This is a genomic window from Enterobacter chinensis, assembly GCF_034008295.1.
Taxonomy (GTDB): domain Bacteria; phylum Pseudomonadota; class Gammaproteobacteria; order Enterobacterales; family Enterobacteriaceae; genus Enterobacter; species Enterobacter chinensis.
In genome coordinates this window covers 401,802-517,144 of record NZ_JARDVI010000004.1, presented here as the reverse complement: position 1 = coordinate 517,144, position 115,343 = coordinate 401,802, and the positions used below count along the sequence as shown (strand labels likewise).

The window sequence follows — 115,343 nt, the reverse complement described above, 5'->3', positions numbered from 1 at the left end:
AACGCCACCAGCGCACCGAAGTTAATCAGCGCAGTTGCCGTCACCAGGTCGAATTTAATCGCCAGCAGAGCAATAGCGCCAACCAGCAGCACGTTCCACGCCGGCGTACGCCATTTTGGATGCACATAACCGAAGAAACGAGTCGGGAACACGCCATCGCGGCCCATAACGTACATCAGACGAGAAACACCTGCGTGTGCCGCCATACCGGACGCCAGTACGGTTACGCTGGAGAAAATCAGCACGCCCCACTGGAAGGTTTTACCCGCAACGTACAGCATGATTTCAGGCTGCGACGCATCCGGATCTTTAAAGCGAGAGATGTCCGGGAAGTACAGCTGCAGGAAGTAGGAAGCCCCGATGAAGATCATGCCGCCAATCAGCGCGGTCAGGAAAATCGCTTTCGGGATCACGCGCTCAGCGTCTTTGGTCTCTTCTGACAGAGAAGAGATACCGTCAAAACCAAGGAACGAGAAGCACAAAATCGTCGCACCGGTGATCATCGGCACCACGTGTGCACCCTCAGACCAGAATGGACGCGTGCTGGTCAGCGTGCCGGCACCTTCACCGTGAGAAACACCGTAGATGATCAGGCCAACGATAACCGCCACAATGCCCATCTGCAGAATCACAATCAGGGTGTTAAAGTTAGCCACGGTCTTGATGCTGCGCAGGTTAGAAATGGTCATAAAGGCCACCAGCGCCACAACGAAGATCCACGACGGCACGGAAGGCACCAGCGCTTCAAAGTAAATTTTTGCCAGCAGAATGTTGATCATCGGCATGAACAGATAGTCCAGCAGAGATGACCAGCCCACCATAAACCCGACTGCAGGGCTAATGGATTTCTGAGCATAGGTGTACGCGGAGCCTGCAGACGGGAAACGGCGGACCAGTTTTCCGTAGCTCAGCGCGGTAAAGAGGATCGCGATCAGCGCGAAGGCGTATGCCGTCGCAACGTGACCGTCGGTGAGGCCCGATACGATACCGAATGTATCGAACAGCGTCATTGGTTGCATATAGGCCAGGCCCATCATAACAACCGGAATCAACGTAAGCGTTTTACGTAATTCCACGCGAGAGGTGTTTGGAGTTGCGTTATGCGACATAGTTATTCTCCTTTACGGTGATAACCGCCACGTAAGCGAAAAATTGCCCCATTTCTTTCTTCCTCAGCGACAACAACTGTCGGATTTTAGTAAATATCTATCCGGTACGAAGCCCGGCCTCTTGGTTTTTAGTTTCGTTTCGTACATGCAAAAAAAAATAACCGACGCCTTTTATATCGTCGATTATTCATTTGGTTGCAGCGGCGGCATTTTGCCCCACATCGGATACAAAAGGCAATACTTTGCAAAGCACGGGACAATTTTCTTTTTGCTAACTGGCTGATTTCTGGACGTCGGACTGAGAGTAAACGGCGGCGATAGCACTATTTGCTAAAATTTCGTCCCGCCACCAGGCGCTGGCCAGCCCGGCAGTTTGTTCATTCCAGCCGACCCACACCGATTCATTACTGCTTTGAGCAAGTACCTGTTTTTCAACAAGCGCACCGCTATCAATAAACCGCTGCGCCAGATAACGGGGTAAATAGCCGCAGCCCAGACCGCTTATTTGCAGTTCCAGCTTGGTTTTAAAGTCAAAAACGGTAATGGCTTCTTGCTCATCAAGCAGCTGCGAGGAAATCGCACATTCAGGACGAGAACTGTCTCCGACCACTATCGCGCGATAGCCCTTAATCACGCGTCGGTTTAGGGGCTCTGGCTCCTGAGCCAGCGGGTGATGGGGTGCCACCGCGAACACCTGCTCCAGTACGCCCAGACGGGCAAACCCAAAATCACTCAACTGAGGTGGTTCATGGAGTGCGCCGACAAAAATATCCGCCCTGCCCTGGGTTAAGGCATCCCAGGAGCCCCCCAGCACGCCGTTGATAAAGATAAGCCGGGTCACGCTGTGGTGTTGATAGAAGGCTTCAATCAGCGGCGTCAGGAGAGAAAAAGGAAAGGTATCATCCACGCCAATAACCAGCTCGTTTTCCCATCCCTGATGGAGTTTGACGGCCTGTTTTTCCAGTTCGCGAACGGTATGTAGGACTTCGCGTCCCTTTTCCAGCAGCATTTGTCCGGTTCGGGTAAACCGTGCGCGGTGCCCGGAGCGATCGAGGATCTGGATATTGAGATCGCTTTCCAGTTTTTGGACGGTATAGCTCAGCGCCGACGGAGTTTTAAAGAGCTTTGCCGACGCAGCCGCAAAGCTCCCCTCTTTTTCCAGTGCATCCAGAATAATAAGAACATCCAGCAGCGGTTTCATATTCGCCCCCTTCCGGTGTGCGATCGTCTCCGCTGCGGGACTTATTCCATGGGCATCACCAGCGGATCGGGATACTGATACTCAAACCCCAGCTCATGACAAATACGATTGCCATCAACAATTTTGCCTTTACTTTCATCCTTTGCCTCACCAAAAACCGGTGGCGCCAGGCCCAGCTGGCGCGCCATCAGCGGGTAAAACGTGCTGCGCGCCGGATGAGACGGTGCACATATATTATAGATGTGTCCACCTTTCGGAGCCTGTAAGAGTAGCTCAATCGCGCCAATGACATCGCCAAGATGCACCAGGTTGACGACGTGCTGGCCGTCTGGCGCAGACTTCCCGGCAAAAAAACGTCCCGGATGTCGCCCGGGGCCAACCAGTCCCGCCAGTCGGACGATATCGACCTGCGTGCCGGGGAGATTATGCAGCCAGTCTTCCAGCTCTTTCAGGACCTGACCGCTCGCGGTAACGGGGCGGCGCTCGGAAGTCTCTTTCACTACGCCTTCAACCTCACCGTAGACCGAGGTCGAACTGGTAAAAATGATGCGCGGAACATGGTGCGCCAGCGCGCTGTCGACAATCTCCTGCATCGCCTGCAGATAAAATGACTCGCCCGGCCCGCTGCGCCGGGCGGGTAAGGTTATCACCAGCGCATCGACGTTCATCAGCGTGTCCAGATCGTCAGCATCGCACACCAGCTGCGGCTCAAGGCGCAGCTCAACGCCGTCAATACCGCACATGCGCGCTGCCTCTACCCCATCCGCCGTGGTTTTGCTCCCGGTCACCTGCCAGCCTTTCGCGGCTAATGACATCGCCAGCGGCATTCCCAGCCATCCTAAACCGACAATCGCGACCTTTTTCATGCGAATTCTCCTGACTCTCACTCGTCTTTTATAAGGCTACGCCAGCCCTGCAGAACACACAATTCATAGCATCAATATGAAATGAATTAATGATCAAAAAAAGCCCTTGCAATATGTCGTACAACTGGTTTAGGTTAAAAGACATCAAATGAATAAGCATTCATCGAGAATTTATATGACACGCGTTCAATTTAAACACCACCATCATCACCATCATCCTGACTAGTCTTTCAGGCGATGTGTGCTGGAAGACGTTTGGATCTTCCAGTGGTGCATGAACGCATGAAAAGCCCCCGGAAGATCTTCTTCCGGGGGCTTTTTTTTGGATCGAATTCAGACAGATTAAAACAGGTTAACGAGGAATAAAGAATGTTAGATAACTCACGTTTACGCATAGCTATTCAAAAATCAGGCCGTTTGAGTGACGATTCACGCGAACTGCTGGCCCGCTGCGGGATTAAAATTAACCTGCACACCCAGCGCCTGATTGCTCTGGCTGAAAACATGCCCATCGACATTCTGCGCGTGCGTGATGACGATATTCCCGGCCTGGTCATGGATGGCGTCGTTGACCTCGGCATCATCGGTGAAAACGTGCTGGAAGAAGAGCTGCTGACCCGCCGCGCTCAGGGTGAAGACCCGCGTTACTTCACCCTGCGTCGCCTGGACTTCGGCGGCTGCCGCCTGTCGCTGGCGACGCCGGTTGATGAAGCGTGGGACGGCCCGGCCGCGCTGAACGGCAAACGTATCGCTACCTCTTACCCTCACCTGTTAAAGCGTTATCTCGACCAGAAAGGCGTGCAGTTTAAATCCTGCCTGCTGAACGGCTCTGTTGAAGTGGCGCCGCGTGCGGGTCTTGCGGACGCCATCTGTGACCTCGTCTCTACCGGCGCAACGCTCGAAGCAAACGGTCTGCGCGAAGTGGAAGTCATCTACCGTTCCAAAGCGTGCCTGATTCAGCGTGACGGCGACATGGCCGACGCCAAGCAACAGCTGATCGACAAACTCCTGACCCGTATTCAGGGTGTAATTCAGGCGCGTGAATCCAAATACATCATGATGCACGCTCCAACCGAACGTCTGGATGAAGTGATTGCCCTGCTGCCGGGCGCTGAGCGTCCAACCATCCTGCCGCTGGCGGGCGATCAACAGCGCGTTGCGATGCACATGGTCAGCAGCGAAACCCTGTTCTGGGAAACCATGGAAAAACTGAAGGCGCTGGGGGCAAGCTCTATCCTGGTGCTGCCAATTGAGAAGATGATGGAGTGACGGCCATGGGTTTTAACACAATCATCGACTGGAATACGTGTAGCGAAGCGCAACAGCGCGAGCTGCTGATGCGCCCGGCGATTTCCGCCTCCGAAAGTATTTCACGCACCGTGGCGGAGATCCTTGATAACGTCAAAGCCCGTGGCGATGACGCGCTGCGTGAGTACAGTGCAAAATTTGATAAGACGGACGTCGGCGCATTGAGGGTGACCGAGCAGGAAATCATTGATGCCAGCAATCGTCTGGGTGATGACATCAAGCAGGCGATGGCCGTCGCGGTGAAAAACATTGATACCTTCCACACCGCGCAAAAGCTTCAGACCGTGGATGTCGAAACCCTGCCCGGCGTGCGTTGCCAGCAGGTGACCCGTCCGGTCGCGTCTGTGGGGCTTTATATTCCAGGGGGGTCAGCCCCGCTGTTCTCCACCGTCCTGATGCTGGCCACCCCGGCGCGTATCGCCGGTTGCCAGAAAGTGGTGCTCTGCTCCCCGCCACCTGTTGCCGATGAGATTCTCTACGCGGCAAAACTCTGTGGCGTGCAGGCGGTATATAAAGTGGGCGGCGCGCAGGCGATTTCTGCCCTGGCGTTTGGCACCGAATCCATTCCTAAGGTCGACAAAATTTTTGGCCCGGGCAACGCCTTCGTGACGGAAGCCAAGCGCCAGGTCAGCCAGCGTCTGGACGGCGCGGCAATTGACATGCCTGCCGGCCCGTCTGAAGTGCTGGTCATTGCCGATAGCGGCGCAACGCCGGATTTCGTGGCGTCCGACCTGCTTTCTCAGGCGGAACACGGCCCGGACTCGCAGGTGATCCTGCTGACCCCGGATGCCGATGTGGCAACGCGCGTCGGCGAAGCCGTCGAGCGCCAGCTTGCCGACCTGCCTCGCGCCGAAACGGCACGTCAGGCGTTATCTGCCAGCCGCCTGATTGTGGCGCGCGATCTGGCGCAGTGCATTACCATCTCCAACCAGTACGGCCCGGAGCACCTGATTATTCAGACCCGCAACGCGCGCGATCTGGTCGACAGTATCACCAGTGCAGGCTCGGTGTTCCTCGGCGACTGGTCACCGGAATCCGCGGGCGATTACGCCTCCGGCACCAACCACGTTCTGCCGACGTATGGCTATACCTCAACCTGTTCCAGCCTGGGACTGGCGGATTTCCAGAAACGCATGACCGTGCAGGAACTCTCCCGAGAAGGGTTTGCCTCACTGGCCTCCACCATTGAGACGCTGGCTGCCGCCGAGCGCCTGACCGCCCACAAAAATGCCGTTACGCTGCGCGTTGCAGCCCTGAAGGAGCAAGCATGAGCATTGAAGAGTTAGCCCGCGAAAATGTCCGTCGCCTTACGCCTTACCAGTCTGCTCGTCGTCTGGGGGGCAAAGGGGATGTCTGGCTGAACGCCAATGAATTCCCGACGGCAGTGCAGTTTGAGCTGTCGCAGCAAACGCTGAACCGCTATCCGGAATGTCAGCCGAAAGCGGTTATCGAAAACTACGCGCAGTACGCGGAGGTAAAACCTGAGCAGGTGCTGGTCAGCCGTGGGGCAGACGAAGGCATCGAACTGCTGATCCGTGCCTTCTGCGAGCCGGGCAAAGACGCTGTGATGTACTGCCAGCCTACCTACGGCATGTACAGCGTCAGCGCGGAAACCTTCGGCGTGGCATGCCGCAACGTGCAGGCGCTGGACAACTGGCAGCTGGATCTTCAGGGTATTGCCGACAATCTCGAAGGCGTAAAAGTTGTGTTTGTCTGCAGCCCGAACAACCCGACCGGGCAGATTATCAACCCGCAGGATATCCGCACCCTGCTGGAGATGACCCGCGGTAAAGCCCTGGTGGTGGCCGATGAAGCCTATATCGAGTTCTGCCCGCAGGCTACGCTGGCAGGCTGGCTGGAAGAGTATCCGCATCTCGTTGTGCTGCGTACGCTGTCGAAGGCTTTCGCCCTCGCGGGTCTGCGCTGCGGATTCACCCTGGCGAATAAAGAGGTCATCGACCTGCTGCTGAAAGTTATCGCCCCTTACCCTCTCTCCACGCCGGTTGCCGATATTGCGGCACAGGCGCTGACCCCGCAGGGGATCAACGCGATGCGCGAACGTGTAGCGCAAATCCTCGTGGAACGTCAGTATCTGGTGACCGCTCTGAAGGATATTCCTTGTGTGGAGCAGGTGTTCGACTCAGAAACCAACTACATCCTGGTGCGCTTCACTGCCTCCAGTGCCGTATTTAAATCTTTGTGGGATCAGGGCATTATCTTGCGAGACCAGAATAAACAACCCTCCCTGAGCGGCTGCCTGCGTATTACCGTAGGCACCCGTGCAGAGAGCCAGCGCGTGATTGACGCCCTGAAAGCGGAGAATGTATGACCCAGAAGATCCTTTTTATCGATCGTGACGGCACCCTTATTTCGGAGCCACCAGCTGATTTTCAGGTCGATCGTTTCGACAAGCTGGCGTTTGAGCCAGACGTGATCCCGGTTCTGCTTAAGCTGCAAAAAGCAGGCTTTAAGCTGGTGATGATCACCAATCAGGACGGTCTGGGCACCGACAGCTTCCCGCAGGCGGACTTTGACGGCCCGCATAATCTGATGATGCAGGTGCTGACCTCTCAGGGCGTGGTATTTGATGAGGTGCTGATTTGCCCGCACATGCCAGCCGATGAGTGTGACTGCCGTAAGCCAAAGGTGAAGCTGGTAGAGCGCTATCTGGCAGAGGATATGCTGGATAAAAACAACAGTTATGTCATCGGCGACCGTATCACCGATATTACGCTGGCGGAAAACATGGGCATCGCGGGGCTGCGCTACGACCGCAACAGCCTTAACTGGGCGAAGATTGGCGAGCAGCTGACAAAACGTGACCGCTACTCCCACGTTGAGCGCAACACTAAAGAGACGCAGATAGATGTGAAGGTCTGGCTGGACCGTGAAGGCGGCAGCAAGATCCACACCGGCGTCGGTTTCTTCGACCACATGCTGGACCAGATTGCCACCCACGGCGGTTTTCGCATGGAGATCGCGGTGAAAGGCGACCTTTACATTGACGATCACCACACCGTGGAAGATACCGGCCTGGCGCTGGGTGAAGCGCTGAAGCTGGCGCTCGGCGATAAGCGCGGTATTAACCGTTTTGGCTTCGTTCTGCCAATGGACGAGTGCCTTGCGCGCTGCGCCATGGACATCTCCGGGCGTCCGCACCTGGAATATAAAGCCGATTTCACCTACCAGCGCGTGGGCGACCTTAGCACCGAAATGGTGGAGCACTTCTTCCGTTCACTGTCCTACACCATGGGCCTGACGCTACACCTGAAGACCAAGGGCAAGAACGACCACCACCGCGTGGAGAGTCTCTTCAAGGCCTTCGGCCGTACCCTTCGCCAGGCGATTCGCGTGGAAGGTGACGCCCTGCCTTCATCGAAAGGAGTGCTGTAATGAATGTGGTGATTCTGGATACCGGATGCGCCAACCTGAACTCCGTAAAGTCGGCCATTGCGCGCCACGGCTATGAGCCGGTGGTCAGTCGTGACCCGGACGTGGTTCTGCGCGCCGACAAGTTATTCCTGCCGGGCGTAGGTACCGCGCAGGCGGCGATGGATCAGATTCATGAGCGCGAGCTGGTCGATCTTATCAAAGCCTGTACCCAGCCGGTGCTGGGGATTTGCTTAGGAATGCAGCTTCTTGGCCGCCGCAGCGAAGAGAGTAACGGCGTTAACCTGCTGGGCATTATTGACGAAGACGTGCCGAAAATGACCGACCACGGCCTGCCTCTGCCACATATGGGCTGGAACCGCGTGTACGCCAAAGCGGGCGACCGCCTGTTTCGCGGCATTGAAGACGGCGCGTATTTTTACTTCGTTCACAGCTACGCCATGCCGGTGAACGCAAATACGATCGCCCAGTGCAACTACGGCGAGGCGTTTACGGCGGCCGTACAGAAAGACAACTTCTTCGGCGTACAGTTTCACCCCGAGCGCTCTGGCGCCGCAGGCGCGCAGCTGCTGAAAAATTTCCTGGAGATGTGATGATTATTCCCGCTTTAGATTTAATTGACGGCACGGTTGTCCGTCTCCATCAGGGCGATTACGGGCAGCAGCGAGACTACGGGAACGACCCGCTGCCGCGCCTGCAGGAGTATGCCGCGCAGGGTGCTCAGGTCCTGCATCTCGTGGATTTGACCGGTGCGAAAGACCCGGCGAAACGCCAGATCCCTCTGCTGAAAAATCTGGTTGCCGGCGTTGATGTGCCGGTACAGGTTGGCGGTGGCGTGCGCACTGAAGATGACGTCGCGGCGCTGCTGGAAGCGGGTGTGGCACGCGTGGTGGTCGGTTCAACCGCGGTGAAAGATCCTGAGACCGTCAAAGGCTGGTTCCGCCGCTTTGGCGCCGACGCGCTGGTGCTGGCGCTGGACGTGCGTATTGATGAACAGGGTAATAAACAGGTGGCAGTCAGCGGCTGGCAGGAGAACTCCGGCGTGACGCTGGAAGCGCTGGTCGAGATGTATCTGCCCGTTGGCCTGAAGCACGTGCTGTGCACGGATATCTCCCGCGACGGCACGCTGGCGGGCTCTAACGTCTCGCTGTATGAAGAGGTCTGCGCGCGTTATCCGCAGGTGGCCTTCCAGTCTTCGGGTGGAATTGGCGATCTGGAAGATATTGCCGCGCTGCGCGGAACGGGCGTGCAGGGTGTGATTGTAGGTCGGGCTCTGCTTGAAGGAAAATTTACTGTGACGGAGGCGATTCAATGCTGGCAAAACGGATAATCCCTTGTCTTGACGTACGCGATGGTCAGGTGGTGAAAGGCGTGCAATTCCGCAACCACGAGATCATTGGCGACATCGTTCCGCTGGCAAAACGCTATGCTGAGGAAGGCGCAGACGAGCTGGTGTTTTACGATATCACCGCCTCCAGCGATGGCCGTGTGGTCGATAAAAGCTGGGTAGCGCGCGTGGCGGAAGTGATTGATATCCCCTTCTGCGTGGCGGGCGGGATCAAGTCAGCTGACGATGCAGCCAAAATTCTCTCGTTTGGTGCAGACAAGATCTCCATCAACTCCCCTGCCCTGGCTGACCCGGAGCTCATTACCCGTCTCGCCGATCGTTTTGGCGTGCAGTGTATTGTCGTTGGGATCGACACCTGGTATGACGCAGCAACGGGCAAATACCACGTCAACCAGTATACCGGTGATGAGAGCCGTACGCGTGTGACGCAGTGGGAAACGCTCGACTGGGTGCAGGAAGTGCAGAAGCGCGGCGCGGGTGAAATCGTGTTGAACATGATGAACCAGGACGGTGTGCGTAACGGGTATGACCTCGAGCAGCTCAAAAAAGTCCGTGCGGTTTGCCACGTACCGCTGATTGCCTCCGGCGGCGCGGGCACCATGGAACATTTCCTGGAAGCTTTCCGCGACGCGAACGTTGACGGCGCGCTGGCCGCGTCCGTGTTCCACAAACAGATTATCAATATTGGTGAGTTAAAAACGTACCTGGCAGGCCAGGGCGTGGAGATCAGGGTATGTTAACAGAGCAACAACAGGCGCAGCTGGACTGGGAAAAAACTGACGGATTACTGCCGGTGGTTGTACAGCATGCCGTTTCAGGCGAAGTGCTGATGCTGGGGTATATGAACCAGGACGCGCTGGCGAAAACGATCGACAGCGGCAAAGTGACGTTTTTCTCGCGCACGAAACAGCGTCTGTGGACCAAAGGGGAAACCTCGGGCCATTTCCTGAACGTGGTGAGCATTACGCCAGACTGCGATAACGATACCCTGCTGGTGCTGGCCAATCCGATTGGCCCAACCTGCCATAAAGGCACCAGCAGCTGCTTTGGTGAGGCGAGTCACCAATGGCTGTTCCTGTATCAACTGGAACAGCTGCTGGCAGAGCGTAAAACGGCGGACCCTGAGAGCTCTTATACCGCCAAGCTGTATGCAAGCGGAACCAAGCGTATCGCCCAGAAGGTGGGGGAAGAAGGCGTTGAGACTGCGCTGGCCGCGACGGTGCATGACCGCGAAGAGCTGACGAATGAAGCGTCTGATTTGATGTATCACCTGCTGGTGCTGCTGCAGGATCAAGAGCTGGATTTGACGGCGGTGATAGAGAATCTTCGTAAGCGTCACAAATAAAAAAACCGGGGATTTCCCCGGTTTTTTTAACTGCAAATCAGGCTTTTGGTTTGTAATTACGTAAAGCGTTGCGACCCAGCAGGACACCAGAACCGACCATTGCACCAAGCAACACGGCAAGGACCAAAATAACAGCTTTTTTCGGGCTGTCACGACGGACTGGCAGATCCGGTTTCATCACGTAACGATAGACGTGGATAGTGTCCGGGTTTACGTTTAAGTTTTGGATGTCAAACAGATTTCGCTTGGTCTGATAATACGCGCTTGAGAAGATCAGCGGACGGGAAGCTTCATTGTCAATCATCGACTTCAGCCCTTCGCTTCCCAGCAGGAATAACGTTTCCTGCGTGACATCCTGAGTTTGCTGGAGCTGTGGAGAGGTAATTTTCGCGGCTTCAGCGTTTTTCAGCGCCTCAGCGATCTGTTTGATACGTAGATCTTTCTGCTCCTGAGCGACCTTCTCCTGATTTACCAGAGAGTCGTTCAGTGTCTTGATCTGCTCCTTGATATTGTCCTTAAGATCAAGGGCTAGTTCTTTGGCGGTCTGCTCATCGACTTGCTGAATGTACTGCGCCAGCTGCTTCTGAGCCGCTTCTGCAGATGTACTAGTATAGGAAACAGTCAACGGGAGCGGCTGTCCAGTCGTGGTCGGCGCTATAGTCAGTTTTTCAGGATCCTCCTGATTCTCTAGCGCCTGAGATAATGCCGAGAATGAAGAATTAAAACGGCCAATCGCGCGCGTTTGAATGTCAAGCATAGAGGGTGCAGCACTACCGTAGAGAATATTCAATGCATTTGAATAGGTCGCTATCTGGGCGGCATCAGGTTGCGCAATGATCGCACTTGAGGTCCATTTTTCTTTCGCTACAGACAGATATCCAATAGCCAGGGCAATAAAAACAATAACAAAGGTTGCTATCATCCACTTCCCACGCCACAGTTGCAGCACTAAATCAAGTAAATCAATTTGCTCTGGGTCATTGCTTCTGTTGACCTGGCTATAGTTGTTTTGCGACATACAATCCCTAACAGATGAAAAAGGGCAAACGTAATTATGTTTGTATAGTTTATCTATTGCTGGCGATTTTTCTATAAGAATCCGATGAGTAATATCGGAAAGATGGGTTATGTAACTTGCGCCCTTCGCGCTATCATAGACACCATGTGATGCGCTATGGCATCAGTAAGAAGATAGGTTTATGAGGGAAGAGATGAAATTTCTGGTAACGGGTGCAGCAGGTTTTATCGGTGCAAATGTCAGTAAACGCCTCCTTGAGGCTGGTCATCAGGTTGTCGGTATTGATAATCTGAATGACTACTACGATGTCAATCTGAAGCTGGCGCGACTGGAACTGCTAAATTCCGAGAGCTTCACCTTCCACAAGCTGGAGTTAGCCGACCGTGAAGGTATGGCAGCGCTTTTCGCGCGCGAGAAGTTTGATCGAGTGATTCATCTGGCCGCACAGGCGGGCGTACGCTACTCTCTGGAAAACCCTCACGTGTACGCGGAAGCCAACCTTATTGGCCACCTCAACGTGCTTGAAGGCTGCCGGCATAACCACGTTCAGCATCTACTTTATGCGTCTTCCAGCTCCATATATGGCCTCAACCGCAAGATGCCATTCTCCACTGAAGATTCCGTGGACCACCCTGTCTCACTGTACGCTGCAACCAAAAAAGCCAATGAGCTGATGTCGCATACCTATTCGCATCTCTACAATCTGCCGACTACCGGCCTGCGCTTCTTTACCGTGTACGGTCCGTGGGGACGCCCGGACATGGCGCTATTCAAATTTACGAAGGCAATGATTGAAGGCAAAAGCATCGATGTCTATAACTACGGTAAGATGAAGCGCGACTTCACTTACATCGATGATATTGCAGAAGCGATTATTCGCCTGCAGGATGTTATTCCCCAGCCTGACTCAAACTGGACCGTTGAGACCGGGTCACCTGCAAGCAGCTCAGCGCCTTACCGTGTTTACAACATCGGTAACAGTTCACCGGTAGAACTGATGGATTATATCACCGCGCTGGAAGATGCTCTGGGTAAAAAAGCCGAGAAAAATATGCTGCCTCTTCAGCCAGGTGATGTTCTGGAAACCAGCGCCGATACCCAGCCACTTTATGACGCGATCGGATTTAAACCGCAAACCTCGGTTAAAGATGGTGTGAAGAACTTCGTCGACTGGTACCGCGATTTCTATAAGGTCTGAAAATAAAAAACCCGGCAAATCAGCCGGGTTTTTTTACAGGATAAAGCAGAGAATCAGTCGCTACCGAACAGATCGCGGGTATACACTTTATCTGCTACGTCAGCCAGTTCTTCAGCCATGCGGTTTGAGATGATGACATCCGCTTCCTTCTTAAAAGCATCCAGATCGCGGATCACGCGGGAATTGAAGAACTGATCTTCCTGCATGGCCGGTTCATAAATGACAACCTCAACCCCTTTCGCTTTGATGCGCTTCATGATGCCCTGAATTGAAGAGGCGCGGAAGTTATCGGAACCACTCTTCATAATCAGACGGTATACGCCGACCACTTTCGGTTGACGCGCGAGGATAGAATCAGAGATGAAGTCTTTACGCGTACGGTTAGCATCAACAATCGCCGAAATCAGGTTATTTGGCACAGCCTGATAGTTTGCCAGCAGCTGCTTCGTGTCTTTTGGCAGGCAATAGCCGCCGTAGCCAAATGAAGGGTTGTTGTAATGGTTCCCAATGCGCGGGTCGAGACACACCCCTTCAATAATCTGACGGGTGTTCAGCCCAAGACTCTCTGCGTAGCTGTCGAGCTCATTGAAATAAGCCACTCGCATTGCCAGATAGGTATTCGCAAAGAGTTTGATTGCCTCAGCTTCAGTTGAATCGGTAAACAACACCTGAATATCTTTCTTCAGTGCCCCTTCCTGAAGCAGCGCGGCAAAGCGCTCGGCACGCTCAGAGCGTTCACCAATGACGATACGCGAAGGATGCAGGTTATCGTAAAGCGCTCTCCCCTCACGCAGGAACTCCGGCGAGAAGAAGATATTATCAATACCAAACTTTTCTTTAATGGATTTGGTAAAACCGACAGGAATGGTCGATTTAATGACCATCACCGCATCAGGGTTGATCGCGATAACGTCTTTGATCACCGCTTCTACAGTTGAGGTGTTGAAGTAGTTGGTTTTAGGATCGTAGTCAGTAGGCGTCGCAATGATGACGTAATCCGCATTGCGGTATGCATCTTCTTTATCTGTCGTGGCGCGGAAATTCAGCGGTTTATTGCTGAGATAGTCCTGGATTTCTTTATCCACAATCGGCGATTTTTTCTGATTGAGCATATCCACTTTGGCCTGCACGATATCCAGCGCAACCACTTCATGATTCTGAGCAATCAAAATGCCGTTAGAAAGACCGACATACCCTGTTCCGGAGATTGTTATTTTCATTCGCTAATGACTTCTGTGAGTTAACTGTACTGATGGCCGCCAGACCATCGCGATAAACATAACTGTTGGGCTTTGTACCTCCTGGCAAACAGAACTGTCAAGGCAAACCAGGAGTAATCACTTCGAGTGGGATGAGATTCAGACTACTTCGAATATAAGGCGGCAGTTTTTGCATAAAAAAAACCCGGAGACGGACTCCGGGTTGGGATATCAGCGAGTGCGTTAACTTATTCCATCCATTCGGTATGGAATACGCCTTCTTTATCGGTGCGCTTGTAGGTATGCGCGCCGAAGTAGTCACGCTGTGCCTGAATGAGGTTAGCAGGCAGAACAGCCGCACGGTAGCTGTCGTAGTAGGCTACTGCAGCAGAGAAGGTCGGAACCGGAATACCGTTCTGTACTGCGTAGGCAACCACATCACGCAGCGCCTGCTGGTATTCGTCCGCAATCTTCTTGAAGTACGGTGCCAGCAGCAGGTTAGCGATACCGGCGTTTTCAGCGTAGGCATCGGTAATTTTCTGCAGGAACTGTGCACGAATGATGCACCCAGCACGGAAGATCTTCGCGATTTCCCCGTAGTTTAGATCCCAGTTGTTCTCGTCTGACGCCGCGCGCAGCTGAGAGAAGCCCTGCGCGTAAGAAACGATTTTACCCAGGTACAGTGCACGACGCACTTTCTCAACGAATTCGGCTTTATCACCTGCTGGTTTGGCCTGTGGGCCAGACAGCACTTTGGATGCCGCAACGCGCTGCTCTTTCAGGGAAGAGATATAACGCGCAAAGACGGATTCAGTGATCAGAGACAGCGGCTCACCCAGATCCAGCGAGCTCTGGCTGGTCCATTTGCCGGTACCTTTGTTCGCGGCTTCATCCAGAATCACATCAACCAGATATTTACCCTCTTCATCTTTCTTAGTGAAGATATCTTTGGTGATGTCGATCAGGTAGCTGTTCAGCTCGCCTTTGTTCCACTCGGTAAAGGTTTCAGCAAGCTCTTCGTTAGAGAGGCTCAGGCCACCTTTCAGCAGGGAGTAAGCTTCAGCGATCAGCTGCATGTCACCGTATTCGATGCCGTTGTGCACCATTTTCACATAGTGACCCGCACCGTCTGCACCGATATAGGTTACGCAAGGCTCGCCATCCTCCGCAACCGCAGCGATTTTGGTCAGGATTGGCGCAACCAGTTCATACGCTTCTTTCTGACCGCCAGGCATGATAGATGGGCCCTTCAGCGCGCCCTCTTCACCACCGGAAACGCCAGTACCGATGAAGTTGAAACCTTCAGCTGACAGTTCACGGTTACGACGGATGGTGTCCTGGAAGAAGGTGTTACCACCATCAATGATGATGTCGCCTTTGTCCAGGTAAGGTTTCAGGGAGTCGATGGCAGCATCAGTACCTGCACCTGCTTTCACCATTAACAGGATACGACGAGGTGTTTCCAGAGACTCAACGAACTCTTTAACCGTATAGAAAGGAACCAGTTTCTTGCCTGGATTCTCGGCAATCACTTCTTCGGTCTTATCACGGGAGCGGTTGAAAACGGAGACGGTATAACCACGGCTTTCGATGTTGAGCGCCAGGTTGCGCCCCATCACTGCCATACCGACAACGCCGATCTGTTGCTTGGACATTACATACTCCTGTCAGGTGTGGTCACCGCGGCTTATGCGCGGCTTGGAATGTGTTATTGATGTTAACTCAGGAATACATGAGATGAATAGCAGATATTGCTTTATAAGATTTTTGAACAAATTATAACAATTATCGGTTACAGAGTATCCAACTCATTAAAATTTAATCATTATACCGAAGTATTTTGGCAGGATTTCCTACAACTATTGCGTTTTGAGGTACGTCTTTAGTGACTACACTCCCTGCACCTACCAGGCAATTTTCACCTAAAGTTATCCCGGGAAGGATAGTAGCATTCGCACCAATAGAAGCACCCTTCTTTATTATTGTGGTTAAAAAAGAATCAGGGTACACTTTAGATTTGGGATAAAGATCGTTTGCGAATGAAACGCAAGGACCGATAAACACATCATCCTCAATCCTGAGCCCATCCCATAAATAAACCCCCGACTTTATAGTAACTCTATCTCCAAGAACGACATCACTTTCAATTAAAGTGTGCGCGCAGATATTACAATCATCGCCAATTCTGGCACCTTGTAAGATAACGGAATATTGCCAAACACGGGTATTCTTTCCTATGTTTTTGCTTTTAACATCGCTAAGTTCGTGGATAAACATCTCACCCTCTCATAATTCAACAATAATAGTCAAAGCATGTATAAAAAAAGATTTTAAAATCACTACTTGTGGTAATCGATAGAGCCATATCTTTTTTTAATAAAATCTAAAAAACCTTTTAGCGCATATTTTAGCCTGAGAGTTTTTTTATCAAAAAATATAACTATAACTACTGGCTTGACAATTAACTTTATTAATTGAGATAGCTTCCATGTTGATGGCACATAGTTTCGCCCCATCATATATAAAATATTACGGTACTGATAATAATGTCGTACCGGAGAACCATATCCAGCGTTAATTGCCTTAACCCTGCCGTTGCCAAGCCTATGATTTAAAACAGCTTGTTTACAAAGAATAATGTCAACACCCAGATTTGCAGCACGCCAACCCCATTCATAGTCAACGCAGTCAATAAAAAGTCGTTCTTCATGCAACCCAACAAGTTCAAAAATTTCTTTGCTTACCAGTGTTCCAGAACTAATGATATCTCGATATACGTAAACATCTTCAAGCAGTTTTTTTCCAACTTGAGATAAGCACCTACCATCTTCTGCGATCGCATCAGCGCAAATAACGGGTAGCTTGCCATATATGTCAAAATATAAAGATCGCGTTTTTATTAATTCGACTAACATATTACTTGATGGGAGGCTATCATCATCCAGAAGAAGTAAATTGTCGCATCCAAAATCGATAGCAGACTGAATACCTACATTTTGTGCTTTTGCTATCCCAACATTTCCCTTCATATCGATAAACTGAGCATCACAGTCAGAACAAAGCTGATGAATTGCTTCTTTTTTATCTATACTGGTTGAGTTATCTGTCACGAAATATTTTATACCGTCCTCAACCAATGAATTTAAAATTAATTTTAAACGATCTGTATTCGAATTATAGGTTACGATTACTATGCCGGTAAGCATTTTTTTTGGCACCTTTGAAAAGAGTGATTAAAACAAGTGACACAAATAAAATAGCGTAAATATCTATCATGTATGCAATCCCAACTGAAGGATTGTAAATTATAGGAAGGGAACGACAATATAAAGCTGATACAAAGGCAACAATTAAGGCAGATGAGTTATCACACTTCAACTTCCAGCTATTAATAATACCAATAACATAACCAATTACTGCTGAGAAAATTATCCCACCGATATAACCAAAATAAGTGTACCCAGCTAAATCGAAATGATTAGTTGGGCCACGCATCACAGGATCGTTAGGGTACCAATATAACCAAATCTGCCGTCCTACGTCTAAATTTGAAAAGTCGATATTAAAAATTTTAGCCATTACAGAGTTACCAAATGTATTAGATAACAACTGAAGCCAAGGATGTTCAATAATAATTTTATCTATAACATGCTCAGTCAAGGAAAGGTAGTAAGCATCTCCATTAGCCAGTATGCGCAATAAAAGAAGTTCAATGGCAACTGGCGCACCTGGTATATACTGTGAAGATGTATACCCTATCATAACTGATAATTTTGATATGAAATATAAGGAAAAGATTAGAAAAAGTATGGCAATTATAAGTATCAGGAACAGAGATTTTAAGTTGAATCTAAAAGTTTTTCTTGTCGTAATAAACCCAACAACACAAAGCACATATATTTGTTCTAAGAAGGCAAACTTAGCACCTGAAATAAGCGCTCCGACAATTGAAATAAATATAGCATAAATAAAATATCTTTTTTTATGAGAGCGGAGATAATAATAGAAATACCAACCAGCCAAAATAACACGGAGTGCATCCATTAAGCGAACGATAATACCAAGACCTCTATTCGCTTCAAAGCGAGAGGTGAAAAACATAGCAACCGAAATTTGTGACAAATAAAAAACAAATAACACCAGGTAAACAATTGAAAGGAATTTAATTAGAAACGATTCCTGTTCCATGACGGAAATACTGAGTCTGTTAAAAAGAGAATTTTTATATTTCACTGTCGAACTTGAAGAACAGTAAAACATAATAAAAAAAACAGAGCCACTTAAAAGCAGATAACTAAAATAATAAATATCCACGTAACCATGAACATACAATATTAAAATAATGGCATACCCAGTCCCATAAGTAAATGCATAAAAGAAATGGAATGGATCCATGATATTTTTTATTTTTCTGTTAGATAATAAGAAAAGCAACATACATATCAACAAAGCATATGTTATATACTCAATATAATTACCAAACAAGAATTCAAAGAAAACATAATCTCTCATTTTCGTTTCCTATGAATCCATTGTATAATTTCAGCATTAACATAAAACATAGTAGAAAGTAATATTTTTTGGCGAAAAATTTTTCGCACTATATATTTTGCAGTTTTATAATCACCAGATTTTACTGCTAAAAGTAAATAAAATGCATATTGCCTTGATATTGCTGTATTATACAAATCTGAAGGAGCTAATTTTTTGATAGCCTCCTCAACCATATTTAGCTGTTTTGAAAAATTTTTGTAGGCATTTGAGTCATGCTGTCGATATTTAGAGACTATGAAATCATTCCGGAAAAGGAATTCTTTTTTTGAAAATGAGAACGACTGAAATAATTTTACAAACATAGGATAATCGTCCCATACTAAGGTTTTATCCCATCCACCAACGTCCTTTAACGCTTGAGTTCTAAAAATCGTCCCTTGCAATAATAAAGGTTTAGGGAAATTAGTAAATATTGTTTTCCGCAATGAATCATCGTCGCTAGAGAAAAAAATATCATGTTGTTTTTTATAAACAACATCTGTTGGTTTATGCCCCGTGTAATATACCCAGGCATTCCCCATGGCAAATTGCGCGCTATCATGATCGCAGAGTTCATCATATAGTAGATTAAAGCCTTCCGAGTCAACGAGGTCATCTGATGCTATGAAATAAACAAACTCAGAATTAGCCATTTCTAATCCTGAGTTGAGTGAGTCAACTAAACCACGATTTGTCTCTTTTGCAATTATTTTTGTATACATACTTGCATCATGTTTAGTCACATTATTTCTAATGACATCTAAAGAAGAATCTTTGGAACAATCATCAATTACAATTACTTCCTTTGGAATATTTAACTGATAAACTGACTCCAAAGTCTCAGCAATATATTTTTCATGATTGTATGACAAAATAACGATTGATATCACGATAACTCCAGAATAACTTATCTAATAATATTTACTTAAGCGAAACCACTCGCTTTAAGTTGAAGAAAACAAAAAGAAAGTAAAAGAAATAATTTACAGCATAGGCTATATTCGCTCCGGAAACTCCGTGCTTATTTATAAAGAAAATACTTAATAGCACCCATGTAAAACCGAAGAAGATCTCAGTGCCTATGAAATATTTAGTAGCCTTCTTAGCTAACATTGGATATGCGTATAACCAACTGATAACCTTGATAACATCACCTACCAACTGTATAGCAAATAAATCTCTTGCAGCCCTAAACTCCGAAGTAAAAAGAAGATTAATTACATAATCCCGAAGTAAATATATGCTTAGTGCAGCCAATATTATTACAGGAAGAACAAATAAGACAACCGAGTTTATTTCTTTTTTTATTTCCGCCGCACTGCTCAATGACGCTAGCTTTGGTAGGTAATAAACGGACAAAGCCATAGTGAGAACCCCCAAATATACTTCAGAGATTTTCCATACGGCTTGCCATTGCCCTGCTGAATCCCACCCTGCGTGCTGTACAAGAGAGTTTCTTATAAAGATCAATGCTATAGGAATAACTACAGAACTGACGGCAGTCATCAAAACAAATTCAAGAATATTTCTATTGGCTCGAGAATCTGTACGCCCTACCCAATATGAAACTTTCATCCATGCCTGTCTTGAGTTAATAGCAAATGCAATCAACCCTATAAATACATACTGCATTGAAGCAGCAACAAGAGCCCCCTTAATTCCCCAGAGCACAATCATAATCGAGATAAGCACCCCAGATATTAGTGCTGAAAGAACCCCGGTTAGGATATAAAATCTAAAGTTTTGCAATCCATTAAGAACTGAAGTAATCGCGGTACCAAAAGAAGTTATTGGTAATGTTAAGATAGTAATAATGACAAGCCATTGATATTGCGCATCATGGAAGACCCAACTTGCAATATCACTAGAAAACAATATAAGAAATGGAGTAAAACACAATGTTATTAAAAAGATATAATAAGTTGAAGCTCGCCACCATGGCGAGCACTTCTCATAACTTTCTCGATTTTCAGCAGTATATTTTACTATACCCGTAGCTGTAGGAGCGTTTGCTATTCCATTCACCCCTGTCACCAAACTCTGCAATTGCCCCAGTAATGCCATTCCTGAAGGACCAGTATATACAGCAATTAATTTCGCTATAATAAATCCGATCCCAATTTTAACTAATGTCATTACACCGGACATAACCGTTATGCCCAACAACTTCTTCATTCAGTATAACCATTTAATGTTTCAACGATATACTTTACATTATCATCACTAAGTGTTGAATCTAAAGGTATCGATAAAACTTCTCTATGCATAGCTTCTGTTATTGGTAAACTTAGATTATTCCATGAAGAATATGCTTGTTGTTTATGAGGAGGAATTGGATAATGTATAAGCGTCTGAATATTATGGTGACTCAAGTACTCCTGGAGCTTGGTCCTATTATTAGCACGTATAACAAACAAATGCCAAACGTGACTACTTTCGTTACCTGCCGAAATTTCAGGGAGAGTAATATAAGGATTCACAATAGACGTACGGTATATTTTAGAGATTTTTTGCCGAGCAAATGTTTCATCATTCAAATGTCGCAATTTAACTCTTAGCATTGCTGCCTGAATCTCATCCAGACGACTGTTCACGCCCTCATAAATATTCTGATATTTCTTATGAGAACCATAATTACGCAATGCTTTAACAACATCAAAAAACTCGCTATCGTTTGTAGTTATTGCGCCAGCATCACCCAAAGCGCCTAAATTCTTGCCTGGGTAAAAACTAAAACCTGCAGCATGCCCCCAATTACCAGCATTTCGGCCAGAAACCGAAGCTCCATGTGACTGAGCGCAGTCCTCAAGTACCAATAGCCCATGCTCTTGAGCGATATTCATGATCTCATCCATAGGACTTAATTGCCCATATAGATGCACTGGAAGGATAGCTTTAGTCTTTGGTGAAATAGCCTTTTTAATATTATCTACTGAAAGGTTGAAACTTGTGTCTGACGGTTCAACAAGAACGGGAACAAGATTATTTGCGGTAATAGCAAGTATAGATGCGATATATGTATTCGCCTGAACGATTACTTCATCTCCTTCACTAAGCTTTCCCATCAATATCCAGGCTTTTAGAGAAAGGGTGAGTGCGTCCAGGCCATTGGCAACGCCTAAACAATATTTTGAGCCAACATAAGTTGCGAATTCTGACTCAAAATTACTCAGTTCCTCTCCCATTATATACCAACCGGATTGAATTACACGTGAGCAAGCCTCTTGCAATTCAGATTCATATTTACTGTTAAGTTCTTTTAAATTCAAAAAATTGATCATTATAGCCTCTTAAACTTCGGTCTTTTTGTTAGCGTAAATGGTGAATGCATCATAGTCACGAATATAATCATTTTCGTCGTAATGACTGTCAGCTAATACCATTAATACGCAATCGCTCGAGAAATCATACATCTCACGCCAAATACATGACTCAATCAGAAGCCCCTGCGCTGGATTGTCCAAAACAACCTCAATCCTCTCTGTCCCATCATCCAACAGAAAACGACAAGAACCTTTTATGGCGATCGCAACCTGTTTTAATTTTTTATGCGCATGAAAACCTCTACGAACACCTTCTTTAGTATCAAAGATGTAGTAAACTCTTTTAATACTAAAAGGGATATTATTCTCTTCTTCTAAGGCGACTAATGAACCACGATCATCACCATGCTTTTGAAGTGGGATAAAATTGATTTTCATTATTTACCTTGAACGTTTAATGAAGCAAAGGTTGAACCATTCTGATCTTTCTCAGAAATGATGTATTCCATTTTTGGCCATTCTATATTCAAGTCCTTATCATCCCATTTTATACAACGTTCATGTGCCGGAGAATAATAATCGGTAGTTTTATAAAGAAATTCTGCATGCTCACTTAAAGTTAAAAAACCGTGTGCAAATCCAGCAGGGATCCAAAGCTGTTTTTTATTCTCTTCTGATAAAATAACACCTACCCATTGCCCATAAGTAGGCGATTCTTTGCGGATATCAACAGCCACATCAAAAACCTGACCTGTAACGCATCTAACAAGTTTCCCTTGCGCAAAAGGGGTTTCTTGATAGTGCAATCCACGCAAAACTCCTTTAACAGATCTTGACTGATTATCTTGTTTGAAACTGACATTAGGATCTATATTATCTTTGAAGTTTTTTTCGTTAAAACTCTCAAAGAAATAGCCCCTTTCATCATGAAATACTCGAGGTTCGATAATCAGAACACCACTGAGCGAAGTATTAGAAATTTTCATCAAAGCCTCTATCTAAATCAGTAACTCGCGGAGGGAGTACTATTTTCGTGTAATATTATATATTCGCTTAAGAGCCCATAATGGCAATAGCCGTGGAATGCTTCTCAAAATAAAATAGTAGTGAGAAGTTAACATATTTTGAAAACCAGTAATTCTTTTAATTTGAGCAAGTCTATACTCACTTGAAACATACTTCAGTCCGCGTCGCCTAACCAGCATATCTGCTCCGACTCTGACCAACACCAGAGATTCGTCCAGGTTGCCAGCTTTGAATCCACTCCCTAGTAACCTCAACCATAAATTATAATCTTCCATAAGATAATGGTGCTGGTATCCTCCAACAGACTGGACACTGGATTTTTTGAAAATGACAGTCATATGGTTAAACGGATTTTTATGCCTGGCGAATTTTTTGATTTCTTCGTTAGAAAGCGGAACTTTTCTTTCTGATACGATATTCTTTTTATCACCTATAAACTCACGGATACAACTTCCTGAAATATCAATATCAGGGTTCAACTCCATAAATGCAGATTGTAACTCGAAACGAGTTGGTTGACATATATCATCCGTATCCATCCGCATGACATAATCATAGGTGCAATGTTTCATTCCTTCATTTAACGCCTGCCCTAACCCAACATTCTTTTTTAATGCTACAATCTTGATAGGTAATGACATTGACCATCTATCAACTACTGTGCTTAAAGCTGTGTTGATAGGACCATCATAAACAAGAACGATTTCATCCGCTTTTACCGTTTGATTTGCCAAACTTTCAAGACACTCTTCCAAATAGGAAGGCTTCTCCTTGTCATAGAGCGACATTAACACACTAAAATGCATATAATCCCCACACTTCCTCATTGCTGCTCTAATTATAGTAATTCTGTCTAATTTAAAAATTCATTCACATGCTCATGTAAAAATGTGACAGCACCACTACTTTCTTTATTGTTTGAGAAAATGAGTTATTAGAATTTTTTATCAATCATTTTTAGAAGATATTTCCCATAATTATTTTTTGCTAAGGGCTTCGCCAATTGAGCTATTTGCTCAGCATTAATGAAGCCTTTACGATAGGCAATTTCTTCAGGACAGGCAACCTTCAGTCCTTGACGCTCTTCGATTGTAGCGATGAAGTTACTCGCTTCAATCAAACTCTGGTGAGTCCCTGTATCCAGCCATGCGTAGCCACGTCCCATCATGGCAACCGAAAGTTTACCTTGTTCCATGTAGATACGGTTAATATCTGTGATTTCCAACTCACCACGTGCTGACGGTTTCAAGTTCTTCGCCATCTCAACGACACTGTTATCATAAAAATAGAGCCCCGTTACCGCATAATTACTTTTCGGTTCCAGAGGTTTCTCTTCGAGGCTGATAGCCGTACCACTCTTATCGAATTCGACAACGCCGTAGCGTTCAGGATCATTCACATGGTATGCAAAAACCGTCGCGCCTCCCTCTTTATTTACAGCGCTATCCATCAATTTTGGCAGATCATGTCCATAGAATATATTGTCTCCCAAAACCAGAGCGCAATCATCATTGCCGATAAATTCTTCACCAATAATGAAGGCCTGAGCAAGACCATCAGGGCTTGGCTGAATTTTATAATGTAGGTTAAGCCCCCACTGACTGCCGTCCCCCAGGAGTTGTTCAAAACGCGGAGTATCCTGAGGAGTACTAATAATTAAAATATCCCGAATTCCAGCTAGCATCAGTGTTGATAGTGGATAGTAAATCATCGGCTTATCATAAATAGGTAATAATTGTTTGCTGACAGCCATAGTTACCGGATACAGACGAGTACCAGAGCCACCCGCCAGAATAATACCTTTACGCGTTTTCATTTCATCATCTCTATATTCATGAGATGCCCTTTCCCAGGCATCATGAGCATTATTAAATCGCTGTTGCTGTGAACCACTCCGTCAACATACGCTTAACCCCCACTTCCCATTGCGGCAGTACCAGGTTGAAATTCTGCTGGAACTTTATGGTATTGAGACGGGAGTTTCCCGGACGTCGTGCTGGGGTTGGATAAGCACTGGTTGGCACCCCATGAAGTTGGGTTAATGCCAGCTCCATTCCTGCTTTACGCGCTTCTTCAAATACCAGCGAGGCATAGTCATACCAGGTTGTCGTACCACTGGCAACCAGATGATATGTACCTGCTACCTCGGGTTTAATCAGAGCAACCCTAATTGCATGAGCCGTGCAGTCTGCTAATAATTCAGCCCCTGTAGGTGCTCCAAATTGGTCATTAATAACAGACAGCTCAGAGCGCTCTTTTGCCAGTCGCAGCATAGTACGCGCAAAATTATTCCCTTTACCGGCATAAACCCAGCTAGTTCGAAAGATCAAATGCCGTGAGCAATTTTCACTTAACGCTTTTTCACCAGCAAGTTTGGTTTCACCATAAACATTGAGCGGTGCTGTGGCGTCCGTTTCCAGCCACGGCGTATTCCCATCACCCGGGAATACGTAATCAGTGGAATAATGAACAACCCAAGCCCCCAATTTCTGAGCCTCTTTGGCAATCGCCTCGACACTCGTTGCATTCAGCAACTGAGCGAATTCTGGTTCTGACTCGGCCTTATCGACTGCGGTGTGCGCAGCCGCGTTAACGATCATATCAGGCTTAATACGGCGCACAGTTTCTGCAATGCCTTCAGGGTTACTGAAATCACCGCAGTACTCCTGCGAATGGACGTCAACAGCAATCAAATTACCCAGTGGCGCAAGAGCACGCTGTAGCTCCCATCCCACCTGCCCTGTTTTGCCAAACAACAGGATGTTCATTAAGCACGATCCCCATAGTTTTCTTCAATCCACGATTTGTAGTTACCGCTTTTCACGTTCTCTACCCATTGTGTGTTCGCCAGGTACCATTCTACGGTTTTGCGAATGCCACTTTCGAAGGTCTCCTGAGGCTTCCAGCCCAGCTCCTGACCAATTTTCTCTGCGTCAATCGCGTAGCGGCGGTCGTGACCCGGACGGTCAGCCACATAGGTTATCTGGTCGCGATAAGAGCCTTCCTTCGGCACAATCTCATCCAGCAAGGAGCAGATAGTATTTACCACATCAAGGTTTTGTTTTTCATTGTGGCCGCCGATGTTGTAGGTTTCGCCAATCTTGCCCTGCGTCACCACGGTATATAACGCGCGAGCGTGATCTTCAACGTACAGCCAGTCGCGGATCTGGTCACCTTTACCGTAAACCGGCAGGGGGTTTCCATCCAGCGCATTGAGGATTACCAGAGGGATAAGTTTTTCCGGAAAGTGGTAGGGACCGTAGTTATTGGAACAGTTAGTGACAATTGTAGGGAAACCATAGGTGCGCAGCCAGGCACGGACTAAATGGTCGCTGGACGCTTTAGAAGCAGAGTACGGGCTGCTTGGGGCATAGGCAGTGGTTTCAGTAAATAAAGGCAGCTTGGCTCCCTTTGCGACTTCATCAGGATGCGGAAGATCGCCATACACTTCATCTGTTGAGATGTGGTGGAACCGGAATACCGTTTTTTTCTCAGCACTTAACTCAGACCAGTACTTGCGGCTTGCTTCCAGCAGCACATAGGTGCCAAGAATGTTAGTCTCGATAAATGCTGCCGGGCCGGTAATCGAGCGATCAACGTGGCTCTCGGCGGCCAGATGCATCACAGCATCCGGCTTGTGCTCTGCAAAAATACGTGCCATGGCATCGCTGTCGCAGATATCGGCATGTTCAAAATGATAACGATCGCTCTGCGCAACGTCAGCCAGAGATTCAAGATTCCCTGCGTAAGTCAGTTTATCGACGTTAATAACAGAATCTTGCGTATCATTAATAATGTGTCGTACCACTGCAGACCCAATGAAGCCTGCTCCACCAGTGACCAGAATTTTCACGTTTATTTCGCTCTTAAGGTTTTCAGAAACAATCTATTACATGCCGACGCCCTGGTGACTTTTGTCAAGCGTCCAGGGCTGAGAAAATGACAATCTGCTATTTTAACTTACCTTTTCTTTCCAGAGTAAATCGCAGATACCATCGGTTGGATTGAACGCTGCAGGTGCCTGCAATAATATTTCGCGCACGCGTTCGTAGTCGAACTCACAGCAGGCGTTGTCGAGGTTCTGAAGAATAATGCTCATCTCACTCCACGGCAACATCACTTCATTAGCGGTCCTGATACGCGGGTGCTGTGTTGTAGATACATTGTCGCCGATAAGTAACTCTTCATACAGTTTCTCACCCGGACGCAGACCCGTTGTTTTTATCGCAATATCACCATAAGGGTTTTTATCATCACGAACGGTGAGCCCTTGCAAGGTAATCATGCGATGTGCAAGATCAATAATCTTGACGGGTTCCCCCATATCCAGAACAAAAACATCGCCGCCCGTACCCATGGCTCCCGCCTGTATTACCAACTGCGCCGCTTCAGGGATCGTCATAAAGTAACGCGTAATATTCTCATGAGTCAGCGTCACAGGACCACCCGCAGCTATTTGTTTTTCAAACAACGGCACAACAGAACCCGACGAGCCTAATACGTTGCCGAAGCGAACCATACTGAAGCAAGTTTTGCTGGATTCCTTCGCCAGCGCCTGCAGCACTAGCTCAGCCATTCGTTTGGTCGCCCCCATTGTATTGGTAGGCCGCACGGCTTTATCGGTCGAAATTAAGACAAAGTTTTCTACACCGCAACTCGCTGCAGCCTGTGCGCAGCTCAGTGTACCAAAGATATTATTGCGCACTCCATCAAGAACGTTGAACTCGACAAGCGGTACATGTTTGTACGCCGCAGCGTGATAAATCGTATTGACGTTGAATGTGTTAATTAATCTTTCGAGATGCTCTTTATCTTGTACGTTACCGAGAATTGGGTAAATTTTAACCTGAAGATTCTGGCTGAGATTCAGATTACGCAGCTCCGAATCGATGGAGTACAGTGAGAACTCTGACAATTCGAAAAGAATAAGCTGGTTCGGCTTATTTTTAATTATCTGTCGGCAAAGCTCAGAACCAATCGATCCCCCAGCCCCGGTAACCATAACCGTTTTCCCGTTGATATTACGGGAAACCAATTCCGGAATCGGTGAGACGGGATCGCGGCCCAGCAGATCGGTAATAACCACTTTGCGCAACGAATCAATACGTGCTTTACCCTCTACAAGATCGACCATACCGGGAATGGAGAGTACCTCGCACGGCAAACCTTCCAGTGTTTTAATGACTTCGTTCTTCCTGGCTCGACTGGCGCTTGGCATGGCAAGCAGAATTTTCTTCGCTTCGTATTTCTCTACCAACCATGGCAGTTTTTCCGGCGCGAAAACGCTGACGCCGTGAATCACCTGACCTTGCAGAGCGCGGTTGTCATCGACAAAAGCAACGGGATAATATTCATCCATCTGGCTCAGCGCCGGCAGTAACTGACGGCCCGATGCACCGGCACCATAAATCACCACCCTAGTGCCCAGATTCAATCCACGATTTACCAACATCCTCATACCCAGCCGCGATCCGGCAATAAGCAGTAAACCGAACGAGAAATAAATGAATGGAATCGTTCTTGGTAAATAGAGATTAGTATAAAACGCTGCGATAATAAGCAAAATGGATGATATAACCATCCCTACTGTAACTACTAGTAATATTTTTGCAGTAATATAGCGAATGACGGCGCGATAAAGCCCTAGCTTAACAAATATCGCCAGGGTGACGATAATTATTGAAAATATAAATAACCAATGCTCCGTACTAAATATTGGAGTCATAGAATCAATGCGTACCCAAAATGCAAACCAAAATGCACATAAGAGAAGCACAACATCTATCGAAAGTGTAATAATACGTTTTATCGGTCTGGATAAAGATATTAAATAATTTAGCATACTAAAAACTGGTCGCCTCGTTAAAGCTTGCATTCAGTTTATAAAATAGTACCAGCAGGACACACTGAGTAATCATGCACTATTGCATTATAACCACCCACTGTACCCGCCTGCAGAAACGCTGATTTCCCAATTACAGCGCCGCCAGCGAGATGTACACCAACTCCTAAGTGAACAAAATCGCCTAGAGTAGAATCATGATCTACTGTCGAATGGCTATTTACAATCGTACCTGCACCTAATCTCGCGTTGGCACCAACCACTGCTCCCGCTAATACAACAGAGCCCTCAGCAATGGTCGCCGATGGGCTGATAAATGCAAAGGGATGTATAAGCGTAACGGGATGAATACCTAAGCTAATAATCTGCTGATAGAGCTGTTCTCTGAGTTTATTATTTCCAATACCAATCGCTACATGACTGGCCTTTTTGATATGTAACTGTAGTTCTGAAATTTTACCAATAATGAGTTTGTTTGTGTCATGGATGGGGGATGCATTATCGTCAAGAAAAACGATATCCGTATATCCCAGGAGTCTCGCCATCTCGCAGAGTGTACGCCCATGGCCACCCGCCCCCAAAATCATTAAGTTATGCATTGACGTTGCTCTCTTTGTCTTTAACGCCCGCACCACATTTGAGCGCAACAGCGAAAAGCGGGAGCCAGGCGACAATCAGTCCAACAACACCATCAATCTTGGCTGAGGCGATAAAAAAGGCGATCGGGAAGAGCCACAGCAGATTGACGGCAATCGCCATCATTGTCACCGGAACGTGGCTGCCATATTTTCTGGCAAGGATTTGATAGCCATGGCTGGCATGCGCTTCATAGACTTTCTTGCCCGCTACAACTCTCCTCAGCAATGTTGTAGTGGCATCGACGATAAATACGCCCAGCAAGCATAATTCTGCAATAAAGAAATGCGTATCTACTTTCGCAATATGGAGGATCATCAACCCAATAGTTATCCCAAGGAAACCACTCCCGGCATCGCCCATGAAGATTTTCGCTATCGGGAAGTTCCAGACAATAAAGCCAGCAGCGGCACCGATAAGAGCAAGCGTCAGCGGATAAATACTTCCAGGCGCGTCAGTGTACTGGTTTACAACAATCAACACCGCACTACATGCGGCAAATGTGATTGCCTCTGCGCTGGCTAAGCCATTAATCCCATCCATGAAATTATATAAATTTAGCATCCAGACCAGATACACACAGCCGAGAATCATACCAATCCAGGATAAGGAAAGATCGTAACCAAACAGCGTAATTACCGGGAAAGAGCCTAAGAAATAGATGCCAATTGCCGCGGCCATAAAATGCATCAATAGACGCCAGCGAGCCGCTATATGACCATGATCGTCAAGGAAACCGATGATGGCAACAATTAAACCTGGAATGAACAAACCTAAGAAGCTCTCTAATGTTAGCTCGCGGCTAAAATAAAACCATACTAACGCCACCAGGAGCGTCAGAACAATAGCCACCCCGCCACCTCGCGGCGTCGGCACAGAATGCGAGCTTCGCTGATTTGGACGGTCGATAACATTATGCTTAATGGCATAACCGCGTAACCCACAGGTCAGCACGCATGATACTAAAAAAGAGAATATTACAATCCCCAAATTCACCATTATTTATTACCTTCAATATAATATTTCGCCGTTTTTTTCATAGCTTCATGAAGCGTTACCGGGGGTGTCCAGTGTAAGTGTTCCCGCGATTTGGTGGCATCGACTTCAAGATCACCAAATAACTGATCGTAAATTCCACTTTTACCAACAGCGGATAGTAATATTTTAAGGATAACTTTAGGGAAATAGATAACTTTCGCTTTAATCCCCATCCCTGAAGCAAAGGCATTAATCATATCTTCTGTAGAAGGTCGTTCCGCATCTGCGAGTAAATAGAGTTGATTTTTTGATTTTTCATTAACGACGCATTCATTGATAAAGCTGACGACATTATCCAGTGACACAAGTGCCCGCTTGTTCCTGACATTTTTAAATGGCAACGGCAGGTTCTTAGAGACCAGTTTTAAAAGACGCTGTATATTACCCGGAGCATTTTCACCACAAATTAATGCCGGACGGACAATGGTGATCGCCATATGACTCTCTGCAAAGTTTTTAAGCAAACTTTGCTCAGCTTCTAGCTTGGAAATGGCGTAATCAGAGGTTGGTCGGGGCTCCGACGCTTCAGAAAAAGGGATTCCTGAAGTGGCATTACCGTTGACACCGATCGAGCTGACGAAAATAAAATGCTTAACACCACTGGTCGCGGCATCTGTAGCTAATTTCATAGTCGCGTCGTGATTAACCCGACGAAATTCCGCTAAAGCATCCTGTGCATCATCATTAAGGATATGTGCCCTTCCCGCAGTATGAATGACAGTATCGCATCCCTGAAGAAGATTTACCCAGTTGGTATCGGCTGAGATATCACCCAGGTTGTAAATTCCCTGTTCAGGGTTCTCCTGCTTGCGCGTTGTTAATATCACCTCATGTCCTGATGATTTCAACGTCCGGACTAAAGCAGTACCAAGAAACCCGGTTCCGCCCGTCACCAATACTTTCATTGATATCCCCTGTCTGCTCAATCTGATTTTTTTTTGCCCGCGAGGAGTGCAGAATCGCGAGAAACTGTTTAGGCCATGACTGTTCGTTCTATATTCAATTGCGAAGGCAAGGCACGCTACCGCCCCAGGCTTAACAGCTACCAGTGCACTGATTGAAATTGCAGAAATGAATTTTCTGGTCTGAATACAGACAAAAAACTGGCGTTAATTGTCGTCCTAAATGACCACAGAAACAAGCACAAATCGTTACAAATCTGGCGAGATTTGAATCAGATAACTCTATGTTATCATTATGAATAATAACAAAAAACGGCAGACATCATTTTGGTTATGTTTCCACATACCCTGATGATGACTACCGCTTATACAAATCGTGTAAGAAAATATCAGTCGTTAGCGAGTAACTTCTCAATACGGTTTCTGAACTTTGCCCCTTCCTTCAGGTTGCGCAGCCCATAGTTCACGAACGCCTGCATATACCCCATTTTCTTACCGCAGTCATAGCTGTCACCGGTCATCAGCATCGCATCCACAGACTGCTTTTTCGCCAGCTCTGCAATCGCGTCAGTCAGTTGAATACGGTCCCAGGCGCCTGGCTCGGTTTTTTCGAGCTCGGCCCAGATATCTGCGTTCAGAACATAACGGCCAACCGCCATCAGGTCGGAATCCAGCGTCTGTGGCTGATCCGGTTTTTCGATGAACTCAACGATGCGGCTCACCTGCCCTTCCGTCTCCAGCGGTTCTTTCGTCTGGATAACGGAGTACTCGGACAGATCGCCTTTCATGCGTTTTGCCAGCACCTGGCTACGGCCCGTTTCGTTGAAACGTGCGACCATTGCCGCCAGGTTATAACGCAGCGGATCGGCAGACGCGGTATCAATGATGATGTCCGGAAGCACAACGATGAACGGGTTATCACCTACAACCGGGCGAGCGCACAGGATAGAGTGACCCAGCCCCAGCGGCTGCGCCTGACGAACGTTCATGATGGTCACGCCCGGCGGACAAATAGACTGCACTTCCGCCAGCAGCTGGCGTTTGACGCGCTGCTCAAGCAACGCTTCGAGTTCGTAAGAGGTGTCGAAGTGGTTCTCTACCGCATTCTTGGACGAGTGCGTAACCAGGACGATTTCTTTGATCCCTGCAGCAACAATCTCGTCGACAATGTATTGAATCATTGGCTTGTCGACGATCGGCAGCATCTCTTTAGGAATGGCTTTCGTGGCTGGCAGCATATGCATGCCCAAGCCTGCTACCGGAATGACTGCTTTCAAATTAATCATTATTTCTTCCACCTTAAAATGGTTGACGAATTATAGCTCTTAAACCTGTTTTCGCCAGCATGATTTGCCGTAATCCTTGGGCAATGTTACGCCTTAGTACTACAAATTTCTGTAGTTGTAATCTGATTCGATCGCGCTTTTATGCCAGGAATAGTCTCAAAACTGGCCGTTGATGATTATCTGTGCGGAAGCGCAAAATTCAGCCGTTCCGTATTCACCACCTGCTGATCAACCCGGTCAATATCCACCGAGCTCTGCCCCTTCTCATTGACAGCTTTTATGTTCGCCAGCGACAGCAACGTCTCGTCTTTAGCCATAAATTTGCCCCGCACGTCCTTACGCAGATCGAAATTGATCTTCAGGGCAGGTCCCACGGCGGCTTCCTGCATTACATTGATATTTCGTAAGAAAAGATGCTGCGGCTTATTGTGCAGCTCCAGCGTGGCGCGCTGCATCTCAACGTTGGTAATCGCGACAAATGACGTGGCGTTGCCGGATGAAATTTGTATTCCGCGCAGCTTATACGCAAGCTGGCGATTATCGAGGTGAATATTGTTGAGCTTGAAGTTCTGCGGGATGGACAAATAATCGCCTTTAATCACGCCATAACCGATTAACATGCCGGCACTATTGACCATATCGACATTATCAATAATGAAATTATCACAGCCATAAATGGCTACCGTGGCGTTGTCTATTCCCGCCTTTTTACTGAAGTCGGGGGTAATATTTTTGGCCTTTATATTACGGATAACAAAATGTTTGCCGTTTTCAACATGCACTAGCTGACGACAGTTGCTGCCGGTAATGTTGGCCACCACGAAGTTCTTGACGGTTTGCTTTTCCGGATAGTCATTATCGTAGGTGCTTCCGGCGAGGCCAATGCCAATGCCCCAGTTGATCTTGCCGTTCGTGCAGTTGATGTTGTCGATCACATGGTCGGAAATCAGGATATTGCGGTCATTGATGGCGACGTTCCACTCGATCGCATCGCCCTGCAAATGGCTAAATTTGCTGTTGGTGATGCGGGCACCGTCCACCTGGTTATGGAAACCCTGGCGCAGGATGGCATAGTTGGCCTGGCTCACGCTGATGTTATCAATCAGCAAATTGCGCATCACGCTGGGCTTCTTACCACCGATGTAGATCTGCGTTACGGGACCAAACCCGCTCATCGCGAGTCCTTTGATCGCACAGTCAGAGCCGCGAACGTCCAGGGTAATATTTTCCGTGCGTCCTGCGCCCTCGCCAATGACTTTACTGCCCTCCTGCAGGACAAAGCGACCCCGTCCGTTGCCGGTCAACGCCCCGCGGATCAGCAGCGTTTTCCCGTCAGGAATGAAAATGCCCGTATTGATGTTTTTGCAGGTCAGTCCAGCAGGAACAACAACTGTATCCCCTTCGTTAAACGCCTGCTTAAAGGCGGCGATCCAGTCGTTGTTATTGTACTGATTCACAGAAACCGTTCTTCCGGTTGCCGCCCGCGCGATGCGGGACGACAGCAGCGGCGCGGCGGCCAGAACGGACAGAGAAGAGACGAAGGTGCGTCGGGTAATCTTTTTCAGCATACAACCTCGGCGTTACAACGTTTGCAGCAGGCTCGCTAACTGGCGATTAATCACCTGCTGGTTAAAATCGGTTTCTACTTTTTGTCGGGCATTGTGGAGCACGGGCTCCAGCGCCTGCTGGTCGATGTCGCTGAATGCCGCTAATCGATCGGCCAGAGCCATGGCGTTATTTTCCGGCACCAGCCAGCCAGAATAGTCAGACTGAATAAGCTCCGGGATCCCGCTGTGCAGGGTCGATACCACCGGAATACCGACGGCCATCGCCTCCATCAGCGCCACCGGAATGCCTTCCATATCGCCATCGGTGCCCGTTACGGAAGGAAGCAGGAACACATCCGCCTCATCGAGCATGGCCTTCACCTCATGGCTCGGCTTGAAGCCCGGCATCTCGACAACATCTTCCAGCTGATACTGTTCGATAAGCGTGCGCAGACGACGCTCCCATGGCCCAATGCCAAGAATGCGATAGTGGAAATCCACCCCACGCGCTTTCAGCTGGCGGCAGGCTTCAATGGCCACATGCAGCCCTTTCTTCTCGGTCAGGCGAGCGACGGAGATGATCTGCAGCGGTTTCCCCGGCACCTTAACCGGACGCCGGGTAAAGCGCGTGAGATCCACGCCCATACGCGAAACGGCAATTTTCTCTCCCGGGCAGCCCATGTTTTTAAGCCGTCCGGCCCACAGGTCGCTGATGGGAAGCATCACGTCACCGCGTCGGAAAAGCTGCTGATACTCCGGCGTGTAGTGGTTCAGCACTTCGCGACTGGAGATGTCAATGCCGTGGAAGATGGTGGCAATTTTTCCGTCAATTACCCCCAGTTCGCGCAGTTTTGCGGCGGTAACTCCCGCCGGGCCAAAGTGGGCGATAAACACATCCGCACGATACGGCTGCGCCGTTTGCCCGCAGATGGCCGACAGGATCAGATTGCGGGATTCCGCCCCATAGCGGGACACATTCAGCGCGCGCCACGTCGACGCGCGGTGGAGCCCACGTAAGGTCTGGCTGGCCCGGTGGCGCAACTTGCTCACCTTCCCGGACGGCTCATCCTGTAGCCAACGGGTTTTCGCCTCCAGCCCATACTGGGTATACGCCGCATGGGTGTTTTGGGTATCGCCCTTTTGCAGGGCGATAATCTCCACGTCATATCCCATATCGATAAACGCGGTGATTTGGTTCAGGACAAACGTTTCAGACGACAGCGGAAATTTCAGTAAGAAGAAACCAACCTTCATTTCCCCTCCCGTACACGGTCAAGTACCGATTTCACCATCCCGATGCCTTTCTCGCGTTCGGCTTTCACCGCCACGGCCAGGCGTTCATTGATGGCAGGCAGTTGACCCAGGGTGTCCCCCACCATCGCACCGAGCGAACCATCCAGCAGATGACGGATATCCACGGCCATTTCCGGCATACCGAGCTGCTGCATAATCCCGGCGGACTTGTGCTCATAGTTAATGGCAATGGCCGGCGTGCCGAAGTTCATGGAGATAATCGCCGAGTGCAGACGGGTGCCCACGGTCAGGTCACAGGCAGAGAGCAGCTTGCCCATCTCGAGGTCGTTCAGTTCGTCCATCACCACGTGATAGCGGGACGGATCGTTGACAAGATTGCGCAGGTTCAGCGCCACCATGCGGTCATCTTTGTTGTAGCTGTCGATACCGGTGCAGGTTGAGAGCGCCAGCACCTGGTAACCGCTGTCCAGCACGCGGTTCACCACGTCGGCGAAGGCTTTCTCATACGCCGCCTGGGTGGTGCCTAAACGTTTATCGAAGGGCGCCAGCTCGCGCAGGGTAATCGCGACGGTTTTCTGTTTCGCCGCTACGTCCAGCCAGTGCTGCACCGCATAGCTTGCCTGAAAGCTGTCGTTCTGGTGATCCACCAGCCAGGCCGTGTCCACACCGTGCTCAACTTTGGAGGTGTCAATCTCGCTGCGCTTCATCATCTCGAGGCTGACCGACTCGCGCAGGATCAGGGCATCGCAGTGGCCGAAAACATAGTTTGCCAGCTGGTTAAACTGCGGATCCTGGAAAGGTCCCACGCTATGACCAATCATAAACAGCGGCTTTTTCGCCATGAACGTACAAAGCGCATGCTCAAACTGCGGCACGCCGTAGAGATCGACGAAGAACGAACCGCCGACCTGAACAATGGCGTCATAACCCGACAGCAGACGAACGAAATCGGTAAAGCCCTGCGCGATAGCAATGTTGCGCAGCTTGCCGGTGTCCGTCACTCGGGAAAGCAGCACCTGGTGCTGATAGCGACGGCGCAGCACTTTCTTCACGCGCCCCATCACGCCCGCGGCGTTATTATGCTGTTTCATCTGGCTGTAAAGCGGGTCGCCCATCACCGGGCGGTTCAGTAACCAGGATGAGCTGACCGGATAACGGCTCATCACGTCCACTTCGGTCTCAGGCTTAAGGGTGTTAATCGCATCCAGTAAACCGCGCAGGATGGCGCTGTCGCCACGGTTGCCGCAGGTATGGTTGCCAAGAATTAATAATTTCATAATGGCCTCTTAAATAACTAGCCTGCGCGAAGCAGCGTTTTCATTTTTTCGTTACGGCAAAACTGGCGCTTCATCTCCACCACCAGCGCATTGCGTGACAGCACAATCATCACGACGAATGCCAGCGCACCTGCAGCCACCTGCACCGCCAGCAGCGCGGCCAGCGGCAGGTGACCGCTGAGGATAATGCCCAGGCCGTAGCTCACCGCCAGAGTCGGCAATGAGAGATAGAACGGCAGCCACAGGCTCAGGATGTACTGGCGGTAGCTGGAGCCCAGCACCGGCTTGATCATGATGAAGTAGCTCAGAACGGTGTTGACTATCTGCACCAGCAGGAAGCCCAGCGTAACGCCGATGGCGCCCGCCATATGCCCGCCGATGATAATTGCCGGAATAAACAGGAAGGTTTTAAATACGTTGAACTTAAAGCTGATATCCACGCGCGCCTTCGCCATCAGCAGGGAACCAATCGGATTCCCCACGGAGCGCAGCAGCCCCACCACGCAGAGCAGCTGAAGGATCGGGATAATGCCGTTCCACTTTTCACCAAACACCAGCGGCACGAAATTGCTGGACACCACCATCAGCCCCAGCAGCACCGGGAAGTTGATAATCCCCACTACCGAAAGCAGCTTGTAGAAATTGACGCGCAGCTTCTCGGTGTCGTCCTGAATCTTTGCAAACGCCGGGAACAGCACGCGGGTAATAATCGGGTTCAGCTTCATCGGGGGAACGACCGCGACGTTATAGGCCAGGTTATAGCCCCCTGCCACGCTCGCGCCGAGAATACGCGCCAGCACCAGCGTTGAGAGGTTGGTGTTCACATAGTTAATGATGCTGTCCGCCGTCAGCCATGCGCCAAAACGCAGGTTGGAGGAGACGGAAGCCAGAGAGAAATGCAGTCCCGGACGGTAAATTTTGCGGCCAAAATAGCCGAACAGCAGCGTGCGCACGCCGGAGTTAACCAGGTATCCCAGAATGGCCGTGATCGCCAGCGGCCAGAAATGGGCGCTCACCACGGTGAAGGTAAAGCCCGCCAGCACGGCGCTGGTCTCGATCATGCCGATCTTGTTGAACTCGAGCTCTTTCTGCATCAGCGCGCGGAACTGCTGCCCGTGCGGGATCACCACAAAAGCAAACGACAGCGTACGCATCAGCGGCGCGAGATCCGGGTTGTGCAGCACGCTGGCGATGGTGTCGCTCAGCAGGAACACCAGCACAAACACGAAAATCCCCAGCCCCACGTTCAGCCAGTAGAGCGTGGTCAGCTCCAGATGGCTAATCTCTTTGCGCTGGATAATCGAGTTGGCGATACCAAAGTCAGACAGCGTATCGGCCAGCGCAATAATCACCAGCGAAATGGTCAGCAGACCGAACTGGTGATTATCGATAATGCGCGCCAGCACGGTCATCTGCACCAGGCCAAGGCCAATGATGACGATGGTCGCCATCGCTGACCACTTTGCGCCGCTGATGGTTTTTTCACGTAAGCTCATCTTAGTACGCCGCTTTGTTCACGAAACCTTTGAAGATGGTCAGAAAAACAATCTTGATATCGAACCAGACGCTCCACTCACGGATGTACTCCAGATCGAACTCAATACGTTTTTCCATTTTTTCCAGCGTGTCGGTTTCACCGCGCCAGCCGTTGATCTGCGCCCAGCCCGTAATGCCCGGCTTCACCTTGTGGCGCAGCATGTAGCCTTCAATCAGCGAGCGGTACTGTTCGTTATGAGCAACCGCATGTGGACGAGGCCCGACAATCGACATCCCGCCGGTAAAGACGTTGATAAACTGCGGCAGTTCATCCAGCGAGGTACGGCGCAGGAAGTTCCCCACGCGGGTGACGCGCGGATCGTTCTGCGTTGCCTGAGTCACCACCTTGTCGTTTTCCATCACCTTCATGGAGCGGAATTTCCACACCATAATCGGCTTACCGTCCATACCGTAGCGGGTCTGGCGGAAGATAACCGGGCCAGGGGAGCTCAGCTTCACCGCCAGGGCGATGCAGCACAGCACCGGGGAGATGAGCAGTAAAATCAGCGAAGAGAGCACGATATCTTCCACGCGCTTCAGCACGCGGTTAATACCTGACAGCGGCGTGTCGTACAGCGGTACGACCGGCACACCGTTCACCTCTTCAATGCGGGAGTGAAGGATGTTGAACGTAAACACGTCCGGGATCAGGATCACCGAACAGGTAGTATCCGCCAGCTCGCGCATCAGTTGCTTAATGCGAGATTCGTCTTTCATCTGCATGGCGATGTAGACGTTGTGAATTTTGCCGGCTTTCGCGTCTTCAATAAGCTGCTCATAATTGCCCGCCCAGTCCGCAGGCACGCCGCCAGGCTTCGCGTCGTGATAAATCCCCACCACTTCAAAACCTAACCACGGCTCGTTGCGGAAGCTGTCAAGCAGCACCCGCCCGACAGGCAAATCCCCTGCCACGGCAACGAAGCGACGGTTATAACCCCGGTTGCGCAGCCAGCCCGCGCCAAAGCGGATAAGAGAGCGACACACCACCATGCCGACGCAGGTCAACAGATACCAGCAGAGATAGGTCACCAGACGATTGTCAAAATCATGGCTGAACGCCACCAGACCCGCGCTGAAGATCAGGCTCAGGGTCCAGTTCTGCAACAACAGCATCAGTTCGGTGGTCATTTTGACGCCGCGCCACGAGCGGTAAAAATCGGTCATCCCGCCGATCATCTGAAACACGACCAGCGCAATCAGTGCCATCAGCAGATGCATGTATAAGAACGGCAGCCCGCTGATCCGACACACCGCCCACAATCCACCGACCATGATGGTGATATCAGAAAAACGCTGCACCATAGAGATTAACGATGCATTCGTTCTCGCTCGTTCGCGTTTTTTTAGATTCGTCATCGTTGTTCCTGTATTCAGTTCCCCCTCCCACCGGGAGGGGCAAATATTACTGATTCAACAGCGCCAGAATGTCCTTCGTTCGGGCTTCCATCAGCGCGGTGTCAGCGCGGGACTCCACGTTCAGGCGCACCACCGGCTCGGTATTGGACGAGCGCAGGTTAAAGCGCCACTGCGGAAACGCCATGCTGATGCCGTCGGTACGGTCAATTTCCAGCGCGTGCAGGGCAAAGTGGTGCTCCACGCGGGCAATGGCCTCGGCCGGCTGCGCCAGCTTGCTGTTGATCTCCCCGCTCGCCGGGAATGCCGCCATACGGTCGCGTACCAGCTCGCCCAGCGTCTGCCCCTTCAGGCACAGCAGCTCGGTCACCAGCAGCCACGGGATCATCCCGCTGTCGCAGTAGGCAAAATCACGGAAGTAGTGGTGGGCGCTCATCTCGCCGCCGTAGATGGCGTCTTCTTCGCGCATACGCTCTTTGATGAAGGCGTGACCGGTTTTGGACATCACCGGCGTGCCGCCTGCCGCGGACACCACGTCGACGGTATTCCAGGAAAGGCGCGGGTCATGAATGATTTTCGCGCCCGGGTTTTTCTCAAGGAACGCTTCCGCCAGCAGGCCGACAATGTAGTAGCCCTCGATGAATTGCCCGTTCTCGTCGAACAGGAAGCAGCGGTCGAAATCGCCGTCAAAGGCGATGCCCATATCCGCGCCGTGCTCGATCACCGCGTTACGGGTATCGTCGCGGCACTCCGGCAGCAGCGGGTTAGGAATACCGTTCGGGAAGTTGCCGTCCGGGGTGTTGTGCACTTTGACGAAGGTCACCGGCACGTTCAGTGCTTTAAAGCGGGCTTCGAGAGCGTCCACCACCGGGCCGGCCGCGCCGTTACCGGAGTTAATCACCAGCTTCAGCGGTTTCAGGTTCGCCACGTTGATGTAGCCCAGCAGGTGGTCGATGTACTCTTTCTGCAGGTTAATCTGCCTGTAGCTGCCGCGCTTCGCGTCGTTGACCGGCGGGAAATCGTTGGCTTCCGCCAGGCGCTGCACGTCGCGCAGGCCGGTGTCGCCGCTGATAGGACGTGCGCCCTTGCGCACCAGCTTCATGCCGTTGTAGTCCATCGGGTTGTGGCTGGCCGTCACTTCGATACCGCCGTCCACGCCGAGGTGGAAGGTGGCAAAGTAAATCTCTTCGGTCCCGGAAAGACCGATATCCAGCACGTCCACCCCCGCGTCCTGCAGCCCTTTCGCCAGCGCCAGCTTCAGGGATTCACTGGTGAGGCGCACGTCGCCGCCCAGCACGATGGTCTGCGGTTTTAAATATTCGCCATACGCGCGGCCGATGCGCCACGCGATATCTTCGTTCAACTCTTCGCCCAGCTTGCCGCGAATATCGTAGGCTTTAAAACAGGTTAATTTTTCCATGATGACCCCTTTTTCAGGCAACAGTCGGCCCTGACCACTAAATGGCCAAATTGATTTTTTTGTCATTCGTAGGCCCGGTAAGCGCAGCGCCACCGGGCATAATGCGGAGTGCTACACCCGCCCGTAGCGGTCCTGGAAGCGCACGATATCGTCCTCTTCCAGATACGAGCCGGAGCGCACCTCAATTAAGTCGAGAGGAATTTTCCCCGGGTTCTCCAGACAGTGCGTCGCCCCCAGAGGAATATAAATGGACTCGTTTTCACCCAGCAGTTTGACTTCACCGTCGATAGTGACTTTCGCCGTGCCCGCTACCACCACCCAGTGCTCAGCGCGGTGGTGGTGCATCTGCACAGACAGCCCCTCGCCCGGCTTCACGGTGATACGTTTCACCTGGTAGCGCTCACCGGCATCGATGGAGTCATATTTCCCCCACGGACGGTACACTTCGCGGTGAATGTGGTGCTCATGGCGACCATCCGCCTTGATCTTCTCCACCACTTTTTTAACGTCCTGCACGGCGTTACGGTCGGCAATCAGCACGGCGTCTTTGGTCTGAACCACCACCAGATCTTTCACCCCGACCGTGGTCACCAGGCCGGACTCGGCATAGACGTAGCTGTTTTCCGTTTTGTGGCTAATGACATCACCGTGATGGACGTTACCCTCCGGGGTATGGGCGCTGATCTCCCACAGGGACGACCAGGAGCCAACATCACTCCAGCCCGCATCCATCGGCACCACGACGGCATCTGCCGTGCGTTCCATTACCGCGTAGTCAATAGACTCTTCCGGACAGGCGAGGAACGCCTCTTCATCCACACGGATAAAATCGAGATCCGGATCAACCGTGGCCATCGCTTTCTCGCAGGCGCTGAGAATGTCCGGGCGATACTTCTGCAATTCTTCCAGGTATCGTCCGGCACGGAACAGGAACATCCCACTGTTCCAGTAATATTCACCGCTGGCGACATACGCCTGCGCGGTTTCCAGATTCGGCTTTTCAACAAACTGCGCCACGTCAAACGCCACGCTGTCGCCTTCACCCGGCGTCACGCTGCCGCGGCGAATATAGCCATAGCCCGTTTCCGGCAGATCCGGCACGATGCCGAAGGTCACAAGCTTGCCGCTATCGGCGTAAGGAATGGCCGCACGAACCGCGTCGCGGAACGCGTCTTCCTGCTGGATGACGTGATCAGCCGCCAGCACCAGCATCAGCGGGTCACAATTCGGGCTGCTGCGTTTTGCCGCCAGCGCCGCCAGGGCGATAGCAGGCGCGGTATTACGTCCGGCAGGCTCCAGAATGATGTTTTCCGTGAGTTTATTCAGCTGGCGCAGCTGCTCGGCAACAATAAAGCGGTGCTGCTCGTTACAAATCACCACCGGGCTTTCACACTCCACGCCGTGCAGACGGTTAACCGTCGTTTGCAGCATGGTGAGTTCCCCTTTCAGGCAGAGGAACTGTTTTGGATAGAGCACGCGGGACAGCGGCCACAACCGGCTACCAGAGCCACCAGCCATCACAACCGGATACAAAGTGGTTTGACTCATGATTTATCCCCGTATATCTGCAATAAATTGGCTCAGCACGTTCTCTTTCTCGAGCGTGCGTTCGGCATATTCACGTGCCACCGTGTTCAGTTTTGGCATGGCAAGTGCCTGTTCAATGCCGGTGACCAGCGCCGGGACCGATTCCGGCTCCACGCACACCGCAATCCCCGGATAGCTGTCACACAGCTGGCCTAATTCTGTTTCGGCTTCTGCCGTAATCACTGCATTACCGCCCACTGCCAGAATGTTGGTCAGCTTGGACGGCAGCACCGCATCCGCCGCGCCGCGTTTTTGCACCACCAGATGGCAGTCGCCCATCTTCAGCAGCGCAGGCAATGCCTCGTAAGACTGAAGCGGGAAGAATTTCACGTTGGTCAGGCCACGTTCGCTTGCCATTTTTTCCAGCCGCGCTTTCCCACCGCCCTGCCCGACTATCACAAACGTCCACGGATGTTCGCTTAGCTGCTGGGCCGCTTCAATCACGCTCTCCAGCCCCTGCTTTTCACCGATGTTGCCCGAATAAAGAATGATTTTTTGGTCATCAGGCAAACCGAGCTGAGCGCGCAGCGCCTGAGCGTCTTGCTCAGTCACGTCACGAAAACGCGCGACTTCAGACCAGTTCGGGAAGAAGATCACCTTCTGGGCCGGGACGCCCTTCTCCTGCGCCTTGTTCATCATTGAGCGCGAAATGGTCGAAACGTAATCCACGTTATGCAGACCGCTGCGCTCAAACGCGCTGGCAAGTTTCGCCACTTTGCCGCCCTTGCCCTTGCCTGCCATTCCCAGGCCGAGCATGGCGTCCACTTCATAATCCTGAATGTGCAGCAGGGTGCGTGCGCCGGAGAGTTTGCCCAGCAGGCGCATGCCCGGCGTGCAAAACAGCGTCGGCACCACACCAATGATGCGATCCGGCTTCCAGCGACGCTGCGCCATCAGCGGGAAGAAACTGCTCAGCGCAAAGCTGCCGAGATGAATCAACCGTTTCAGCGTCGAGGGTTGCTTCGGCACATACAGCGGGCAGCGCCAGACGGTCGCCGCACCCTCTTCGCGACGGTAGCGCCAGCTTGAGTAGCGCTCCCCTACTTTCCATTCCGGGTAGTACGGCGGCGCGGTAATGACCCGCACGTCATGTCCCTGGCTCGCCATCCACTCGACCATCTCGCCGGTGTATTTCCCGATACCGGTCAATTCCGGCGAGTAGTTGATTCCGTATACGAGGATCTTCATAGTCCCGGCACCTCAGACTGACGATCGGCCAGGAAATAGGCACGGCTGTTGTCGTGCACATTGTCGCTCGCCAGTAACGCCTCTGGCGTCTGCCAGCGGTAGTCGTCATGCTGAGAATCAGGCAGACGCAGGTCTGCCTCACTCACCTTCAGGCGGAACCCCAGCACGATGTAGTGCGTGGTGAACCCGGTGCCCGAAAAGTTATCGTCATAGAAGTGCTGCCAGACCCCGTAAAACTGGCCCGCTGCCATCGGCAGCTGCAGGCCCAGTTCCGCCAGAGTGAGACGCTCAAACGCATCGCTCAGCGTCTCATCCTTCTGCACGCGCCCGCCGGGCACGAACCAGAATCCCTGTGCAGGACGGTTGGTTCGTTTCCCCAGCAAGAACTCGCCGCGTTCGTTCTCCACGATCAAATCAATTGAGATGAGCGGAGTGGAGCGCACTACCGTGGCAAAATCTTCCTGACTTAAAAACATCATTACCCCCGGAAGCGGTGCTGGTTTTCCAGGAACCACTGGTAGGTACTGGCCAGCCCCTGCTCCAGTGACACCTCGTGATACCAGCCCAGCTGATGCAGACGGGTCACGTCCAGCAGCTTGCGCGGCGTGCCGTCCGGTTTGGTGGCGTCAAACACCACGCGGCCTTTGTAGCCCACCACCTGCGCAATGGTCTGCGCCAGCTCGCGAATGGTGCAGTCCACGCCGGTGCCCACGTTGATGTGCGACAGCATCGGCTCGGTGTTCTCCTGCCACACTTCGCGATCCAGCTCCATCACGTGAATGCTGGCGGCAGCCATGTCGTCCACGTGCAGGAATTCGCGCATCGGCGTGCCGCTGCCCCACACCACTACATCCGGCGCGTTCTCGGCGGTCGCCTCGTGGAAGCGACGCAGCAGCGCCGGGATCACGTGCGAGTTGCTCGGGTGGAAGTTATCGTGCGGTCCGTACAGGTTGGTCGGCATCACCGAACGATAGTCGCGGTTGTACTGACGGTTGTAGGACTCGCACAGCTTGATCCCGGCAATTTTGGCAATGGCGTAAGGCTCGTTGGTCGCTTCCAGCGTGCCCTGCAGCAGCTCGCTTTCGGCGATCGGCTGTTTTGCCATTTTCGGGTAAATACAGGACGATCCGAGGAACAGCAGCTTGTTCACGTTGTGCAGATGCGCCGCGTGAATGATGTTGCTCTCAATCATCATGTTTTCGTAGATGAAATCCGCCGGGTAGGTGTTGTTGGCAACAATGCCCCCCACTTTCGCCGCCGCCAGATACACCTGGTCAATACGTTCGTTAGCAAAGAAGTCCTGCACCGCGCTGCTGTCGAGCAGGTTCAGCTCGTCGCGGGTGCGGACAATCACGTCGACGTCGCCGCGCTGTTCAAGCTGGCGGACAATCGCGGAACCCACCATTCCGCGATGACCGGCGACAAAAATACGTTGTTTTGTCATTCTCAGGACTCCAGCGCGATGGCAACCTCGTAGCCATGAGACTTGAGCAGGGAGTGTTTTTTCGCTGCTTCAAGATCTTTGGCCACCATCTCAGAAACCATCTCCTGCAGAGTGATTTCTGGTTTCCAGCCCAGTTTCTCGTGCGCTTTGGTTGGATCGCCCAGCAGGGTTTCCACTTCAGCAGGACGGAAGTAGCGCGGGTCAACCTGAACGATAACGTCGCCCGGCTTCACGCCCGGTGCGTCATGGCCGGTCACGGACACCACGATGCCCTTCTCTTCCACGCCGGTACCTTCAAAGCGCAGTTTGATACCCAGCTGCGCGGCAGCCATTTCCACGAACTGACGAACGGAGTACTGAACGCCTGTCGCGATCACGAAATCTTCTGGCTGTTCCTGCTGCAGCATCATCCACTGCATTTTCACGTAGTCTTTGGCATGGCCCCAGTCACGCAGGGAGTCCATGTTGCCGAGGTGCAGGCACGATTCCAGACCCTGCGCGATGTTAGCGATAGCGCGGGTGATTTTGCGGGTAACGAAAGTTTCGCCGCGGCGTGGAGACTCGTGGTTGAACAGGATGCCGTTACAGGCATACATGCCATAGGATTCACGGTAGTTCACGGTGATCCAGTAAGCGTACAGTTTCGCAACCGCGTACGGAGAGCGCGGGTAGAAAGGCGTGGTCTCTTTCTGTGGAATCTCCTGCACCAGGCCATACAGCTCAGAGGTGGATGCCTGGTAGAAGCGGGTTTTCTTCTCAAGGCCGAGGAAGCGAATGGCTTCCAGCAGACGCAGCGTACCCATGGCATCAACGTCGGCGGTGTATTCCGGAGACTCGAAGGAGACCGCTACGTGGCTCATCGCACCCAGGTTGTACACTTCATCCGGCTGCACTTCCTGCAGGATGCGGGTCAGGTTGGAGGAATCGGTCAGATCGCCGTAATGCAGATGGAATTTCGGGTTAGCTGAATGCGGATCCTGATAAATATGATCCACGCGTTCAGTGTTGAATGAAGAGGCACGACGTTTGATACCGTGAACTTCATACCCTTTTTCCAGCAGCAATTCTGCCAGGTAAGAACCATCCTGTCCGGTAACGCCGGTGATGAGAGCGACTTTAGACATGTTTATATTCCTCTGTACTTATCAAAGTTTTTCAGTTTCAACGCGTTCGCGTATCACCACTGCGGGGTTGCCACGGCAAACTTTATTTGCCGGTAGCGATTTAAAAACGCTGCTGCGGGCACCGACTACCGTGCCATCGCCAACAGAAACACCAGGTGCAACAAAAACATCCGTTGCCAGCCAGCATTTTTCGCCAATCACAATAGGCGAAGCGGTAATATCAAAATGCTGGCTCATAAAGTCGTGGCTGCCGGTGCACAAATAGCATTTCTGTGAAACCACCGAATTTGCGCCAATCGTAATTTCGCCCAGGGTATATAACACCGCGTCATCCCCTACCCATGCGTAATCCCCGAGCGTTAATTTCCAGGGGTAGGTAATTTTTACCGAAGGCCGAATGACTACGTTTTTTCCGATTTTTGCGCCAAACAGACGCAATAAAAATGCTCGCCAGCGGTAAAGTATTTGCGGTGACCAGGCAAATAAGGTGGCCTGAACGGCCCACCATAGCTGCACTTTAATACCGCCCGCGCCCCGAAAACCTTTCGGTACGGAGAAACCATTCAGATCCTGCATTACGTTTCCTTATATTCAGACTTTGTTATATAAGGCTTTCGTTTTACCCGTGGTGCGCACGCGTAATAAATAAGATAATTCTGCCCAGAATGCCGGCACGCGTAATATTCTGCGCTGCACATTTTTTGCATCCTTACACAGTTCGAGATTATTAGACGTTGATACGCCACCCATCGAAAATTCAGATACCAGCCCTTTCATGCGACGGAACGGGTAGCCAGATTTATACAGACTGGCGGCCAGGGCATAATCTGATGACACTTTATACTGCAAATCGTAAGGCTGCTTTTTCAGACCTTTTACCGGGAAGAAAATGGCCTGATGGCTGGCGGGTAAACTGTGGTAGATATACCAGCCTGGCTTCGCGCTGCGGCATACTTTATGTCCATCGCCAAAATCGAGCAGCGCGTCGCCAATATACATGGCATCCTCTTTCTGGCGCGCCAGCTGACGGGCAAACAGCGCCACATCGTCGTGGAAAATATCGCCGGAATTCAGGAAAATGGCATAACGGCCTTGCGCCATGCTGATGCCTTTGTTCATCGCATCGTAGATGCCTTTATCTTTCTCGCTGATGTAGCGTAAGTTGAACTCACCGTTGAGTTTTTCCAGAAACTCCGCCGTGCCATCATTCGAACCACCGTCGACCACAATCCACTCAAAGGTGAGGCTTGGGTCGCGCGCCAGGTTACGCAGCGAGCGCCAGGTATTTACCACCCCTTCGTAATTACGAAAAGCGACAGTAATGACGCTAAGAAACATAAATCACCTCATTTCGTCATGCGTTCGTAATATTAAGCGCCTTGCGCAGAATAAACGGACAGACAATCAAGAAAGCATATTCCGGGCTAAATATTGACCCGGTAAAAAACAGCGACACCGGTGTAAACAGATAAAGCTGCACGCGAAAGTTCTGGTTATCCCCAAACGCGTTAACCATCATTTTGAAAACTTTAAACAGATACCACAGCGTCAACAGTACGGCGAACCACGAAAAATAAATAATTAACAGATACAGACCATTGTCTATGGTTTTACCGACATCCGCACCGTTAAAGATTCCGAATGATGCAACATATTCGTAAAGTGAGCCGAATCTTACTACACCATCAATATGGGTTAAGGAATAACCCACCATGACCAGCGGACCAATGATGCGATAATAGGACGAGGACCCTTCCGTTCCCAAATCACCCAGACGTTCTGAGATGTACGGGAAGGCAAATATCACGCCTACCATAAATACCGTCAGGGAGATAATCGCCAGCGGCAGTTTTTTCTTAATCGCATCTTTGTTCAGGTACTGAAACGCCCACTCCAGCAGGTAAAACAGGATAAATGTCATTACCCCTGAGAACGATCCAGACAGAACAATTCCTGCAAGAATCATAGCATCGGTCTTAGGCGTTTTGATACCAAACTGTTTGATGCTGAGCCAAATTGAGATTAACGCCAGAGCGAAAAACGCCGGTTCAAAATAGAGGGCTGTGGTTCGTTTCCCGCCAAACTTAATGAAGTTCAATACATAGCTGTTACTGTAAATGAGATATTTCGAAATTATCTCCATCAGGCTACTGCCACCGGTGAGAATAATTTGCGCCATCTCCATTGCAGCAAGCATAACAATTAACGCAACGGCAATATAAAAGAACCTGAGGATTTTCCGATAATTGTGCGGAGAAATCGTTTTAAACCGAATACTCCAGACCATTCCGATAATAATGACAATATAAACAAACAGCATGGTCGACGTGACGTATTTACTGGCATCCAGCGACTGGCCAAAGATGTAGTTAAACAGCGTCAGGCCCGTGCCCAACCCCAGGGCAATCATCAGCTTCTTCAGGTTGATTTTATCGACATACAGCAGAAGCAGAACGGGCAAGAAGGTGACGATGGTTATCGGGAAGCTTTCGCCGAGCTGGGCAATTTTGACGTTGACCAGCAGGTAGATCAGCGGCAGCAGCAGATAACTACAGATTCTGATAGAACGAGACATATTCCTCCAGCATCTGTTGTCCGCTGTAGGCCTTGCGGCTGCGGTTGCGGAACGATTCCAGGTCAGTGCCAAATACAGCCTCAGCGATTTGCGCTTTCGGCAGCTGGACCAGGGGCAGTACCTCCTGCTCCGCGAAGGTTTTCCCGCCGGATTTTTCCAGTACCTCGCGCGCCGCATCGCTGTGGGTGGCAATCACCGGCACACCGATGGAGAGCGCTTCGCAGAGGATCAGCGGGTAGTTATCCACGCGCGAGCTGAACACCAGCGCATCCATGGCATTCAGCGCGCTCATCAGCTTGCGCTTATCGGTTTCAAACCCGTGGTTCACCACGTTGGCCCCTTCAAACGGCGAAAACTTGCCGAAGGTGTGAAGCTCTATCTTGTCTCCCAGCGCCATCATGTCGCGCACCAGCTGCTGGTTGGTTTTACCGTCGTAACGCAGGTCGTGCGCAACGATAGCGATTTTCGGTTTGCCTGCGGTTTCCGCCACCGGGGTCAGCTCGGCAAGAATGGCTTCCGTCGCCACGTCGATGCCGTTGTTGATAATCTGACAGCGCCCTGCCCCGTACAGGCTGTTGAACGCATCGGCCACGTGCTGGCTCGGGGAGATGAAGGTACAGCCGAGCGAGAGCATGTCGCGAAACAGCTGGCGCTTTCCCCCCACCAGTTGATGGGCGCGGTCCACTTTCACCGGCGGGTAGTTGCTTAACGTCGGGCATTTCTGGCAGTTATCTTTCCAGCCTTCGCAACCGTCGGTAAAGGCGCAGCGCCCCGTCACGCTCCAGTGATCGTGCAGCGTCCAGACGAAACGGGTGTCGGGCTTGTGGGCCTGCACCTTCTGACAAAACGCCACCACCTCTTCCAGATTCAGCCAGTAGCTGTGCAGCACGTGAAAATGCAGCACGACCGGGCCTGCGGTGCGGGTAACCGTGCGATAAAGCGTGTTCAGGTTGCCAAACAGATCGCGGTTAAACAGGCGGAACAAGGCAATGTTGGCAATCGAGGTTAGACGCGGCGTGTGCTTGTGCACCTGCGGATAGTTATCGTGGCTGACGCTTTTCTTGCCGCCTTTGCCGTAGCCGTAAATAAACCGGGACTGAAGCCCTTTTTGCAGCGCACGCTGGTGCAGATCCAGCGCTACGCCTGCTGCTCCGCCTTCTGCGAGGCGTACGTTAAATTGCAGAATGTTCATTTAATCACCTTCACGCGGGCTTTTTCTCCCACCACCAGCGCGTTATCCGGAATGCTGTCCAGCACCACGCTGCCAGCACCAATCGTGACGTTGTTACCTATCGTAATATCACCAATGATCACCACGTTGGCGCCCAGCTCGACGTTGTTGCCGATCACCGGGCAGGCCAGGCTGTCAGGCCCGCGGTTGCCGATGGTGACCGCATGACGAATGGTGAAATCATCACCGGCGACCACAAACTTGTTGATCACCACCGCATAGCCGTGGTGGATGGTGAAGCGGCGACCAATGGTGGCAGCGGCCTGAATCTCATAGCCAAAAAAGCATTCGGTGATGATGCGATACAGGATCAGCACCGGAGCCGCCCAGATGTTGTTCAGTACGTTTTTCTTACGCCACACCGAGCAAAAATGCGCGATGCGGTAGGCCAGAACCATGCAGCACGGGCGCAGGCTCCAGCTGTTTGCGCGGCAATCTTCCAGAAACATTATTTCCCCCGAAGCCCATCAGCCAGGCGCTTGCCGTTACGCACGGAAAACAGCGTCAGCAGCGTGCGCCAGTTCATGCGCTTATTACGGATCTGATAGAGGGTAAAGAGCTGATATTTACGGCTGGCACGGTCAAACTTGTCCTTGTGCTTGCGGTAAAAATGGAAGTAGCCGGAGAATTTCTTTGGCGAGGAGGTGATTTGCATCTCCCCGTGGTTGATGTGCAGGATCTGCGTGGCCTCTTCCACTTTCCACGGCTCGCCGTACTCCACAACCATCCGCAGGAAGATGTCGTAATCCTGTGCGGCCTTCAGTTCGGTATCGAACAGGCACTCTTTAAAACGCCACGCCCAGGTAAACACCTGGTTACCAATAATGTTGCGCTTGTAGAACAGGCGACGGGAGTAAGGAGATTTCGGGTACAGCGGCAGGCTGGCAGGCTGCGAATAAACCTCACCCTGGCAGACATAGTCGTTGGCATACAGGAAAGCGTGCGTGACCAGCTGCTCTTTGTGCGACAGGAAGATAGACAGGCGGTTCGGCGTCCATTCGTCATCGTCGTCAATGCCGGTAAGATACTGCCCTTTGGCCTGCATAATCGCCTGATTACGCACCGCGCAGGCGCCGGAGTTCATCGCGTTGTGCGTATAAACCACCCGCGGATCGTTGAGGTCAGTCACAAATTTTTGCAGCTGTTCATACGAGGAAGAACAGTCATCGACGATGATCAGTTCCCAGTTATCGTAATCCTGACGTAACACCGATTTAATTGCGCGGATCGCCAGCTGCTGACGATTCCATGTCGGCATATAGATTGAAACTAAAGGGCGTTGTGTGGTCATGGTCTTCCCCTGATCCCTCACCCCGACCCTCTCCCTGCGGGCTGAGGGTTAGGGTGAGGGGGATTTTTATTTACTGTCAGATTTATATTCGTACTCGTAATAGCCGTAATCCTGATACCCGGTCGCACGGCGGAAGATGGAGTTCAGGATCACCCCTTTCACCTCAATGCCGTTCTGCTCGAAGCGGCTCAGGCTGGTTTCCACTTCTTTCAATGTGTTGACCGCGTAACGCGCCACCATCAGCGTGGTACCCGCCAGACGACCCACAACGGCAGCATCGGTCACGGCCAGAATTGGCGGCGTATCGATCAGCACCAGGTCGTAGTTTTTGCTCGCCCACTCCACCAGTTCGGTGAAGCGCTCGCTCATCAGCAGCTCGGACGGGTTAGGCGGCACCTGGCCGCGCGGGATCAGGTCAAATTTCGGCACCGTTGTAGGCTTCGCGCTCTGGCTGATTTCACCTTTGCCAAGCAGGATCTCCGACAGACCATTGACGTTGTTAGTGCCCAGCAGCTCGTGGGTGTAGCCCTTACGCATATCGCAGTCGATCAGCAGCACGCGCTTGTTGGTCTGGCTGACCACCGCCGCCAGGTTGGCGCAGACAAAGGTTTTACCGATTGACGGGCTAACCCCGGTCAACATCAGGACGTTGTTTTTGGCCTGCATCATGGCGAAGTGCAGACTGGTACGCAGGCTACGTATCGCTTCAATGGCGAGGTCGGTTGGGTTACCCACCGCCAGCAGCTGGCTCTGCTTATAACGCTTAACGCCTTTGATGGTTTTGACGCTGTCACGGGATTTTTGCCACTCGGACAGCGGGATGCTGGCATAAACATTGATACCGCTCTCTTCCAGCGCCTGCGGGCTTTCGATTCCGCGGTTGAACAGCGAACGCAGCAGCACGCCCACGATGGAGAGCATCAGGCCCAGAATAATGCTGCCAAGAATAATCAGCGCTTTCTTCGGCTTCAGTACGCCTGGCTGGGTAATGGCCGGGTCGACGATGCGCACATCACCGACGGTACTGGCTTCGGTGATTTTCAGCTCCTGCTGTTTGTTCAGCAGCTGCATGTAAACCTGCTGTCCGGATTCCACGTCGCGGGTCAGACGCACGATTTCCTGCTGCGTTTTCGGCATCGCGGTCACTCGGTCATTGAGCTTCGCCTTTTCCTCTTCCAGCGTACGGCGTTTTTCCAGCAGCGTGCGGTAGGCCGGATGACGTTTGGTATAAAGCTTGGAAATCTCCGCTTCTTTGAAGGTCAGCTCGTTGAGCTGCGCATCGATGTTGACCATCGAATCGAGAACCGATTTCGCCTCGAGCGGCAGGTCAACGGAGTCTTTATCCTGACGATAGGCGTTCAGCTTGTTCTCGGCATCATCCAGATGGGCGCGCACTTCCGGGAGCTGTTTCGCGAGGAAGGCCAGGCTTTTCGCCGCTTCGGCCGACTTACGCTCAACGTTCTGCTCAAGATAGTTGCGGGTAATGCTGTTCAGGATGTCGCGGATTTGATCCTTATCTTCACCGGTAAAGGTCATGCTCAGCACGCCGGTGTCCTTACCGTTTTCGGTGACGGTGAGGTTGTTTTGCAGATTGTTGATCATCCCCAGCGTGGAGAATTTGGTGACGGTGAATTCACCGCCCTCCTGGGCGTTGATCGCGCTGACCATCATGCTGACGCCGTCTTTGGTGAGCATCTGCCCGACTTCACCGCGCGCGCTAAAGCCCGCGTCGCTGGTCAACTGATACTGTTTCGGGCCAAGCACCGTCAAAGTAAAGGTCTGATCGGCGGCCCCTTTCGGCAGCACGAAATCAGTGACTTTCACCGTGTCGTTGTTTCTCCCCATCAGGCGATCCCAGCCGGCACCAAAGATCGGGAAGGTATTTTTGGTGACGGAGATATCGAGCCCGAGGTCGTGAACCGTTTTACCCAGTACCAGGCGTGACTGGATGAGCTGTATTTCAGCGTCAGATGCCGGTGGCTTGTTCGCCAGCGCAGAACCAATGTCCTGCACCAGCGAGTTCCCGGTATTCTGCTCGATCTGCACCAGCGCGTCGGCGCTGTAGATAGGGGTGGCGAACAGCGTGTAGACGACAGCCGCAGCGGCAAATACGGCGGTAATACCAAGTACCCACCACTTTGCCTCTACAACAGTGCCGACCAGGCGCCCAATATCAATTTCATCACTGCCCGAAGTCGGGGCGGCAGAAGGTCTTGTTTTTTCTGTCATTGTTATCCCTGCTGAGCTTTCAGTGCCTGCGCCCATTGTTGGGCAGACTGGTCAAGTAAGGTGTAAACCGCCTCGAAGGCCTCATGGCTTTTGCGATACGGATCGGGGATTTCGCGTTCATTGTCCCAGTGACCAAACAGCATCACTTTGCCGCGCATCTCCGGTGCGATATCGCATAGCGCATGAATATGGCGTTTTTCCATTGTCAGGATCAGGTCATACTCCCGGCACATGCGGCTGGTGACCTGGCGGGCAACGTGGCCGTCGAGCGAGAGGTTATGATCCCGCGCCACGCTCGTTGCGCGCTCATCGGCACCTTTACCGACCAGTGCACCCAGCCCTGCGGAATCAACGGTGAGGTCGGGCTGATACTGTTTCAGCAGCCGCTCAGCCGTGGGGGAACGGCAGATGTTCCCCACGCATACCACCAGAATTTTGTTAAACATCGCGGATTACCAGGTATGAATGTCGCGCGCCGTATCCGTCATGTAGCGAACGCCACTGATGGTTGGCAGCAACTGGTTGATCAGACGGTTCCAGCGGGCGACCGGCGCGGTGGTGACGTACACCACATCGTACGGCTGGAGACGGAACTCCGTTGCCATCACCAGAGAGGTCGCATCGGACATATCCAGCTGGTAGATGTTGGCAATCTTGCCTTTCGCACTGCCCTCACCTTTCAGCGGACGGATGACGAAGATACCGGTCGCGTTAGAGGTCGTCAGATCGATACCTTCAGCATTGCCCAGCGCTTCGGTCAGGGTCATACCGCTGAAGTCCATTTTGAGGGTGCTCTGTTTCTTCACTTCACCCATCACGAAGACTTTCAGATCGTCGTTGCGCGGTACGTAGAGAATGTCGCCCGGATACAGCAGGCGGTTCTGGGTCAAATCGCCGTTTTGCATCAGCGCCTGCAGGGAGATGCGCTGCTCTTTGCCTTCGTGGGTCAGCACGACGTTGCGCCAGTCGGCGCCGTCGGTTAAGCCGCCCGCGGCGTTAATGGCGTCCAGCACAGTCAGGGGAACGTTGGTGATAGCCTGCTGGCCCGATTTGTTCACCTGGCCGGAGATATAGGCTTTTTGCGAGCGGAATGCGGCGATATTAACGTCCACCTGCGGGTCGGCGATGTACTGCGCTAAGCGCCCGGTAATATCACTACGGATCTCGGCAAGCGTTTTCCCGACAACATGGACTTTACCAATGTAGGGATAGAACATGGTGCCATCTGACTGCACCCAGTTACCGGTGTCGCTTGAGCTGCGGTACTGGCCCGCTGGCGTGGTCAGCTCGGGGTGGTCCCAGACGGTCACGTTAATCACGTCACCCGGCCCCACGCGGTACTGGTAAGAGGCAATTTCCTGGTCCAGCGACATATTCGGCTGGGCTACATTCGGACGTGGACGTAATTGTTCGACCAGACGTGGCGTAAGTGGATAAACATTCACCATTTTGTCGAGATCAAAATCGGCATCCTGTTGCTTGATCACATCCTTACCCATTGTTGACATATTGCTGCCGGGAAAGACCGTGCAACCACTCATCAAGGTCACAGACACCAATAATGGCATCAATTTCATTTTGGATTTCATCATTGATTATTTATCACTTTGGCAGAGTAATTATCCTGTGCAATTTAAATAAGCTCGAGTCGTATTGGGTTTCAGCATGCAGTTAATCAATTAGAAATATAACTGGCATCAGTCCTAAAAAAAGCTTATTCATCCATTGGCTATTGACAGAATAATCGAGGCTGATTCACACGCTTTCAGGCACGCTACCGCCCTTGGCTTTCAGTTACCAATCCACTGACTAAACAATGTGTTATGGATAGACACCCTCTTGAGTAAGGTCTTCTTGAAATATATCAGCCGCTTGAGAAACCCGACAGATAATGAATAGCCATCCCTGAAGACCGAACAATAATAGCAACACCGAGATTTAACATTTGATGCTGGGAGAATTGTTGCAGCTAACCTAATAGCAGGCAAGGAGACAACTGTCCTAATATCGGTTTTTAAGATTAATATTAAGAGCAAAGTTTTGACCTTTTAGGATTTTCTTTATATTGACAAAAAGAGAGTAAAAACCATTAACTGCGATATATCCTAAAATGATATTTCTGTAATTAAATATACGTATTTACCTTATTTACAGCGTCATCAGATTGCTCTCTTTTTAGCGTATCGTATTAAGAGAAATCTCAGCCCGGCATTGCAATTTATCCCGGCTTTATCCATGATCGAAGTGTGACATTCGTCATATAACAGAAGGTATTGCTATTACTATGGAATGGATTGCCGATCCCTCAATCTGGGCCGGGCTGGTTACGCTGGTCGTCATCGAGTTAGTGCTCGGGATTGATAATCTGGTTTTTATCGCCATCCTCGCTGAAAAACTGCCCCCTTCCCAGCGCGACCGCGCGCGCGTAACGGGTCTGCTGCTGGCGATGGTGATGCGGTTATTGCTGTTGGCCTCTATCTCCTGGCTGGTGACGCTGACTCAGCCCCTGTTCTCCGTTCACGGGCTAAGCTTTAGCGCCCGCGATCTGATCATGCTCTTCGGCGGGTTGTTCCTGCTGTTCAAAGCCACCGTGGAACTGAATGAGCGGCTCGAAGGCAAAGACAGCGAGAACCCGACCCAGCGCCGCGGAGCGAAGTTCTGGCCGGTGGTGGCGCAAATTGTGGTGCTGGATGCGGTCTTCTCCCTGGATTCGGTGATCACCGCCGTTGGGATGGTGGACCATCTGGCGGTGATGATGGCGGCGGTGATTATCGCCATCACGCTGATGGTGATGGCCAGCAAGGCGCTGACCCGGTTTGTGAACAGTCACCCGACCATCGTCATCCTCTGTCTGAGCTTCCTGCTGATGATTGGCTTTAGCCTGGTGGCCGATGGTTTTGGCTTCCATATTCCGAAAGGCTATCTGTATGCCGCCATCGGTTTCTCGGTGATGATTGAAGCGCTTAACCAGCTGGCGATATTTAACCGCCGCCGCTTCCTTTCCGCGAATCAGACCCTGCGTCAGCGCACGGCCGACACGGTCATGCGCCTGTTAAGCGGGAAGAAAGAGGATGCGGAGCTGGACGCCGAATCCTCCGCCATGCTGGCCGATCACAGCGACGGGCTAATCTTTGATCCGCAGGAACGACGGATGATTGAGCGGGTGCTTAATCTGAATCAGCGCACGGTCAGCAGCATCATGACGTCGCGCCATGACATTGAGCATATCGACCTGACGGCCCCGGAAGCGCAAATTCGCGCCCTGCTGGATAGAAACCAGCACACTCGCGTGGTGGTGACCGGCGGAGAAGAGGAAGAGGAGCTGCTGGGTGTAGTGCACGTCATCGACCTGCTGCAACAGCAGCTGCGCGGCGAGGCGCTTAACCTCCGCGCCCTGGTGCGCCAGCCGCTGGTTTTCCCGGAAGGGCTACCGTTGCTTTCGGCCCTTGAGCAATTCCGTAACGCGCGCACGCACTTTGCCTTTGTGGTGGATGAGTTTGGGTCGGTTGAAGGACTGGTCACGCTCAGCGACGTGATGGAAACCATCGCCGGTAATTTGCCCAATGAGGTGGATGAGATTGATGCCCGCCATGATATTCAGAAAAACGCAGACGGCTCATGGACGGCCAACGGTCATATGCCGCTTGAGGACCTGGTGCAATATGTGCCGCTGCCGCTGGATGAAAAACGGGAATATCACACCATTGCCGGCCTGCTGATGGAATATTTGCAGCGTATTCCGCAGCCGGGGGAAGAGGTTCAGGTGGGCGACTATCTGCTTAAAACCCTGCAGATTGAAAACCATCGCGTGCAGAAGGTTCAGCTCATCCCGCTGCGGGATGAGGAAGAACTGGATTTTGAGGTGTAAAAAAGCCGGGTAGCGCTTCGCTTACCCGGCCTACGGTGTCTGGCTTTTGTAGGCCGGGTAAGGCGAAGCCGCCACCCGGCACTACAGGTATCAGAGCTTATCTAACAGCTTTTTCACATCCTTCCCTGTCTGTGAATCTTTATTACGATCCGCCCAGCTGTTAAGCCGACGTTTGGCTTCATCCTGCAGATGCTTACGCAGGATCTGATCCACCTGAAGGCTGTAATTCAGCGCCTGCCATTTGCCGTAAACGCGCAGCGGAATCGGCGTCTCTTTCAGGAAGTCGATGAGCGTGCTTTCGCCCTGCCAGCCGGAAAGCACCCGCACATTAAAGCGCGTGTCCGCCGTCTCTTTTACCAGATCCAGCGAGCCATCTCCCGTCAGCGAGAGCATGGACGAGGTTCCCTGCATATCGGCCAGAGTAAATAGTCCGTTATCCAGCGTCAGGTCTGTGGTGAAGCTGTCGAGGCGCGTGGCGCTGTCGTAGTTTTCCTGGGCTTTCACGTCGCTGCTGCGCTCCACCGCCTGCTGTACCAGCTGCTGGAAGTTAAGCCCTTCCATACGGGAGTTTTTCAGATCAAGATGCGCCTGCCCCTGCCACTCGCGGCGGAAGGCATCGGCATCAATTTTTGTGCCCGAGAAGTCACCCGCCAGCGACAGCTGACCCGTCAGTGCTATCGGGTAGTTAAACGCTTTCAGGATGGTACCAATCTCAACGTTGTCGAGACGCGGCTGGAATTCGGCGCTGCCAGTGTCTTTGCGGACATCCAGCGTGCCGGGCAGTGAGAGGTGCCCCTCGCCCATCTTGCCGCTCAGTTCGGAGATCACCAGCAAACCGTTATGGTTAAACATCTGACTGCTTACGTTGGTAAAATCAATGCCGCGCCAGCGCAGGCTATTGGCTTTCAGCAGAATATCCGCCGTGAATCCGCGCAGGGCGTTATAGTCAGGTTGTTCAAGATTCGACGAGATAACCGGACGTGATACCGGCGCCTGGCTTTGTCCCGTTTGCGCGGCATCGGTGTCCGTTGCGCTTGCTGGCAGAGGTGGCAACAGGTTTTCCAGATTGAGCTTGTCAAACTGCAGATTCAGCACCCACTTCGGTTTCTCGTCGAGCGTGACGCTCGCCTGCCCCTTCAGAGTGCTGTCATTCGCCTGCAGGTTGAGATTATCCAGCTCGAGCTGCTTTTGTTCTTCGCGCCACACGGCCTGCAGCGTCCCCTGTCCGGTAATCCCCTGGGCAGGAAGATCGGCACCCGTCAGCTGCCAGTTAAGCTGCTGGATGTCGGCGGTGAGCTGATGCGGATAGTCTGAAGCATTGACGTTGGCATTTAGCGACAGAGTGAGATCGCGCTGATCGCGATTCATGCGCCCGCTAAAGTCCACCGAGGCAAGATGGTGAGCGTCCTGTTCCATCTGCAGGTTGATGTTGCGAACGGTAACCTGTTCCTCATCCTCATGCTGGAAAACCAGCACGCTATCGGCGACTTTCAGTTTGCCGATATCAAAGGACCAGCCTGTATCAGACGGTTCATCCGGCAGGGTATTTTCGCGTGGCGCAACCGGCGCATTTGCATCACGCACGGCTTCGGTTTGCGGGGTGAGCTGAATCACCGCGCCTTTCAGCATCACCTGTTTAACCTGCAGCTGATGGGAAATGAGCGGGATCAGCGCCACATCAAGGCGCATGTTGTCTGCGGAAACCAGCGGCTGGGAAGCCCCCGGCGCGGTAAGCGACATGCGGCCAGAGAGAATGCTGAGCTGCGGCCAGACGTGCCAGCGCAGCGATCCATCAAGCTTCAGTTGATAACCACTGCGTGCTTCGACCTGCCGCACCATGTAAGTGCGAAAATCATTAGGGTTAACCAGCAGAACCAACGCCGAAAGGCCAGCAACCAGCACCACCAGCAAAATCATCAGCGTCGTCAGAACTCTTCTCATGGCTACCTCAATGGACTCGCGTTCAGTCTTTATCAATACGGCTGGCAACCGCGCCCTGCTGGTCGCGATATTTTGCGTCCTGCCGGCGGTTATAAGGCCTGTCTGCCGGGCCTGACAGCGGTTCAAAGCTTAACGCACCAATCATCATTCCGGGACGCAGCGCCAGAGGCAGTTTACCGGCATTGAAGAATTCCAGCACGATACGCCCCGACCAGCCTGGATCGATACGGTGCGCAGTCACGTGAACCATCAATCCCAGTCGCGCCAGTGAAGAACGGCCATCAAGCCAGCCGACCAGGTCCGCAGGCAGGGTGACGGATTCATACGTCACCGCCAGCGCCAGTTCACCCGGATGCAGATAAAAGGCTTCGCCTTCGTCAATAACGATTTCGTCACTCATCACGCGATCGAGCGCGGCGCTGACTTCGTCCTTCGGCCCGCTAAGATCAATAAACGGTGCGGTATGGCCGCTAAAGGTGCGGAATTTATTTCCTAACCGAACATCAACGGTCACCCCATTGATACGTTCCACCGGTGGACGAGGGGTAATAGACAGACGGCCTTCATCCAGCCAGGCTTCAATATCACGATCGCAAAGACGCATGGCACTTTCTCCTTTCATGCATCGTACCCTGAGGCGGTAAACGCTCAGGGTAAAACCAGGTTATCTCTGAACGGTACACAATTCACGCGGCTTATTCAAAAAACTGGCTGATTTTCGCTTTTAAGATATCAATCGCGATGCGGTTTTTGCCTCCGCGCGGCACAATGATATCGGCGTATTGTTTGGAAGGTTCAATAAATTGCAGGAACATCGGGCGGACTGTTTTCTGATATTGCGCCATAACGGAATCCATCGAACGGCCGCGTTCATTAACGTCACGCTTGATGCGGCGCATCAGGCAGATATCCAGCGGGGTATCGACGAAAATCGAGAAGTTCATGGATTCACGCAGACGGGCATCGGTCAGCAGCAGGATGCCTTCAAGGATAATGACCTTTTTCGGCTCAATGCGGATCGTTTCCCGGGTACGGGTATGTTCTACGTAACTGTAAACGGGCAGTTCAATCGCCTGGCCACTCTTAAGCGCTTCTAAATGCTGGAACAGCAAGCTGTGATCCATCGCATTCGGGTGGTCATAGTTGGTTTTGACGCGCTCTTCCATCGACAGATGGGATTGATCTTTGTAATAGCTGTCTTCGGGAATGACGCCGATATGCTCATCACCTACTTGTTCACGCAGTTCGCGATAAAGCGTACTGGCAATTAGACTTTTACCTGAAGCCGATGCGCCGGCGATGCCTATAATGACGCACTGATGAGACTTATCAGTCATAAATTTAGCGACCTGATTAACCTGGATGTTAAGGAAGGACGACGCCGGAGCGTCAAACGCGGCAATTATAGGGATTTCGCGGGCGTGATACCAGTCGAATGCGCAGGTTCTGCGAGACTGCCCGAAAAGTGACGCGTTACTCCCTGAGTGAAATTTAAATGAACGTTTTTTCAGCGTTTAACCCGTTTTTTTCACGGAGTAACTATTTAATAAGGCTATGGTGTCAAATTCTGAGCAGTCGCCATATGAATTGTAAATTGTTTGTACTAGCATAAACCAAATTATCAAATTCACGCGTTTGGACATCTTTCCTGCCGGCATGGCGTTTCTGGATAAAGCGGTAATGAATAAACAATACCAGCGGGTTTTGGTTACCACCCCACATCCTTTATTACGACTCGTCTGTCTGGGCCTGGTCACCTTTATCTTTACTTTATTTTCGCTGGAGCTCACCCGTTTCGGCACGCTGCTGGCCCCGCTCTGGTTTCCCACCGCCATTATGATGGTGGCGTTTTACCGCCATGCCGGAAAAATGTGGCCGGGCATTGCCCTGGCCTGCTCGTTCGGCAATATTCTGGCCTCGTGGATGCTGTTTTCATGGGGGTCGATAAGCCTCATCTTCCCCTCAATTAACGTGATTGAGGCCGTCATCGGCGCGTTGCTCCTGCGTAAATTACTCCCGTGGTACAACCCGCTGCAGAATCTGAATGACTGGATCCGCGTGGCCATCGGCAGCGCCCTGATGCCGCCGCTGGTGGGCGGCGTTCTGGTATCTCTGCTGGCACCCGGCACTGAGCCACTGCGTAATTTCTTCGTTTGGGTATTGTCAGAGGCCATTGGCGCGCTGGCGCTGGTGCCACTGGGACTGTTGTTTAAACCGCATTATCTGCTGCGCCACCGTGACCCGAGATTGCTGCTGGAAACGCTGACCACGCTGGCCGTGACGTTAGCCCTCAGTTGGGCAGCCATCACCTGGCTGCCGTGGCCCTTTACCTGCGTTATCGTTCTGCTGATGTGGAGCGCGGTGCGCTTGCCGCGAATGGAAGCGTTCATGGTGTTTCTGGTCACAGTGATGGTCGTGTCGCTGATGATTGCCCGGAACCCGGTGGCGCTGACAACCCAGCACGCCGGGGCGATGCTGAACGCACCGTGGCTGCCGTTCCTGATGCTGCTCCTGCCAGCCAACGTAATGACCATGGTGATGTACGCCTTCCGCGCCGAACGCAAGCACATCACCGAAAGCGAGGAGCGTTTTCGTAATGCGATGGAGTATTCCGCCATCGGTATGGCGCTGGTCAGCATTGAGGGCAAATGGCTTCAGGCCAACAAGGCGCTGTGCAATTTTCTCGGTTACAGCCAGACGGAGCTTCAGGCACTGACCTTTCAGCAGCTCACCTGGCCGGAAGATCTCCATACCGACCTGGAGCAACTGGAACAGCTGGTCAATGGCGAAATCAACACCTACACCCTCGAGAAGCGCTATTACACCCGTAATGGGGAAGTGGTCTGGGCGCTCCTTGCTGTCTCCGTCGTGCGTCATGCCGACGGCTCACCGCTCTATTTTATCGCCCAGATTGAAGATATTAACGACCTGAAGCAGACCGAGTGGGTCAACAAACGCCTGATGGAGCGCATTACGCTTGCTAACGAAGCGGGCGGGATCGGCATCTGGGAGTGGGATCTGGAGCCAGACATTATTAGCTGGGATAAGCGGATGTTTGAGCTGTATGAAATTCCGCCGCACATCAAGCCCACCTGGCAGCTCTGGCATGAAACGATGCTGCCCGAGGATCGCGCCCACGCTGAGCAGGTCCTGCGGGACTCACTGATTTCCCGTCTGCCGTTTAAGCTGGAATTCCGCATCCGCGTGAAGGAAGGCGTGCGCCATATTCGCTCCCTGGCGAACCGGGTGCTGAATAAGCAGGGTGAAGTTGAACGGCTGCTCGGTATCAACATGGACATGACCGAGGTGAAGCAGCTCAACGAGGCCCTCTTCCAGGAAAAAGAGCGTCTTCACATTACCCTTGATTCCATCGGTGAAGCGGTACTGTGTACCGATATCAACATGAATGTCACCTTTATGAACCCGGTCGCTGAGAAAATGAGCGGCTGGTTGCAGACCGAGGCTATTGGCCAGCCGGTCCTGACGGTGTTACACATCACCTTTGGTGAAAAAGGGCCGCTGATGGAGAATATCCACAGCGGCGACATGTCCCGTTCCGATATCGATCAGGACGTCGTGCTGAACTGCCGCACTGGCGGAAACTTCGATATTCATTACAGTATTACACCGCTCAGCACGCTGGATGGGCAGAGTATTGGCTCTGTTATCGTGATTCAGGACGTGACCGAGTCGCGCAAAATGCTGCGCCAGCTGAGCTACAGCGCCTCCCACGATGCCCTGACCCACCTCGCCAACCGGGTCAGCTTCGAAAACCATCTCAAACGGCTCCTGCAGACCGTTCGCGAAACGCGCCAGCGTCACGCCCTGGTCTTTATCGACCTCGATCGCTTTAAAGCCGTCAACGATACGGCAGGCCATGCCGCCGGTGATGCGCTGCTGCGGGAACTCTCTTCCTTAATGCTGACCATGCTTCGCTCCAGCGACGTGCTGGCGCGCCTGGGCGGCGACGAGTTCGGGTTACTGTTACCGGACTGCAATATTGAAAGCGCACGCTATATCGCCGGTCGCCTGATCCAGACGATCAATGAGTATCACTTTATATGGGAAGGCCGTCTGCACCGGATCGGCGCCAGCGCAGGTATCACGCTGATTGATGAAAATAACCATCAGGCGTCGGAGGTCATGTCGCAGGCGGACATTGCCTGTTACGCCTCGAAAAACAGCGGACGTGGCATGGTGACGGTTTACGAACCCCAGCAGGAGCGGGATCACAACACGCGCAGCATGATGTCGCTTGATGAACAGTGGCACATGATTAAAGACAATCACCTGATGATGATTGCCCGCAGCGTCGCCTCCCCGCGCATCCCGGAAAGCAGCAATTTCTGGCTGATTTCGTTACGCCTGTGGACCAGTCAGGGCGAAGTCCAGGAAGAGCACGCTTTCCGCTCGGGCCTGGCGGAGCCTGAGCTTTTGCACGCGCTCGACAGACGTATCTTTAGTGAGTTTTTCCGCGCCTCTGCGGCACAGATTGCCAGTAAAGGTATGGGTGTCGCTCTTCCGCTTTCTGAGGCCGGTTTAGCCAGCGTGACGCTGGTCGATGAACTTCTCGATCTGCTGGATAAAAGCCCGATGCCGGGCCGTCTCCTGCATCTGGTTATCTCAGCCGACGTGGTGTGCAACCCGGATAAGAACCTGCAGCGGGGTCTGCAAAAGCTTCGCCAGGCGGGCTGCCGCGTGATCTTCAGCCAGGTGGGGCGCGACATGAACGTCTTTACCCACCTGAGCGCGAATATGGCCGACTATCTGTTGCTGGATGCGGAAGTGGTAACCAACGTTTATGGCAATCTGATGGATGAAATGATGGTCACTATCGTTCAGGGCCATGCCCAGCGTCTGGGCATGAAGACCATAGCCGGCCCCTGTAACCAGCCCATCATGATGGATACGCTCTCCGGCATCGGCATTGATTTTATCTTTGGCGACACCATCGCCGAGCCGCAGCCGCTGGATCTACTTCTTAATACCAGCTATTTCGCCATCAACTGACGGCGACCAGCCGTCGGTATACCAGATGTGCAGCAGCGCGTAAGAGCGCCACGGCTGCCAGCGCTCGGCGTAGCGACGAATTTGCGCCGGCGTCATCCCGGCGAAGCGCTGCTTAACCAGGTAATCATCCGGCAGAAACACATCTTTCGCCTGCCAGCCTCGCAGGGCCAGGTAGTTTGCCGTCCAGCGGCCAATTCCCGGCCGCTGTTGTAACGCCTTCATCCCCTCCTCAATATTCGCGGGCGGAAAAAGCGGAAACGTCCCCTCGATGACCGACTGCGCCAGATGAATCAATGACTCTGCGCGCTTTACCGGCATGCCCAGCGCTTTCAACGCCAGCGGGTCTGCGGCCGCCAGCGCCTGCGGCGTGGGGAAAAAGAGATAGCCGGGACAATCCGCTACGGGTTCACCGCACAGCGCCACCACCCGTGACGCCAGCTTCGCCGCCATCGCCACGCTCACCAGTTGCCCAAGAATCGCCCGGACGCCCTGCTCGTACGCATCCATCGCCCCCGGCAAACGCAAGCCCGGCCGGGCCGCGCCGAGATCGCCCAGCGTATCCGCGATGTGCTGCGGGTTGCAGGCCAGATCGAACAGGCGTTCTATGCGCTTAAGACACGTCTGCGCAACCGGGATTAACCCCGGACTGAGCGTCACGCTCAGCGTACGGGTGGCAATATCCGGCGTAACGCGAAAGATACCCTGATGTCCTTCGCAGGCAAAACTGCGCTCATAGTAGTCGCTCGTGACGGTTTCAATGCCCGTCACCGCACGCGCGCCAAGAAAGCCAAACATCCACTGCCAGTCGTAAGGGGGAAGCCAGGTCAGGGTATACATCGTTGCTCCTTTTGGGTTCTCCACAGCATAAACGGAAAGGTCCTGTTTCGCCTTGCTTTCATATTCCTGTTGTCGCCATGAAGACATTTCGTTAAAGTCTCGCCCCTTCTCACTGGCATGGGGATTCATCGTGTTTATTGGATTCGACTACGGTACGGCAAACTGCTCGGTTGCGATTATGCAAAACGGACAGCCACAGCTCCTGAAAATGGAAAAAGAGAGCACGCTGCTGCCGTCAATGCTCTGCGCACCCACCCGCGAAGCGGTCAGCGAATGGCTGTTCCGCCACTATCAGGTTCCGGCCACGGCGGCGGAGACCCAGGCGCTACTGCGCCGGGCAGTCAGCTTTAACCGCGAGGAAGACATCGACGTTTCGCCGTCCAGCGTGCAGTTCGGCCTCTCTTCGCTCGGGCACTACATTGAAGATCCTGAAGAGGTCTACTTCGTTAAGTCGCCAAAATCCTTCCTCGGCGCCAGCGGCCTGAAGTCGCAGCAGGTGGCGATGTTTGAAGATCTGGTTTGCGCGATGATGCTGCACATCCGCAATCAGGCGCAGACGCAGGTCCCAGAGGCGATTACCCAGGCGGTAATTGGCCGTCCGATCAACTTCCAGGGGCTGGGGGGCGATGAGGCCAACCAGCAGGCGCAGGGGATCCTGGAGCGCGCGGCGCACCGCGCAGGCTTCCGCGACGTGGTATTCCAGTACGAGCCGGTTGCGGCGGGGCTTGACTTTGAAGCCACGCTGTCGGAAGAGAAGCGCGTGCTGGTGGTCGACATCGGCGGGGGCACCACAGACTGCTCGCTGCTGCTGATGGGGCCGCAGTGGCATAACCGTCGCGACCGCGAAAACAGCCTGCTGGGGCACAGCGGCTGCCGCGTAGGCGGTAACGATCTCGATATCGCGCTGGCCTTTAAGAGCCTGATGCCGCTGCTGGGCATGGGCGGGCAAACGGAAAAAGGGATCGCTCTGCCGATCCTGCCATGGTGGAACGCCATCGCCATCAACGACGTGCCTGCACAAAGTGATTTTTACAGCACCGCTAACGGCCGCTTCCTTAACGATCTGGTGCGCGACGCGCAGGACGCCGATAAGGTCGCCCTGCTGTATAAAGTGTGGCGTCAGCGCCTGAGCTATCGCGTGGTGCGTACTGCGGAAGAGAGCAAAATCGCCCTCTCGGATCGTCCTGAGCACGCGGTCTCGCTGCCGTTTATCAGCGACGATCTGGCCACCGCGATTTCACAGGAGGGGCTGGAGACGGCGCTCGCGCAGCCGCTGCAGCGCATTCTGGAACAGGTGCAGCTGGCGCTGGAGAACGGCAAAGAGAAGCCTGACGTGATTTACCTGACCGGGGGTAGCGCCCGTTCACCGCTGATCAAGAAAGCGCTGGCGGAACAGCTGCCGGGTATCCCGATTGCCGGTGGGGATGACTTTGGTTCCGTCACGGCGGGCCTGGCGCGCTGGGCACAGGTGATGTTTAGCTAATGTCGTTGCACCGGGCGGCGGCTTCGCCTTACCCGGGCTACAAAACCCTCGAGTGTAGGCCGGGTAAGCGAAGCGTCACCCGGCTAAAAAGAGCACCACACTCAGACCATTCCTGACAGTCTTCCATATTTCCTCCATTTTTCCGCTGTGTTGCCTGACTAAACTAGTATCATTCCCCGAAGTATTCAGGATGAGAACGTATAACGATGAAAGGCAATCATAAATCCCGCTGGGCAATCGCCGCTGGCATCATTGTGGTGGTCCTTGCCGCCGCCTGGTACTGGCACAGTCAATCCGCGAATTCCGCAGCACCCGCCGGTGCCACCGGCCAGCCACAGCGCCCGGCAGGCGGTGGGCGTCACGGTATGCGTGGCGGCGCGCTGGCGCCGGTCCAGGCGGCGACGGCGGTCAATAAAGCCGTTCCTCGCTACCTCACCGGTCTCGGAACCATTACCGCCGCCAACACCGTGACGGTGCGCAGCCGCGTTGACGGCCAGCTGATGGCTATTCACTTCCAGGAAGGTCAGCAGGTCAAAGCGGGCGATCTGCTGGCAGAAATCGACCCCAGCCAGTTTAAGGTCGCCCTCGCCCAGGCGCAGGGACAGCTAGCGAAAGACAAAGCCACGCTCGCCAATGCCCGGCGCGATTTAGCGCGCTACCAGCAGCTGGTGAAAACCAACCTCGTTTCTCGTCAGGAGCTGGACACCCAACAGTCGCTGGTCAGCGAAACGCAGGGCACCATCAAAGCTGACGAAGCCGCCGTGGCCAGCGCCCAGCTGCAGCTGGACTGGAGCCGCATCACCGCGCCGATTGACGGGCGCGTCGGCCTGAAGCAGGTCGATATCGGCAACCAGATCTCGAGCGGTGATACCACGGGCATCGTGGTGATCACCCAGACCCACCCGATTGATTTAGTCTTTACCCTGCCGGAAAGCGACATTGCAACGGTGGTACAGGCGCAAAAAGCCGCTAAAGGTCTGGTGGTGGAAGCCTGGGACCGCACCAACAAGCAGAAACTGAGCGAAGGTTCCTTGCTCAGTCTGGATAACCAGATCGACACCACCACCGGCACCATCAAGCTGAAAGCGCGCTTTAATAACCAGGACGATGCCCTGTTCCCGAACCAGTTCGTCAACGCGCGAATGCTGGTCGCTACCGAAGAAAACGCGGTGGTGATCCCCACCGCCGCGCTGCAGATGGGTAACGAAGGCAACTTCGTCTGGGTGCTGAACAGCGACAATAAAGTCAGCAAGCATCTGGTGAAAACCGGGATTCAGGACAGCCAGACGGTGGTGATCGCCGCAGGCCTTTCCGCAGGCGACCGCGTGGTCACCGACGGCATTGACCGTCTGACCGAAGGGGCCAAAGTAGAAGTGGTGGAACCGGCGAAACAGGGAGCGACCTCCTGATGCAGGTGCTGCCGCCAGGCTCTACAGGTGGGCCGTCACGCCTGTTTATTCTCCGCCCTGTCGCCACCACGCTGCTGATGGTGGCGATCCTGCTCGCCGGGATTATCGGCTATCGCTTCCTGCCCGTATCGGCGCTGCCTGAGGTAGATTATCCAACCATTCAGGTGGTAACGCTCTATCCCGGCGCCAGCCCGGATGTGGTGACGTCCGCCATCACCGCCCCGCTGGAGCGCCAGTTCGGCCAGATGTCGGGGCTAAAACAGATGTCCTCCCAGAGTTCCGGCGGGGCATCCGTCGTGACGCTGCAGTTCCAGCTTACGCTGTCGCTGGATGTCGCCGAGCAGGAAGTTCAGGCCGCGATTAACGCCGCCACCAACCTGCTGCCGTCAGACCTGCCTAACCCGCCGGTCTACAGCAAAGTGAACCCGGCGGATCCGCCGATCATGACGCTTGCCGTCACCTCCTCCGCCATGCCGATGACCCAGGTCGAAGACATGGTCGAAACGCGCGTGGCGCAGAAGATTTCTCAGGTCTCCGGCGTCGGGCTCGTCACGCTGGCGGGCGGACAACGCCCCGCCGTTCGCGTCAAGCTTAACGCGCAGGCGATTGCCGCGCTGGGTCTGACCAGCGAAACCATCCGCAGCGCCATCAGCAATGCCAACGTCAACTCGGCGAAAGGTTCGCTGGACGGCCCAACCCGCGCGGTCACACTCTCCGCCAACGACCAGATGCAGTCCGCCGATGAATACCGTCAGCTGATTATTGCGTACCAGAACGGTGCCCCGGTGCGTCTGGGCGATGTGGCGACCGTAGAGCAAGGCGCGGAAAACAGCTGGCTGGGGGCCTGGGCCAACAAACAGCAGGCGATCGTGATGAACGTGCAGCGCCAGCCGGGCGCCAACATTATCGAAACCGCCGACAGCATTCGCAGCATGCTGCCGCAGCTGATTGAAAGCCTGCCGAAATCGGTCAGCGTGAAGGTGCTTTCCGACCGCACCACTAACATTCGCGCGTCGGTCACCGACACCCAGTTTGAGCTGATGCTGGCGATTGCGCTGGTGGTCATGATCATTTACCTGTTCCTGCGCAACGTTCCGGCAACCATTATTCCCGCCGTCGCCGTACCGCTCTCGCTGGTGGGGACGTTTGCCGTGATGGTGTTCCTCGATTTCTCGATCAACAACCTGACGCTGATGGCGCTCACCATCGCCACCGGGTTCGTGGTGGATGATGCCATCGTCGTTATTGAGAACATCTCGCGCTATATCGAGAAAGGCGAAAAACCGCTGGCGGCTGCGCTGAAAGGCGCTGGCGAGATCGGCTTTACCATTATCTCGCTGACCTTCTCGCTGATTGCGGTACTGATCCCGCTGCTGTTTATGGGTGATATCGTCGGGCGTCTGTTCCGCGAGTTTGCCGTGACGCTGGCCGTCGCCATTTTGATCTCCGCCGTGGTATCACTGACCCTGACGCCGATGATGTGCGCCCGCATGCTGAGCCATGAATCCCTGCGCAAGCAAAACCGTTTCTCCCGTGCCTCCGAGAGAATGTTCGAACGCATTATTGCGGCGTATGGCCGGGTGCTGGCGAAAGTCCTCAACCACCCGTGGGCGACGCTCGGCGTGGCGCTCGGCACGCTGGCACTCAGCGTCATGCTGTGGATTTTTATCCCGAAAGGCTTCTTCCCGATCCAGGACAACGGCATTATTCAGGGCACGCTTCAGGCCCCGCAGTCGGTCTCCTTCGCCAATATGGCGCAGCGCCAGCAGCAGGTATCTGAGATAATAATGAAAGATCCGGCGGTGGAAAGCCTGACCTCCTACGTGGGTGTGGATGGCACCAACCCGTCGCTGAACAGCGCGCGTCTGCAGATTAACCTCAAGTCGCTGGATGAGCGCGACGATCGCGTCAACGCCGTGATTGAACGTCTGCAAAGCGCCGTCGCGCGCGTGCCGGGCGTTGAGCTTTACCTGCAGCCGATTCAGGATTTGACCATTGATACCCAGGTCAGCCGCACGCAATATCAGTTCACGCTGCAGGCCACGTCGCTTGATGCACTCAGCACCTGGGTACCGCAGCTGGTGGATAAGCTCAAAACCCTGCCGCAGCTCTCCGACGTCAGCAGCGACTGGCAGGACAAAGGGCTGGCGGCGTATGTGAACGTCAACCGCGACGCCGCCAGCCGTCTTGGCATTACCATGGCGGACGTGGATAACGCTCTGTATAACGCGTTCGGGCAGCGTTTAATCTCCACCATCTACACCCAGGCGAACCAGTATCGCGTGGTGCTGGAGCACAATACCGAGAACACGCCCGGCCTGGCGGGGTTGGACTCGGTGCGCCTGACCAGCAAAGACGGCGGTATTGTGCCGCTGAGCGCCATCGCGACGGTGGAAGAGCGTTATACCCCGCTGTCGATTAACCATCTGGATCAGTTCCCGTCCACCACCATCTCCTTCAACGTGCCGGACAATTATTCTCTCGGCGAAGCGGTGGAGGCCATTCAGGCGGCTGAAAAAGCGGTAAGCTTCCCGTCCGATATTCAGACCCAGTTTCAGGGCAGCACGCTGGCGTTTCAGGCCGCGCTGGGCAACACCATCTGGCTGATTGTCGCTGCCGTGGTCGCGATGTACATCGTGCTCGGCGTACTGTACGAAAGCTTTATCCACCCGATCACTATCCTTTCCACCCTGCCGACGGCGGGCGTGGGGGCGCTGCTGGCGTTAATGCTGGCGGGCAGCGAGCTGGACGTGATTGCCATTATCGGCATCATCCTGCTTATCGGGATCGTGAAGAAAAACGCCATCATGATGATCGACTTCGCCCTGGCCGCCGAGCGCGAGCAGGGCATGTCGCCGCGCGATGCCATCTTCCAGGCCTGCCTGCTGCGTTTTCGTCCGATCCTGATGACCACGCTGGCGGCCCTGCTGGGCGCGCTGCCGCTGATGCTCAGCATGGGCGTCGGCGCGGAGCTGCGTCGTCCGCTGGGTATCGGCATGGTCGGCGGTCTGCTGGTGAGCCAGGTGCTGACGCTGTTCACCACGCCGGTGATTTATCTGCTGTTTGACCGCCTGGCGCTGTGGGCCAAAAGCCGTTTCCCAAAACGTGAAGAGGAGGCATAAGTGAAGTTTTTCGCCCTCTTCATTTATCGCCCTGTGGCGACGATTTTAATCTCGCTCGCCATTACCCTCTGCGGCGTGCTGGGCTTCCGGCTGCTGCCGGTAGCGCCCCTGCCGCAGGTGGATTTCCCGGTGATCATGGTCAGCGCCTCGCTGCCGGGTGCGTCACCGGAAACCATGGCCTCGTCCGTTGCCACGCCGCTGGAGCGTTCGCTCGGGCGGATTGCGGGGGTCAACGAGATGACCTCCAGCAGCTCGCTCGGCAGCACGCGCATCATTCTGGAGTTCAGCTTCGACCGGGATATTAACGGCGCGGCGCGGGACGTGCAGGCCGCCATCAACGCCGCGCAAAGCCTGCTGCCGAGCGGCATGCCGAGCCGCCCGACCTATCGCAAGGCCAACCCGTCCGATGCGCCGATCATGATCCTGACGCTGACCTCGGACACCTACTCGCAGGGTCAACTGTACGACTTTGCATCGACCCAGCTGGCGCAGACCATCTCACAAATTAACGGCGTCGGTGACGTGAGCGTTGGCGGGAGCTCCCTGCCCGCCGTGCGCGTGGGGTTAAACCCCCAGGCGCTGTTCAACCAGGGCGTGTCGCTGGATGATGTGCGCTCCGCCATTAGCAATGCCAACGTGCGCAAACCGCAGGGGGCGATTGAGGACAACAGCCATCGCTGGCAAATCCACACCAACGACGAGCTAAAAACTGCAGCGGAATATCAGCCGCTCATCATTCACTACAACAACGGCGCGGCGGTGCGCTTAAGCGACGTTGCCAGCGTCACCGACTCGGTGCAGGACGTGCGTAACGCCGGGATGACCAACGCCAAGCCGGCGATTTTGCTGATGATCCGCAAGCTGCCGGAAGCCAACATTATCGAGACGGTGAACAGCATTCGCGCCCGCCTCCCGGAGCTGCAGCAGACCATTCCGGCTGCGATCGATCTGCAAATTGCCCAGGATCGCTCCCCGACCATTCGGGCCTCGCTTGAAGAGGTGGAGCAAACGCTGATTATCTCCGTCGCGCTGGTGATCCTGGTGGTCTTCCTGTTTCTGCGATCCGGCCGCGCGACGCTTATTCCGGCGGTGGCCGTGCCTGTATCGCTAATCGGTACCTTTGCCGCCATGTATCTGTGCGGGTTTAGCCTCAACAACCTGTCGCTGATGGCCCTGACGATTGCGACGGGCTTCGTGGTGGATGATGCCATCGTGGTGCTGGAAAACATTTCCCGCCACCTGGAAGCGGGTGTGAAGCCGCTGCAGGCCGCGCTTCAGGGCACGCGCGAGGTGGGCTTTACGGTGCTCTCCATGAGCCTGTCGCTGGTGGCGGTGTTCCTGCCGCTGCTGCTGATGGGCGGACTGCCGGGCAGGCTGCTGCGGGAATTTGCCGTCACGCTGTCCGTCGCCATCGGCATTTCGCTGGTTATTTCCTTAACGCTCACGCCGATGATGTGCGGCTGGATGCTCAAGCGCAGCAAGCCGCACTCGCAGCCGCGCCGTAAAGGCTTTGGTCGTTTCCTGATGGCAATGCAGGAGGGTTACGGAAAATCGCTGAAGTGGGTGCTGAACCATACCCGGCTTGTCGGCCTGGTACTTATCGGCACCATCGTGCTCAACGTCTGGATGTATATTACCATCCCGAAAACCTTCTTCCCGGAGCAGGATACCGGCGTCCTGATGGGCGGCATTCAGGCGGACCAGAGCATTTCCTTCCAGGCGATGCGCGGCAAGCTGCAGGACTTTATGAAGATCATTCGTGAAGACAAAGCCGTGGATAACGTGACCGGCTTTACCGGCGGGTCACGCGTTAACAGCGGCATGATGTTTATTACCCTGAAACCGCGCGGCGAGCGCAACGAAACGGCGCAGCAGGTGATTGACCGCCTGCGGGTGAAGCTCGCCAAAGAGCCGGGCGCCAATCTGTTTTTGATGGCCGTTCAGGATATCCGCGTCGGCGGGCGACAGGCGAACGCCAGCTACCAGTACACGCTGCTTTCTGATGATTTAGCCGCCCTGCGCGAGTGGGAACCGAAGATCCGCAAGGCGCTGGCCGCCCTGCCGGAGCTGGCGGACGTGAACTCCGATCAGCAGGACAACGGCGCCGAAATGGCTCTGACGTACGACCGCGAAACCATGTCGCGGCTGGGCATTAACGTTGAAGCCGCCAACAGCCTGCTGAACAACGCCTTCGGCCAGCGCGAGATTTCCACCATTTATCAGCCGATGAACCAGTATAAGGTGGTGATGGAGGTTGATCCGCGCTATACCCAGGACATCAGCGCCCTGGACAAAATGTTTGTGATCAACAGCGACGGCAAGGCGATACCGCTCTCTTACTTTGCCAGCTGGCGGCCGGCCAACGCGCCGCTGTCGGTGAACCATCAGGGGCTGTCGGCGGCGTCGACCATCTCCTTCAACCTGCCCGCCGGTTCGTCACTTTCGGAGGCCAGCGACGCAATCAACCGAGCGATGACGCAGCTTGGCGTACCGTCCACCGTGCGCGGCAGCTTTGCCGGCACCGCGCAGGTGTTCCAGGAGACGATGAACTCGCAGGTGATTTTGATTCTGGCCGCCATTGCCACGGTCTATATTGTGCTTGGCATCCTGTATGAGAGCTACGTGCACCCGCTGACCATCCTCTCGACGCTGCCGTCGGCGGGCGTGGGGGCACTGCTGGCGCTGGAGCTGTTCGGCGCGCCGTTCAGCCTTATCGCGCTTATCGGGATCATGCTATTGATCGGCATTGTGAAGAAAAACGCCATCATGATGGTCGACTTCGCGCTGGACGCCCAGCGCAACGGCAACCTGTCGCCGGAAGAGGCGATCTTCCAGGCCTGCCTGCTGCGTTTTCGTCCGATCATGATGACCACCCTGGCGGCGCTGTTTGGCGCGCTGCCGCTGGTGATTTCGGGCGGTGACGGCTCTGAGCTGCGCCAGCCGCTGGGGATCACCATTGTCGGCGGCCTGGTGATGAGCCAGCTGCTGACGCTTTACACCACGCCGGTGATCTATCTGTTCTTTGACCGCCTGCGGCTGCGCTTTTCGCGTAAAAACAGAACCACGGTGACCGGGTAAATGACTGAGCTTCCCAGCAACGTTCGCTGGCAATTATGGATAGTCGCCTTCGGCTTTTTTATGCAGTCGCTGGATACGACCATCGTTAACACCGCCCTCCCCTCGATGGCGAAAAGCCTGGGGGAGAGCCCGCTGCATATGCACATGGTGATTGTCTCCTACGTGCTGACCGTGGCCGTGATGCTACCTGCCAGCGGCTGGCTGGCCGACAAGGTCGGCGTGCGTAACATCTTCTTCACCGCCATCGTGCTGTTTACCACCGGCTCGCTGTTTTGCGCCCAGGCCAATACCCTCGACCAGCTGGTGATGGCGCGCGTGCTGCAGGGCGTTGGCGGGGCGATGATGGTGCCCGTCGGGCGGTTAACGGTAATGAAGATTGTCCCGCGCGAGCAGTACATGGCGGCGATGACCTTTGTGACCCTGCCCGGCCAGGTGGGGCCGCTGCTGGGCCCGGCGCTGGGCGGGGTGCTGGTGGAGTACGCCTCCTGGCACTGGATTTTCTTAATTAACCTGCCGGTGGGCATCATCGGCGCGATTGCCACGCTGACCCTGATGCCAAACTACAAAATGCAGACGCGTCGCTTCGATCTCTTTGGCTTTATCCTGCTGGCGGCGGGGATGGCAACGCTCACCCTCGCGCTCGACGGGCAAAAAGGGCTGGGGATTTCGTCCCTGACGCTGGGTATCCTGGTCGCCCTCGGCCTCGCCGCCATTTTGTGGTACCTCTGGCACGCCAGAGGAAACGACAAGGCGCTGTTCAGCCTGAGTTTGTTTAACAACCCCACCTACCGTCTCGGCCTGTTCGGCAGCTTCGCCGGACGCGTCGGCAGCGGTATGCTGCCGTTTATGACGCCCGTGTTTCTGCAAATTGGCATGGGTTTTTCGCCGTTCCACGCGGGCCTGATGATGATCCCGATGGTATTGGGCAGCATGGGAATGAAGCGCATTGTAGTGCAGGTCGTCAACCGCTTTGGCTATCGACACGTGCTGGTGACCGCCACGCTGGGGCTGGCGCTGGTCAGCCTGCTGTTTATGGCCGTGGCGCTGATGGGCTGGTACTACATCCTGCCGCTGGTGCTGTTCTGCCAGGGGATTGTCAACTCCATGCGCTTCTCATCGATGAATACCCTGACGCTGAAAGACCTGCCGGATGAACTGGCGAGCAGCGGCAACAGCCTGCTGTCGATGGTTATGCAGCTCTCCATGAGCGTGGGCGTCACGATTGCCGGCCTGCTGCTCGGCATGTACGGTCAGCACCACCTCAGCGTCGACACGCCGGTGGCGCATCAGGTCTTTTTATATACCTATATCAGCATGGCGGTCATCATCGCCCTGCCCGCTTTCATCTTCGCCAGAGTGCCGGATGATACCAGCAAGAACGTCGTGATTAGGCGCGGCAAAAGGAGTGGATCATGAAATTCTGGCGTCCGGGCATTACCGGCAAGCTCTTTGTAGCGATATTTGCCACCTGTATCGTTCTGCTGGTTACCATGCACTGGGCGGTGCGGGTCAGCTTTGAGCGTGGTTTTATTGATTACATCAAGCACGGCAATGAGCAGCGCCTGCAGGGGCTGAGCGATGCGCTGGGTGAACAGTACGCCCAGCATGGCAACTGGCGTTTTCTGCGCAACAATGACCGGTTCATTTTCCAGATCCTGCGCTCGCTTGAGCACGATACCGGTGACGATCGTCCAGGACCGGGTATGCCGCCGCACGGCTGGCGCACCCAGTTCTGGGTGATCGACCAGGACATGCGCACGCTGGTTGGCCCGCGCGCGCCGATACCGCCGGACGGCACCCGCCGCGCGATCAAAGTCAACAACGCGACCGTCGGCTGGGTTATCGCCTCCCCGGTGGAGCGCCTGACGCGCAACACCGACATCAACTTTGACCGCCAGCAGCGCCGGACAAGCTGGCTGATTGTCGCCCTCTCCACCCTGCTCGCCGCGCTCGCCACCTTCCCGCTGGCACGCGGTCTGCTCGCGCCGGTAAAACGGCTGGTGGAAGGCACGCACAAGCTGGCCGCCGGGGATTTCACCACCCGCGTCGATACCCGCAGCCAGGACGAACTGGGCAAGCTGGCGCAGGACTTTAACCAGCTCGCCAGCACGCTGGAGAAGAACCAGCAGATGCGCCGCGACTTTATGGCCGATATCTCCCACGAGCTGCGCACGCCGCTGGCGGTGCTGCGCGGCGAGCTGGAGGCCATTCAGGACGGCGTGCGCCAGTTTACGCCCGAATCGGTGGCTTCCCTGCAGGCGGAAGTGGGCACGCTCACCAAGCTGGTGGACGATCTCCACCAGCTCTCTATGTCAGATGAAGGCGCGCTGGCTTACCAGAAGGCGCCCATCGACGTGATTAACGTGCTTGAGGTCGCCAGCGGCGCCTTCCGCGAGCGCTTCGCCAGCCGCAACCTGAAAATTGATCTCTCCCTGCCGGACAGCGCGGTGGTGTTTGGCGACAAAGACCGTCTGATGCAGCTTTTCAATAATCTGCTGGAAAACAGCCTGCGCTATACCGACAGCGGCGGCGCGCTGCACATCTCCGGCAAACAGGAAAACGGACGCTTTGCCCTCACCTTCGCGGATTCCGCCCCCGGCGTGCAGGATGCGCAGCTGGAAAAACTGTTTGAACGTTTTTACCGTACCGAAGGCTCCCGCAACCGCGCCAGCGGCGGTTCAGGGCTAGGGCTGGCGATTTGCGTTAACATCGTCGAGGCGCATAATGGCACCCTCCGCGCCGCCCATTCGCCTTTTGGCGGGGTTAGCATTACAGTAGAGTTACCTCTGGAACGGGATTTATCGAGAGAAGTATGACCGAGTTACCGATTGACGAAAACACACCGCGCATTTTGATTGTCGAAGACGAACCTAAGCTTGGACAGCTATTGATCGACTATTTACGCGCGGCCAGCTATGCCCCGTCACTGATAAGCCACGGCGACCAGGTGCTGCCCTACGTGCGCCAGACGCCGCCGGACCTGATCCTGCTGGATCTGATGCTGCCCGGTACCGATGGCCTGACCCTGTGCCGGGAAATTCGTCGCTTCTCCGACGTGCCGATTGTCATGGTCACCGCCAAAATCGAAGAGATTGACCGCCTGCTGGGGCTCGAAATTGGCGCAGATGATTACATCTGCAAACCTTACAGCCCGCGTGAGGTGGTCGCCCGCGTGAAAACCATTCTGCGCCGCTGTAAACCGCAGCGCGAGCTTCAGGTACTGGACGCGGAGAGCCCGCTGATCGTCGATGAAAGCCGTTTCCAGGCAAGCTGGCGCAGCAAGCTGCTGGATCTCACTCCCGCCGAGTTTCGCCTGCTTAAAACCCTCTCCCACGAGCCGGGGAAAGTGTTCTCGCGTGAGCAGTTGCTCAACCGCCTGTATGACGATTACCGCGTCGTGACCGACCGCACCATCGACAGCCATATCAAAAATCTGCGCCGCAAGCTGGAAGCGCTGGATGCCGAGCAGTCATTTATTCGCGCGGTGTATGGCGTGGGGTATCGATGGGAAGCGGATGCGTGCAGGATAGTGTGACGTTTCACCTCTGAAACCCGCCTCTGGCGGGTTTTTCTTTTCTGGAATCCATCCAGGAATCAACCATACTCTTTTTACCGGTTCGCTTACTTATAACTGGTGCTGATAATTTTACTTTCGCTCAAGGAGTTCCTATGTCTGGTTGGTTCGAATTAAGTAAAAGCAGTGATGGTCAGTTCAGGTTTGTGCTGAAAGCTGGAAACGGAGAGACAATCCTTACCAGCGAGCTTTACACCAGCAAAAGTGCTGCTGAAAACGGCATTGCTTCCGTACGCACGAACAGCCCTCTGGACGAGCGCTATGAAAAGAAAACGGCTTCTAACGGTAAGTTCCATTTTAATCTGAAGGCGGGCAATCATCAGGTGATTGGCAGCAGCCAGCTTTATGCGACGGAACAATCGCGTGATAAGGGTATCGCCTCGGTCAAAACCAACGGTTCTGTCCAGACGGTAAAAGACAATACCTGACAGCACGACGCGCGCCGGGAGAGCGGTGACGCGACCCGGCGCTTTACCTCCCCGCCCCGCAGCGCTACAATGCCCGCCCTTAAAGTGGGGGATCTCCCCTTACCGCTGCACCAGGTGCACGCGGATCTGACCTGTCATCAGAACGAGAACAAACATGTTTAAACCGGAACTCCTTTCCCCGGCGGGAACGCTGCAAAATATGCGTTACGCTTTCGCCTATGGTGCCGATGCTGTCTACGCGGGCCAGCCTCGCTACTCGCTGCGCGTGCGCAATAATGAATTCAACCACGAGAACCTGCAGCTCGGCATCAACGAAGCGCATGCTCTGGGTAAAAAATTCTACGTGGTGGTCAACATCGCGCCGCACAACGCCAAGCTGAAGACGTTCATCCGTGACCTGAAGCCGGTGGTGGATATGGGACCGGACGCGCTGATCATGTCGGACCCGGGTTTAATCATGCTGGTTCGGGAGAACTTCCCGGAGATGGATATTCACCTCTCCGTACAGGCTAACGCCGTCAACTGGGCGACAGTGAAGTTCTGGAAGCAGATGGGGCTGACCCGCGTCATTCTGTCTCGTGAGCTTTCGCTGGAAGAGATCGAAGAGATCCGCACCCAGGTGCCGGATATGGAAATCGAAATCTTCGTTCACGGCGCGCTGTGCATGGCCTACTCTGGCCGCTGCCTGCTCTCCGGGTATATCAACAAGCGCGACCCGAACCAGGGCACCTGTACCAACGCCTGCCGCTGGGAATATAACGTCCAGGAAGGCAAAGAGGATGACATCGGCAACATTGTGCACAAGCACGAGCCGATCCCGGTGACCAACGTTGAGCCTACGCTGGGCATTGGCGCGCCAACCGACAGCGTGTTTATGATTGAAGAAGCCAAACGTCCAGGCGAGTACATGACCGCCTTTGAAGACGAGCACGGCACTTACATCATGAACTCGAAAGATCTGCGCGCCATCGCCCACGTCGAGCGTCTGACCCAGATGGGCGTGCACTCACTGAAAATCGAAGGCCGTACCAAATCCTATTACTACTGCGCGCGTACCGCGCAGGTGTACCGCAAAGCCATCGACGATGCGGCAGCGGGTAAACCGTTCGATACCAGCCTGCTTGAAACCCTGGAAGGCCTGGCGCACCGCGGCTATACCGAAGGCTTCCTGCGCCGTCATACCCATGACGACTACCAGAACTATGAGCACGGCTACTCCGTCTCTGAGCGCCAGCAGTTTGTCGGTGACTTCACCGGCGAGCGCAAAGGCGCGCTCGCGGCCGTAGCAGTTAAAAACAAATTCACCAAAGGCGACAGCCTGGAGCTGATGACCCCGCAGGGCAACATGAACTTTACGCTGGAGCATCTGGAAAACGGCAAAGGCGAAATGATTGAGGTGGCGCCGGGTGACGGCCATACCGTCTGGCTGCCGGTTCCGGAAGAGGTGGAGCTGAAGTTCGCGCTGCTGATGCGTAATTTCAACGGTGAAAGCACGCGTAATCCACACGGCAAATAGTCAATCAGGGAAATTTTTTCACACTGGGATAATTCTTAGAATCGGATCACATACCGCTTCGTTCAATAAGGGTATTATCCCCCCGCTGAAAAACATAACCCATAAATGCTAGCTGTACCAGGAACCACCTCCTTAGCCTGCGTAATCTCCCTTACGCGGGCTTATTTTTTGCCTTCTCGTTCTTCAATCCAGGCAATAAGCTCGTCGATTTGCTTCTCTGAAAACACCGCTATCCCATGCTCTGAGAGTAGTGATGCCGCAACCCCCATACCCGTCTTGCGTATACCGCTAAAAGAACCGTCATAAATCACCACGCTGCCACATGTTGGGCTGCCATCAGTTAACAACGCGGCGCTACAGCCTGATTCCTGAGCGGTACGCAGCGCGAGCCACGCTGCAAGCTGGTATTGCTCAGTCACATCCTGCCCTGTATTTTCAATTACTCTGGCTTGCCCGTGCATGACGTCTTGACCGTCAGCAGAGATAATCTCTGCCGGGGGACGCGGTACAGGCAGCCCGGCAGCAAGTTCAGGGCAGTGGATAACCAGACGTTGTTCCTGTTGCCAGCGAGCGAGTTGCTCGTTCATTCGGGATTTTTCACTACCGTTATAGCGGACTTTGAAGCCCATCAGGCATGCGCTTACCAGAATTTTATTTATCATCGCTTTTTTGTGATTACATGAATCTCATCGCTGAATTATAACGCGCTTTCGTGCCTATTTTTTCCCTTTCATCCTGTTCTTACCCGCTTTTTTCCTCTCTGCTATACACTCTTACTAACGCTAAAAAAGGGAGCAGCGCGGATGGCAACCTATCCAGACAGTTTATTGATTCTCAATGGCAAAAGTGCAGGCAACGATCTGTTGCGCCAGGCAATTCAGGGTTTGCGTGACGACGGCGCTCGCATCCACGTACGGGTAACCTGGGAAAAAGGTGATGCCGCCCGCTATATCGAGGAAGGCATAACGTTAGGCGTCGAGACCATCATTTCCGGCGGCGGGGATGGCACCATCAATGAGATCGCCTCAGCGCTTATCGACCTGCCCACGGCAGACCGGCCGGTAATGGGTATTTTACCGCTCGGCACCGCTAATGATTTTGCCACCAGCGCCGGGATCCCTGAGGAGTTAGAGAAAGCGCTCCAGCTGGCGATCCTCGGCAAAGCCACCGCCGTGGATATTGCTCAGGTGAATGACAAAACCTGCTTTATCAATATGGCAACCGGCGGGTTCGGCACGCGCATTACCAGCGAAACGCCCGAAAAACTGAAGGCGGCGCTGGGCGGCGTGTCATATCTGATCCACGGTCTGATGCGCATGGATACTCTCAAGCCTGACCGCTGCGAAATTCGCGGCGAGGATTTTCAGTGGCAGGGTGACGCGCTGGTGATTGGCATTGGCAATGGCCGTCAGGCAGGCGGTGGGCAGCAGCTGTGCCCGGAGGCGCTGATTAATGACGGTCAGCTACAGCTGCGTATTTTCACGGGCGACGGCCTGCTGCCCGCGCTGTTTACCACGCTGACGCAGCCTGAAGAGAGTCCAAATATCATTGCCGGGAAATCGGCATGGTTTGAAGTAAATGCCCCGCACGGGATGACGTTTAACCTCGACGGGGAACCGCTGAGCGGGACGCAGTTCCGCATTGAGGTATTGCCCGGCGCGCTGCAGTGTCGGCTGCCGCCGGACTGTATGCTTTTGCGCTGAATGTATTGCCGGGTGGCGGCTACGCCTTACCCGGCCTACGTTTCGCCCTCAGGTTAGGCAATCGTTACTTTGCTATCCAGATAGACGTCCTGAACCGCATTGATCAGCTTCACGCCGTCGGCCATCGTTTTCTTAAACGCCTTACGGCCTAGGATCAGCCCCATGCCGCCCGCGCGTTTGTTGATAACCGCCGTACGCACCGCATCTGACAGGTCAGTGTCACCGCCCGCTGCCCCGCCGGAGTTAATCAGCCCGGCACGGCCCATATAACAGTTCGCCAGCTGGTAGCGTACGAGGTCGATCGGGTTATCGCTGGTCAGCTTGCTGTAAACGCGGTCATCGGTGTAACCAAAGTTCACCGCTTTATAGCCGCCGTTATTCTCGGCCATTTTCTGCTTCACAATATCCGCGCCGATGGTGGCCGCCAGATGGTTCGCCTGCCCGGTAAGGTCTGCCGACACGTGGTAATCCACGCCGTCTTTTTTGAACGCATTGTTGCGCAGGTACGCCCACAGCACGGTCACCATGCCCAGCTCGTGCGCGCGCTCAAACGCCGCAGAGATCTCTTCAATCTGACGGCGAGACTGTTCAGAACCGAAGTAAATCGTCGCCCCGACCGCCACCGCGCCCATATTGAACGCCTGCTCGACGCTGGCGTAGAGGGTCTGGTCATATTCGGTGGGATAGCTGAGGGTTTCGTTGTGGTTCAGCTTCACGAGGAACGGAATGCGGTGGGCGTAGCGACGCGAGACGGACGCCAGCACGCCGTAGGTGGATGCCACGCAGTTACAGCCCGCTTCAATCGCCAGTTCAACAATGTTCTTCGGATCAAAATAGAGTGGATTCGCCGCGAAAGACGCCCCTGCCGAGTGCTCAACGCCCTGGTCTACCGGCAGAATAGAGAGATACCCTGTTCCGCCGAGCCGCCCGGTGTTGTAGAGCGTCTGCATGTTTCGCAGGACCGCAGGCGGACGGTTGTTATCAATCATCACGCGGTCAACGTAGTCGTGACCAGGCAGATACAGCTGGTCAGCTGGAATGGTCATACAACGATGCTGTAAAAGGCTGTCGGCGTCTTTGCCAAGCAACTGCGCAATATCAGTCATGTGATACTCCCGTAAGTCCGACGTCGTGTCGGTGTGTGTTTATCCAGTCCCATTCTTTATGGGCAGACTAAGCCTGGTACCGACTTAACAGATTTTCCACCATTTGTATTTTTTTTCAGCACAATCTGCTGGCTCGATTCGTGTACAACAAAACTGTTACATTGATCAAACAATCGCCACAAAGGTATTTAAAAGGTATTACTAAGTGGTATGTTAAAGGCGTACCCTATCTGACATGCAGGATTAAAAAATGAAAACGAAAGTCCAACTGTCATTCATGATGTTTGTTGAATGGTTTATCTGGGGAGCCTGGTTCGTGCCGCTGTGGCTGTGGCTGAGCAAAAGCGGGTTTACCGCCGGGGAAATCGGCTGGTCTTATGCCTGTACCGCGATTGCCGCAATCCTCTCACCTATTCTTGTCGGCTCGCTGACGGACCGCTTCTTTGCCGCGCAAAAAGTGCTGGCGGTACTGATGTTTGCCGGCGCGATTCTGATGTACTTCGCCGCGCAGCAAACCCAGTTCAGCACCTTCTTCCCGCTGCTGCTGGTTTACTCCCTGACCTATATGCCCACTATCGCGCTGACCAACAGTATTGCCTTCGCGAACGTGGACGACGTCGAGGCCGATTTCCCGCGCATCCGCGTGATGGGCACTATCGGCTGGATCGCCTCCGGGCTGGCGTGCGGCTTCCTGCCGCAGATGCTGGGCTATAGCGATATTTCCGATACCAATATTCCGCTGCTGATGACGGCCGCCAGCTCTGCCCTGCTCGGCGTATTTGCCCTGTTCCTGCCGAACACGCCGCCGAAAAGTACCGGCAAGCTGGATGTTAAAGTGATGCTGGGTCTGGATGCGCTGATCCTGCTGCGTGACAAAAACTTTCTGGTGTTCTTCTTCTGCTCGTTTCTGTTCGCCATGCCGCTGGCCTTCTATTACATCTTCGCCAACGGCTATCTCACCGAAGTGGGGATGAAAAATGCCACCGGCTGGATGACGCTCGGCCAGTTCTCTGAAATCTTCTTTATGCTGGCGCTGCCGTTCTTCACCAAACGCTTTGGTATTAAGAAGGTCTTACTGCTGGGGTTGATCACCGCCGCTATCCGCTACGGTTTCTTTGTTTACGGTGGTGCGGAGCAGTACTTCACCTACGCTCTGCTGTTCCTCGGGATTCTGCTGCATGGCGTGAGCTACGACTTCTACTACGTAACCGCGTATATCTACGTGGATAAAAAAGCGCCGGTGCACATGCGCACCGCCGCGCAAGGCCTGATTACGCTGTGCTGTCAGGGGTTTGGTAGCCTGCTGGGCTACCGCCTCGGCGGCGTAATGATGGAAAAAATGTTCGCATACAAAGAGCCGGTGAATGGGTTGACCTTCAACTGGGCCGGAATGTGGGCATTCGGCGGGATCATGATTGCCGTGATTGCCGTGCTGTTTATGCTGTTTTTCCGCGAATCGGACAAAGAGATCACTGCAATTGAAGTGGTTGATGGCGATGCTGCGCTGACACAAGGGGAAGTTAAATGAAACAAGAACGTGTTCTCGGTGCCCTTTACGGGCAGGCGTTAGGGGATGCGATGGGCATGCCGTCGGAGCTGTGGCCGAGAAAGCGCGTTAAAGCGCACTTCGGCTGGATCGACCGCTTCTTACCCGGGCCGGCTGAGAATAATGCGGCCTGCTATTTCAGGCAGGCAGAGTTCACCGACGATACCTCAATGGCGCTGTGCCTGGCGGATGCGATTATTGAGTGCGAGGGGGAAATTAACGCGGATGTTATCGGCAAACATATTCTGCGCTGGGCGCTCGATTTCGACGCCTTTAACAAGAACGTGCTCGGCCCGACGTCAAAAATAGCGCTTAACGCGATTCGTGACGGGAAACCGGTCAGCGAGCTGGAAAACAACGGTGTGACCAACGGGGCGGCGATGCGTGCCTCCCCGTTGGGCTGTCTGCTTCCGGCGACGCGGCTGGAGCACTTTGTGGCGCAGGTGGCGCTGGCCTCCAGCCCTACCCATAAATCGGACCTCGCGATTGCCGGCGCGGTAGTGATTGCCTGGGCGATTTCACGCGCTATCGACGGGGAAAGCTGGCAGAACATCGTCGATGCCCTGCCGGGCATCGCCCGCTACGCGCAGGAAGCGAAAACCACCACCTTCAGCGCATCGCTGGCGGCACGTATTGAGCTGGCGCTTAAGACCGTGCGTGAAGCCAACGGTATCGACTCCGCCAGCGAGCAGATTTATCAGCTTATTGGCGCGGGAACCAGCACCATTGAGTCCGTTCCGGCGGCCATCGCAATGGTTGAACTGGCGGGAACCGACCCGAACCGCTGCGCGGTGTTATGCGCCAACCTGGGCGGGGACACCGACACCATTGGCGCAATGGCGACGGCCATCTGCGGGGCGCTCCACGGCGTGCAGGCCATTGACCCGGCGCTCAAAGCCGAGCTCGATACCGTTAACAAGCTCGATTTCGGCCATTACTGCGAAAAACTCCTGCACTACCGGGAGCAAAGGGAGGGCGCATGAACTCATTTGCCCAACGTCTCGAAACCCTGCACGCCACGCGCCCGGTGACGGTACTGGGCGCGGCGGTGATCGACGTCATCGCCGACGCCTACGCCCTGCCCTGGCGCGGGTGTGACATCGAGTTAAAACAGCAGGGCGTGAATATTGGCGGCTGCGCGCTGAACATTGCCATCGCCCTGAAACGGCTCGGGATCGCCGCGCAAAACGCGCTGCCCGTCGGCCACGGCGTGTGGGCGGATATTATCCGTAACGCGATGGCAAAGCAGGATCTGCACAGCGCGGTGGAAGCCGAGACCGGCGATAACGGCTGGTGTCTGGCGCTGGTGGAGCCTGACGGCGAGCGCACCTTTATGTCCTTTAGCGGGGTGGAAAACCAGTGGCAGCAGCGCTGGCTTGATGCGCTTCATGTTCCGCAAAACAGCCTGGTCTATTTGTCCGGCTACCAGCTGGCCTCGCCGTGCGGCGAGCTGCTGACGGGCTGGCTGGAAGGGTTGCGGGACGTGACGGCGTTTATCGATTTCGGCCCTCGCATCGCGGATATCCCCGACGCGCTGATGGCGCGGATTATGGCCTGCAGGCCAATTGTCTCGCTTAATCGTCAGGAGGCGCAACTTGCCGCTGAACGGCTTGGCGTGGAGGTCGAAACGTTAGGAGCACAGTGGCAGCAGCGCTACGGCGCCGCGCTGATTGTGCGGCATGATAAAGACGGTGCAACCTGGTATGACGGCGACGCGTCGGGCGTTATTCCGGCATTCCCGGCTACGGTCGTGGACACCATTGGCGCAGGCGACAGCCATGCGGGTGGCACGCTTGCCGGGCTGGCGGCGGGATGGTCGCTGGCAGACGCGGTGCAACTCGGCAATGCGGTGGCCGCCTGGGTAGTCAGCCACCGTGGCGGTGATTGCGCCCCCACTCGCGAGGCATTACTCCTCGCACACAAAGACGTATAGATCGCTGCGACAGTAGCTGATGCTGTACTCAATCGGCCGGTGTTGCTGATCGAGCGCGACCTGCTTGATCACCAGCACCGGTATTTTTTCATCCATCTTAATGTGCGCCTGAAACTCGCTGTCCGGCATGCGGGCGCTGACGCGCGAGCGGGTACGCTGCGGGAAGATATTCTGGCTGCGGAAGTAATCGTAGAGCGAAATGCCTATCGCATCCGGATCGGGAATTAACCCGACCGGCACCCAGGACTCCTCAATCGAGACGGCGTCCTCGTCCACGTAGCGAATACGCTTTAGCAGGAACACCTCGCTCTCCGGAGGAATTGAAAGGTGATTCGCCACCTCTTCCGGACACTTCACCACCCGCTTGTTAACCCACAGCGTGTTCGGCTTTTGACCGCGCAGCACCACCTGCTGGGAAAAACCGCGCGCCTCTTTCAGCGAATACTCGAAGATGTTATTGATTTGCGTGCCATAGCCGCGGGCACGCGTCACCACACCCTCTTCCTCCAGCGCCTGCATCGCTTTACGCACGGTGATACGCGACACGCCGGTTAACTGACTCAGATCGCGCTCGCCGGGCAAAATATTCCCGTGCTCCAACACCCCGCTGCGCACCGCGTTTTTTACCGTTTCGGCAAACTTCAGGTATAGCGGCGTGTTATCGGGCGCGGCGATCCGTTCATTCAGTTGAGCGATTAACCGGGTATGCGCTTGTTCCATCTCTGTTTTTCTCAGGCGTGGTGTGTCCTGCCAGTATAAGGCCTACCACCACGCATGAAAATGGTGAACCGGCCCAATACCGTGACCGACCTCCAGACTATCCGCTTTTGCCAGCGCCGCCGAAAGCCAGGTTTTCGCTTCGCGCACCGTATCGGCCCAGTTTTCATGCCGTGGACGCAGCGCCGCCAGCGCGGCAGAGAGCGTGCACCCGGTGCCGTGGGTATTTTTGGTCTGCACCCGCGGCGCGGTAAAACGTAGCTCGGCATCGCGGGTGAAGAGCCAGTCCGGGCTTTCCGCGTCATCCAGATGCCCGCCCTTCATCAGCACCGCCCCGCAGCCCATCGCCAGCAGGGCATTCCCCTGCTCTTTCATCTCGCGTTCAGTTTGCGCGTGCGGCGCACCCAACAGCGCGGCGGCTTCGGGCAGATTTGGCGTAATGAGCGCCACCTGCGGCAGCAGCTTTTTGCGCAGCGTCTCAACGGCGGAAGCAGAGAGCAGCGGGTCACCGCTTTTTGCCAGCATGACGGTATCCAGCACCACGTTTTGCACCTGATAGCGTTTAAGCCGTTCCGCCACCGCTTCAACAATATCCGTCTCGGCCAGCATGCCGATTTTGGTGGTGTCGATGCGCACGTCGCTGAACACCGAATCCAGCTGCGCAGCGACAAAATCAGGTTCGATACGGTAGACCGACTGCACGCCACGCGTGTTTTGCGCCACCAGCGCGGTAATGACCGAGCAGCCGTACGCGCCAAGAGCCGAGAACGTTTTCAGGTCGGCCTGGATGCCGGCGCCGCCGCTCGGATCGGTGCCGGCAATGGTCAGAGCGTTAATCCGCTTCATGCCTGCTCCTCCAGCGTGTAGAGCGCATCCAGAAACGCGCTGGCAAAACTGCCCGGGCCACGAGACTGCGCAACGGCGACCGTTCCGGCCCGTTTCATCCATCCGCAGGCGGCAGCGACGTTATCCAGCCGATCGCCCGGCAGCGAGCAACTCGCCGCCACAACGGCAGAGAGCGCGCACCCGGTGCCCACCACGCGCGTCATCAGCGGGTCACCGCCCGTAACCGTGCGGGTTCGTTGTCCGTCAGTGATGTAATCCACCTCACCGGTGACGACCACAATGGCATTAATCTGGCGAGCCAGCGCCTCGGCAGCAGGCACCGCGCTGGCGGCGGTGTCGGTTGTATCGACGCCGCGCCCGCCCGCACTCATGCCGGCAAGGGCAAGGATTTCCGAGGCATTGCCGCGAATGGCCGCTGGTTTCAGGGCGAGAATTTGATGGCAAAAACGGGTGCGGAACGCCAGGGCGCCCACGGCAACCGGGTCCAGAGTCCAGGGCTTGCCTGCCGCCACCGCACTCTCAATCGCCCGGCGCATCGACTGGGCGCGCGGCGACGTCAGCGTGCCAACGTTAATCAGCAGCGCATCGGCTATCCCGGCAAACTGTTCTGCCTCTTCGGCCTCAATCACCATCGCGGGGGATGCGCCAAGCGCCAGCAAAACGTTGGCCGTAAAGGTCTGCACGACATCGTTGGTCATACAATGGGTAAGCGGAGAACGGGTTCGGAAGTGGTGTAAAACGTGTAAATCGAGCAGGTCAGGCTGCATGGGTTCGCTCCTGCCTTGCGTGAAGAAGCGATGACCGGGAAGGCATCTGACTTCCCTACGCTGGCATTATCCAGATCAGGTAATACGGGTATTTCTCAGCCTTCACAAAGAAGGGCACCCCGAGTCAAATAAAAAAATCAAAAGCTTGCGATTAACGTTCCGTTAATCCCTGTTCTGGATCATGCCAGCGGGAAGCCAAAGACTCAACCCCAAAATACTAAATATTTCAATTAGTACCCCATGATATATCCCATTTTAAAAACGACAAAAATATCGGTTTGCCACAGCCTTACCTTATATCCCTCCTTAATTATCGCTGATAGCTTCTGCTGAAGGAGAACATTATGTATACAGGAGGTATATGACGAAAAATGAAAAGCAATTCGTTATACAGCACAGATGCATGGATAAAAAACATTTAAGAAAGCGGAGGTAGGAATTACTAAATGTCATTTATCTCAACGTCTAATATTTATTCAAATTATTAAATTTTACACTCCCCTTCACTGTCAAATTGAAGTATATTCATCTCAGAAAAGTGGGCCATGCAGTTAGCAATTTTGAAACCACGAACGGATATTTAACAAACAGATAAAAACCTAAGTCAACTTGTAAATCCAAAGAACTATTGACTTAGGTCGCATTCAGAGAAAAAAGCCCCAATTTAGTGATCAAACCTAACCTTATGGATTAAAAATTAAATATTTATCGTTCCAGATGATTTATTTTTTTCGTTCTCCGCAGTATAAAAAACTTGATGCAACCCTTTATCTTTGAATAATTTCCTTCTCAGTAAATCAATGTCGTTCCTTTTTTCATTATTTCCTCTCACCCCAGCAGTAATAAGGCCACCAATATTCACCCCTTCATTCAACTCTATATCAGATAGAATTTCATCTTCATATTTCTCATAACTGACATCGACAAATAAACGGGCCTCTTTATTAACACCGTCAATTGTATAATTGTAAATTATCTCAGTACTCATCACGATACCTCAGAAGTATTAACGTTAAACATTCATTACCCAATAGACACATCGTCCTTACATACTTTGCAATGCCATCTGTGCCAAGTTGAATCATAGTATTTTTCATAATGTATCATATGTATTTTCATGCCGACTTTCTCATAGCACATAGTACAAAAGGGAGTATCATCTCCGTCCTTCCAATATACTCCATCGCGGAATACAAAGGAGACTTTATCTTTCAGTTGCTCTTCAAGCTGTCTGTTCCTTTGTTCTGCATCGAAAAGCAATACTTGTGTGGTGATAACTTCCATTTTAACACTTGCAAGCTCAGTCATGAGATTTGCAAGCTCAAGCTTGAGAGTTGCCTTATCAATATCACCACCATCATCAGCGAGTTTCTTCGCAATACTAACAGCTTTATCTATGATACCAACAGCTGCTGCTGTACTAGCTAACATTCCAGACATTACTTAGAATCTCTCTTAGTGATTGCTCTGATCGCACCAATTGGAAGATTTGCGTACATTTCAGCAATTCTCTTAGGGCGAGAGACCTGATCATCAACAATTAGATTGATTAGGCCGAAAAGGGAGGCTGCTATTTCAGGTGAATCATCAATATTTATTTCTCCTGGATGTACAGCATTATTTCCGACAACACGGCAAATGTCTAAGGCCTGCTGTATTTGCTGGGGTAATCCTTTTTGCACTAATATGGCAATATCGTCATTGATATTTTCACCTCTTAAACCAAAATTTATCATCAATTTTTGTAAGCACAAACGGAGTATTGCTGTTGCTCCTTTTGGAGATAAATTCAAAATACTTTTTGCTTCTTCATAATCACTTTTGCATTCATTAGGCATATCAGGATTAGGATTTTCAACATTACCCGCAGAAGGAACCAATAACCGATCATTAAACCAATAAGCATCTTTGGAACAGTGATCACATCGAGAAATTGAGACAGGAGTTGCCTCGTTATTTCTATACCAACTTATTTCAAGAACTTTGAACACTTGCTTAGCATAAACATTACATAATGGACAATGGAATTTTTCTTCATTAAAAACAGGAGGATAATATTGCATAAAGATCACCGATAAGATGCTTTTACACCATCTAAATAACCTTGAGCATATGTTGCATGTGGACTTTTATGGCGCACAGTACCAGCTTGACTTTCATGCAATGAATCAAGATTAATGTTCAAAATTTCCCCATGTATTATCCCTGCTCGATACCCTTTTTCGTAAGCACAGCCGCAACATTTGTGTCTACCGATACCACCTTGATCATCAGGCAACTGCTCAAAAAAAACCCAATAACGATGCTGATCCGTACATGTTGCCATTTCTTTGCCTCATAATTTTACGAAACAATCCTAATCTCAATATGGTCATTCGACGTTCGATTTCAAGATAAATCTTATTAATTTATTTGATTAACTTCACATTCCCTGAAGTTTTTCTTAGTCAGTGCACCTCGTTATACACATAGCAAACTGCAGTTAATGAAAATGAGTGCAAGTAGTGCCTAGTCAGTTACCAACCCAGCCAGACAGGGTTAGATCATGATATACGGCGGAAATTACGCACCAGTTGACCCTATCCATAATCATCAAAATAAGTAATACCAAGTTGGCCGTGCACATCGGTAAAATTTTTAACGATCTTCGTCACTCAGGCAAAAGATTATTCACAAGCATTATCCTGCTAAAGGCAAATTAGCCGTGAGTAGAGAGGGTATGTTTGCCGGCTACGCTAAGAAGGTTAAATAGAAAAAAGGCGACTCCGGTCGCCTTTTTTAATTTCTGGCATGGCTGAAACGCCGCATGCTCTTATCCAGACGTAACCCGTGTTAGCCTAATTCCCAGGCCCCGGCATTGATAAGCGACGCAGTCCCGGTCCAGGCAAACAGCGCCAGCTCGCGGTCCTCAGCATCAGGGTAAATACGGCTGCTGAGGCAGGCTTCCCCCTCATTCACAAACACCTCTACGGAAGAGCTGTCAAAGAACAGGCGCAGGTTTAGCGTGCCGCTCAAATCGAGCGCGACGCTACGTGTACCGCACAGGCCATACTGCGGGTAGTGTCGCTCCAGCACCAGGCGCTGCATCTGCGCATCAACATAGACGCGTAGGCCCGCTCCAAGACGGATGCCGTATTGTTCCGCAGTGCTGCTAGCGCAATCCCACTGCAGAATAACCTCCAGCGCGTCGCAGCGTTCAACCAGAGCCATCTGCTGATTTGTCAGCGTACTTACCGGCCAGGGGAACCACGCTCCCCGGAGGCTTTCTACCTCTCGGGCCGGCCGCATTTGCAGACGGTTATCCGCGCCAAGCGTCAGTTCGCGCGGTAAAGAGAGCATGCCTGCCCAGCCGTCCTCCTGTTCCGGCAGCGGGGATTCCCACATGTCCAGCCAGCCGATAACGATACGGCGGCCATCCGGCGTCAGGAAACTTTGTGGCGCATAGAAATCATGCCCGCGATCCATTTCCACAAACTCACCTTCGCGCACAAAAGGCTGACCGGGCTGCCACTCGCCCAACAGATAGCCGCTCTGGAAAAGATTGCGATTTTTGAATCCTTCGGCAGCCAGCCCCTGAGGCGAAAACATCAGCACGCGTTTGCCGTTGAGAGTGAAAAAGTCCGGGCATTCCCACATGTAGCCCATCTCTTTTTCAGCCACCGCAAGCACGCCCATATCCTGCCACTCGCGCAGATCGGCAGAACGATAAACGCGCACCTGGCCCGTCTCGCCGTCACGCGCGCCGACAACCATGTACCAGCTCTCCCCTTCACGCCATACTTTCGGGTCGCGGAAGTGATGCAGGCCAGGCGGCGTGTCAACGATTATTCCCTGCCGGGCAAAATGAATGCCGTCACGGCTGGTCGCCAGGCACTGCACCTGGTAGAGATTCTCCTCATCATCGGGATCGCCGTGGAATTTATGTCCGGTGTAAATCAGCGCCAGCGTATCGCCATCCACCACCGCCGAGCCGGAAAAACAACCATCCTTGTCTTCTGGTCCTTCCGGCGCCAGCGCAACCGGGAGGTGCTCCCAGTGAACTAAATCCTTGCTGCGCGTATGGCCCCAGTGCATCGGGCCCCACTGGGTCGAATACGGATGATGCTGGTAAAAAGCGTGATACCAGCCGTCAAACCAGACCAGGCCATTTGGGTCGTTCATCCAGCCAGCGCGTGCAGCGAGGTGGTAACGCGGATACCAGCGCAGGTTAATCCCTTCGCGTCTGGACTGAAGTTCCCGCTCTGCTTTCGTAATGGAATACGTCATTTCTCTACTCTTTCGTTCAGATGGTGGAAGGTTGCGGCATGAGCGGGTCAGAAGAGGACTTACCCGAGCGCAACAGGAAGATGGAGATAAACGTGGTGCTGAAAACTAACAGCCCCATAATGAGATAGGACTGGGCAAAGCCGTATTTCTCATAGCTGTAACCGGCCAGAGGCGACAGGACCGAGGCAATTACCGAGCTTGTACAGGCAAAGCCCACCAGATAGAGGGTGGAAGAGAGCCGCTTATCAAAATGTAAGCTGTTGTATTTAAAGATTGAGACCAGCAATACGGGCAGCTCAACCGCGTGCAGTAGCTTGGTAATGGAGATCAGTACCGGCCCCTCAACCAGACCCGATGCCACCATGCGCATCGCCATCACCATGCCCGCGAAAATCAGGCCATTCTTCGCGCCAAGGCGATTCACCAGCCATGGCGCGCAGAACATACCCGCCGCCTCAAGGAAAACCTGGAAGGAGTTGAGATAGCCGTACATGGCGTTCCCTTCCTGTAACGTCGGGAACTGGGAGGAGAAATAGACCGGGAACTGCTGGTCGTAAACGCCGTAAATACAGGTGCCGATAACGAAAAAAACCAGCGCCCAGAACCGCGGCAGCGTCAGCAGGCGCAATGCATCTTCCAGCGTGACCTTACCGCCGGACACCGCTTCCTGCATGGCGTGCGGGGCAGAAGAGACCCTGAGACGCGCCAGCAAAACAAAAAACACCAGCCCCGCACAACTCGCGACGGCGAAGTTCAGCTTCGGATTAATGTTAAACAGGAGCCCCGCAAAAAAGGTTGCCACCGCCCAGCCAAGCGATCCCCACATCCTCGCCTTGCCGAATTCAAACTGGCTCTGGCGGGCCACACGCTCGGTATAGGACTCCAGTACCCCTATCCCGCCGTTAAACGTCAGGCCGATATAAATCCCGCCGAAAATACTGCCGAGTAAAACGTTAATCTGCAGCAGATAACCAAACAGCAAAAAGGCCGGACCAGAAAGAAAGAGCAGGCTGGTCAGAAACCAGAGCAGGTTTTTGCGCAGACCGAGTTTGTCCTGAATGAATCCATAGCAGATTTGAGCGAAAAGCGCGGAGACAGAAAGCACGGCATAGATAATGCCGGTGTCGCCCGCTTTTAAGCCCACCTCCTGGTGGAGCCAGATGGAAAGCAAAGAGCCGGAGGAAGACCAGGTGACAAAAAAGAAAAACAGTAATGCGCTCAATAATGGGTAGCTGTGAGAGTGATGCGTTTTCATCATGACATTCTCATGTTGGAGTAATGGCGTGATGGTAACGTTAACATTAAAGCCTGCTCATGCAGTTTGGATCAGATTTATGATGTTAATCACGAAAGTTAACGTTAACATTTCGGAAGTGAGATCGCGATCGACTATTCGTCAATTACGACGCGCTGATATTGCTTTATGCATACCCTTTCCTTTTACATCAGTCACTTAGTTGTATACCCTCTAACTAATAGCATAGACGGAGTAAGAAAATGGCTTCCCTGAAGGACGTCGCAAAGCTGGCTAACGTATCGCTGATGACCGTCTCACGTGCCCTTAACACTCCGGAACGCCTTAAACCGGAAACGCTGGCGCGCGTACAGCAGGCTATCGAGCAAACCAGCTACGTACCGGATCTTTCCGCCAAGAAAATACGCGGTGCGCATGCCTCGCCAAAAACCATAGGCGTGCTGGCGCTCGATACGGTGACGACACCTTTCTCGGTGGAGATTACGCTGTCCATTGAAGAGACGGCCCGGCTGCACGGCTGGAACAGCTTCGTCATGAATATGTTTACCGATGACAACCCGGATACGATCGTCGATCTGTTGCTCTCCCACCGCCCGGACGGGATTATTTACACCACAATGGGATTACGCCAGGTTCCTCTCCCTGCCAAGCTCCTCACCCTTCCCTGCGTGCTGGCCAACTGCGAAAGTATCAATGAAAAAGTCGCCAGCTATATCCCTGATGATGAACAGGGGCAGTACACCGCCGTGCAGGCGTTACTCGCTGAGGGCTATCGACAGCCCCTGTGTCTGCATTTACCCGCGGACCATCTGGCTACAACCCGGCGCCGCCGGGGGCTGGAGCGTGCATGCCGTGAAGCGGGGCTCGACCCGGACCGCCTGGAACACAGCTACATGGCGTTCGGGGACGAGCACTATCGTGACATCCCGTCAGTCCTGCTGGCGCATATTCAGAACGGCATTCCCAATTTCGATTCCGTTATCTGCGGCAACGATCGTATCGCATTGATGGTGTACCAGACCCTGCTGGCGCAAGGGCTTCGCATTCCTGAAGATATCGCGGTTATCGGCTATGACAATATGGTGGGCATTGGAGAGCTCTTTCTCCCCCCTCTTTCAACGGTTCAGCTACCGCATTATGAAATTGGTCGCCTGAGCGCCCTGCATATTATTAACGGTGAAACCCATCGGGAAACCACGCTTGTTGAAAGTCCATTATTAATGCGTCATTCCGTTGCGCATCCCTCATGACCACCGCTTTTTGCACCTGTCGCAGAAATAAGTGTGCTAAGGAGGCGGTCAGCCTCCTTTTCAGTTAGCGAATGGCACGATTTGTCACACTCTTTTTTATGATTTTAACGTCAGGGCAGAAAACACGTAACAGGCTGTTTTTATTTGCCATAAAGTGCAACTCTTTTTCTGGAAACGGGGATAATTCCTCCCCTGTGCCCCATGTCACAAAACGGTAAACAAATTAACCATTGAGCCCCGTGGCAAAAGGCTCTATATTGGCGGCGTTTTTTTCAGGCCCCCATCTGTTTTTTAACTTTTTATTCAATCGTGGCTCATAACGAAGCGGCGGTTGTAGGAGTGATATGATGACGGATAAAGTCCGTATTGACACCGTAGATGCCCACAAAAGCAACGAAACCTATCTGGCCCGTCAGGCCGAGTTTGAATCTAACGTCAGGAGTTATCCGCGCAAACTGCCTTTAGCGATCACTAAAGCAGAAGGCGTGTGGATTACCGATGCAGATAATAAAGAATACCTTGACTGTTTAGCAGGCGCAGGCACCCTTGCGCTTGGCCATAACCATCCTGATGTGCTGAAAAGCATCCAAAATGTCATTACCAGCGGCTTGCCGTTACATACTCTGGATCTGACAACGCCTCTGAAAGACGCGTTTTCCGAATATCTGCTCTCTCTGCTGCCTGGTCAGGGCAAAGAGTACTGCCTGCAGTTTACCGGTCCATCCGGTGCTGACGCCGTTGAAGCGGCGCTGAAGCTGGCGAAAAAAGTGACCGGTCGTAGCGGTATCATCAGCTTCTCTGGTGGTTACCACGGTATGACCCACGGCGCACTGTCCGTGACCGGCAACCTGTCTCCGAAAGAAGCGGTTGACGGTATGATGCCAGAAGTACAGTTCATGCCTTACCCGCACGAATACCGTTGCCCGCTGGGTATCGGTGGTGACGCGGGCGTGAAAGCGCTGACTTACTACTTCGATAACCTGATTAATGACGTTGAAAGCGGCGTGCGTAAACCTGCTGCCGTCATCCTGGAAGCGGTTCAGGGCGAAGGCGGTGTGAACCCGGCTCCGGCTGAGTGGCTGCAGCGCATCCGTAAAGTGACTCAGGAACACGGCATTCTGCTGATCCTCGACGAGGTTCAGGCTGGCTTTGCCCGTACCGGTAAATTCTTCGCCTTCGAACACGCTGGCATCGAGCCTGACATCATCGTGATGTCTAAAGCTGTAGGTGGCGGTCTGCCACTGGCCGTGCTCGGTATCAAAAAGCAGTTCGATGCATGGGCGCCAGGTCACCACACCGGTACCTTCCGCGGCAACCAGCTGGCGATGGCAACCGGTCTGACGACGCTGAAAATCCTGAAAGACCAGAACATCGCAGGCAAAGTGGCTGCACAGGGCGAATGGCTGAAAGGCCAGCTGAAAGAGATGGCGAAACGTTACCCGGTTATCGGCCACGTTCGCGGTCTGGGCATGATGATCGGTATTGAGATCGTTAAGCCGCACGAAGCCGCTGACCACATGGGCTGCTTCCCGGGCGACGGCGAGCTGTCTGCACTGATTCAGAAGAAGTGCTTCGAAGCCGGTCTGATTCTGGAGCGCGGTGGCCGTAACGGTATCGTCCTGCGTCTGCTGCCTTCTCTGCTGATCAGCGATGAAGAGCTGAAGATCTTCCTGGATAAATTCGAGCAGGCGCTGCTTGCTGCGGGCGTTCGCCCGGCGTAACCGGAGTTGTTGATTACGATGTCTGATTCAAACCCAATTTTGTTCTCCTCTGCGCAGAGCATTGAAGCTTACCAGCAGGCGATTGAACAAAGCACTCAGGCTGTGATGCAGTGGCTGAAACAGCCTGAGATGTACCAGGGCAAAACGGTCGCGGAACTGCGCGACCGCATTAAGCTGGATTTCAACCCGAAAGGGCTGGGCAACGAAGCGGCGATTGAACGCGCCGTGGAGTTCTTCCTGAAAGACAGCCTGTCCGTTCATCACCCGCAGTGTGTGGCGCACCTGCACTGTCCAAGCCTGGTGGTAAGCCAGGCGGCGGAAGTGCTGATCAACGCCACTAACCAGAGTATGGACTCCTGGGATCAAAGCCCGTCCGCAACCATCATCGAGATCAAACTGATCGAATGGCTGCGTACCCGCGTGGGTTATCAGGCTGGCGACGCCGGTGTCTTCACCAGCGGCGGCACCCAGAGCAACCTGATGGGCCTGATGCTGGCTCGTGATGCGTTCTTTGCGCGTCAGGGTCACTCCGTTCAGCAGGATGGTCTGGTTGGCGATCTGCGCAAAATCCGCGTGCTGTGCTCTGAGAACGCACACTTCTCCGTGCAGAAAAACATGGCGCTGATGGGTCTGGGCTACCAGTCCGTCGTGCAGGTGAAAACGGATGAATTCTCCCGTATGGATCTGTCCGATCTGGCGGCGAAAATTGATCGGTGCAATGCGAACGGCGAACAGATTCTGGCGATTGTCGCGACGGCAGGTACCACCGACGCCGGTGCTATCGACCCGCTGCGTGCCATTGCCGAACTGGCGGCGAAGCAGAACATCTGGGTACACGTTGATGCGGCCTGGGGCGGCGCGCTGCTGATGTCTGAGCAGTATCGTCACTACCTGGACGGCATTGAGCTGGTGGATTCCGTTACCCTGGACTTCCACAAGCAGTTCTTCCAGACCATCAGCTGCGGCGCGTTCCTGCTGAAAGAAGCGCGCCACTATGAGCTGATGCGCTACCAGGCGGCCTACCTGAACTCTGAGTTCGACGAAGAGGCAGGCGTGCCAAATCTGGTGTCCAAATCTCTGCAGACCACCCGTCGTTTTGACGCGCTGAAGCTGTGGATGAGCCTGGAAGCGCTGGGTCAGGAGCAGTACGCGGCGATCATCGATCACGGCGTGACGCTGGCACAGCAGGTTGCGGCTTACGTGAAAGAGCAGCCTGCTCTGGAACTGGTTATGCAGCCACAGCTGGCCAGCGTTCTGTTCCGCTTCCGTGGACAGGTCCAGATGGACGACGCGGGTATCGCCCTGCTGAACCAGAAAATTGGCGATGCGCTGCTGGAATCCGGCCGTGCAAACGTCGGTGTCACCGAGCATAACGGTGTGACCTGCCTGAAGCTGACGCTGCTGAACCCAACCGTGACGCTGGAGGATATTAAAATCCTGCTGTCACTGGTTGAGCGCACCGCGCAGGAAGTTCTGGCTAAGTAATACAAAACCCCTCTTCCGCCGGAAGAGGGGTTTATCTTTATACGCCTGCCCACCACATCCTGATTTTTAATCCCCAGTAGCTCGTCCAGCCCGTCGTGGTGCTGACAACGTTACCCTTCGACACAATGACCAGCGTCGGCGTCACGCTCACCTGCCATTCCTGCGACAGCGCGCCGTTTTCATCGTTTATCACCGGCATTTTCAGCTGTTTCTTTTCAACCCAGCGCTCAAGCTTTGCGTTATCACCGGAGCGCATGGCAATACTCACCACGTTTCCGCCCTCTTCTGCCAGCTGATTAACCGCAGGCGTCGTGTAGCGGCAAATGCTGCACCAGGTGGCCCAGACGTAAATTAGCAGCGGTCGCTCCTGGCTGAGCGCCGCGATATCGTGCATCTTGCCGTCAATGCTCTGCATCGGGGTTGCGCTAAAGCTGGCGGGCAGCGTCGGCTGACGGTACAAATCCACGCCCCACACCACGACCAGCGTCAGCAGAACGAGGATGATCCCTTCCCGCACCCAGCGGCGCAGTCGACTCATTTTGCGGTTGTCCATTGTGACCTCTTGATTTAACGAAGGTCATCTTAGCGGGCTGCGCGCCGCCATGCTGTAAAGAAGTGTCGCGTTACTTCGTGCGTAAGGTGTCGACCATCAGCGTAAAGCAGGATTCAATGAGCGGGGGAAGCGCCTGCGGAGCACGCATCAGCGCCACCGTGCGGGACAGGGCCGGCTGCTGAAGATGAACCACCTTAAGCTGCGGATCCTGCAGATGGGTGGTATAAAGCTGCGGCAATATCGCCACGGCCAGCTTCGAACGCACCAGGCCGTAGAGCGTCTCGATATAGTCCAGCTGATAGCGCGTCTGCAGCGAGAGACGATGGCTTTCGGCAAGCGCATTGACCAGCCGCTGGATGTTACCTTTGGAGAAGACGGCAATATCCCGCCCCACCAGCTGTTTCCAGGGCACGTGCGCCGACGCGGCCAGCGGATCGTCGCAGTGGAACACCGCGACAAACGGGTCCTCCTGCAGCGGGAACACATCCAGCTCTTCGGGAACCGAGCTGTCCAGCGCCCCGATACCAAAATCAATCTGCCCTTTCAGGAGCTGCGCCACCAGCGCGTCGTTGGTTTGATCGTGAAACTCCACCCGGAGGCGTGGAAAGGCCTGGGCAAGCGTCTGTGGCAGCAGCGGAAATAGCAGTGAGCTAACGGAAGGCACCAGGCCGATACGTACCGTGCCGTCGCCGCCGGCCTGCACAATCTGCTGCATATCATCAAACGCAATCTGCGCCACGCTGAGCACCCGCTGCGCGTGCGGCAAAATGGCGTGGCCCAGCTCGGTCAGCGTGACTGCAGACGCGGTTCGATTGACCAGCTTGCCGCCGAGTACCGTTTCGATTTGCCGCAGGGCGCTGCTGAGCGCAGGCTGGCTGATGGCCAGTTTACTGGCGGTATCCGTAAAATGACGCAGCTGCGCCAGAGTGACAAAGTACTGAAGCTGCCGAAGGGAGAGCGCAGGCAAGCGCTGCCAGGGTTCCGTCATCATTATCCATTACACGCGTCACAGAATAACCCGGGGTTATCGGGCGATAAATTTTATCAGCTGGGCAAACGTTTGCCGGGTGCATAGAGTAACGTCAATATTTCAATGCTGGAACTGTTAATTGCATGACTGCCGAAACCCGACGCCGCGCCGTTCAGGCCGCACGAGGCGAAACGCCGTTTGACCTGTTGCTTACCCATACCCGCATTGTCGATATGGCAACCGGTGAGATCCGCGAGGCGGATGTGGGCATCGTTGGCTCACTCATCGCCAGCGTTCACCCGCGCGGCAGCCGTGACGATGCGCTTGAAGCACACGACCTGCACAACCAGTTCCTCTCTCCGGGCCTCATGGATACGCATGTTCACCTTGAAAGCTCGCATCTGCTCCCAGCGCGCTACGCGGAGATCGTGCTGGCGCAGGGCACCACTGCGGTCTTCTGGGATCCGCACGAGCTGGCAAACGTGCTCGGGATGAATGGCGTCCGTTTTGCGATTGAGGCCAGCCGCAACCTGCCGCTGCAGGTGATGGTCGCGGCGCCCTCGAGCGTACCTTCCACACCGGGGCTGGAGATGTCCGGCGCGGACTTTGCTGGCGAAGAGATGAATACCCTGCTCGGCTGGCCAGAAGTGCGCGGCGTGGCGGAGGTGATGGACATGCACGGGGTGCTGAACGGTAGCCAGCGTATGCTGGAGATCCTGCAGGCAGGCCTGGAAAGTGGGAAGCTCATTGAAGGCCACGCGCGCGGCCTCAGCGGCGCCGATTTACAGGCGTATCTGGCGGCGGGCGTCACCTCCGATCATGAACTCACCTCCGCTGATGATGCGCTGGAAAAATTGCGCGCCGGGCTGACGCTGGAGATCCGCGGTTCGCACCCCTATCTGCTGCCCGAGATTGTTAGCGCCCTGAAAACGCTGCCGCATCTCTCGTCACAAATCACGGTCTGCACCGATGACGTTCCGCCTGACGTCCTGCTGGAAAAAGGCGGTATTATCGCCCTGCTCAACCTGCTGATTGAACACGGTCTTCCGGCAACGGACGCGCTGCGGTTTGCCACCCTGAATGCCTCCCTTCGCCTGCAGCGCAACGACCTCGGGCTGATTGCCGCCGGTCGACGCGCGGATCTGGTGGTGTTTGACTCCCTGGAAAAACTCTCGGCTCGCCGGGTGTACGTCGCCGGAAAATGCATTGCCCGCGACGGGGCGATGATCGAGCCACTCGCTGATACGCCGCTGGCGCTACCGCGCGATACCGTGCGCCTGTCGCCCCTGGCCGCCAGTGATTTTTACATGCGCATCGATAACGCGAAACACGGTATTGCGCGCCTGCGCCATATCAGCGGCGCACGTTTTACCCGCTGGGGCGAAACTGACGCCCGGGTACGTTACGGACGCGTTGAAATACCGGATGGCTTTAGCCTGATCTGGGTTCAGCACCGACACGCGCGGCATGCGGCAACACCGCAAATCGCTCTGCTGGAAGGCTGGGGAGAGTTGCGTGGAGCCATTGCCACCAGCTATTCCCACGACTCGCACAATCTGGTGGTGCTGGGCCGCGATCCAGACGATATGGCGCTGGCCGCCAACACGCTGATCGAGAGCGGTGGCGGGATGGCGCTGGTCCAAAACGGTAGCGTTATCGCGCATGTTGCGATGCCGATCGCGGGCATGCTGTCAGAACTTCCCCCTGCCGAGCTGGCCCGCCAGTTCAGCGAATTACGCGATCGCAGCAGCCAGATTGCCGACTGGGAGCCACCGTACCGGGTCTTTAAAGCCATTGAAGGAACCTGCCTTGCGTGTAACGCCGGGCCGCATCTGACCGATCTTGGACTGACCGACGGCAGCACGCGCCAGATTGTCAATCCGCTGATTTCCTACCGGGAAACCCCGGACACCACGCAATAATATCGAAGGAGAGCCGGATAATGGCCGACAACACCGTTAATTCGCCAGCACCAGGGAGCTGGTTTGAACGTCGTTTTGCACTGCATACGCGCGGCAGTACCGTGCGTACCGAATGTCTGGCAGGTCTTACCGGTTTTCTCGCCGCAGCCTATTTGCTGGTGGTCATCCCGGGGCTGCTGGCCGTGGGCGGGATGGACAAAGGGGCGGCGACCACGGGCACGATTTTAGTGTTTGTGGCCGGTACGCTGCTGATGGCGTTTTACGCCAACCTGCCGTTTATCGTCGGGCCGGGCATTGGTGGCTCGGTGCTGGTCGGGGTGACGCTGGCAGGGAGTGAAGGCATCGGCTGGCAAATTGGCCTGGGCATTGCCTGCTGGTCGGGGATTTTATTCTTCCTTCTCACCCGCTTTGGCCTGCGTGAAGTAGTCACCCGTTCGGTGCCGCAGTCCATCAAGCTGGGGCTGACGGCCTCTATCGGTCTGTTTGTCGCCATACTCGGCTTTCGCAATGCCGGGCTGGTGCTGGCCAACGCGAAAACAAACGCGCTGATGCTGGGGGATTTTCTGTCGCCCGCAGCGCTGGTGGCATTAGCCGGTTTGTTCCTGGCCATTGCCCTACAGGCGCGGCGTATTCCGGGGGCGATCTTATGGGCAATCCTGTTCGCAACCCTCGTCGGCATCCCGCTGGGCGTAACAAAATTACCCGCCAGCTTCATTGATATGCCCCACTCGCTGACGCCGGTGCTGGGCCACATCGACATGCTGGGTGCACTGAATATTGCCTTCCTGCCGTTCCTGTTTGTTTTCTTTGCCTCGGAGTTTTTCTCCACCATGGGCACCACGCTGGCGGTTGGGGGCGAAGCCGGGCTGCTGGATGAAGAGGGTAATATGGCCAATATCAATCGTCCGTTTATGGTGGACTCCATTGCCGCCGCGATAGGTCCGTGGGTCGGCATTCCTGCCGCCACTGCGCTGATTGAATCCTCGGCGGCCGCGGAAGCGGGCGGGAAAACCGGCATGACGGCGCTGGCTGCCGCGTTCATGTTCCTGCTGATGCTGCTGTTTACCCCCGTTGCGCTGATGATCCCGAAAGAAGCCACTGCGCCCGCCCTGATCCTGATCGGTCTGAACATGTTCAGCGGCCTGCGTAAGGTGGATCTGGCGAACTTCACTGACGGGCTGCCGGTGCTGATGATGATAATGATTACGCTCATTGCCAACAGCTTCGGAACAGGTATTGCTGGGGGCCTGCTGTTTTACATTGTCATTAAAGCGATTGCAGGAAAATGGCGAGAAATCCCTGTTGGACTTTGGATCCTCGCCATCCCGCTGGTCTATTACTTTGCCACGCTGGTGAAGCATTAATCCTTGCGCTGTTGCCGTGTCGGGCTTTGGCCATACTCGTATTGACCATAGCCCGCACTGTAATAAAGCGCGGCCGATTTCACCACGTCATTCAGCACGGTACCGTTGATACGCGCGCCCGTTTGTTGCAGACGCTTGATGCTATTTTCCATCTCTTTCAGGCTGGTCTTGCCAAAGCGGGCGACAAGCAGTGAGGTTGCCGCCACCGGGGCGGCCACTGCGGTATCGGTAACGGCGAGCACCGGCGGCGTATCAAGGATCACAAGATCATAATGTTCATCTGCCCATGCCATTACCGCCCTGAAGCGTTCGCTCATCAGCAGTTCTGCAGGCCGCAGCGGAACCGGCCCGCAGGTCAGCACATCAATATTGCCTTTTTCATAGCGCTGAATCGCCTCCTGACACGCGCACTGTCCCTCAAGTACGCCGGACAGTCCGGTGTGATTTTTCAGGCCAAACACGTTGTGGACATACCCCTCGCGCATATCCGCATCAATGAATAACACCCTGAGCCCGGCCTGTGCCTCAATCGCGGCCAGCGAGGTGCTGACAAGCGTTTTTCCGCAGTCCTGGGTGGGACCCGAAATCATGACGATTCGGTTAGCGGCTTCCTGCAGCGTGAAGTGCAGACTGGTGCGCAACCCCCGTACGGCCTCGACAAAAATATCCGCAGGCCGGTCTACGGGCAGGAAGGGTACATCGGTTACCCTGTGTTTCCAGCGCGTGCCAAACGCTCGTCTTCTGCGCAGGTTGGTTTTTTTCCACAGCCATACCGAACGCGGCAAGGTAGCCATCACCTGTACGCCCAGCCCTTCAAGTTGCTCAGAGGTATTGATGCCGCGTCGGAGTGCAATGTGGACCAGCACCAGGCCCATCGAGCACATCAGCCCCAGCAGGATACCAGCGACGATAATCATCGGTTTCCGCGGTTTAATGGGGTCGGGTTGCGTCACCGCGCTGTCGATAATTCGCACGTTGCCGATGGCGCTGGAACGAGAAATGTTCAGCTCCTGCTGGCGGGTGAGAAGCTGCAGGTAGATGGTGCGCCCGGACTCCACGTCCCGACTGAGGCGCAAGATATCCTGTTGGGTGGAGGGCATGGCTGAAATACGCTGATTCAGACGGACCTTTTCCTGTTCCAGCGTCTGACGTTTTTCACGCAATGCGCGGTAGTTCGGGTGCTCTTTCTTAAACAGCTGCGAGATTTCCGCCTCACGAAACGTCAGCTCGTTAAGCTGGTTTTCAATATTCACGATCTGCTCGAGAACCGATTTCGCTTCAAGCGAGAGGTCGACCGAATCCCGCTGTTTGCGATACTGGTTCAGCCGCTCTTCGGCCAAATCCAGGTCGCTTCTGATTTTGGGTAACTGCTGCTGCAAAAAGGCAAGGCTGCGGGCATCCTGCGCCTCCTGGCGGGCGATATTCTGCTGCAGATAAATGTGAGCAATTCGGTTGAGGACATTAGCAATATGCTCAGGATCGCTACCGGTCAGGGTCAGCGTCAGCACGCCGCTCTGCCTGGCAGACTCAGCCACGTTGAATTGTGCACTCAGGTCGTTAATCGCCTCCAGACGGGTCTTGGTCTGGAGCGTAAACTGCGTGCCTGGTGGGGCATTAAGCGTCTTGACCAGCAGGGATACCCCCTCCTTCTCCAGCGCAGCCCCTTCCCTGCCCTCGGCGTAAAAATTGTCCCCCTCCAGCCGATACGCGCCTTGTCCCATCACGGTAAGCATAAGAGAGCGTGGTTTGCCTTCAACCGGAGAGAGCTGAAGCCAGCCAAGGGTTAAGGTGGCGGGCTTACGGCCCTGCAAACGGGCCCACAGGCGTCCCACAACAGGGAGAGTACGCTCTGTCACATGCTGCGTTAAGCCCAATGCGTCTACCGTTGCGCCCAGGATCATGCGCGATTTCAGCAGGAGGAGTTCTGGCTCAACATCGGGGGACAGTTCATTACTGAACTGGCTGAGATTTTTGAGCAGGCTGTTATCCTGTTTTCCTTCGACCTGGATTAAGGCGTCTGCGCGATAAACGGGCGTAGCCAAAAAGGCATACAGTCCAGCAAGCAGAGTGAAAACGAGAGTCATCGTTAAAATAACTGCACGGTGATCGAGCATCTCGCCGAGGAGACGAACGAGATCAATTTCGTGATTTTCGGGTGCTGCAGCACCGTAACTGTCTGTTGTATATGACGACATTAACGCTTCATTCCTTTTTGACTCAACCGATACGCCCATTCCTGACTGGCTTTTCCCAACTGCCCGAAAACATAGTCAAATGCTTCATGACTCTTACGATAGGGATCGGGGATATCCTGCGGCTCAAGCCATTGTCCAAAGAGCAGTGTTTTGCCGCGGATTTCCGGGGCCATGGCGGAGATAAAGCGAAGATGGGCAGGCTCCATCACCAGAATAAGATCCGATTCCCGCATCAGTTGGGGGGTCAGCCTGCGCGCGCGATGCCCTTCCAGTGAGATCCCGTGTCGCCAGGCCACTTCCCGGGCACCGACATCCGCCGGGCTTCCCTCCAGCCCAAAAATGCCTGCAGACGTTATTCGCTTTCCCGGTACCCGCTGACGCAACAGCCGCTCTCCTATCGGCGAGCGGCAAATATTCCCTGTGCATACCACTAAGATGGAATCGAACATTATTGCGGCCACTGTCTGATGTAACGAACCGTTTCGGTCAGGTCATGAACGCCAGTGATGGTCGGTACAAGCTGAGTGATGACGCGATTCCAGCGCGACAGCGGTGCCGTGGTGACATAGACAATGTCGTAGGGCTCAAGCTGAAACTCGGTGCCCAACACCATCGCGGAGGCATCCTGCGCATTTAGCTGGTAGATGTTGGCGATTTTCCCCGCATCATTGCCTTTCCTGATGGAGCGAATGACAAAAATGCCCGTCGCATCGGCCATGTCCTGATTTAACCCACCCGCATTGCTCAGCGCTTCTGCAAGGGTCATCCCGCTCCTGTCCATCTTCAGCGTGCTTTGCTTGATCACTTCGCCCATGACAAAGACTTTCAGCGCGTCATTACGCGGAACAAACAGGATGTCGCCGGGATAGAGCAGCTTATTTTGCGTCAGGTCGCCGTGCTGCATCAGCGCATAAAGGGAGAGGCGCGAATCTTTCCCCTCGTGGGTGAGTACCACATTACGCCAGTCAGCGTCGGCAGACAGTCCACCCGCCGCGTTGACGGCATCCATTACCGTCAGAGGGATATTGGTAATCGCCTGCTGGCCGGATTTGGCGACCTCTCCGGTGACATAGGCTTTTTGTGAACGAAATGCCGCCACGCTGACATCCACCTGAGGGCTTTCGATGACGCTATCCAGGCGTGCGGCAATCTCTTCCCTGACTTCAGAAACCGTTTTTCCTGCGACAGGGAGTTTGCCGACGTAGGGATAAAAGAGCGTACCGTCCGCATTCACCCAGTTACCGGTGTCACTGGCACTGCGATATTGCCCGGCCGGGGTCGTCAGTTCAGGGTGATCCCAGACGGTTACGGTTAAAATATCCCCAGTTCCGATACGGTATTCCCAGTTTTTGACCTGCTCATCCAGCTTAGGATTTGGCTGAGATTTCGCACTGGCAGGACGCAGTTTCTCAATAAGAGCAGGGGTAAGAGGATAAAGATCGACACGCTTATCTAAATTAGTATTGTCATCTCCGGACGCGATAATATTTTTCCCCGACGAGCTTAATGTTTGCCCAGGAGAAAATACGCAGCCCGTTAACTGACTTATCGCTAAGAATATTACAGATAATACCGTTGTGTTTTTCATTAGAATTAATTTATAGTTCATGGTTGCAACAAACGCGCAACAGGCAACCCATTAAGAATCACCTATTTTTCAACGCATTGCTTTTTAAAGTAATTAAATCGAAAACACACATCACCGATGTGATGTATGGGGAATAAATGAAGGACCGGAATCACGTAAGATGAGAATTAAACCGCTCCGCTTTTATAAGTTTAAATCGGCTTTTAATAAAATGCATGTACTTCAGGCTACAAATCTATGATAAAACTGTATTTTCAGATTTAATTAAAAAAAACATTACTGCACTGAATTAGTCTTAGCAAATAACATTCATAAACAAAATACTATTAACCTTTTGATCTACACAAAACCGTTCACTTTTGTTACATTTTTTTTCGAACAGACTCTGCTGCGATACTTAAAATAGGCTGTCTGCCATATCATCAACACAACAGCAGGCTGAAAGTATCAGTAACGGTATAACTGGAGATAAAATGGCTAAGCGTACATGGCTGCTTCTGGGTGTAGTAATGTCTCTTGCAAGTGCGGCTTCAGCGGCCCCGCAAACGGCATCTGCGCCATCCGGCATCAAAGCCTACGAGGAACAAGAGTTCATCGCGGATTTTACAAAGTTTAAAATTGGCGATACAGCGCCAGCGCAGTATCAAACACCCGAGTACACCATCAAACAGTACCAGTTGCGTAACCTTCCGGCCCCGGATGCGGGTACCCACTGGACCTATATGGGCGAAAACTACGTCCTGATTGGCGATGCAGACGGCAAAATCTACAAAGCCTACAATGGAGATATCTTCTATCATCGCTGATACGATCCTGGTCCGTCCCTGGCAGGAAAGTGACCGCCCTTTCCTGCGTACGCTCTTCCTCCACGCCCGGCGCGAAGCCTGGCCATGGCTGGACAGTTCAGACTGGCAGCTTGAAGATTTTGACACGGCAACCCGTGACGAAGTGATTTGGGTTGCTGTTCAGAACGGCCATCGTCTGGGTTTTGCCTCCGTCTTGACGAACAATAATTTTCTGCACAACCTGTTTGTTGACCCGCAGTATCAAAGCCTCGGGGTCGGGCGTCTGCTCCTGGAACAGGTGCAGAAGGCGTTTACCAGTACGGGTTCACTAAAGTGTCTGGTGAAGAATGCGCGGGCTATCGCGTTTTACCAGCGACACGGCTGGCACATTGAGGCGACGGGAGATTCTCCGGAAGGAGAGTATTATCTGATGCATTACCGATTGCGTTAAAGTCGGGTGGCGGCTTCGCCTTACCCGACCTACGTGATGGTGCCATTTGTAGGCCGGGTAAGGCGAAGCCGCCATCCGGCAATCCAGCGTTGGGGATTTACACCGCGCGGAACGCGATTTCCCCCGGAATGATTTCGCCCTGCCAGTAGAGCTGCGCCGCAACGCGACCCGCCAGCTGACGATACATCTCTGCAAATTCGCTGTCCGGACGGCTGACGACCGTCGGTTTTCCGCTGTCCAGATCTTCACGCAGGGTAATGTGCAGCGGCATCTGACCCAGCAGCTGGGTGTGATACTTCTCGGCCAGTTTTTCTGCCCCACCGGTACCGAAGATAGGTTCGTGGTGACCGCAGTTGCTGCAGATGTGCATGCTCATGTTCTCGACGATACCGAGCACTGGCACTTCTACCTTCTCGAACATCACGATGCCTTTTTTGGCATCGATCAGCGCGATATCCTGCGGAGTCGTCACGACGACCGCGCCCGTGACCGGAATGTTTTGCGCCAGCGTCAGCTGAATATCACCGGTTCCCGGCGGCATATCCAGCACCAGATAATCCAGATCCGGCCACATCGTCTCCTGCAGCATCTGCATCAATGCTTTGCTGGCCATCGGACCACGCCAGACCATGGCGTTATCGTCGGTGACCAGATAACCGATGGAGTTAGTGGCCAGACCGTGCGCCATAATCGGTGCCATATGGGTGCCGTCCGGTGAGGTTGGACGCTGGTTTTCCGCGCCCAGCATGTTCGGCACGGACGGCCCGTAGATATCGGCATCCAGAATACCGACTTTTGCCCCTTCGGCAGCAAGTGCCAGGGCCAGGTTGACTGCGGTGGATGATTTACCCACCCCACCCTTGCCCGAACTGACGGCAATGATGTTTTTCACGCCGTTCACGCCGGGCTGATTCTTCACGCGCTTAAGCGTGGCGATGCTGTGGGTCAGCTTCCAGTCAATCGCTTTCGCACCGGTAATGCGCAGCAGGTCAGCGCTGGTTTGCTCTTTCAGCGCGTCAAAGGCGCTGGTCCAGACAAACGGCATCTGCAGCTCAATGTGCAGCGTATCGTCCAGCCAGGCAACGTGGTGTAACGCTTTCAGCGTAGTGAGATTGTGCTTCAGGGTTGGATGCTGAAAGTTAGCCAGCGTCCCGGCGACCATTGCTCGTAAGGCTTCCGGTGATTTGGCCTGGGATTGAGAACTCATCCCGACTCCTTTGTTCTTGTGAATAAGACCTTAGAAGAACAAGTTTACCTGAAAGGCCGTGGTTTGTGCTTACTTAATAATGCCCCTTTTGGTAATATCAAAAACCCTTTTCACAGTTAAAAGAAGTAATGCCTACTATGACTCAAGTCGCGAAGAAAATTCTGGTAACGTGCGCACTGCCGTACGCCAACGGCTCAATCCACCTCGGCCACATGCTGGAGCATATCCAGGCTGATGTCTGGGTCCGTTACCAGCGAATGCGCGGCCACGAGGTTAACTTCATCTGTGCGGACGATGCTCACGGCACGCCGATCATGCTGAAAGCGCAGCAGCTGGGGATTTCCCCGGAGCAGATGATTGCCGAAATGAGTCAGGAGCATCAGACCGATTTTGCTGGCTTTGACATCAGCTATGACAACTATCACTCCACGCACAGCGACGAAAACCGTCAGCTGTCGGAGCTGATCTACACCCGTCTGAAAGAGAACGGTTTTATCAAAAACCGCACCATCTCTCAGCTGTACGATCCGGAAAAAGGCATGTTCCTGCCGGACCGTTTCGTCAAAGGCACCTGTCCAAAATGTAAATCTCCGGACCAGTACGGCGATAACTGCGAAGTGTGCGGCGCGACCTACAGCCCTACCGAGCTTATCGAGCCGAAATCTGTAGTTTCCGGTGCAACGCCTGTGATGCGTGACTCCGAGCACTTCTTCTTCGACCTGCCGTCCTTCAGCGAAATGCTGCAGGCGTGGACCCGCAGCGGTGCGCTGCAGGAGCAGGTGGCGAACAAAATGCAGGAGTGGTTCGAATCCGGTCTGCAGCAGTGGGATATCTCCCGCGATGCGCCGTACTTCGGCTTCGAAATCCCGAACGCACCAGGCAAATACTTCTACGTCTGGCTGGACGCGCCAATCGGCTACATGGGCTCTTTCAAGAATCTGTGCGACAAGCGTGGCGACACCGTCAGCTTCGACGAATACTGGAAGAAAGATTCCACTGCCGAGCTGTACCACTTCATCGGCAAAGACATCGTTTACTTCCACAGCCTGTTCTGGCCGGCGATGCTGGAAGGCAGCAACTTCCGTAAGCCAACCAATCTGTTCGTTCATGGCTACGTGACGGTGAACGGCGCGAAGATGTCCAAATCTCGCGGGACGTTCATCAAAGCCAGCACCTGGCTGAACCATTTCGACGCGGACAGCCTGCGCTACTACTACACGGCGAAGCTCTCTTCCCGCATCGACGATATCGACCTGAACCTGGAAGATTTCGTGCAGCGTGTGAACGCGGACATCGTCAATAAGGTGGTGAACCTCGCCTCCCGTAACGCAGGCTTTATTGCCAAGCGTTTCGACGGCGTGATGGCGGCAGAACTGGCTGACCCAGCTCTGTACAAAACCTTCACCGACGCGGCGGCCACCATTGGCGAGGCGTGGGAAACCCGTGAATTCGGTAAAGCAGTGCGCGAAATCATGGCGCTGGCTGACCTGGCAAACCGCTATGTGGACGAGCAGGCACCATGGGTTGTCGCTAAGCAGGAAGGCCGCGATGCCGATCTGCAGGCCATCTGCTCCATGGGCATCAACCTGTTCCGCGTGCTGATGACGTACCTGAAGCCGGTTCTGCCGCAGCTGGCAGCCCGTGCTGAAGCGTTCCTGAACACCGAACTGACCTGGGATGCCATGGCGCAGCCGCTGCTCGGCCACAAGGTGAACACCTTTAAAGCGCTGTACAACCGCATCGAGATGAAGCAGGTTGAAGCTCTGGTGGAAGCGTCTAAAGAAGAGGTGAAGGCAGCTGCAGCACCGGTTACCGGCCCGCTGGCAGACGACCCGATTCAGGAAATCATTACCTTTGACGATTTCGCCAAAGTCGACCTGCGCGTGGCGCTGATTGAAAACGCGGAATTCGTGGAAGGCTCTGACAAACTGCTGCGCCTGACGCTGGATCTGGGCGGCGAGAAGCGTAACGTCTTCTCCGGTATCCGCTCAGCGTATCCTGATCCGCAGGTGCTGATCGGTCGTCAGACCGTGATGGTGGCGAACCTGGCACCGCGCAAAATGCGCTTCGGCATCTCTGAGGGGATGGTGATGGCCGCGGGCCCGGGCGGGAAGGATATCTTCCTGTTAAGCCCAGACGAAGGCGCGAAGCCTGGCCAGCAGGTGAAATAACAAAAAAGCCGGAGATTATCTCCGGCTTTTTTTTGCCCGGCGGCGTTACGCTTGCACGGGCCTACGGGTTTTGTAGGCCGGGTAAGGCGAAGCCGCCACCCGGCTAAAAATCACGCCTTCGGGTGATGCACCCGATGGGTCAGCCCGCGCAGGAAATTACGCAGAAACTGGTCGCCACACTCGCGGTAATTTTTGTGGTCCGGCGCGCGCATCATGGCGGTCACTTCCGGCACGGATACGCGGTATTTTTGCTCCGTCATGATCGCCACAATATCGTCCGTTTTCAGCGAGAACGCGATGCGCAGCTTTTTCAGCACCGTGTTGTTGTTCACCCGACGCTCCAGCGCCAGCTCTGGCGCGGCCGGATCTTTGCCGCGCTTATCGTAAATCAGGCCGTTCAGGAAACCCGACAGAATGATGTCAGGGCAGCGAACAAAGCCCTCTTCATCTTCTTTGGTCATCCAGGTGTCGAAACCGGCAGACGTGGATTCCATGTCCGACAGCGCAAGAATGCGCACCATGTCGTTGTTGTTTGCTTTCAGGGTGTAGCGCAGGCTACGAAGAATGTCATTACTAATCATGAGTGCCTTTAACTATCGATGTTGCAATGCCGCGCAGTGTACCAGTTTTACAGGCCAATCGCCTCTTTCAAACTCTTCAGGTAGCGGCGGCTGACCGGGACGGTTTGCCCTGCGCGCAGCACCAGCTCGGCCTGGCCGTTATCTTCCAGGCGGATCTCTTTCAGGTGCGCCATATTGACCAGATACTGACGATGACAGCGAATCAGCGGCGTGCGGCTCTCCAGCGTGCGCAGCGTCAGCTCGGTAAAGCCTTCGTTACCCTCTGCGCTGGTGACAAACACCCCGCTCAGGCGGCTGCTGACAAACGCCACATCATCCATCTGCAGGAGGTAAATCCGGCTGTGCCCGGTGCAGGGGATAAATTTCAGCGGCTGCTGGTTTTCCGGCAGCAGCGTGACGTCCTGTACGGTTCGCTCCTGGCGTAAACGAGTGAGCGTTTTTTCCAGACGCTTCTCTTCAATCGGCTTGAGTAAATAGTCAAAGGCGTGCTCTTCAAAGGCTTTAACAGCATATTCATCAAACGCCGTCAGAAACACGATGTAGGGGCGATGCTCCGGGTCAAGCATGCCGACCATCTCCAGCCCGCTGATTCGGGGCATCTGAATGTCGAGAAACAGCACGTCCGGGCGCAGCTTGTGAACCGCGCCGATGGCCTCAATGGCGTTCGCACACTCCCCCACTATCTCTATATCAGGCTGCTCCTGCAGCAGAACGCGCAGGTTTTCCCGTGCCAGCGGCTCGTCATCCACAATCAGCACTCTTAACATGCGTTTTCCTCCAGCGGCAGTCGTACGGTAATACGGGTAAATCGGTCTGGCTCACAGGCGACGGTAATGCCGCAATCATCGCCAAAATGGGCGCGCAGGCGTTTATCCACCAGGCTCATCCCTAAACCGCCGGAGGCGGAAGGCTGATAAAGCCCGGCATTATCTTCAATATCCAGCACCAGATGGTGGTTGAAACGGCTGGCCGCAATGGTTATCTCCCCTGTCCCCAGAAGCTGTGACGTACCGTGTTTAATGGCGTTTTCGACAATAGGTTGCAGGGTAAAGGCCGGGAGATGCTGATACGCCAGCTCGTCCGGAACGGAAAGCGACACCTGCAGGCGCGACTGGAAACGCGCCTGCTCGATCTGAAGATAGGCATTCACGTGCTCAATCTCATCGGCGAGGGTGACGATCTCCGACGGCCGCTTCAGGTTTTTGCGGAAAAAGGTCGACAGAAATTGCACCAGCTGCGCGGCCTGATCGCTGTCGCGGCGGATCACCGCTTTGAGCGTATTGAGGGCATTAAACAGGAAATGCGGGTTGACCTGGGCATGCAGCAGCTTAATTTCGGACTGCGTCAGCAGCGCTTTCTGCCGTTCATACTGTCCGGCCAGAATTTGCGCGGAAAGCAGCTGGGCGATCCCCTCCCCCAACGTGCGGTTGATGGAGCTGAACAGACGGTTTTTCGCCTCATACAGCTTGATGGTGCCCATCACCCGCTGATTTTCGCCGCGCAGCGGAATCACCAGCGTGGAGCCCAGCTTGCACTGCGGATGCAGCGAACAGCGGTAAGGCACTTCGTTACCGTCGGCATACACCACCTCGCCGGTTTCAATGGCGCGCAGCGTATAGGCTGAAGAGATGGGTTTACCCGGCAAATGGTGATCGTCCCCGGTGCCGGTAAAGGCCAGCAGCCGCTCGCGGTCGGTTATTGCCACCGCGCCGATGTCCAGCTCCTTGTAGAGCACCTGCGCGACCTTCATGCTGTTCTCTTCGTTAAACCCCTGGCGCAGGATCCCTTCAGTCGACGCGGCGACCTTCAGCGCCGTGGCGGAAAAGGCTGAGGTGTACTTCTCAAACATGGCGCGCTTGTCGAGGAGAATACGCATAAACAGCGCTGCGCCCACGGTGTTGGTCACCATCATCGGAGCGGCAATACTGCTGACCAGATGCAGCGCATCTTCAAACGGACGGGCAATCAGCAGAATGATCGCCATCTGCGCCATTTCGGCCACAAAGGTGATCGCCCCGGCGGTAAGCGGACTAAAAACTTTATCTGGCCGGCCGCGCTTAATCATGTAGCTGTGCACCAGGCCGCCAAGCAGCCCTTCCACGATCGTCGAGATCATACAGCTCAGCGCCGTCATCCCGCCCATGGAATAGCGATGCAGCCCTCCGGTTAAGCCGACGAGACCACCGACGACGGGACCGCCCAGCAGCCCGCCCATCACCGCGCCGATAGCGCGCGTATTGGCAATAGAGTCTTCGATATGGAGGCCAAAATAGGTCCCCATGATGCAGAAAATAGAGAAGGTGACGTAACAGAGCAGCTTATGCGGCAGACGTACGGTGACCTGCATCAGCGGGATAAACAGGCGCGTTTTACTCATCAGCCAGGCAATGACAAGAAACACACACATCTGCTGAAGCAACAGCAGCACCAGATTGAACTCGTACATACTCAAAACCGCACACGCTAAAAACGCGTAACATACACGGATGCGGCTCAACTTTCTTTGAAGCACCCCAAAAAAGCGCAAAATCGTGTCCGTTATCACACCTTTTTCAGAACATCGCATGAGCTTCGCATTCTTTGTGCAAAAAACAATCAATCCTTCCTGGTTCGGCAAAGTGGGTCTACAGTTAAGCTGGGGACGCGTAAGCCAGGGGGCGAATATGGCGCTTTACACGATAGGTGAAGTGGCACTCCTTTGTGATATCAATCCCGTTACCCTACGGGCGTGGCAGCGACGGTATGGATTACTCAAACCGCAGAGAACAGACGGCGGGCATCGCCTTTTTAATGATGCCGACATCGACCGCATCCGCGAGATCAAAAGCTGGATCGACAACGGGGTGCAGGTCGGGAAAGTGAAATCCCTGCTGAGCCACGACGATCCTGACACGCAGCACCTCTGGCGCGAACAACAGGAAACCCTGCTGCGGCTTCTGCAGGTGGGCAATCTGCAGCGCCTGCGCGCATGGATAAAAGAGCTGGGCCGCGATTACCCGGCACAGACGCTGATCACCCATCTTTTCATTCCGCTCCGTCGACGCCTGCAGTGCCAGCAGTCTACGCTGCAGGCGCTGCTCAGCCTGCTTGATGGGGTGCTGATCAACTACATCGCTGTCTGCCTTGCCTCG

The 115,343-nt window shown here is 53.6% G+C and carries 102 protein-coding genes, 1 riboswitch and 1 other annotated feature (2 of these 104 cut by a window edge); of the genes, 34 read left to right on the top strand and 68 right to left on the bottom strand.

Annotated elements, in window-relative coordinates; genetic code table 11:
• The 4 genes from PYW49_RS15075 to PYW49_RS15060 all read right to left on the bottom strand — a co-directional run.
• Positions 1-1,109, bottom strand: the 5' portion of a protein-coding gene (locus PYW49_RS15075; RefSeq protein WP_320386862.1) for an APC family permease. It extends 250 nt beyond the left edge of the window; 1,109 of the gene's 1,359 nt are visible here — the first part of the coding sequence; it begins with the start codon at positions 1,107-1,109; the stop codon falls past the left edge of the window.
• Complete coding sequence (yoeI, locus tag PYW49_RS15070; protein ID WP_099458931.1) at positions 1,099-1,161, bottom strand: membrane protein YoeI; 63 nt, start codon at positions 1,159-1,161, stop codon at positions 1,099-1,101. Before yoeI ends, PYW49_RS15075 begins: the two co-directional genes overlap by 11 nt.
• Before the next feature lie 219 nt (positions 1,162-1,380).
• Positions 1,381-2,310, bottom strand: a complete 930-nt coding sequence (locus PYW49_RS15065) for a LysR substrate-binding domain-containing protein (RefSeq protein ID WP_320386861.1) — start codon at positions 2,308-2,310, stop codon at positions 1,381-1,383.
• Between the two features lie 41 nt (positions 2,311-2,351).
• Positions 2,352-3,176: an SDR family oxidoreductase gene (locus PYW49_RS15060; protein ID WP_320386860.1), complete on the bottom strand. Its 825-nt coding sequence runs from the start codon at positions 3,174-3,176 to the stop codon at positions 2,352-2,354.
• A gap of 175 nt (positions 3,177-3,351) precedes the next feature.
• Here PYW49_RS15060 and hisL point away from each other — a divergent pair, with 175 nt between their 5' ends.
• The 9 genes from hisL (at position 3,352) to hisIE (ending at position 10,567) form a co-directional block, all read left to right on the top strand.
• Complete coding sequence (hisL, locus tag PYW49_RS15055; RefSeq protein WP_001364200.1) at positions 3,352-3,402, top strand: his operon leader peptide; 51 nt, start codon at positions 3,352-3,354, stop codon at positions 3,400-3,402.
• Positions 3,378-3,500: a sequence feature (His leader region), on the top strand. Its footprint overlaps the gene before it by 25 nt.
• 45 nt (positions 3,501-3,545) lie before the next feature.
• On the top strand, positions 3,546-4,445 hold the full coding sequence (gene hisG, locus PYW49_RS15050; protein WP_028018500.1) for an ATP phosphoribosyltransferase: 900 nt from the start codon (positions 3,546-3,548) through the stop codon (positions 4,443-4,445).
• A gap of 5 nt (positions 4,446-4,450) precedes the next feature.
• Positions 4,451-5,755 (top strand): histidinol dehydrogenase, encoded by a 1,305-nt coding sequence (gene hisD, locus PYW49_RS15045; protein ID WP_320386859.1) that lies wholly within the window; start codon positions 4,451-4,453, stop codon positions 5,753-5,755.
• On the top strand, positions 5,752-6,813 hold the full coding sequence (gene hisC, locus PYW49_RS15040; RefSeq protein ID WP_320386858.1) for a histidinol-phosphate transaminase: 1,062 nt from the start codon (positions 5,752-5,754) through the stop codon (positions 6,811-6,813). The genes hisD and hisC overlap by 4 nt, the downstream gene beginning before the upstream one ends.
• The gene (gene hisB / locus PYW49_RS15035) at positions 6,810-7,877 is read left to right on the top strand and encodes a bifunctional histidinol-phosphatase/imidazoleglycerol-phosphate dehydratase HisB (RefSeq protein WP_134347952.1); all 1,068 of its coding nucleotides are present in this window, start codon (positions 6,810-6,812) and stop codon (positions 7,875-7,877) included. The genes hisC and hisB overlap by 4 nt, the downstream gene beginning before the upstream one ends.
• Entirely contained in the window at positions 7,877-8,467 is a 591-nt protein-coding gene (hisH, locus tag PYW49_RS15030) for an imidazole glycerol phosphate synthase subunit HisH (RefSeq protein WP_320386857.1), read from the top strand. Before hisB ends, hisH begins: the two co-directional genes overlap by 1 nt.
• A complete protein-coding gene (hisA, locus tag PYW49_RS15025) occupies positions 8,467-9,204 on the top strand; it encodes a 1-(5-phosphoribosyl)-5-[(5-phosphoribosylamino)methylideneamino]imidazole-4-carboxamide isomerase (RefSeq protein ID WP_320386856.1) in 738 nt (245 codons plus the stop codon). Before hisH ends, hisA begins: the two co-directional genes overlap by 1 nt.
• Positions 9,186-9,962: an imidazole glycerol phosphate synthase subunit HisF gene (hisF, locus tag PYW49_RS15020; RefSeq protein WP_134347949.1), complete on the top strand. Its 777-nt coding sequence runs from the start codon at positions 9,186-9,188 to the stop codon at positions 9,960-9,962. Before hisA ends, hisF begins: the two co-directional genes overlap by 19 nt.
• Positions 9,956-10,567, top strand: a complete 612-nt coding sequence (hisIE, locus tag PYW49_RS15015) for a bifunctional phosphoribosyl-AMP cyclohydrolase/phosphoribosyl-ATP diphosphatase HisIE (protein WP_134347948.1) — start codon at positions 9,956-9,958, stop codon at positions 10,565-10,567. Before hisF ends, hisIE begins: the two co-directional genes overlap by 7 nt.
• 37 nt (positions 10,568-10,604) lie before the next feature.
• On the opposite strand, the gene wzzB is transcribed toward hisIE, so the two are convergent.
• Positions 10,605-11,585, bottom strand: coding sequence for an LPS O-antigen chain length determinant protein WzzB (wzzB, locus tag PYW49_RS15010; RefSeq protein ID WP_320386855.1), 981 nt, complete (start codon positions 11,583-11,585; stop codon positions 10,605-10,607).
• A 193-nt stretch (positions 11,586-11,778) separates the two neighbouring features.
• On the opposite strand from wzzB, the gene PYW49_RS15005 reads away from it, so the two are divergent.
• Entirely contained in the window at positions 11,779-12,783 is a 1,005-nt protein-coding gene (locus PYW49_RS15005; protein WP_134347946.1) for an NAD-dependent epimerase, read from the top strand.
• Between the two features lie 53 nt (positions 12,784-12,836).
• Here PYW49_RS15005 and ugd read toward each other — a convergent pair whose 3' ends face one another.
• From ugd to PYW49_RS14810, 39 genes are all read right to left on the bottom strand, one after another.
• Positions 12,837-14,003 carry a UDP-glucose 6-dehydrogenase gene (ugd, locus tag PYW49_RS15000; protein ID WP_320386854.1) on the bottom strand — a complete coding sequence of 389 codons (1,167 nt, stop codon included), beginning with the start codon at positions 14,001-14,003 and terminating at the stop codon, positions 12,837-12,839.
• A 227-nt stretch (positions 14,004-14,230) separates the two neighbouring features.
• Entirely contained in the window at positions 14,231-15,637 is a 1,407-nt protein-coding gene (gene gndA, locus PYW49_RS14995) for an NADP-dependent phosphogluconate dehydrogenase (protein ID WP_320386853.1), read from the bottom strand.
• Between the two features lie 163 nt (positions 15,638-15,800).
• Positions 15,801-16,259, bottom strand: coding sequence for an acyltransferase (locus PYW49_RS14990; RefSeq protein WP_129325230.1), 459 nt, complete (start codon positions 16,257-16,259; stop codon positions 15,801-15,803).
• A 62-nt stretch (positions 16,260-16,321) separates the two neighbouring features.
• Positions 16,322-17,188, bottom strand: coding sequence for a glycosyltransferase (locus tag PYW49_RS14985; protein WP_320386852.1), 867 nt, complete (start codon positions 17,186-17,188; stop codon positions 16,322-16,324).
• Positions 17,157-18,494: a hypothetical protein gene (locus PYW49_RS14980; RefSeq protein WP_320386851.1), complete on the bottom strand. Its 1,338-nt coding sequence runs from the start codon at positions 18,492-18,494 to the stop codon at positions 17,157-17,159. Before PYW49_RS14980 ends, PYW49_RS14985 begins: the two co-directional genes overlap by 32 nt.
• Entirely contained in the window at positions 18,491-19,405 is a 915-nt protein-coding gene (locus tag PYW49_RS14975) for a glycosyltransferase family 2 protein (protein WP_320386850.1), read from the bottom strand. The genes PYW49_RS14980 and PYW49_RS14975 overlap by 4 nt, the downstream gene beginning before the upstream one ends.
• A 31-nt stretch (positions 19,406-19,436) precedes the next feature.
• Positions 19,437-20,690 carry an O-antigen translocase gene (locus PYW49_RS14970; RefSeq protein WP_320386849.1) on the bottom strand — a complete coding sequence of 418 codons (1,254 nt, stop codon included), beginning with the start codon at positions 20,688-20,690 and terminating at the stop codon, positions 19,437-19,439.
• A complete protein-coding gene (locus PYW49_RS14965) occupies positions 20,687-21,796 on the bottom strand; it encodes a DegT/DnrJ/EryC1/StrS family aminotransferase (protein WP_320386848.1) in 1,110 nt (369 codons plus the stop codon). Before PYW49_RS14965 ends, PYW49_RS14970 begins: the two co-directional genes overlap by 4 nt.
• Positions 21,797-21,805: 9 nt before the next feature.
• The gene (locus PYW49_RS14960) at positions 21,806-22,216 is read right to left on the bottom strand and encodes a sugar 3,4-ketoisomerase (protein ID WP_129325192.1); all 411 of its coding nucleotides are present in this window, start codon (positions 22,214-22,216) and stop codon (positions 21,806-21,808) included.
• Positions 22,216-22,764 (bottom strand): dTDP-4-dehydrorhamnose 3,5-epimerase, encoded by a 549-nt coding sequence (gene rfbC, locus PYW49_RS14955; RefSeq protein ID WP_320386847.1) that lies wholly within the window; start codon positions 22,762-22,764, stop codon positions 22,216-22,218. The genes PYW49_RS14960 and rfbC overlap by 1 nt, the downstream gene beginning before the upstream one ends.
• A gap of 39 nt (positions 22,765-22,803) precedes the next feature.
• The gene (locus PYW49_RS14950) at positions 22,804-23,610 is read right to left on the bottom strand and encodes a glycosyltransferase family 2 protein (RefSeq protein WP_134347935.1); all 807 of its coding nucleotides are present in this window, start codon (positions 23,608-23,610) and stop codon (positions 22,804-22,806) included.
• Between the two features lie 128 nt (positions 23,611-23,738).
• Complete coding sequence (rfbA, locus tag PYW49_RS14945; RefSeq protein ID WP_129325195.1) at positions 23,739-24,620, bottom strand: glucose-1-phosphate thymidylyltransferase RfbA; 882 nt, start codon at positions 24,618-24,620, stop codon at positions 23,739-23,741.
• Between the two features lie 52 nt (positions 24,621-24,672).
• Positions 24,673-25,572, bottom strand: coding sequence for a dTDP-4-dehydrorhamnose reductase (gene rfbD, locus PYW49_RS14940; protein WP_320386846.1), 900 nt, complete (start codon positions 25,570-25,572; stop codon positions 24,673-24,675).
• Positions 25,572-26,657 (bottom strand): dTDP-glucose 4,6-dehydratase, encoded by a 1,086-nt coding sequence (gene rfbB, locus PYW49_RS14935; protein ID WP_134347933.1) that lies wholly within the window; start codon positions 26,655-26,657, stop codon positions 25,572-25,574. Before rfbB ends, rfbD begins: the two co-directional genes overlap by 1 nt.
• Positions 26,658-26,759: 102 nt before the next feature.
• Positions 26,760-28,529, bottom strand: a complete 1,770-nt coding sequence (locus PYW49_RS14930) for a polysaccharide biosynthesis protein (protein WP_407057612.1) — start codon at positions 28,527-28,529, stop codon at positions 26,760-26,762.
• 155 nt (positions 28,530-28,684) lie between these two features.
• Positions 28,685-29,245, bottom strand: coding sequence for a PglD-related sugar-binding protein (locus PYW49_RS14925; RefSeq protein ID WP_320386844.1), 561 nt, complete (start codon positions 29,243-29,245; stop codon positions 28,685-28,687).
• On the bottom strand, positions 29,238-30,281 hold the full coding sequence (locus PYW49_RS14920) for an MraY family glycosyltransferase (protein WP_320386843.1): 1,044 nt from the start codon (positions 30,279-30,281) through the stop codon (positions 29,238-29,240). The genes PYW49_RS14925 and PYW49_RS14920 overlap by 8 nt, the downstream gene beginning before the upstream one ends.
• On the bottom strand, positions 30,281-31,225 hold the full coding sequence (locus tag PYW49_RS14915; RefSeq protein ID WP_134347930.1) for an NAD-dependent epimerase/dehydratase family protein: 945 nt from the start codon (positions 31,223-31,225) through the stop codon (positions 30,281-30,283). Before PYW49_RS14915 ends, PYW49_RS14920 begins: the two co-directional genes overlap by 1 nt.
• 386 nt (positions 31,226-31,611) lie before the next feature.
• On the bottom strand, positions 31,612-32,508 hold the full coding sequence (gene galF, locus PYW49_RS14910) for a GalU regulator GalF (RefSeq protein ID WP_032646468.1): 897 nt from the start codon (positions 32,506-32,508) through the stop codon (positions 31,612-31,614).
• A 176-nt stretch (positions 32,509-32,684) separates the two neighbouring features.
• On the bottom strand, positions 32,685-34,076 hold the full coding sequence (gene wcaM, locus PYW49_RS14905) for a colanic acid biosynthesis protein WcaM (protein ID WP_320386842.1): 1,392 nt from the start codon (positions 34,074-34,076) through the stop codon (positions 32,685-32,687).
• 12 nt (positions 34,077-34,088) lie between these two features.
• Entirely contained in the window at positions 34,089-35,309 is a 1,221-nt protein-coding gene (gene wcaL / locus PYW49_RS14900; protein WP_320386841.1) for a colanic acid biosynthesis glycosyltransferase WcaL, read from the bottom strand.
• Positions 35,306-36,586 carry a colanic acid biosynthesis pyruvyl transferase WcaK gene (gene wcaK / locus PYW49_RS14895; RefSeq protein ID WP_320386840.1) on the bottom strand — a complete coding sequence of 427 codons (1,281 nt, stop codon included), beginning with the start codon at positions 36,584-36,586 and terminating at the stop codon, positions 35,306-35,308. Before wcaK ends, wcaL begins: the two co-directional genes overlap by 4 nt.
• Before the next feature lie 17 nt (positions 36,587-36,603).
• On the bottom strand, positions 36,604-38,082 hold the full coding sequence (gene wzxC, locus PYW49_RS14890) for a colanic acid undecaprenyl disphosphate flippase WzxC (RefSeq protein ID WP_320386839.1): 1,479 nt from the start codon (positions 38,080-38,082) through the stop codon (positions 36,604-36,606).
• Between the two features lies 1 nt (position 38,083).
• The gene (wcaJ, locus tag PYW49_RS14885) at positions 38,084-39,478 is read right to left on the bottom strand and encodes an undecaprenyl-phosphate glucose phosphotransferase (RefSeq protein ID WP_134347925.1); all 1,395 of its coding nucleotides are present in this window, start codon (positions 39,476-39,478) and stop codon (positions 38,084-38,086) included.
• Positions 39,479-39,524: 46 nt separating this feature from the next.
• The gene (gene cpsG, locus PYW49_RS14880) at positions 39,525-40,895 is read right to left on the bottom strand and encodes a colanic acid biosynthesis phosphomannomutase CpsG (RefSeq protein WP_320386838.1); all 1,371 of its coding nucleotides are present in this window, start codon (positions 40,893-40,895) and stop codon (positions 39,525-39,527) included.
• A gap of 111 nt (positions 40,896-41,006) precedes the next feature.
• Positions 41,007-42,443: a mannose-1-phosphate guanyltransferase gene (gene cpsB, locus PYW49_RS14875; protein WP_134347923.1), complete on the bottom strand. Its 1,437-nt coding sequence runs from the start codon at positions 42,441-42,443 to the stop codon at positions 41,007-41,009.
• A gap of 3 nt (positions 42,444-42,446) precedes the next feature.
• Complete coding sequence (gene wcaI / locus PYW49_RS14870; protein ID WP_134347922.1) at positions 42,447-43,670, bottom strand: colanic acid biosynthesis fucosyltransferase WcaI; 1,224 nt, start codon at positions 43,668-43,670, stop codon at positions 42,447-42,449.
• Entirely contained in the window at positions 43,667-44,146 is a 480-nt protein-coding gene (locus PYW49_RS14865; protein ID WP_072250627.1) for a GDP-mannose mannosyl hydrolase, read from the bottom strand. Before PYW49_RS14865 ends, wcaI begins: the two co-directional genes overlap by 4 nt.
• A 2-nt stretch (positions 44,147-44,148) precedes the next feature.
• Positions 44,149-45,114 (bottom strand): GDP-L-fucose synthase, encoded by a 966-nt coding sequence (gene fcl, locus PYW49_RS14860; RefSeq protein WP_134347921.1) that lies wholly within the window; start codon positions 45,112-45,114, stop codon positions 44,149-44,151.
• A 2-nt stretch (positions 45,115-45,116) separates the two neighbouring features.
• The gene (gmd, locus tag PYW49_RS14855; RefSeq protein ID WP_063144525.1) at positions 45,117-46,238 is read right to left on the bottom strand and encodes a GDP-mannose 4,6-dehydratase; all 1,122 of its coding nucleotides are present in this window, start codon (positions 46,236-46,238) and stop codon (positions 45,117-45,119) included.
• Positions 46,239-46,259: 21 nt separating this feature from the next.
• The gene (gene wcaF / locus PYW49_RS14850) at positions 46,260-46,814 is read right to left on the bottom strand and encodes a colanic acid biosynthesis acetyltransferase WcaF (RefSeq protein ID WP_134347920.1); all 555 of its coding nucleotides are present in this window, start codon (positions 46,812-46,814) and stop codon (positions 46,260-46,262) included.
• A gap of 15 nt (positions 46,815-46,829) precedes the next feature.
• Positions 46,830-47,576 carry a colanic acid biosynthesis glycosyltransferase WcaE gene (gene wcaE, locus PYW49_RS14845; RefSeq protein ID WP_134347919.1) on the bottom strand — a complete coding sequence of 249 codons (747 nt, stop codon included), beginning with the start codon at positions 47,574-47,576 and terminating at the stop codon, positions 46,830-46,832.
• Between the two features lie 16 nt (positions 47,577-47,592).
• The gene (gene wcaD / locus PYW49_RS14840; protein ID WP_320386837.1) at positions 47,593-48,813 is read right to left on the bottom strand and encodes a colanic acid polymerase WcaD; all 1,221 of its coding nucleotides are present in this window, start codon (positions 48,811-48,813) and stop codon (positions 47,593-47,595) included.
• Positions 48,788-50,005 carry a colanic acid biosynthesis glycosyltransferase WcaC gene (gene wcaC / locus PYW49_RS14835; RefSeq protein ID WP_320386836.1) on the bottom strand — a complete coding sequence of 406 codons (1,218 nt, stop codon included), beginning with the start codon at positions 50,003-50,005 and terminating at the stop codon, positions 48,788-48,790. Before wcaC ends, wcaD begins: the two co-directional genes overlap by 26 nt.
• Positions 50,002-50,493, bottom strand: a complete 492-nt coding sequence (wcaB, locus tag PYW49_RS14830) for a colanic acid biosynthesis acetyltransferase WcaB (protein WP_059311144.1) — start codon at positions 50,491-50,493, stop codon at positions 50,002-50,004. The genes wcaC and wcaB overlap by 4 nt, the downstream gene beginning before the upstream one ends.
• Entirely contained in the window at positions 50,493-51,335 is an 843-nt protein-coding gene (gene wcaA / locus PYW49_RS14825) for a colanic acid biosynthesis glycosyltransferase WcaA (RefSeq protein WP_320386835.1), read from the bottom strand. Before wcaA ends, wcaB begins: the two co-directional genes overlap by 1 nt.
• Positions 51,336-51,401: 66 nt before the next feature.
• A complete protein-coding gene (gene wzc, locus PYW49_RS14820) occupies positions 51,402-53,564 on the bottom strand; it encodes a tyrosine-protein kinase Wzc (RefSeq protein ID WP_320386834.1) in 2,163 nt (720 codons plus the stop codon).
• A 2-nt stretch (positions 53,565-53,566) separates the two neighbouring features.
• Positions 53,567-54,010, bottom strand: a complete 444-nt coding sequence (wzb, locus tag PYW49_RS14815; protein WP_134347915.1) for a low molecular weight protein-tyrosine-phosphatase Wzb — start codon at positions 54,008-54,010, stop codon at positions 53,567-53,569.
• 6 nt (positions 54,011-54,016) lie between these two features.
• Positions 54,017-55,156, bottom strand: a complete 1,140-nt coding sequence (locus PYW49_RS14810) for a polysaccharide export protein (protein ID WP_320386833.1) — start codon at positions 55,154-55,156, stop codon at positions 54,017-54,019.
• Between the two features lie 692 nt (positions 55,157-55,848).
• Here PYW49_RS14810 and PYW49_RS14805 point away from each other — a divergent pair.
• On the top strand, positions 55,849-57,432 hold the full coding sequence (locus tag PYW49_RS14805; RefSeq protein WP_320386832.1) for a TerC family protein: 1,584 nt from the start codon (positions 55,849-55,851) through the stop codon (positions 57,430-57,432).
• A 90-nt stretch (positions 57,433-57,522) separates the two neighbouring features.
• Here the strand turns inward: PYW49_RS14805 and asmA are convergent, their stop codons facing one another.
• The 3 genes from asmA to udk all read right to left on the bottom strand — a co-directional run bounded on the left by asmA (position 57,523) and on the right by udk (position 60,710).
• A complete protein-coding gene (gene asmA / locus PYW49_RS14800) occupies positions 57,523-59,373 on the bottom strand; it encodes an outer membrane assembly protein AsmA (RefSeq protein WP_320386831.1) in 1,851 nt (616 codons plus the stop codon).
• A gap of 22 nt (positions 59,374-59,395) precedes the next feature.
• Positions 59,396-59,977, bottom strand: coding sequence for a dCTP deaminase (dcd, locus tag PYW49_RS14795; protein ID WP_028016363.1), 582 nt, complete (start codon positions 59,975-59,977; stop codon positions 59,396-59,398).
• Between the two features lie 91 nt (positions 59,978-60,068).
• The gene (gene udk, locus PYW49_RS14790) at positions 60,069-60,710 is read right to left on the bottom strand and encodes a uridine kinase (protein WP_033145985.1); all 642 of its coding nucleotides are present in this window, start codon (positions 60,708-60,710) and stop codon (positions 60,069-60,071) included.
• Positions 60,711-61,053: 343 nt separating this feature from the next.
• On the opposite strand from udk, the gene PYW49_RS14785 reads away from it, so the two are divergent.
• Positions 61,054-64,383, top strand: a complete 3,330-nt coding sequence (locus PYW49_RS14785; RefSeq protein ID WP_320386830.1) for a diguanylate cyclase — start codon at positions 61,054-61,056, stop codon at positions 64,381-64,383.
• On the opposite strand, the gene alkA is transcribed toward PYW49_RS14785, so the two are convergent.
• On the bottom strand, positions 64,348-65,220 hold the full coding sequence (alkA, locus tag PYW49_RS14780; protein ID WP_320386829.1) for a DNA-3-methyladenine glycosylase 2: 873 nt from the start codon (positions 65,218-65,220) through the stop codon (positions 64,348-64,350). The two genes, PYW49_RS14785 and alkA, sit on opposite strands and share 36 nt — an antisense overlap.
• 130 nt (positions 65,221-65,350) lie before the next feature.
• Between alkA and yegD the strand changes: the two genes are divergently transcribed.
• From yegD to trhP, 9 genes are all read left to right on the top strand, one after another.
• On the top strand, positions 65,351-66,703 hold the full coding sequence (gene yegD / locus PYW49_RS14775) for a molecular chaperone (RefSeq protein WP_320386828.1): 1,353 nt from the start codon (positions 65,351-65,353) through the stop codon (positions 66,701-66,703).
• A 206-nt stretch (positions 66,704-66,909) separates the two neighbouring features.
• Entirely contained in the window at positions 66,910-68,112 is a 1,203-nt protein-coding gene (locus PYW49_RS14770; protein ID WP_320386827.1) for an MdtA/MuxA family multidrug efflux RND transporter periplasmic adaptor subunit, read from the top strand.
• Positions 68,112-71,234, top strand: coding sequence for an MdtB/MuxB family multidrug efflux RND transporter permease subunit (locus PYW49_RS14765; RefSeq protein WP_320386826.1), 3,123 nt, complete (start codon positions 68,112-68,114; stop codon positions 71,232-71,234). The genes PYW49_RS14770 and PYW49_RS14765 overlap by 1 nt, the downstream gene beginning before the upstream one ends.
• Positions 71,235-74,312 (top strand): multidrug efflux RND transporter permease subunit MdtC, encoded by a 3,078-nt coding sequence (mdtC, locus tag PYW49_RS14760; protein ID WP_320386825.1) that lies wholly within the window; start codon positions 71,235-71,237, stop codon positions 74,310-74,312.
• Positions 74,313-75,728, top strand: coding sequence for an MFS transporter (gene mdtD / locus PYW49_RS14755; protein WP_320386824.1), 1,416 nt, complete (start codon positions 74,313-74,315; stop codon positions 75,726-75,728). It begins immediately after the preceding gene.
• Positions 75,725-77,128, top strand: a complete 1,404-nt coding sequence (baeS, locus tag PYW49_RS14750) for an envelope stress sensor histidine kinase BaeS (protein WP_134347904.1) — start codon at positions 75,725-75,727, stop codon at positions 77,126-77,128. The genes mdtD and baeS overlap by 4 nt, the downstream gene beginning before the upstream one ends.
• Positions 77,125-77,847, top strand: a complete 723-nt coding sequence (gene baeR / locus PYW49_RS14745; RefSeq protein WP_047346507.1) for an envelope stress response regulator BaeR — start codon at positions 77,125-77,127, stop codon at positions 77,845-77,847. The genes baeS and baeR overlap by 4 nt, the downstream gene beginning before the upstream one ends.
• A 134-nt stretch (positions 77,848-77,981) precedes the next feature.
• On the top strand, positions 77,982-78,314 hold the full coding sequence (locus tag PYW49_RS14740) for a YegP family protein (protein WP_320386823.1): 333 nt from the start codon (positions 77,982-77,984) through the stop codon (positions 78,312-78,314).
• A 154-nt stretch (positions 78,315-78,468) separates the two neighbouring features.
• Positions 78,469-79,830: a prephenate-dependent tRNA uridine(34) hydroxylase TrhP gene (trhP, locus tag PYW49_RS14735; RefSeq protein WP_024908121.1), complete on the top strand. Its 1,362-nt coding sequence runs from the start codon at positions 78,469-78,471 to the stop codon at positions 79,828-79,830.
• A gap of 161 nt (positions 79,831-79,991) precedes the next feature.
• Here trhP and PYW49_RS14730 read toward each other — a convergent pair whose 3' ends face one another.
• Positions 79,992-80,492, bottom strand: coding sequence for a DUF523 domain-containing protein (locus PYW49_RS14730; RefSeq protein ID WP_320386822.1), 501 nt, complete (start codon positions 80,490-80,492; stop codon positions 79,992-79,994).
• Between the two features lie 141 nt (positions 80,493-80,633).
• Here PYW49_RS14730 and yegS point away from each other — a divergent pair, with 141 nt between their 5' ends.
• Positions 80,634-81,533: a lipid kinase YegS gene (gene yegS / locus PYW49_RS14725; protein ID WP_320386821.1), complete on the top strand. Its 900-nt coding sequence runs from the start codon at positions 80,634-80,636 to the stop codon at positions 81,531-81,533.
• Between the two features lie 53 nt (positions 81,534-81,586).
• On the opposite strand, the gene fbaB is transcribed toward yegS, so the two are convergent.
• A complete protein-coding gene (fbaB, locus tag PYW49_RS14720; protein ID WP_047346516.1) occupies positions 81,587-82,639 on the bottom strand; it encodes a class I fructose-bisphosphate aldolase in 1,053 nt (350 codons plus the stop codon).
• A gap of 250 nt (positions 82,640-82,889) precedes the next feature.
• Between fbaB and PYW49_RS14715 the strand changes: the two genes are divergently transcribed.
• From PYW49_RS14715 to PYW49_RS14705, 3 genes are read left to right on the top strand one after another with little or no spacing between them, the layout of a single operon-like run.
• Complete coding sequence (locus PYW49_RS14715; RefSeq protein ID WP_134347899.1) at positions 82,890-84,167, top strand: nucleoside permease; 1,278 nt, start codon at positions 82,890-82,892, stop codon at positions 84,165-84,167.
• Positions 84,164-85,168 carry an ADP-ribosylglycohydrolase family protein gene (locus tag PYW49_RS14710; RefSeq protein WP_320386820.1) on the top strand — a complete coding sequence of 335 codons (1,005 nt, stop codon included), beginning with the start codon at positions 84,164-84,166 and terminating at the stop codon, positions 85,166-85,168. The genes PYW49_RS14715 and PYW49_RS14710 overlap by 4 nt, the downstream gene beginning before the upstream one ends.
• Positions 85,165-86,118: a PfkB family carbohydrate kinase gene (locus PYW49_RS14705; protein ID WP_320386819.1), complete on the top strand. Its 954-nt coding sequence runs from the start codon at positions 85,165-85,167 to the stop codon at positions 86,116-86,118. The genes PYW49_RS14710 and PYW49_RS14705 overlap by 4 nt, the downstream gene beginning before the upstream one ends.
• Here the strand turns inward: PYW49_RS14705 and PYW49_RS14700 are convergent.
• The 9 genes from PYW49_RS14700 to PYW49_RS14660 all read right to left on the bottom strand — a co-directional run bounded on the left by PYW49_RS14700 (position 86,092) and on the right by PYW49_RS14660 (position 93,972).
• A complete protein-coding gene (locus PYW49_RS14700) occupies positions 86,092-86,838 on the bottom strand; it encodes a GntR family transcriptional regulator (protein ID WP_025760289.1) in 747 nt (248 codons plus the stop codon). The two genes, PYW49_RS14705 and PYW49_RS14700, sit on opposite strands and share 27 nt — an antisense overlap.
• Before the next feature lie 42 nt (positions 86,839-86,880).
• Positions 86,881-87,681: a bifunctional hydroxymethylpyrimidine kinase/phosphomethylpyrimidine kinase gene (thiD, locus tag PYW49_RS14695; RefSeq protein WP_320386818.1), complete on the bottom strand. Its 801-nt coding sequence runs from the start codon at positions 87,679-87,681 to the stop codon at positions 86,881-86,883.
• Complete coding sequence (gene thiM, locus PYW49_RS14690; protein WP_134347895.1) at positions 87,678-88,448, bottom strand: hydroxyethylthiazole kinase; 771 nt, start codon at positions 88,446-88,448, stop codon at positions 87,678-87,680. Before thiM ends, thiD begins: the two co-directional genes overlap by 4 nt.
• A 35-nt stretch (positions 88,449-88,483) precedes the next feature.
• Positions 88,484-88,580: riboswitch (TPP riboswitch) on the bottom strand.
• Between the two features lie 565 nt (positions 88,581-89,145).
• Entirely contained in the window at positions 89,146-89,436 is a 291-nt protein-coding gene (locus PYW49_RS14685; protein ID WP_320386817.1) for a hypothetical protein, read from the bottom strand.
• Between the two features lie 35 nt (positions 89,437-89,471).
• The gene (locus PYW49_RS14680; RefSeq protein WP_320386816.1) at positions 89,472-89,888 is read right to left on the bottom strand and encodes a hypothetical protein; all 417 of its coding nucleotides are present in this window, start codon (positions 89,886-89,888) and stop codon (positions 89,472-89,474) included.
• Positions 89,888-90,511, bottom strand: coding sequence for a DUF4145 domain-containing protein (locus PYW49_RS14675; protein ID WP_320386815.1), 624 nt, complete (start codon positions 90,509-90,511; stop codon positions 89,888-89,890). The genes PYW49_RS14680 and PYW49_RS14675 overlap by 1 nt, the downstream gene beginning before the upstream one ends.
• A 5-nt stretch (positions 90,512-90,516) precedes the next feature.
• A complete protein-coding gene (locus PYW49_RS14670; protein ID WP_320386814.1) occupies positions 90,517-90,774 on the bottom strand; it encodes a hypothetical protein in 258 nt (85 codons plus the stop codon).
• Positions 90,775-91,280: 506 nt separating this feature from the next.
• Positions 91,281-92,714 carry a glycoside hydrolase family 32 protein gene (locus PYW49_RS14665; RefSeq protein WP_320386813.1) on the bottom strand — a complete coding sequence of 478 codons (1,434 nt, stop codon included), beginning with the start codon at positions 92,712-92,714 and terminating at the stop codon, positions 91,281-91,283.
• Between the two features lie 16 nt (positions 92,715-92,730).
• Positions 92,731-93,972: an MFS transporter gene (locus PYW49_RS14660; protein ID WP_320386812.1), complete on the bottom strand. Its 1,242-nt coding sequence runs from the start codon at positions 93,970-93,972 to the stop codon at positions 92,731-92,733.
• Positions 93,973-94,211: 239 nt separating this feature from the next.
• On the opposite strand from PYW49_RS14660, the gene PYW49_RS14655 reads away from it, so the two are divergent.
• The 3 genes from PYW49_RS14655 to PYW49_RS14645 all read left to right on the top strand — a co-directional run bounded on the left by PYW49_RS14655 (position 94,212) and on the right by PYW49_RS14645 (position 98,425).
• Positions 94,212-95,219 carry a LacI family DNA-binding transcriptional regulator gene (locus tag PYW49_RS14655; protein ID WP_320386811.1) on the top strand — a complete coding sequence of 336 codons (1,008 nt, stop codon included), beginning with the start codon at positions 94,212-94,214 and terminating at the stop codon, positions 95,217-95,219.
• 344 nt (positions 95,220-95,563) lie between these two features.
• Positions 95,564-96,940, top strand: a complete 1,377-nt coding sequence (locus PYW49_RS14650) for a diaminobutyrate--2-oxoglutarate transaminase (protein WP_134347888.1) — start codon at positions 95,564-95,566, stop codon at positions 96,938-96,940.
• An 18-nt stretch (positions 96,941-96,958) separates the two neighbouring features.
• The gene (locus tag PYW49_RS14645; RefSeq protein WP_320386810.1) at positions 96,959-98,425 is read left to right on the top strand and encodes a pyridoxal phosphate-dependent decarboxylase family protein; all 1,467 of its coding nucleotides are present in this window, start codon (positions 96,959-96,961) and stop codon (positions 98,423-98,425) included.
• Positions 98,426-98,462: 37 nt separating this feature from the next.
• Here the strand turns inward: PYW49_RS14645 and PYW49_RS14640 are convergent, their stop codons facing one another.
• Positions 98,463-98,978 (bottom strand): protein disulfide oxidoreductase, encoded by a 516-nt coding sequence (locus tag PYW49_RS14640; RefSeq protein WP_320386809.1) that lies wholly within the window; start codon positions 98,976-98,978, stop codon positions 98,463-98,465.
• 70 nt (positions 98,979-99,048) lie between these two features.
• The gene (locus PYW49_RS14635) at positions 99,049-99,969 is read right to left on the bottom strand and encodes a LysR family transcriptional regulator (RefSeq protein WP_166790904.1); all 921 of its coding nucleotides are present in this window, start codon (positions 99,967-99,969) and stop codon (positions 99,049-99,051) included.
• 122 nt (positions 99,970-100,091) lie between these two features.
• Here PYW49_RS14635 and PYW49_RS14630 point away from each other — a divergent pair, with 122 nt between their 5' ends.
• Together PYW49_RS14630 and PYW49_RS14625 are read left to right on the top strand one after the other, a co-directional pair.
• Positions 100,092-101,870, top strand: a complete 1,779-nt coding sequence (locus PYW49_RS14630) for an adenine deaminase (protein ID WP_320386808.1) — start codon at positions 100,092-100,094, stop codon at positions 101,868-101,870.
• Positions 101,871-101,890: 20 nt separating this feature from the next.
• Complete coding sequence (locus PYW49_RS14625) at positions 101,891-103,234, top strand: NCS2 family permease (protein WP_320386807.1); 1,344 nt, start codon at positions 101,891-101,893, stop codon at positions 103,232-103,234.
• Here the strand turns inward: PYW49_RS14625 and etk are convergent.
• From etk to PYW49_RS14610, 3 genes are read right to left on the bottom strand one after another with little or no spacing between them, the layout of a single operon-like run.
• Positions 103,231-105,429 carry a tyrosine-protein kinase gene (gene etk / locus PYW49_RS14620; RefSeq protein WP_320386806.1) on the bottom strand — a complete coding sequence of 733 codons (2,199 nt, stop codon included), beginning with the start codon at positions 105,427-105,429 and terminating at the stop codon, positions 103,231-103,233. The genes PYW49_RS14625 and etk overlap by 4 nt on opposite strands.
• Positions 105,429-105,878, bottom strand: a complete 450-nt coding sequence (locus PYW49_RS14615; protein WP_134347882.1) for an arsenate reductase/protein-tyrosine-phosphatase family protein — start codon at positions 105,876-105,878, stop codon at positions 105,429-105,431. The genes etk and PYW49_RS14615 overlap by 1 nt, the downstream gene beginning before the upstream one ends.
• Positions 105,878-107,017, bottom strand: a complete 1,140-nt coding sequence (locus tag PYW49_RS14610) for a polysaccharide export protein (RefSeq protein ID WP_320386805.1) — start codon at positions 107,015-107,017, stop codon at positions 105,878-105,880. The genes PYW49_RS14615 and PYW49_RS14610 overlap by 1 nt, the downstream gene beginning before the upstream one ends.
• Positions 107,018-107,490: 473 nt before the next feature.
• On the opposite strand from PYW49_RS14610, the gene PYW49_RS14605 reads away from it, so the two are divergent.
• Together PYW49_RS14605 and PYW49_RS14600 are read left to right on the top strand one after the other, a co-directional pair.
• Positions 107,491-107,823, top strand: coding sequence for an RcnB family protein (locus tag PYW49_RS14605; RefSeq protein WP_134347880.1), 333 nt, complete (start codon positions 107,491-107,493; stop codon positions 107,821-107,823).
• Entirely contained in the window at positions 107,798-108,253 is a 456-nt protein-coding gene (locus tag PYW49_RS14600; RefSeq protein ID WP_320386804.1) for a GNAT family N-acetyltransferase, read from the top strand. The genes PYW49_RS14605 and PYW49_RS14600 overlap by 26 nt, the downstream gene beginning before the upstream one ends.
• 97 nt (positions 108,254-108,350) lie before the next feature.
• Here the strand turns inward: PYW49_RS14600 and apbC are convergent, their stop codons facing one another.
• Positions 108,351-109,460 (bottom strand): iron-sulfur cluster carrier protein ApbC, encoded by a 1,110-nt coding sequence (gene apbC, locus PYW49_RS14595; protein ID WP_134347878.1) that lies wholly within the window; start codon positions 109,458-109,460, stop codon positions 108,351-108,353.
• Positions 109,461-109,597: 137 nt separating this feature from the next.
• Between apbC and metG the strand changes: the two genes are divergently transcribed.
• Positions 109,598-111,631, top strand: coding sequence for a methionine--tRNA ligase (gene metG, locus PYW49_RS14590; RefSeq protein WP_320386803.1), 2,034 nt, complete (start codon positions 109,598-109,600; stop codon positions 111,629-111,631).
• A 110-nt stretch (positions 111,632-111,741) separates the two neighbouring features.
• On the opposite strand, the gene PYW49_RS14585 is transcribed toward metG, so the two are convergent.
• The 3 genes from PYW49_RS14585 to PYW49_RS14575 are packed head-to-tail and all read right to left on the bottom strand — an operon-like array spanning position 111,742 to position 114,658.
• Positions 111,742-112,212, bottom strand: coding sequence for a YehS family protein (locus PYW49_RS14585; RefSeq protein ID WP_320386802.1), 471 nt, complete (start codon positions 112,210-112,212; stop codon positions 111,742-111,744).
• Between the two features lie 47 nt (positions 112,213-112,259).
• Positions 112,260-112,979, bottom strand: coding sequence for a two-component system response regulator BtsR (gene btsR / locus PYW49_RS14580; protein WP_024908144.1), 720 nt, complete (start codon positions 112,977-112,979; stop codon positions 112,260-112,262).
• The gene (locus tag PYW49_RS14575) at positions 112,973-114,658 is read right to left on the bottom strand and encodes a sensor histidine kinase (RefSeq protein WP_024908145.1); all 1,686 of its coding nucleotides are present in this window, start codon (positions 114,656-114,658) and stop codon (positions 112,973-112,975) included. The genes btsR and PYW49_RS14575 overlap by 7 nt, the downstream gene beginning before the upstream one ends.
• A gap of 217 nt (positions 114,659-114,875) precedes the next feature.
• Here PYW49_RS14575 and mlrA point away from each other — a divergent pair, with 217 nt between their 5' ends.
• Positions 114,876-115,343: the 5' portion of an HTH-type transcriptional regulator MlrA gene (gene mlrA / locus PYW49_RS14570; RefSeq protein ID WP_320386870.1), read on the top strand. It continues 273 nt past the right edge of the window; only the first 468 of its 741 coding nucleotides appear in the window; its start codon is at positions 114,876-114,878; the stop codon falls past the right edge of the window.

What these genes read in the sequence shown, in the direction of transcription:
- baeS (WP_134347904.1), top strand. Translation starts at nt 75,725, where the DNA reads ATGAAATTCTGGCGTCCGGGCATTACCGGCAAGCTCTTTGTAGCGATA.
- PYW49_RS14730 (WP_320386822.1), bottom strand. Translation starts at nt 80,492, where the DNA reads ATGATAAATAAAATTCTGGTAAGCGCATGCCTGATGGGCTTCAAAGTC.
- hisF (WP_134347949.1), top strand. Translation starts at nt 9,186, where the DNA reads ATGCTGGCAAAACGGATAATCCCTTGTCTTGACGTACGCGATGGTCAG.
- wcaD (WP_320386837.1), bottom strand. Translation starts at nt 48,813, where the DNA reads ATGTCTCGTTCTATCAGAATCTGTAGTTATCTGCTGCTGCCGCTGATC.
- PYW49_RS14660 (WP_320386812.1), bottom strand. Translation starts at nt 93,972, where the DNA reads ATGATGAAAACGCATCACTCTCACAGCTACCCATTATTGAGCGCATTA.
- trhP (WP_024908121.1), top strand. Translation starts at nt 78,469, where the DNA reads ATGTTTAAACCGGAACTCCTTTCCCCGGCGGGAACGCTGCAAAATATG.
- PYW49_RS14805 (WP_320386832.1), top strand. Translation starts at nt 55,849, where the DNA reads ATGGAATGGATTGCCGATCCCTCAATCTGGGCCGGGCTGGTTACGCTG.
- PYW49_RS14915 (WP_134347930.1), bottom strand. Translation starts at nt 31,225, where the DNA reads ATGAAAGTATTGGTGACGGGCGGAACCGGGTTTCTTGGTACTGCTTTA.
- PYW49_RS14740 (WP_320386823.1), top strand. Translation starts at nt 77,982, where the DNA reads ATGTCTGGTTGGTTCGAATTAAGTAAAAGCAGTGATGGTCAGTTCAGG.
- PYW49_RS14990 (WP_129325230.1), bottom strand. Translation starts at nt 16,259, where the DNA reads ATGTTTATCCACGAACTTAGCGATGTTAAAAGCAAAAACATAGGAAAG.
- PYW49_RS14920 (WP_320386843.1), bottom strand. Translation starts at nt 30,281, where the DNA reads ATGGTGAATTTGGGGATTGTAATATTCTCTTTTTTAGTATCATGCGTG.
- hisB (WP_134347952.1), top strand. Translation starts at nt 6,810, where the DNA reads ATGACCCAGAAGATCCTTTTTATCGATCGTGACGGCACCCTTATTTCG.
- gmd (WP_063144525.1), bottom strand. Translation starts at nt 46,238, where the DNA reads ATGTCTAAAGTCGCTCTCATCACCGGCGTTACCGGACAGGATGGTTCT.
- etk (WP_320386806.1), bottom strand. Translation starts at nt 105,429, where the DNA reads ATGTCGTCATATACAACAGACAGTTACGGTGCTGCAGCACCCGAAAAT.
- PYW49_RS14950 (WP_134347935.1), bottom strand. Translation starts at nt 23,610, where the DNA reads ATGCATTTTAGTGTGTTAATGTCGCTCTATGACAAGGAGAAGCCTTCC.
- PYW49_RS14925 (WP_320386844.1), bottom strand. Translation starts at nt 29,245, where the DNA reads ATGCATAACTTAATGATTTTGGGGGCGGGTGGCCATGGGCGTACACTC.
- wcaF (WP_134347920.1), bottom strand. Translation starts at nt 46,814, where the DNA reads ATGCAGGATCTGAATGGTTTCTCCGTACCGAAAGGTTTTCGGGGCGCG.
- wcaK (WP_320386840.1), bottom strand. Translation starts at nt 36,586, where the DNA reads ATGAAATTATTAATTCTTGGCAACCATACCTGCGGCAACCGTGGCGAC.
- hisD (WP_320386859.1), top strand. Translation starts at nt 4,451, where the DNA reads ATGGGTTTTAACACAATCATCGACTGGAATACGTGTAGCGAAGCGCAA.
- PYW49_RS14645 (WP_320386810.1), top strand. Translation starts at nt 96,959, where the DNA reads ATGTCTGATTCAAACCCAATTTTGTTCTCCTCTGCGCAGAGCATTGAA.
- PYW49_RS14680 (WP_320386816.1), bottom strand. Translation starts at nt 89,888, where the DNA reads ATGTCTGGAATGTTAGCTAGTACAGCAGCAGCTGTTGGTATCATAGAT.
- hisIE (WP_134347948.1), top strand. Translation starts at nt 9,956, where the DNA reads ATGTTAACAGAGCAACAACAGGCGCAGCTGGACTGGGAAAAAACTGAC.
- fcl (WP_134347921.1), bottom strand. Translation starts at nt 45,114, where the DNA reads ATGACAAAACAACGTATTTTTGTCGCCGGTCATCGCGGAATGGTGGGT.
- PYW49_RS14705 (WP_320386819.1), top strand. Translation starts at nt 85,165, where the DNA reads ATGAACTCATTTGCCCAACGTCTCGAAACCCTGCACGCCACGCGCCCG.
- dcd (WP_028016363.1), bottom strand. Translation starts at nt 59,977, where the DNA reads ATGCGTCTTTGCGATCGTGATATTGAAGCCTGGCTGGATGAAGGCCGT.
- PYW49_RS14710 (WP_320386820.1), top strand. Translation starts at nt 84,164, where the DNA reads ATGAAACAAGAACGTGTTCTCGGTGCCCTTTACGGGCAGGCGTTAGGG.
- alkA (WP_320386829.1), bottom strand. Translation starts at nt 65,220, where the DNA reads ATGTATACCCTGACCTGGCTTCCCCCTTACGACTGGCAGTGGATGTTT.
- yegS (WP_320386821.1), top strand. Translation starts at nt 80,634, where the DNA reads ATGGCAACCTATCCAGACAGTTTATTGATTCTCAATGGCAAAAGTGCA.
- wcaC (WP_320386836.1), bottom strand. Translation starts at nt 50,005, where the DNA reads ATGAACATTCTGCAATTTAACGTACGCCTCGCAGAAGGCGGAGCAGCA.
- thiM (WP_134347895.1), bottom strand. Translation starts at nt 88,448, where the DNA reads ATGCAGCCTGACCTGCTCGATTTACACGTTTTACACCACTTCCGAACC.
- mdtD (WP_320386824.1), top strand. Translation starts at nt 74,313, where the DNA reads ATGACTGAGCTTCCCAGCAACGTTCGCTGGCAATTATGGATAGTCGCC.
- baeR (WP_047346507.1), top strand. Translation starts at nt 77,125, where the DNA reads ATGACCGAGTTACCGATTGACGAAAACACACCGCGCATTTTGATTGTC.
- PYW49_RS15065 (WP_320386861.1), bottom strand. Translation starts at nt 2,310, where the DNA reads ATGAAACCGCTGCTGGATGTTCTTATTATTCTGGATGCACTGGAAAAA.
- PYW49_RS14930 (WP_407057612.1), bottom strand. Translation starts at nt 28,529, where the DNA reads ATGACTCCAATATTTAGTACGGAGCATTGGTTATTTATATTTTCAATA.
- hisG (WP_028018500.1), top strand. Translation starts at nt 3,546, where the DNA reads ATGTTAGATAACTCACGTTTACGCATAGCTATTCAAAAATCAGGCCGT.
- wcaI (WP_134347922.1), bottom strand. Translation starts at nt 43,670, where the DNA reads ATGAAGATCCTCGTATACGGAATCAACTACTCGCCGGAATTGACCGGT.
- PYW49_RS14685 (WP_320386817.1), bottom strand. Translation starts at nt 89,436, where the DNA reads ATGAGTACTGAGATAATTTACAATTATACAATTGACGGTGTTAATAAA.
- PYW49_RS14965 (WP_320386848.1), bottom strand. Translation starts at nt 21,796, where the DNA reads ATGATCAATTTTTTGAATTTAAAAGAACTTAACAGTAAATATGAATCT.
- PYW49_RS14765 (WP_320386826.1), top strand. Translation starts at nt 68,112, where the DNA reads ATGCAGGTGCTGCCGCCAGGCTCTACAGGTGGGCCGTCACGCCTGTTT.
- PYW49_RS14630 (WP_320386808.1), top strand. Translation starts at nt 100,092, where the DNA reads ATGACTGCCGAAACCCGACGCCGCGCCGTTCAGGCCGCACGAGGCGAA.
- PYW49_RS14700 (WP_025760289.1), bottom strand. Translation starts at nt 86,838, where the DNA reads ATGGAACAAGCGCATACCCGGTTAATCGCTCAACTGAATGAACGGATC.
- PYW49_RS14810 (WP_320386833.1), bottom strand. Translation starts at nt 55,156, where the DNA reads ATGATGAAATCCAAAATGAAATTGATGCCATTATTGGTGTCTGTGACC.
- rfbD (WP_320386846.1), bottom strand. Translation starts at nt 25,572, where the DNA reads ATGAACATCCTGTTGTTTGGCAAAACAGGGCAGGTGGGATGGGAGCTA.
- gndA (WP_320386853.1), bottom strand. Translation starts at nt 15,637, where the DNA reads ATGTCCAAGCAACAGATCGGCGTTGTCGGTATGGCAGTGATGGGGCGC.
- wcaA (WP_320386835.1), bottom strand. Translation starts at nt 51,335, where the DNA reads ATGACCACACAACGCCCTTTAGTTTCAATCTATATGCCGACATGGAAT.
- hisH (WP_320386857.1), top strand. Translation starts at nt 7,877, where the DNA reads ATGAATGTGGTGATTCTGGATACCGGATGCGCCAACCTGAACTCCGTA.
- PYW49_RS14585 (WP_320386802.1), bottom strand. Translation starts at nt 112,212, where the DNA reads ATGATTAGTAATGACATTCTTCGTAGCCTGCGCTACACCCTGAAAGCA.
- cpsG (WP_320386838.1), bottom strand. Translation starts at nt 40,895, where the DNA reads ATGGAAAAATTAACCTGTTTTAAAGCCTACGATATTCGCGGCAAGCTG.
- udk (WP_033145985.1), bottom strand. Translation starts at nt 60,710, where the DNA reads ATGACTGATAAGTCTCATCAGTGCGTCATTATAGGCATCGCCGGCGCA.
- PYW49_RS14655 (WP_320386811.1), top strand. Translation starts at nt 94,212, where the DNA reads ATGGCTTCCCTGAAGGACGTCGCAAAGCTGGCTAACGTATCGCTGATG.
- wzzB (WP_320386855.1), bottom strand. Translation starts at nt 11,585, where the DNA reads ATGTCGCAAAACAACTATAGCCAGGTCAACAGAAGCAATGACCCAGAG.
- PYW49_RS14960 (WP_129325192.1), bottom strand. Translation starts at nt 22,216, where the DNA reads ATGAAAATCAATTTTATCCCACTTCAAAAGCATGGTGATGATCGTGGT.
- PYW49_RS14980 (WP_320386851.1), bottom strand. Translation starts at nt 18,494, where the DNA reads ATGAGAGATTATGTTTTCTTTGAATTCTTGTTTGGTAATTATATTGAG.
- hisC (WP_320386858.1), top strand. Translation starts at nt 5,752, where the DNA reads ATGAGCATTGAAGAGTTAGCCCGCGAAAATGTCCGTCGCCTTACGCCT.
- wcaL (WP_320386841.1), bottom strand. Translation starts at nt 35,309, where the DNA reads ATGAAGGTTGGTTTCTTCTTACTGAAATTTCCGCTGTCGTCTGAAACG.
- PYW49_RS14865 (WP_072250627.1), bottom strand. Translation starts at nt 44,146, where the DNA reads ATGTTTTTAAGTCAGGAAGATTTTGCCACGGTAGTGCGCTCCACTCCG.
- wzb (WP_134347915.1), bottom strand. Translation starts at nt 54,010, where the DNA reads ATGTTTAACAAAATTCTGGTGGTATGCGTGGGGAACATCTGCCGTTCC.
- PYW49_RS14985 (WP_320386852.1), bottom strand. Translation starts at nt 17,188, where the DNA reads ATGCTTACCGGCATAGTAATCGTAACCTATAATTCGAATACAGATCGT.
- PYW49_RS15060 (WP_320386860.1), bottom strand. Translation starts at nt 3,176, where the DNA reads ATGAAAAAGGTCGCGATTGTCGGTTTAGGATGGCTGGGAATGCCGCTG.
- thiD (WP_320386818.1), bottom strand. Translation starts at nt 87,681, where the DNA reads ATGAAGCGGATTAACGCTCTGACCATTGCCGGCACCGATCCGAGCGGC.
- PYW49_RS14610 (WP_320386805.1), bottom strand. Translation starts at nt 107,017, where the DNA reads ATGAAAAACACAACGGTATTATCTGTAATATTCTTAGCGATAAGTCAG.
- PYW49_RS14625 (WP_320386807.1), top strand. Translation starts at nt 101,891, where the DNA reads ATGGCCGACAACACCGTTAATTCGCCAGCACCAGGGAGCTGGTTTGAA.
- PYW49_RS14650 (WP_134347888.1), top strand. Translation starts at nt 95,564, where the DNA reads ATGATGACGGATAAAGTCCGTATTGACACCGTAGATGCCCACAAAAGC.
- wcaM (WP_320386842.1), bottom strand. Translation starts at nt 34,076, where the DNA reads ATGCTGAAAAAGATTACCCGACGCACCTTCGTCTCTTCTCTGTCCGTT.
- galF (WP_032646468.1), bottom strand. Translation starts at nt 32,508, where the DNA reads ATGATTAATTTGAAAGCAGTCATTCCGGTAGCAGGCTTGGGCATGCAT.
- hisA (WP_320386856.1), top strand. Translation starts at nt 8,467, where the DNA reads ATGATTATTCCCGCTTTAGATTTAATTGACGGCACGGTTGTCCGTCTC.
- btsR (WP_024908144.1), bottom strand. Translation starts at nt 112,979, where the DNA reads ATGTTAAGAGTGCTGATTGTGGATGACGAGCCGCTGGCACGGGAAAAC.
- wzc (WP_320386834.1), bottom strand. Translation starts at nt 53,564, where the DNA reads ATGACAGAAAAAACAAGACCTTCTGCCGCCCCGACTTCGGGCAGTGAT.
- PYW49_RS14770 (WP_320386827.1), top strand. Translation starts at nt 66,910, where the DNA reads ATGAAAGGCAATCATAAATCCCGCTGGGCAATCGCCGCTGGCATCATT.
- wcaE (WP_134347919.1), bottom strand. Translation starts at nt 47,576, where the DNA reads ATGTTTCTTAGCGTCATTACTGTCGCTTTTCGTAATTACGAAGGGGTG.
- PYW49_RS14715 (WP_134347899.1), top strand. Translation starts at nt 82,890, where the DNA reads ATGAAAACGAAAGTCCAACTGTCATTCATGATGTTTGTTGAATGGTTT.
- rfbA (WP_129325195.1), bottom strand. Translation starts at nt 24,620, where the DNA reads ATGAAAACGCGTAAAGGTATTATTCTGGCGGGTGGCTCTGGTACTCGT.
- metG (WP_320386803.1), top strand. Translation starts at nt 109,598, where the DNA reads ATGACTCAAGTCGCGAAGAAAATTCTGGTAACGTGCGCACTGCCGTAC.
- PYW49_RS14670 (WP_320386814.1), bottom strand. Translation starts at nt 90,774, where the DNA reads ATGGCAACATGTACGGATCAGCATCGTTATTGGGTTTTTTTTGAGCAG.
- wzxC (WP_320386839.1), bottom strand. Translation starts at nt 38,082, where the DNA reads ATGAGCTTACGTGAAAAAACCATCAGCGGCGCAAAGTGGTCAGCGATG.
- cpsB (WP_134347923.1), bottom strand. Translation starts at nt 42,443, where the DNA reads ATGAGTCAAACCACTTTGTATCCGGTTGTGATGGCTGGTGGCTCTGGT.
- PYW49_RS14665 (WP_320386813.1), bottom strand. Translation starts at nt 92,714, where the DNA reads ATGACGTATTCCATTACGAAAGCAGAGCGGGAACTTCAGTCCAGACGC.
- PYW49_RS14675 (WP_320386815.1), bottom strand. Translation starts at nt 90,511, where the DNA reads ATGCAATATTATCCTCCTGTTTTTAATGAAGAAAAATTCCATTGTCCA.
- apbC (WP_134347878.1), bottom strand. Translation starts at nt 109,460, where the DNA reads ATGAGTTCTCAATCCCAGGCCAAATCACCGGAAGCCTTACGAGCAATG.
- wcaJ (WP_134347925.1), bottom strand. Translation starts at nt 39,478, where the DNA reads ATGACGAATCTAAAAAAACGCGAACGAGCGAGAACGAATGCATCGTTA.
- PYW49_RS14970 (WP_320386849.1), bottom strand. Translation starts at nt 20,690, where the DNA reads ATGAAGAAGTTGTTGGGCATAACGGTTATGTCCGGTGTAATGACATTA.
- PYW49_RS15005 (WP_134347946.1), top strand. Translation starts at nt 11,779, where the DNA reads ATGAAATTTCTGGTAACGGGTGCAGCAGGTTTTATCGGTGCAAATGTC.
- PYW49_RS14600 (WP_320386804.1), top strand. Translation starts at nt 107,798, where the DNA reads ATGGAGATATCTTCTATCATCGCTGATACGATCCTGGTCCGTCCCTGG.
- PYW49_RS14615 (WP_134347882.1), bottom strand. Translation starts at nt 105,878, where the DNA reads ATGTTCGATTCCATCTTAGTGGTATGCACAGGGAATATTTGCCGCTCG.
- PYW49_RS14605 (WP_134347880.1), top strand. Translation starts at nt 107,491, where the DNA reads ATGGCTAAGCGTACATGGCTGCTTCTGGGTGTAGTAATGTCTCTTGCA.
- ugd (WP_320386854.1), bottom strand. Translation starts at nt 14,003, where the DNA reads ATGAAAATAACAATCTCCGGAACAGGGTATGTCGGTCTTTCTAACGGC.
- PYW49_RS14640 (WP_320386809.1), bottom strand. Translation starts at nt 98,978, where the DNA reads ATGGACAACCGCAAAATGAGTCGACTGCGCCGCTGGGTGCGGGAAGGG.
- fbaB (WP_047346516.1), bottom strand. Translation starts at nt 82,639, where the DNA reads ATGACTGATATTGCGCAGTTGCTTGGCAAAGACGCCGACAGCCTTTTA.
- rfbC (WP_320386847.1), bottom strand. Translation starts at nt 22,764, where the DNA reads ATGAAAATTTCTAATACTTCGCTCAGTGGTGTTCTGATTATCGAACCT.
- PYW49_RS14635 (WP_166790904.1), bottom strand. Translation starts at nt 99,969, where the DNA reads ATGATGACGGAACCCTGGCAGCGCTTGCCTGCGCTCTCCCTTCGGCAG.
- PYW49_RS14785 (WP_320386830.1), top strand. Translation starts at nt 61,054, where the DNA reads ATGAATAAACAATACCAGCGGGTTTTGGTTACCACCCCACATCCTTTA.
- asmA (WP_320386831.1), bottom strand. Translation starts at nt 59,373, where the DNA reads ATGAGAAGAGTTCTGACGACGCTGATGATTTTGCTGGTGGTGCTGGTT.
- wcaB (WP_059311144.1), bottom strand. Translation starts at nt 50,493, where the DNA reads ATGTTTCTGGAAGATTGCCGCGCAAACAGCTGGAGCCTGCGCCCGTGC.
- PYW49_RS14575 (WP_024908145.1), bottom strand. Translation starts at nt 114,658, where the DNA reads ATGTACGAGTTCAATCTGGTGCTGCTGTTGCTTCAGCAGATGTGTGTG.